Below are 106,165 nucleotides of genomic sequence, written 5' to 3' on the forward strand. Positions count from 1 at the left end.
CGCCTGCGTTTAAAACTATGGTTTGGTTTGCTCCGCCATTGATGTTATAAGTTACAGTCGCATTTGGTGTGCCTGTAAAAGTAAAAGTTACACTACTTCCTGAACATGATGTGGTTGGATTTACTGATAAGATTGCTGTTGGCAATGGCAATATTGTGATGGTAACCGTTGATGTATCAGGAGCACACAAAGCGGAAGAAGCAGTATAAGTAAAAACATATGGACTTCCTGCAAGAGTCATTGTAGTAACATCTAAAGTGCCTTGTGAACCGTTTGTTGTAGTTATTGGACCACTCCAAACTCCAGCTCCATCTGGAGAGCCGCCCAATAAATCAAATAAATTAAACGGAATTGTTGTTGCTATCTCATTAACACATATACTTCTACTTCCATTATTACCGGCATCATTTGGTTCATAAATATTTACTAATACCTCGAGCCTATCGCTGCTTTCACATGGCGGATCAACTGTTGTGGCGTAATAAAACTGTCCGTTAACCAATGGTGTACTATCGTCTAAAGGGATTCCAAAAGCAGAAGTCAAATACCAATTGTTATTACCCGAAGCAACCAAATCGGCAACTGTTGGCGGGCTACCTGGAATATTACAAAACTCCTGCACAATACTTCCAGTAGGCGGAGGAACTAATCCAACATTAACAAAAACAGATAGTCTTGAAGTCTGACAACCTGTATCTGGGTTAGTTTGACTTATATAGTAAATAGTATTGTCATTTAGAATAGTGGAACTCGAAATAGCCGTCCCTCCTGTGGGTGATGTATACCATTGCAAATTATTCCCATTTATCACGAATTGCGGATTAGATGGCGTTGCCTGACTTAAACTCGTCACACAAACCCCTTGAAAATTTGCTCCGGTTGGCGCAGAATATATAGTAACAGTAACACTTTGTCTTACACCACAATTCCCAGTATTGTCATCTGCAAAATAATCCTCACCATTAACTAACACTGTTGAATTTGTAAGCTGTGTATTGGAAGATGCTGTAGCGTACCATTTAATACCACCACCATTATCCGTGGCCTGTAAACTAGCTATTGTAGGTGATTGTGTATCGCAAAAAGATTGCGAAACGTTTGTTATAGTTGGACATTGAGAATATACAAAACCATTCTGTCCAAATAGTGTCAGTATCAAAACACAATAAAAAAAGTAATTTTTGGAGAGAGTAGTTATTCTCATAAGCAGTTCTATTTAATACCATTTAAATCCTTACAACATCAGCCCTTTTCATAGCGTGACAATAAAACTTCAACAAAAAAAACAAACGATTCAGATTTGAATTTGTACTATTAGTCAAAGTAAAATTACCACCACTATATTACTTATAAATTCTGCGGCAATTTTTGACTTATCAAAATGTTATAAACAAAATAATCAACATTATTAACAACTTCTTAACATCGTATTATATACATATATAACTCATATAGTGATATTTACAATAATAAAAAGTAAAAAAAAGAAGTTGTTAAGATTAATAACATTGTTATAAAAAATAAAAATTGTTAACAAGTTTGCGCCTAAACCCAAACCCATTAACAATAAAATATAAAACTAAAGTGGTTAAAAAATTGGTCGCTGTAGTTCTAGCATTACCGATTCAAATTCAGAAATGATTTCCGTTATAATATTTTCAACAGATTTAATTTCATGAATCAAACCGGCAATTTGACCTATCTCTAATTCACCTTCCTCTAAATCTCCTTCAAACATACCTCGTTTGGCCCTGGCTCTACCTAAAAATATTTTCAATTCTTCTGGAGTTGGACATTTTGAATACAATTCTTGGAGATCGTTATAAAACTTATTTTTTATCAAACGAACCGGCGCTAATTCTTTTAAAGTCAATTGCGTATCACCTTCTTTTGTATGAATTATAGTGTTTTTGAAATTGTCATGAGCAGAACTTTCAAATGAAGCAGCAAAACGAGAACCTATTTGCACTCCATCAGCACCCAAAACCATCGCAGCCAACATGCCTCTACCAGTTGCAATACCTCCGGCAGCAATCAAAGGAATAGCAATTTGCTCTTTGACCATCGGAATCAATGTTAATGTAGTAGTTTCTTCTCTTCCATTATGACCTCCGGCTTCGAAACCTTCGGCTACAACTGCATCAACTCCGGCTTCTTGTGCTTTTAATGCAAACTTTGAACTACTCACTACATGAACTACAGTAATTCCATTCTCTTTTAGGTGACTTGTCCAAGTTTTTGGATTACCGGCAGATGTAAAAACAATTTTCACACCTTCTTCTATTATAATCTGAATAATTTCTTCAATATTGGGATACAACATTGGTACATTCACGCCAAAAGGTTTGTCTGTAGCTACTTTGCATTTTTGAATGTGTTCTCTTAATACATCAGGATACATAGAACCGGCACCAATTAACCCCAATCCTCCGGCATTACTAACGGCACTTGCTAATTTATAACCGCTATTCCAAATCATACCTCCTTGCACAATTGGATATTGAATGTTAAAAAGTTGGGTAATCTTATTCATTTAAACTGAAATGCTTGAGAATTAATTCTTGATAATCTTTCCGGATTGTTCCAAAGTGTTACTCCTAATTTTATAGTAATACATACCGGAAGACAAATTTTCGATAGAAAATGGTTGATTAGAAGTGATTTTTTTCTCTGATACTATTTGGCCCAAATTATTAAATAAAGTCATTTTTGCCACTTCAAAACCATTTGGAAATGAAATTGAAACTACATCATTAACCGGATTCGGATATACTAAAAATTTGGAATTCCTATTATCACTAACGGAAAGAAGCGCCATGTTTAAAGCCAATTGAAGATCAGGAATACCATAACCATATTGGTCCGTTGGATTCAAAAATCTATCGGCTGATTGTTTTACAAAATCAACTACTTGCTGGTTAGAAGCCCATGGAACAGCTTGCCAAAAACTAGCAACAGCACCTGCCATAACCGGACAAGAAAAAGAAGTCCCGCTTGCTGTTACGATATTTCCGGCTGTATTAGACAAAGTGGTACTTTGCCCTTTAGCCATCACATCGGGTTTTATTCTTCCGTCAAAACTTGGCCCTATGGAACTAAAATTAGCATAAACTTCATCGAATTGAACGGCTCCAACTGCCAAAACATTAGTAGCTTCAGCAGGAACACCTATAAAAGGACTTGCTGAATTCCCTGAATTTCCGGCACTAGCCAATACAATCATCCCTTTGCTGAAAGCAATATTTGCTCCTTGTGAGGCAAAAGCTTTATCACCTGTCATATCGGAATAAGCATAACTGTAATTTGGATTGTCATAACCAAAATAACCCAATGAAGTCGAAATTACATCTGCTCCAACCCTGTCCGCTTCTTCCGCTGCTTGAACCCAGTAACTTTCTTCTACCGGATTTTCACTCGAAATATCTTCGGTGATGTATAAATAATATTGTGCATCCGGAGCTGTTCCAACCAACTGTCCATCTACATAGCCCGACATACATGACAACACCAACGTTCCGTGATTGTGAGTTGAAAAAACATCATTATTGCCACCTACATAATTATATCCACCCAAATACAAACCGTTATTAAACATTCTATTAAATGGGATAATGGTATTTACGGCTGAAAAACCTGAATCCATAACCGCGATTATTTTACCTGAACCCGTAAAGTCTTGTTGGTGCAACAAATGTGCATTAAGCATCGAAACTTGGTTCAAAGAATTGCCGTAAGTAAAAATTTCCTGCGTATCCAATTGCTTATTTACCGGACTTATCGTTGCCGTTTGAGGCATTTTAGCATTTAAAGAATGATCAGCATAACGAATGTGATTGACAAAAGTTAAGTTAGCTAAAGCTTCAATATCTGTTAAGCTACCGCGAATGTGTAGACAATTCATCCATTTGGATTGGGCTTTAACTTCAATTCCTTCGGCTGCTGTAATTTGGTCAATATAGGATTGCTCAATCGGAGCATCGCTTACAGTTAAAGCTATACCTTGTGCTGCTCTTCTGTCTAATGCTCTTTGAGTTAGCATGGACAATGGATTATTTAGAAATATTTGTGCATTTGGTTTGTCATTAAAATAAACCCAAGCATCTTCTTGAGTGTATCCAAACAAACCGGACAGTAAAACGGTAATAATTAATAGATTTTTCATCGTCTTAACTTTTGCAAAACGCTAATTTATGAAATTACTCCTGAACCAACTAATTCATCTCCAATATTCCAGGCAACAAACTGACCTTCAGTTATTGCCGATTGCGGCTCGGCGAAAGAAACATACAAACCACTTTCAAATTGATACAATGTCGCTTTTTGCAAGGCTTGACGGTAACGGATTCTAGCCATAACTTCCATGGTTTCTCCATTTTTTAAAGCCAAATCTTCTCGTATCCAATGAATTTCAGAAGGCTGAACGCGTAAAGTTTTTTTAAACAACCCGGGATGAATAGCTCCTTGCCCGGTGTAAATGGCATTGGTTTTAACATCGGTCGCGATGATAAAAAGCGCTTCTTTGGTGCCGCCAACATTAAGTCCTTTTCTCTGTCCGATAGTAAAATAATGAGCACCTTGGTGTTTGCCTACCACTTTTCCGTTTTCTGATGTATAGGACATACCTTGGGCTTCAAACGATAGTTGTTCTTCTAATGAATTGAAAGACGGGATTTCTTGATTATAGACTTTATCATTGGCATCAATTTCATAAATCAAGCCTTCTTTGGGTTGTAATTGTTGTTGTAAAAATTCGGGCAAACGTACTTTTCCGATAAAACACAAACCTTGTGAATCTTTCTTTTCGGCTGTAACTAAATCTAATTGCATAGCAATTTCACGAACTTCAGGTTTGGTTAACTCTCCAATCGGAAATAAAGATTTTGCTAATTGTTCTTGAGACAACTGACAAAGAAAATAAGATTGGTCTTTGTTGCCGTCTATTCCGGCTAATAATTGAAAAATTTCTTTTCCGTCTTTTTCGATTGTGCCTTTACGACAATAATGACCGGTGGCCACATAATCGGCTCCCAGACTTAAAGCGATTTTCATAAAAACATCAAACTTGATTTCACGATTGCACAAGACATCAGGATTTGGCGTTCTCCCTTGTTTGTATTCGTTAAACATGTAGTCCACGATTTTTTCTTTGTATTGCTCGCTTAAATCAACGGTTTGGAAAGGAATTCCCAATTTTTCAGCCACAAGTAGTGCATCGTTACTGTCTTCAAGCCATGGACATTCGTTGGAAATGGTTACTGAATCATCATGCCAATTCTTCATAAAAAGCCCAATGACTTCATAGCCTTGTTCTTTTAACAAGTAAGCAGCAACACTGGAATCAACACCTCCGGAAAGCCCGACAACAACTCTTTTCATTATAGTTTGGCAAAAAAATTTGATGCAAAGTTAACTCAAAATCCGAAAAAAATTACCTTCAGACATCAGTTAAAACAATGAGGTGGTAATCAAAATTTATCTCATCTGTAGAAGTCAAAGATTTATTCTGTAGGTTGCTTAGGCATTTTGGGTCTTTTGAAGTTCTTATTTTCGTAGTTCATATTAACTTCTTTTAACTTCCCTTTTTCAATAACTTTCCAAATCCCTACTTTCTTTCCTTTTTTATAAGAACCCTGTCCGGATAATTTATTGGTTGCATCTCTGTAAGTGGCTAAACCTTCTAACTGATCGTTTTTATAATTGCTTTCTTCAATTACAACACTATTTTCAGCATAACTCTTATACAATCCCTCTTTGACTCCGTTTACATAAGTTGTTTCTTCAGCAATTTGTCCGCTTTTGTAGTATACTTTTCTAACGCCATTTAATTTACCATTTACATAGTATTCTAAAGTCATTATTTGTGGAGAATCAAAATGATAATATTTCCATTCTCCTTCAAACTGTTTGTTGACCACTTTCCCTTCACTTACTTTGCTTCCTCTTTGATTATAAAAAATGGTGTAACACGAATTGTCATTAGCATTGAAATCTCTAGTAGCAATAACGGTTCCGGCTCTGGTATCGTCAAAAAATTTAAATAGCCCAACTTCTTTTCCATGGTCGAAAACCCCTTCATATCTTGGCCGTTTTGACTCTTCATAAAAGCCTTTCCATAGTCCATGCTTCTTGCCACTCTCATCTAATTTATTAAAGTCTTGCGCGAAAAGAACAACCGTTTGGAATAAAAAAAGAAAAATGTATTTCATAAGTTTGTTGTTAATTGGTATAAAATCTAAGCTACAAATTTAAAGTTATTATGTAAACGCGTAATACATATTTTTATTATAGTCTAGATTGTTAAAATAATCTAAAAATCAACAATCAATTTTGTTTAACTTTTGTTAAATAAATAGCTATTACTAAACTAGTGAAAAACACTTATTAATTCGTTAATACACTGTTTTATTGTTATTTATACAACTTAAACAAAACTGTTAAAGTATTTATAAATGATTGTTTTGTTTATTCTTTATTGATTTTTGTTAAACAATGTTTCATAATTTAGCCGAAACATTAAACAAAAAAAATAAAATGAAAAATCTAACTAAATTATTCGGAATCACCTTGTTTTCTTTATTAGCTATGTCTTGTAGCGATGATGACAACAATTCAAATCAACCTCAAACTATTGCAGAGATTGCCTCTGCGAATCCTAACCTAAGTATATTGGTCCAAGCGCTAAGCAGAGCCGGTTTGGTTTCTACTTTTGATAGCCCAGGAGATTTCACAGTATTTGCTCCAACCAACGACAAATTTCAAGCATTCTTTACAGCCAATGGTTTTGCTGATGTAAATGCAGTACCTCTACCATTATTGACAGAAGTTCTAAAAAACCATGTTGTTTCAGGTTCATTTTACAGTAACGAATTGACCACAGGTTATGTAAAAACTTTAGCCAAAGGTGGAGCTTCAAGTACTAATACTTTAAGTATGTTCATCGAAGTTGGTTCAACAGTGAAATTAAATGGTGGTGCTACTAATAGTGGCGCAACTGTTGTAACTGCTGACATCGAAGCATCAAACGGAGTAATTCATGTTGTTGACAATGTGATTGGTTTGCCAACTGTTGTTAATCATGCAATAGCTAATCCTAACTTTACTACTTTAGTTGGTTTAGTTAGTGGTGCTGGTTTGGTACCAACATTAAGTGGTACAGCCGGTTCGCCATTCACTGTATTCGCTCCATCCAATACCGCATTTACTACTTTTGAATCACAAAATCCAGGAGTATTGGCAAGCTTAACGTCAGCGCAAGTTACTTCCGTATTAACATATCATGTTGTAGGAGGTGCAAATGTGCTATCAACTGGAATTCCAACAACCCCTATCACAACATTGGAAACGGGAACATTCACCATTTCAGGAACTACAATTACTGATGAAGCAAACAGACAAACCGGTATTGTGGCTGTAGATGTTCAAGGTTCAAATGGAGTAATTCATGTTATCAACAACGTATTATTACCAACGTTATAATTTACAATTTGCTATGAAAAAGAGAAGCGCAGTTCACACTGCGCTTTTTTTATGTCCCTAATTCTAATGCCCTATCGTTTGCTGCTTTTACAGCATCGACTATAGTCTTTTCTAGGGCTTCTTTTTCAAAAACCCGCAATGCGCTTTCAGTTGTTCCTCCTTTTGAAGCCACTTTGGCTATCCACTCTTGATTGGATAAAGAATAGCTGTTTTGAATGGCTACTGAACCCATAAAAGTTTGGTTGACCAACAATTCTGCTTCAGATTCGTTAAAGCCTAAATCTACTGCAGCTTGTATCATCGACTGCATAAAATAGAAAACATACGCCGGTCCGCTTCCTGATATTGCTGTCGCTGCATCTATAAGCTTTTCATTTTCTACATAAACTGATTTTCCCGTGGTATTGATAAGGTTTTGGATGATAAACAATTCTTTTCTATCCACATTCGAAGAAGCCGTAAAAACGGTCATTCCCATTCCGATTTGCGTTGGAATATTGGGCATCGAACGGACAATTTTGGAACAAGACAATTGCTTTTCTATAGTAGCCAAAGTAATTCCGGCCATGACCGAAAAAATGATTTGAGTATTGGTTAAAAAGGACTTTACAGCATGGGCCAAAATGTTAAAATCCTGAGGTTTTACTGCCAGAATCACGATATCGAAATCGCTTATTTCATTTCCCGCTTTTGCTGAGAAATTACTTTTCGGAATTCCATTATCACTTATTGCATGATGATCATTTCTTACCAAAACAAAAATGTCTTCCGGTTTGATAAATCTCGAACTTATAAAACTATTGGCATAGGTTTTTCCCATATTGCCGTAACCGATAATTAGTACCTTCATAGCTAAAAAATAAAAAACTCTGTTTAAAGGTATATTTTTAAACAGAGTTTTGAAAATTTATGATTCGGAAATTATTTCTTTTTGTTTTGAAGCTTTTTCTGCTCTTCCGCTTGTTCCATCATTTCACGCATTTTTCTTTGGAACTTGCCTTCTGTTTTTGGTTTGGCTTTGTTTTCCTGAATTTGAGCATGGATTTTATCGCTGTTGATAAAGTATTTTTTAATCACCAACATAATTCCGATGGTAATCAAGTTAGATATAAAGTTATACAAACTCAAACCTGAACCGTAATTATTAAAGAACAACAACATCATTACCGGTGATAAATAAATCATGATTTTCATAATTTTACCCATGTCCGGCATTCCGTCTTGTGGTGGTTGTGCCATCATTTGATCACCCGAAGTCATTTTCATGTAGAAGAAAATAGCAATAGACGCCAAGATTGGAAACAAACTGATGTGATCACCGTAAACCGGAATGTAAAAAGGCAATTTAACTATTTCGTCAAATGAAGATAAATCATCTGCCCAAAGAAATCCTTTTTGTCTCAACTCAATCGCCGATGGGAAGAATTGGAACGAAGCATACATAAACGGAATTTGAATCAGCGCCGGAATACAACCAGCCATTGGATTTACACCCGCTTTATTGTACAACTTCATCGTTTCCTGTTGCTTTTTCATTGGATCTTTTTTAAATTTTTCTCCAATTTCCATGATTTCAGGACGCAATACTTTCATCTTAGCTTGTGATAAGAATGATTTGAAAGTAATAGGCGACATCGCTATTTTGATTAAAATGGTAAACACGATAATCGCAATTCCTAATCCCATAAACGTACTCAAGAATCCGAATAGCGGTACAAATATAAATTTGTTAATCCAACCAAAAATACCCCAACCTAAAGGAATAATTTCGTCTAAGTTTCTATCATAATCATTCAATATTGTGTAATCAGACGGACCGTAATACCAATTCATTTTATAATCCAATTCGCCGTTAGCATAGGCTAAAGCCGAATTGGTTTTAAATTCTTTTGTAAAAGTGGTATCAATATTTTCATCATTTACTAAATCGTTCGATTTCAATTTAGCATTGGAAAAAGGAGTTTTTGTCAACAAAATAGAGGAGAAAAAGTGCTGCTTATAGGCAATATAAGTAACCTTTTCAGGTGCTTCTTCTTGGTCTTTTCCTTGGCTTACATAATCGTCTTTTCCGTCTTCATATTCAAATACGATTTCCGCATAACGGTTTTCATAAGCTATACTTTTCTCGTTTCTATAGGCTTTCATGTCCCATTGAAAATCGACCGGTTTTGAAGTGTTCAAAGCGGTATTCAAGCCTTGTGAACGAATGTCAAAATCAAGCATGTACTCTTTTGGTTTCAATACGTATTTGTATTCCAAAAAGGCATTGGCACTTGATTTCAATTTCATCGAAAGCACTTGATTTCCGTCGACACTTGTCAATGTTGGCTCAAAGAACAAATCTTTGGTATTCAACACTCGGTTGTCTTTGGTCATTAACTGCAAGTTGAAATTAGCGTTGTTATTTTTGATTAACGTTACCAACTCCTTAGAATTTTTATCAAATTTTTTGTAGTTTTTAAGCGTCGCTTCAGCAATGTAACCTCCTTTGTTGGCGATTTTCAGAACCATTAAGTCATTTTCGATGGTAGTAAAATTTTCTTTTGCTGAAGGCAATGTTGCTGAGTAAGCAAAGCTCCCTAAAGTGCCTTGAAGTTTTTGAATTTTAACCGAATCGGCAACCGAAGTATCTGCTATTGTTTGAGGAACTTCTTTAGTTGTTTCTGCTTTAGCTTTATTTTCTGCCGCTTTTTCTGTTTTGGCTTTGGCCTGATCTTTTACTTCCTCTTGTCTGTTGTTGTACATCATCCAAAGGATAATAACAAAGATTAAAGCAAAACCGATAATCGAATTAAAATCAAATTTCTTTTGTTCCATTTTTTAATTATTTGTCATAAGAAGCAACAAGGGATTATTTGTTACAACTTTATTTTTTATGTTTTACCATTGCGGCCACAAAGCTAACAAAAATTGGGTGTGGATTGGCAACAGTACTCTTATATTCCGGATGGTATTGAACACCGATGAAAAAAGGATGATTCTTGATTTCAATGATTTCTACCAAACCGGTATCAGGATTGACTCCTGAAGCTGTTAAACCTGCAGCTTCGAGTTGTTTTCTATAGTCATTATTGAACTCGTAACGGTGGCGATGACGTTCTTGAATTTGACTTTTCCCGTAAATTTCATAAGCCAAACTTCCTTCTTTAATATCACATTTCCATGCACCTAATCGCATAGTTCCTCCTTTATCGGTGATGGTTTTTTGTTCTTCCATGATAGAGATTACCGGATGTTTGGTTTCCTCGTTCATTTCTGTTGAATTGGCTTCTTTCAATCCGAGGATATTTCTGGAATACTCAATAACTGCCATTTGCATTCCCAAACAAATTCCGAAAAACGGAATGTTATTTTCACGGGCATAACGAACCGTATCAATTTTTCCTTCTATTCCTCGACCGCCAAAACCGGGCGCCACCAAAATTCCGTCTAATCCTTGTAATTGTTCTGCTGCAGAGTTTTCATCAAGATATTCCGAGTGAATACAGATTACATTTACTTTGGTCTGATTGGCTGCTCCGGCATGAATAAAGGCTTCTAAAATCGATTTGTACGAATCTTGTAATTCAACATATTTTCCAACCAAACCAACATTAACCGTTTGTTTTGGGTGTTTTAATCGGTGTAAAAAAGTGTTCCAGTTTTTTAAATCCGGTGCGGCTTTTTTGGGTAAGTTTAATTTCTTTAAAGCAACAATATCCAAACCTTCTTCCAACATCAAATTAGGCACTTCATAAATCGTTGAAGCATCTATAGATTGAATAACAGCTTCGCGTTTTACGTTGCAGAATAAGGCTAACTTTTGACGCAATTCGTCTGACAATTCGTGTTCGGTTCTGCACACTAAGATGTCGGCTTTGATTCCGCTTTCCATCAAGGTTTTAACCGAGTGTTGGGTTGGTTTTGTTTTTAATTCTCCTGCTGCCGCTAAATAAGGCACTAAGGTCAAGTGAATTACTAATGAATTAGATTCACCTAATTCCCAAACCAATTGACGTACAGACTCGATATAAGGCAACGATTCGATATCGCCGACCGTTCCGCCGATTTCTGTAATTACGATGTCGAAATCGCCTGATTGACCTAACAATTGCATGCGGTCTTTAATCTCGTTAGTTATATGAGGAACCACCTGAACTGTTTTTCCTAAAAACTCACCTCTTCGCTCCTTTTCAATTACAGAAAGATAAACTCTTCCGGTAGTTACGTTATTAGCTTGCGAAGTGGGAACGTTTAAGAAACGCTCGTAATGGCCTAAATCCAAATCGGTTTCCGCACCATCATCCGTAACGAAACATTCTCCGTGCTCGTAAGGATTTAAAGTTCCGGGATCAACATTGATGTAAGGATCAAACTTTTGTATGGTCGTTCGATACCCTCTAGCCTGTAGTAACTTGGCTAAAGAAGCTGCGATGATTCCCTTCCCTAAAGAAGATGTCACACCACCGGTAACAAAAATGTATTTTGTTTGTGTTTGGTTCATTGTAAATTATGTTGTTGTGTTGTTGCTGTAAAAAACGAGGCAAAAATAAGAATTTAAAATGGATTATTGGATTGTTAGATTACTAGATTGTTAGAAAAAAAAAGGTTCAAAAATCCAACAATCTAAAAATCTAATAATCTAATAATCTTTCTTCGGATATTGCTTTTTGATATTGCGTACTAATTCCTCCAAACCGTTTAATTTTAGTTCATAAACGAGTTGGAGTTGTTCGCCGAGTTGTCCTTTAGGGAAACCTTTTTGAGAATACCAAACCACATAATATTCAGGCAAATCTATCAGATAATAGCCTTCATATTTACCGAACGGCATTTTGGTGTGTGCGAGTTTGATGAGGAGTTGTTGTTGGTCGTTCAAAATTACTTCCAATTAAAAACAATTTCTCTTTTGATATCGGGATGCAAGCTGAAATGCACCGGACAAGTTAAAGCGGTTCTTTCCAAAATGATTTTGGTTTTCTCATCGGCTTCTGCCTTCATTTCGAAAGTCACATGAATTTCGGAAATTCGTCTTGGATCGGCTGCCATAACCTTGGTTACTACTGCAGTTGAGCCTGAAAAATCCACCCCCATTTCGCGCGCTTTGATTCCCATAACAGTAAACATACAACTTGCTAAACCATTGGCCACGGTATCCGTTGGTGAAAAGGCTTCTCCTTTGCCGTTATTGTCCAAAGGTGCATCGGAAATGATTTCGCTTCCGGATTGTAAGTGAATGGAAGACGTTCTTAAATCTCCTAAATAAGTAACTTTGGATGTAGGCATTATAAAGCTTCTTTGATGGTTAAATCGGTGTCGTAATACAAAATGTAAATGCCATTATTAGAATAACCGTAAGTTGAATTTTGAGTGTAATCAAATTTGTTTTCTATTTGCTCAGAAGCATCGGTTTGAATGGTTTCTTCGAAAGTTTTTTCTTGGGATAAGCGAAGTAAAACGTCAAAAGTCAAATCAAAACCTCTTATGGCGTATTGATTTGGAATAATTTTATTAAGCTTTTTGTATTTAGCATCAAATTGATTGGCTTCTATCGTTTCATTTGGCCTTGACAATGATGGATACAGTAATTTTAATTTGGTTAAACGGGTCATAGATATCTCTTCGAAATCTAAAGTTTCATTAGGTTCCATGATAACCAATTGCAACTGATATTCTTTTTGGGCTGCTAACATAGCATTGGTGGTGGCCAAAATCATTCCGGTACTTTCGGAAGCTAATAAAACATAATTCATTTTGTCCTTTTGCAAATGAACTCTCAAACTGTCACTTATAAAAGAACCTTTGGCAGTCATCCCGACAATTTTTGTCTCACTTTGCATTTCCTGAATATACTGTTTTACACTTCCTTTTTTGTTATCAACTACTGCAATAACATTGCCTCCTTTGGCTTTCATAAATTCAAAAATCGATCCACGCATTTGCTCTAGAGACGGCATGGATTGATACATATTTGCAAACTTTTTTCCAACTTCCTTAGAAAGCGGAGAAATAATTGGTGTTTTGGTTGGCTCTACCAATTCAGCCAATTTCTCAACATTAGACTGATAAAACGGTCCGATAATGGCGTCCATACTGCCCAAATTATTTTGTTGAACCAAGGTCGCTACGTTAGAAGTATTCTTGGTTTCTTGAGAATCTAAAATTTTAATATCGACATTCATTCCTAATACTCTTGCGGAATCAATAGCCATTAAAGCACCGGAATAGAAGTCTAAAGTCAAATTCAGAAACTTATCTTTTTTCAAGCGAGCTTGCGTAGAATTTACTGTATCGCTTTCAATTTTTGTGATATTAAAAGGCAAAAGTAATGCGAGTTGTTTCCTCGCATTAGTGTTTAAATTCTTCATTAAATTGCCTTGTTCTTTTTTGGGGACATTTACTTTTTCCCCCATAGGTACACGTAAAATCATTCCGAGTTTTATACCCTTTTTTAATTCGGGATTCAACTGAATTAATTCGGTTTCTGTGATTCCGAAATCGGCGGCTATGCTTTGAATGGTTTCTTTAGGTTTAACCACATATTCCTGCAAATATTTTTTACCGGAACTCGGATTAACGACTGCAGGTTTATCCTTAATTGGTTCAGCCGATGTTATAGGCTTTGAAGTTACTGCAGGTGCATTTCCGGAAACTACTAATTTTAAACCCACCGGAAAATCAGATACAATGGCCGGATTTAGTCTTTCCAACTCTTGAATGGTCATTCCGTATTTTTTAGAAATACCGTATTTGGTTTCCTTTGGCTCGATGATGTGATAAGCAGCATTTGCTTTGGGTGATTCTACTTTTGGTTCGCTTTTCACTACTGCTTTTGGTGTCTCTTTTGGAGCCGGAACCGGTTTTTCTAAAGGTGGTTTCTCGTAAGTTTCTCGACTTACTACACCAGATGGAATTTTAATAGTTTGACCTATTTTCAAACCTTCTTTCAAAAAATCAGCGTTGGCTTCTTTTATAGCTTCAACCGAAACCCCATATTGTCTTGAAAGACTAAACAAAGTTTCTTTTGGTTGTACCAAATGAGTAATTGGATTTGGATTGGCTTTAGGCTGAGTTTGCTTTGGATGAATTACTGTTGGTTCTGCCGATGAAGGCGGAATCAACAAAACGCTGTTCAATTCGATACCGTTTTGAGAATCGGGATTTAGTTTGTAAATATCGAAAGGAGTAACTTTATATTTTTGAGCGATTAACGTGATAGTTTCTCCTTTGGCAACGGTGTGCTTGACATATTTGTCTTGTCTTGCCATCAAAGAAAAGACGGTTCCAAAGACAAAAAGCAGTGAGAAAATAATTCGGTTTTTCATAAATTGGTCATTTATTTAACGTTAAAGTTAACAAAACTTTTGACTTGCAATGTTTATTGCGCTATTTTTCATTAACTTTTTTATGTTAACAAAAACTATTCCCATTCTATTGTTGCCGGTGGTTTTGAACTTATATCATACACCACTCTGTTCACTCCTTTTACTTTATTGATGATTTCATTCGAAATTTTCATTAGAAATTCATAAGGTAAATGAACCCAATCTGCTGTCATTCCGTCGGTTGATTCTACTGCTCTAAGGGCTACTACTTTTTCATAAGTACGTTCATCTCCCATTACCCCTACACTATTGACAGGCAGCAAAATAGCTCCGGCTTGCCAAACTTTATCATACAAACCGTGTTCTTTCAATCCATTGATAAAAACAGCATCTACTTCTTGTAAAATTCTAACTTTTTCAGGTGTTATTGCTCCTAAAATTCTGATAGACAATCCTGGTCCAGGGAAAGGATGTCTTCCCAATAACTCATCATCAATTCCAAGTGTTTTTCCAACGCGACGCACTTCATCTTTAAAAAGCATGCGTAAAGGTTCAACAATTTGGAGTTTCATAAAATCGGGTAAACCGCCAACATTGTGATGCGATTTTATAGTAGCTGAAGGTCCTTTTACCGAAACCGACTCAATCACATCAGGATAAATGGTGCCTTGCGCCAACCATTTCACCTCTTCAATACGATGGGCTTCATCATCAAAAACTTCTATAAAAACACGACCAATGGCTTTTCGTTTGGCTTCCGGATCTTCGATGCCCTCTAAGGCTGAAAGAAAACGTTCCGAAGCATCAACGCCTTTAACATTTAATCCCATATCCTTATATTGGTGTAATACATTTTCAAATTCATTTTTGCGCAACAACCCATTGTTTACGAAAATACAGTATAGGTTTTTACCAATAGCTTTGTGCAATAAAACAGCCGCTACTGTAGAATCTACTCCGCCCGAAAGTCCCAAAACTACTTTATCATTGCCTACTTTCTCTTGCAACTCTTTTACACAATCTTCTACGAAAGCATTTGGTGTAAAATTTTGAGGCACTTCGGCTATTTTTACTAAGAAGTTTTCTAAAATTTGCTTTCCGTCAGTTGAATGGTATACTTCAGGATGGAATTGAATGGCAAAAGTTTTTTCTCCTTCTATGCGATAAGCAGCATTGGCTACGTCTTTAGTACTGGCTAACAATACCCCATTGGTTGGCATTTGCTTAATAGTATCGCTATGACTCATCCAAACCTGACTGTTTAAAGCTACTTCCTCAAAAAAGGCTTCATCGTCTTTAATGAAAGACAAATTGGCCCTGCCGTATTCACGGATATTACTTGGCGCCACCTCACCACCGTTGAAATGGGCTAAATATTGGGCACCGTAACAAACAGCCAATAATGGCATTTTGCCGCGAATTTGGGATAAATCAGGATGAGGAGCATCTTCGGCTCTCACGGAATAAGGGCTACCCGAAAGGATAACTGCTTTATAGGACGATAAATCATTTGGAAAATGATTGAAAGGAAATATTTCGCAGAATATGTTTAATTCGCGAACGCGGCGTGCAATAAGTTGTGTGTATTGCGAACCGAAATCTAAAATAAGTACGTTGTGTTGCATGCGCAAAAGTACTACTCTCGATTGAAAATAAAAAACGGCAAAAGAAGATTCTTTAAATGAATGTTCTTTTACCGTAAATTATTTGTTCAAATTACTCTTTTACAATCTTTTTCGTTTTCTCTCCATTTGCTGAATTTACCTTCAGGAAATAGATCCCGTTGGAATAATTTGAGATATCAACGTTAACTTGAGCTTCGTTAGTTGTCTTAGCAATCAAAACTCTTCCTTGCACATCATACAATTCGATTGAATTTAAAATGCTGTTGGCATTTACAGTGATGCTGTTTTGGGCTGGATTAGGATAATAATCAAACGCCAACTGTGTAAAACTTTCTACATTCAAAACGGTGTTATCCCCTTGCAAGTATAATGAAACCGGAATATATCCTTGTGCTCCGACAAAAACAGCATCGGGCACTGAAATCACAAAAGAGTGTGGTCCGGCGCTTAAATTCCCCAAGGAAATTTCACGAATTGGTATAACAGAACCCGGACACCAATTACTGAAAGACTGCCATTGTGCCGGAGTTCTTGGAACGGAACCATATATTCCATTAGGTTGGGTGTTGAAAACTCTGTAGGGTTCACAAGTCAATTCACCTGGTTTGTATGACAAAATCTGATTATTGTTTAAATAAATATAATGCCATCTTCGGTTGTATTCTTCTCCACCTGAATTGGCTCCGTGATTGGAAGTGATTAAGTGAAATTTGGCGTTGTTGATTGGAGAATCAAGGTTAAAATTAATGGTTCTAACTGTTGTTCCTATAGCATCGGATGCACCAACGGCATAATTATTCAAATCCTTTTTAAAGTTTAATGGCAGAACAAAAGTATCGTTAGGAATTGTCAGATCTTCATTAGTTACAAACTCTAATGTGCCAAAAAACACATCATTTCTTCCGGCACAACCCGCTACTTGAGTGTTAGCTGCATAAGGCACTCCAAAAACTTCTAATTCAATCCAAAAATCATAGATAGAATTTAAGTAACTATCTTTTAAAATCTTAGCCGCATTGTTGACTGAAAAATTATAAGGAACAGAACTTGGCTCGATATTTTTATTCATAAATGGTGTGATAAATCGGGCTAATTCAATTCTGCTTGTTGTATTAGGATTGTAGGTCAATGCGCCTTTTGGCACTAAAGCCAAATTCACATTTCCGATTCTGTCATAATTATCACAAGCCGCAGTAATCAACACATTCAATTGAAGTGTACTTCCGATTTGATCTAATATATCAGTAGTCAGTTTTTTGGTAAACAAATCGTTTCTTAATCGCACAACATCCGGTTCAGTAGGTGCATTTACCAAAGAAGCATATCCGTCATAGAACAAAACGTTGTCATAAATCGGAATTGAAGTTTGTGCTTTTAATGTCGACATTACTCCAAAAAGAGACAGTAATAAGAAGTAAAATTTTTTCATAGTTATCTGGGTTTATTCCACTTCGTCTCCTAAAATAGGATTCACTTGGAATATTGTTTCGATTGCTAAAATAAGAAAAAAACAGGCTCCAAAAGAACATATTTATTTGAATATCAATAGAAATTAAAAATAAAAAAACCTGACAGATTTCAGAAACCTGTCAGGCATAACTATAATAAAGTACTTAATTACTTCTGCTTAAAAGCTCTTACTCCAGGGAAATAAGCCGTATCGCCTAATTCCTCTTCAATACGCAACAACTGGTTGTATTTGGCCATACGGTCTGAACGCGAAGCCGAACCGGTTTTGATTTGACCACAATTTAAAGCTACGGCTAAATCAGCAATGGTGTTGTCTTCTGTTTCTCCTGAACGGTGAGACATTACAGAAGTATAACCGGCATTATGCGCCATGTTTACCGCTGCGATAGTTTCCGTTAAAGTTCCGATTTGGTTTACTTTTACCAAGATTGAATTGGCAATTCCTTTTTCGATACCTGTGGATAAACGCTCCACATTGGTTACAAATAAATCGTCACCAACCAATTGCGTTTTGTTTCCGATTAATTCGGTTAAGTATTTCCAACCTTCCCAATCGTCTTCGTACATTCCGTCTTCGATAGAAATGATTGGATAGTTGGTGGCCAATGAAGCTAAGTATTCCGCTTGTTCTTTTGATGTTCTGATTTTTCCAGTGGCGCCTTCGAATTTGGTATAATCGTATTTTCCGTCTACGTAAAATTCAGAAGCTGCACAATCTAGGGCAATCATGATTTCGTCACCGAATTTGTAACCTGCATTTTCAACTGCTTTTTTAATCGTATCCAAAGCATCTTCTGTTCCGCCGGCAAGGTTTGGTGCAAAACCACCTTCGTCACCTACCGCTGTAGAAAGATTTCTATCGTGTAAAACTTTTTTCAAGTTGTGGAAAATCTCCGTTCCCATTTGCATCGCATGAGTAAATGAAGTTGCTTTTACCGGCATAATCATAAACTCTTGGAAAGCGATTGGCGCATCAGAGTGCGAACCACCATTGATGATGTTCATCATGGGTACCGGTAACGTATTGGCAGAAACGCCGCCTACGTAACGATACAAAGGCAAACCTAATTCATTAGCTGCTGCTTTAGCAACGGCCAAAGAAACACCCAAAATTGCATTGGCACCAAGGTTTGATTTGTTTGGCGTGGCATCTAATTCGATCATTAATTGGTCGATATGATTTTGTTCAAAAACAGAAACACCCATTAATTCCGGAGCGATAGTATCGTTAACATTCTTCACTGCTTTCAAAACTCCTTTACCCATATAGGCTTTTCCGCCATCTCTTAATTCTACTGCCTCGTGTTCGCCGGTTGAAGCACCACTTGGAACAGCAGCACGACCTAAAACGCCGTTTTCAGTTACTACATCTACTTCAATAGTTGGATTTCCTCTTGAGTCAAGGATTTGTCTTGCGTGAACTTTAATAATAATACTCATTTTTATGATATTAGATTTTTGTTATTAAATTATAGAATTATCACAAATATATTCCATCTTTTTTTATGAATTTGACAATTGACCCGAATGTTATTAACGCAAACGTTTTAGTATTATCGAATTTTTCGGAGCGAATGGTTTGGGTTTATTTGTTGTCCGTTTTCCCGCTGTCCGAGTTACAAGGTAACTTCTCCCATCGGGGCTAAAGGAAAAACCCTAAACCGTTTGTAAACTTTTGGCTTTGGTGATGTTGGCGATAAATTCATCGAACAGATACGAAGAGTCATGTGGACCAGGACTCGCTTCGGGATGGTATTGCACTGAAAAACAGTTTTTGGATTTCATGCGCATTCCGGCAACAGTATTGTCATTGATATGGTAATGCGTGATTTCCAAATCAGGATGCTTTTCCAGTTCTTCTCTGTTAACGGCAAAACCGTGGTTTTGCGAAGTGATTTCTCCTTTTCCGGTCAAGACATTCATAACAGGATGGTTGATTCCTCTGTGACCGTTGAACATTTTATAAGTGGAGACTCCATTTGCCAATCCTATAATTTGATGCCCTAAACAAATCCCGAAAACCGGTTTGTCTGACGCGATCATTTCTTTAGCTACTTCGATTACACCTTCTAACGGTTCCGGATCGCCCGGTCCGTTTGATAAGAAGTAACCATCAGCATTGAAAGATTTTAACTCTTCAAAAGTGGCATTGTATGGGAATACTTTGATGTAGCAATCTCTTTTCGCTAAGTTTCTCAAGATGTTTCTTTTGATCCCTAAGTCTAAAGCTGCGATTTTATAAGTAGCGTTTTCCTCTCCGAAAAAATATGGTTCTGTTACGGATACAGTTGACGCCAATTCCAATCCTTTCATATCAGGAACGTTGGCTAATAATTGTTTTAATTCTTCTACCGGCGTTCCGTCTGTACAGATTACGGCGTTTTGCGCACCATTGTCACGAATGTAACTTACTAAAGCTCTGGTATCCACATCGGAAATGCATATTAGGTTTTCTTTTTCGAAGTAATCGTAAAGATTGCTTTCCGAATCTGGGCGCGAATGGGTAAAACTGAAGTTTTTACAAACCAAACCTGAGATCATAATTTTATCGGCTTCCACTTCGTTAGCATTTACACCATAGTTTCCGATGTGCGGATTGGTCGCTACCATGATTTGTCCGAAATAAGACGGATCAGTGAAGATTTCTTGGTAACCGGTCATGCCGGTGTTGAAACAAACTTCGCCAAAGGTTTTACCGGAGATTCCGATTGATTTTCCGTAAAAGATGGTGCCGTCTGCTAGTAGTAAGAGAGCTTGTGGTCTTGTTGTATACTTCATGTTGTAAGTTGTGTGTTGTAGGTTGTATGTTTCGATGACAAAATTAATTTATTGTACTGTGATAATAAAATGGAATTGTAAAAGTTTATAAACATTCCTTTAGATTCTTTTTAGCCCTGATTGCAGCGGCTACCATGTAGCGCGGAAAGCAGGAATATGGATGGCTGATAAATCCCGAACCTTTCGCTCCTGACTTTTACACTTCCTCTTTGTTCCCTTAAAGCCAAAAAAAAAGGATAAACAAAACGTTTATCCTTTATATTTAAGAATGGGCAACCATTAGGCTTGCTCGTCTTTAGATTCTTCATCAGCCGGAGTTTCCGGAGTTTCGTCGGCAGGAGTTTCTTCTACTTCTGCTACTGCAGGAGTTTCTTCAACAACTTCCGGAGTTTCAACTTCAGCAACTGGAGTTTCAACTACCGCTTCTTCTACTGCCGGAGCAGCTTCTTCAACGATTGGAGCAACTTCTTCTACAACTGGTGCAGGAGCAGCAGGAGTGGCAACAGGTGCAGTGGTTTTCTTAGCACGACGTGTTCTACCTTTTTTCTCTTCTTTTTTACCTCCGTTGTATAGTTCGTTAAAGTCTACTAACTCGATCATGGCCATATCAGCGTTATCTCCAAGACGGTTACCCATTTTGATGATACGAGTATATCCACCCGGACGATCTCCAACTTTCGCAGCTACGTCTCTGAATAATTCAGTTACGGCGTATTTGTTGCGTAAGTAAGCGAAAACGATACGTCTGTTGTGCGTAGTATCTTCTTTTGATTTTGTTACCAATGGCTCAACAAATTGTTTAAGCGCTTTAGCTTTAGCAACAGTAGTATTAATACGTTTGTGCTCGATAAGAGAACAAGCCATATTAGCCAACATAGATTTTCTATGTCCGGTCTGTCTGCTTAAGTGATTTACTTTTTTTCCGTGTCTCATGACGTGTTTTTTTAACCTTCATCTTGCTCAATCCACCTTGGAGAGCAAAATATGAAGTAATTTATTCTTTATCTAATTTGTATTTACCTAAATCCATTCCGAACGTTAAATTCTTATTGGCAACCAATTCGTCTAACTCGGTTAGCGATTTTTTACCAAAATTACGGAACTTCATCAAGTCGTTTTTGTTGAAAGATACAAGATCTCCAAGGGTGTCAACTTCGGCTGCTTTCAAACAGTTCAATGCTCTTACTGATAAGTCCATATCAACCAATTTGGTTTTCAATAACTGTCTCATGTGTAATGATTCTTCGTCGTAAGACTCTGTTTGAGCAATTTCATCAGCTTCAAGAGTAATTCTCTCATCGGAGAATAACATAAAGTGGTGAATTAAAACTTTGGCAGCTTCTGTTAAGGCATCTTTTGGATTGATTGAACCATCAGTTTTGATTTCGAAAACTAATTTTTCATAATCTGTTTTTTGCTCCACACGGAAGTTTTCAATGGCGTATTTTACATTTTTTACCGGAGTAAAAATAGAGTCTGTAAAAATAGTACCAATGGCTGCATTTTGTTTTTTGTTCTCCTCAGCAGGAACATAACCACGACCTTTCTCGATCGTTAATTCCATGTTTAGGTTAACTTTGCTATCCAAGTTACAAATTACCAATTCCGGGTTTAACACCTGGAAACCGGAGATGAATTTTTGAAAATCACCTGCTGTAATTTGGTCTTTTCCTGAGATTGAGATAGAAACCGTTTCATTATCTACATCTTCGATCTGACGTTTGAAACGTACTTGTTTAAGATTAAGGATAATTTCGGTAACATCTTCAACAACTCCTGAAATGGTAGAAAACTCATGCTCAACTCCTTCGATACGAACCGAAGTAATGGCATAACCTTCTAACGCAGAAAGTAAAACTCTTCTAAGTGCATTACCAACGGTCAATCCGTATCCCGGTTCTAAAGGTCTGAATTCAAACTTACCTTCAAAATCGGTTGAATCGATCATGATAACTTTATCGGGCTTCTGAAAATTAAATATTGCCATATAATTTAGACTATTGTCAATTATTATTTGTTGTACAACTCTACGATTAATTGTTCTTTAATGTTTTCTGGGATTTGAAGTCTTTGAGGAACAGAAACAAAAGTTCCTTCTTTAGTATCATTATTCCAAGTAATCCACTCATATACATGAGAAGAGTTGGCTAATGAACGCTCGATAGCTTCAACAGATTTAGATTTTTCACGAACAGCAACTTTGTCACCTGGTTTCAAGTGGTAAGAAGGGATATTTACCAATTCTCCGTTTACAGTGATGTGACGGTGAGAAACGATTTGTCTTGCCGCTCTTCTTGAAGGTGCAATTCCCATTCTGAATACAACGTTATCTAAACGAGCTTCGCATAATTGTAAAAGGATTTCACCTGTTACACCTTTAGAAGCTGCTGCTTTTTCGAAAAGGTTTCTGAATTGTTTTTCTAAAATACCGTAAGAGTATTTAGCTTTTTGCTTTTCCATTAACTGGACAGCGTACTCAGATTTTTTACCTCTTTTTTTAGCCATCCCGTGTTGTCCAGGAGGATAATTTCTTTTTTCGAAGGATTTGTCTTCTCCGAAAATTGCTTCGCCAAATTTACGAGCAATTCTAGTTTGTGGACCAGTATATCTTGCCATTTTAAATTGTTTTAAGATTGAGATTATGAATTCAGGTCACATCCTTCGATAATCTATTCGCCAATCTTGATTATACTTATTACTTGTTTAATTGATTGAAATAAATTCAATAAAATTATACTCTACGTCTTTTAGGAGGACGACATCCGTTGTGAGGCATTGGCGTAACGTCGATAATTTCGGTTACTTCAATTCCTGAGTTATGAATAGATCTGATAGCAGACTCACGTCCGTTACCCGGTCCTTTTACATAAACTTTTACTTTTTTAAGACCAGCTTCTAAAGCCACCTTTCCACAATCTTCTGCGGCCATTTGAGCTGCGTATGGAGTGTTCTTTTTAGAACCTCTGAAGCCCATTTTACCGGCTGAAGACCAAGAGATAACTTCACCTTTTTTGTTTGTTAACGAAATGATGATGTTATTAAAGGTAGCATTAATATGAGCTTCACCCGTTGATTCAACGATAACTTTACGTTTTTTTGCAGTTGCTTTAGCCATATTACTTATTATTTAGTTGCTTTTTTCTTGTTAGCAACAGTTTTTCTTTTACCTTTTCTTGTTCTAGAGTTGTTCTTAGTTCTTTGTCCTCTTAAAGGAAGACCAGATCTGTGACGGATACCTCTATAACATCCAATATCCATTAAACGTTTAATGTGCAATGAAACTTCTGAACGAAGCTCACCTTCAATTTTGTAATATGATACCGCATCACGGATTCCTCCGATTTCGTCATCATTCCAATCTTGAACTTTTTTATCTTGGCTCACTTGAGCTTTTTCTAAAATCTCAATAGCTCTACTTCTACCTACTCCGAAGATATAGGTTAAAGCGATAACTCCTCTTTTGTTTTTTGGGATGTCTACCCCTGCTATTCTTGCCATAACTATCCTTGTCTTTGTTTAAATCTAGGATTCTTTTTGTTGATTACGTATAATCTGCCTTTTCTTCGTACAATCTTGCACTCGGCACTTCTTTTTTTAACTGATGCTCTTACTTTCATTGTAATACTTTTAATATCTATAAGTAATTCTTGCTTTTGACAAATCGTAAGGGCTCATTTCCAGTTTCACTTTGTCACCAGGTAACAATTTGATGTAATGCATACGCATTTTACCAGAAATATGAGCAATTACAACGTGTCCGTTTTCTAATTCTACACGGAACATTGCATTTGACAATGCTTCGATTATTGATCCGTCTTGTTCTATTGCTGATTGTTTTGCCATAAAAATTAAGCTACTGCTTTTCTATTTTTACCAGTCTTCATCAATCCGTCATAGTGTTTATTCAATAAATAAGAATTTATTTGTTGAATAGTATCGATAGCAACACCAACCATAATGATTAATGAAGTACCACCATAGAACATAGCCCATGATTGTTGTACATCAAGACTAACAACAATCGCCGGGAACACAGCAATTAATGCTAAAAATAACGAACCTGGGAATGTTATAAGAGACATGATTCTATCTAAGAAATCTGCAGTTTCAATACCAGGTTTAATACCAGGAATAAAACCACCACTTCTTTTTAAATCATCGGCCATTTTGTTTGTTGGAACTGTAATTGCAGTATAGAAGAAAGTGAAAATCAAAATCAACAATGCAAAAACTAAGTTGTACCAAAATCCGAACATATTACTAAACGTACCAGCAATAGATTGTGACGTTTCAGAATTTGAAAGTCCAGCTACAGCTGCCGGTATAAACATAATAGCCTGTGCAAAGATGATTGGCATAACTCCAGCAGAATTCAATTTTAGTGGAATCCACTGTCTGTTTCCTCCTAATGAATCTTGTTCGAAATCACCGGCTGTTGTACGACGAGCATATTGTACCGGAATCTTTCTAACGGCCATTACCAATAGAACACAAGCAATGATTACCAATAACCAAACGATGATTTCAAGTACTAATAACATTGGACCTCCATTATTGTTGGTCACTTTAGAAGTAAATTCTTGAAATAGAGCTTGTGGTAATCTGGCAAGGATTCCTACCATAATTAATAGGGAAATACCATTACCAATACCTTTATCTGTAATTTTTTCACCTAACCACATGGCAAATATTGTACCTGTAGTCAGAATTAATACTGAAGAGAACAAAAATTGGAAAGAATCAAATCCTAAAAGGAAAGCACTTGGAGGCAAGGTAGTATAAAGGTTATAAATATAGCCCGGACCTTGTACCAATGTGATTAAGATGGTTAACCATCTTGTAATTTGATTCAATCTTTTTCTGCCACTTTCGCCATCTTTTTGCAATTTCTGCAAATAAGGAATAGCGATTCCCATTAATTGAACAACAATTGAAGCTGAGATGTAAGGCATAATACCTAATGCAAAAACAGATGCTTTAGAGAAAGCTCCACCGGTAAACATGTCTAGTATTGATCCAATACCTTGGTCTGTTTGACCAGCTAAGTTTTCTAATTGTGTTGCATCAATTCCCGGAAGAGTAACATGCGCTCCAAATCTATAAACCAATAACAGACCAAGAGTCATCAAGATTCTGTTTTTCAGTTCTTCTATTTTCCAAACATTATTTAATGATTCAAAAAATTTCTTCATTGTTCTAATAATTATAAGGTTACAGCTTCACCACCGGCAGCTTCAATAGCCGCTTTAGCAGTTGCAGTAAATTTGTGAGCAGTTACTTTTAATTTTGCTTTTAATTCTCCTCTTCCTAAAATCTTAACCAATTCGTTTTTAGTAGCCAAACGAGTTTCTACATATACTGTAAAATCTACAGTATCTGTAACTGTTCCGTTGTCTACTAATAACTGAAGCGCATCAAGATTAATCCCTTGATATTCTTTACGGTTGATGTTTGTGAAACCAAACTTAGGCACACGTCTTTGAAGTGGCATTTGTCCACCTTCAAAACCAATCTTTTTAGAATAACCAGAACGAGACTTTGCTCCTTTGTGACCACGTGCAGCGGTACCACCTTTACCAGAACCTTCTCCTCTACCTAATCTTTTATTTTGATTGTGTGTAGAACCTTCAGCAGGTTGTAAGTTACTTAAATTCATCACTATGATTTGTTATTTAACTTCCTCTACGGAAACTAAGTGTTTAACTTTATTTATCATTCCAAGGATAGCTGGATTTGAATCATGCTCCACAACCTGTCCCATTTTACGAAGACCTAAAGCCTCTAATCCTCTCTTTTGTGTAAGAGGACAATTGATTTTGCTTCTAACTTGTTTTACTAATAATTTAGCCATAATTTCCTTGAATTAACCTTTAAAAACTTTTTCTAAAGAAATACCTCTTTGTTTTGCAACAGTAACGGCACTTCTCATTTGTAATAAAGCATCAAAAGTTGCTTTTACCACGTTGTGAGGGTTTGATGAACCTTGTGATTTTGACAATACATCATGGATACCAACCGACTCAAGAACTGAACGAACAGCTCCACCAGCGATTACTCCGGTACCGTGAGATGCAGGCATCAAAAATACTGCTGCTCCACCAAATTTTCCTTTTTGTTCGTGAGGTACTGATTGACCACTTAAAGGAATTCTAACTAAGTTTTTCTTTGCATCTTCTACTGCTTTAGCAATAGCTTCAGAAACGTCTTTAGATTTTCCTAAACCATGTCCAACAACACCGTTTTCATCACCTACTACTACAATTGCAGAGAACCCGAAAGCTCTACCACCCTTTGTAACTTTGGTAACACGATTTACACTTACCAGACGATCTTTTAATTCAAGACCGCTAGGTTTTACTAATTCTACATTTTTGTATTTAGACATAATATATTAGAATTTAAGTCCAGCCGCTCTTGCGCCTTCTGCTAATGATTTAATACGACCGTGGTACAAATAACCTCCTCTATCGAAAGTTACTTCAGTAATCCCGGCTTTTAACGCTTTTTCTGCTGCAAGTTTTCCAACTGCTGCGGCAACTTCAACGTTTGTACCTTTAATATCTACTCCTTTATCTTTTGATGAAGCAGCCAATAAAGTAACTCCATTCACATCATCGATTAGTTGTGCGTAGATTTCTTTATTACTTCTGAATACAGATAATCTTGGTCTAGCAGTAGTACCGCTAACAATCTTTCTGATTCTGAATTTAATTCTTTGTCTTCTTTCAGTTTTTGTTAATGACATAATGCTAATTTTTACGCTGATTTACCTGCTTTTCTTCTTAATACTTCACCAACAAACTTAACACCTTTTCCTTTGTAAGGTTCTGGTTTACGGAAACCTCTGATTTTGGCAGCGATTTGTCCGATTAATTGTTTGTCGAAAGATGTTAACTTCACGATTGGGTTTTTTCCTTTCTCAGAAATCGTTTCTAATTTTACTTCTGGAGCAACTTCTAAAACGATATTGTGAGAAAAACCTAAGGCTAAGTCTAATTTTTGTCCTTGATTTGAAGCTCTATAACCAACTCCAACCAATTCTAATTCTTTGGTAAAACCTTCAGATACACCCACAATCATGTTATTGATTAATGATCTGTATAATCCGTGTTTTGCTCTATGATCTTTACTATCAGATGGTCTTTCTACTAGTAGTTGACCTTCTTCAACTTTTACTGTTACGTCTGCGTAATCTTGTGTAAGTTGACCTAATTTTCCTTTAACTGTAATTACTGTTTCACTAACTTCAACAGTTACACCAGCAGGAATCGAAATTGGATTTTTACCTATTCTTGACATTGTTTAACTGTTTTAATTAGTATACGTAACAAATTACTTCTCCACCAACATTTAATTGCTTAGCTTGTTTCCCGGTCATTAAACCTTTTGAAGTGGAAACAATAGCAATTCCTAATCCGTTAAGGATTCTAGGTAACTTTGATGCACCGGCATATTTACGTAAACCTGGTTTACTAATTCTTTGGATATCTTTGATTACAGACTCTTTAGTATCTTTATCATACTTCAAAGCGATTTTGATAGTACCTTGTACAGTACTGTCTTCAAATTTGTAACTTAAGATATATCCTTGATCGAATAAAATCTTTGTGATTTCTTTTTTCAAGTTCGAAGCCGGGATTTCAACCACTTTGTGGTTTGCCATCACTGCATTTCTAACTCTCGTAAGATAATCTGCAATTGGATCTGTATACATATGTATAAATTTGCGGTTATGGTTTTCAAGAGGCACTCGCCTAATGAACCTTTAACCAATTAAAATTATTTTTTGGTTTGCAAAAGTAATAACTTATTGCGAGATTACCAAGAAGCTTTTTTAACTCCCGGGATTAATCCGTTATTAGCCATTTCACGGAATGTTACACGTGAAATACCAAATTGACGCATATATCCTCTTGGTCTACCTGTTAATTTGCAACGATTGTGCATACGAACCGGTGAAGCATTTTTTGGTAATTTTTGTAAGCCTTCGTAATCTTTAGCTTCTAATAAAGCTTTTCTTTTCTCAGCGTACTTTGCTACCGTTTTTTCTCTTTTCACCTCACGGGCTTTCATTGATTCTTTAGCCATGTCTTAATTCTTTTTAAAAGGTAAACCTAATTCAGCCAATAATGACTTTGCTTCTTTATCTGTGTTGGCAGAAGTTACGAATGTAATATCCAAACCTGATATTTTATTTACTTTATCAATATCAATTTCAGGGAAAATGATTTGTTCAGTAACACCAAGGTTGTAATTACCTCTTCCGTCAAAACCAGTAGCTTTGATCCCGCTAAAATCTCTTACACGTGGTAAAGATGATGTGATAAGTCTATCTAAAAACTCATACATTCTTTCTCCTCTAAGAGTTACTTTGGCACCAATTGGCATACCTTTTCTCAATTTGAAAGACGCAACGTCTTTCTTAGAGATTGTAGATACTGCTTTTTGTCCAGTTACTTTTGTCAATTCGTCAACTGCATAGTCAACTAATTTTTTATCAGAAACTGCTGCTCCAACGCCACGGCTTAAAACGATTTTTTCCAATTTAGGAACTTGCATTACGTTTTTATAACCGAATTCTTCTTTAAGGGCAGCAATTACTCTGTCCTTATATTCTTGCTTAAGTCTAGGTGTATATGCCATAACTATAATACTTGATTAGATTTTTTTGAAAATCTCACTTTCTTATCTCCTTCTGTCTTGATTCCAACTTTAGTTGCTTTTTTAGATTTTGGATCTAACAAAGACAAGTTTGAAATATGAATAGGAGCTTCTTTCTTAACAATTCCTCCTTGAGGGTTTTTAGCACTTGGTTTTGTATGTTTCGAAACCATATTTACTCCTTCAACGATTGCTTTGTTTTTCTCACGGTCAACACGTAAAACTTTACCTTCAGAACCTTTGTGGTCACCGGCGATAACAGTTACTGTGTCTCCTGATTTTATTTTTAGCTTTATCATTTTACTAACGAATTAAAGCACTTCTGGTGCTAATGATACAATTTTCATGAATTGTTTTTCACGAAGTTCTCTCGCAACCGGACCAAAAACACGTGTTCCTCTCATCTCACCTGCTGCATTCAAAAGAACACAAGCATTGTCATCAAAACGGATATAAGAACCATCGGCTCTTCTCACTTCTTTTTTGGTACGTACAACAACTGCAGTAGATACAGCACCTTTCTTAACGTTTCCGTTTGGTGTTGCGTCTTTTATTGACACTACAATTTTATCTCCAACAGAGGCATAACGACGTTTCGTTCCTCCTAAAACACGGATAGTCAAAACTTCTTTTGCTCCTGTGTTATCTGCTACTTTTAATCTCGATTCTTGTTGTACCATAATTACTTAGCTCTTTCAATGATTTCAACTAGTCTCCAACATTTAGTTTTAGATAAAGGTCTTGTTTCCATGATCTTTACTGTATCACCAATGTTACAGTCATTTGTTTCGTCGTGTGCATGAAACTTTTTAGTTTTTAACACGAACTTACCGTATAACGGGTGTTTTACTCTGGTTACTTGTGCCACAACAATAGATTTGTCCATTTTGTTTGACGTAACAACACCAATTCTTTCTTTTCTTAAATTTCTTTTATCTTCCATTTTAGCTAGCATACAATTATTGTAACTCTCTTTTAGTTAGCTCTGTTGCTACTCTAGCAACCGCTCTTCTAGCACTTCTAATTTGAAGTGGATTGGCAATTGGAGAAATAGCGTGTGCTGATTTTAGGTCGGAATACGCTTTTCTTAATTGACTAAGTTTTTCTTGCAACTCAGCTGCGGATAGATTTATAATTTCTGATTGTTTCATAATTAATTTTAGATTATGCTTCGAAATCTCTAGCAACGACAAACTTAGTTTTTACAGGAAGTTTTTGAGCGGCAAGACGCAAAGCCTCTTTAGCAACAGAAAGTGGAACTCCACCAACTTCAAACATAATTTTTCCTGGTTTTACAACGGCAGCCCAATATTCGACTGCACCTTTACCTTTACCCATACGTACCTCAAGAGGTTTTTTAGTGATAGGTTTGTCTGGGAAAATATTAATCCATAATTGACCTTCTCTCTTCATGTAACGAGTTGCAGCAATACGCGCAGCTTCGATTTGACGTGAAGTTAAGAACATTCCATTTTCATGTACTGATTTAATTCCAAACATTCCACTTGAAAGTTCGTGTCCTCTTTGAGAAACGCCTTTCATTCTACCCTTCTGTACCTTACGGTATTTTGTTCTTTTAGGCTGTAACATTTTTCTTTAGTTTAAAATATTTACTTTCTTTTACGGTCTCCACCAGGTTTTCTGTCTTTGTTGAAAGGTTTTCTGTCTCCTTTCGAAGAATCGCCACCTTTTCCGCCAGAAGCCTGTTTTTTATCCATTCCAACAAGTGGAGATAAATCACGCTTTCCGTAAACCTCACCTTTCATGATCCATACTTTGATACCCATTCTACCATAAGTAGTATGTGCTTCAGCCAAAGCATAATCAATATCGGCTCTGAAAGTTGATAGAGGAATTCTACCTTCTTTGAATTGTTCAGAACGTGCCATTTCAGCACCGTTCAAACGACCAGAAATCAAAACTTTAATACCTTCTGCATTCATACGCATTGCTGCTGCGATAGCCATTTTAATAGCTCTTCTGTATGAAATACGGCTTTCGATTTGACGTGCAATACTAGTTCCAACTAAATATGCATCTAACTCAGGTCTTTTAATTTCAAAGATGTTGATTTGAACCTCTTTGTCAGTAACTTTCTTAAGTTCTTCTTTCAACTTGTCTACCTCTTGACCACCTTTTCCGATAATGATACCAGGTCTAGCAGTTGTGATAGTAACGGTTACAAGTTTCAAAGTTCTCTCGATGATTACTTTTGATACACTAGCTTTTGATAAACGAGCATGGATATACTTTCTGATTTTATAATCTTCAGCAATTTTGTCACCGTAATCATTTCCACCATACCAGTTTGAATCCCATCCTCTGATGATACCAAGTCTGTTTCCTATTGGATTTGTCTTTTGTCCCATCTTAATTAATTTGCTTGTGTGTTATCATTAGCTCCTAACACGATTGTCACGTGGTTTGAACGTTTTCTAATTCTGTGTGCTCTTCCTTGTGGCGCCGGACGAAGTCTTTTCAACATCATTCCACCGTCAACACGGATTTCTTTTATGAATAAGCCTGCTTCTGAAACGTTTCCGTCAGCATTTTTCTGCTCCCAATTGTTGATAGCCGATAATACTAATTTCTCTAATTTTCTTGAAGCTTCTTTTGAGCTAAATCTTAAAATATTTAAAGCTCTTTCCACTTTCTGACCTCTTACCAAGTCTGCTACTAAGCGCATTTTTCTAGGTGAAGTAGGGCAGTTATTCAATTTCGCGAAAGCAATAGACTTATTAGCCTCTTTTCTCGCATCTGCTGTTTCTCTTTTACGAACTCCCATTGCTTCTTATTTTTTACCTTTATTTTTTGCTCCAGCGTGACCTCTAAAAGATCTGGTTGGTGAAAACTCTCCTAATTTGTGTCCTACCATGTTCTCAGTTACATAAACCGGAACGAATTGGCGACCATTGTGAACTGCGATAGTTTGTCCAACGAAATCCGGAGTAATCATAGATGCTCTAGACCAAGTCTTAACCACACCTTTATTTCCACCAGCTATATTTTCCTGAACTTTTTTATCTAATTTATAGTGTACAAAAGGTCCTTTTTTTAATGAACGTGCCATGTCTTATTATTTCTTTCTGCGTTCTACAATATACTTGTTACTCGGGTTAACTTTAGAACGAGTTCTATAACCTTTAGCAGGAAGACCTTTTCTAGAACGTGGGTGACCTCCAGAAGAACGTCCTTCACCACCACCCATTGGGTGATCGACAGGGTTCATAGCTACCGGTCTTGTTCTTGGTCTTCTACCTAACCATCTTGATCTACCTGCTTTACCAGATACGATTAATTGGTGGTCAGAGTTAGATACTGCTCCAATAGTAGCTGAACAAGTCAACAAGATTAATCTTGTTTCTCCTGACGGCATTTTAATTGTTGCATATTTACCATCTCTTGCCATTAACTGAGCAAAAGTTCCTGCGCTTCTAGCAATAGTAGCACCTTGACCCGGACGTAATTCAATACAAGAAATTACAGTTCCCAAAGGAATTTTGCTCAAAGGCAAAGTATTTCCGATTTCAGGAGCTGCACCTTCACCAGATACAACAGTTTGTCCTACTTGTAGACCATTTTGAGCAACGATATACGTTTTCTCTCCATCAACATACCACAATAATGCGATAAAAGCAGTTCTGTTTGGATCATACTCGATTGATTTCACTGTAGCAGGAATTCCCACTTTAGTTCTTTTGAAATCAATGATACGATACCTTTGTTTGTGACCACCGCCTGTATAACGCATGGTCATTTTTCCTTGACTATTTCTACCACCTGAGTTTTTTATCGGTGCGATCAATGAACGCTCCGGCTTATCAGTCGTGATGGCGTCAAAACCATTCACAACTCTAAAACGCTGACCAGGGGTAATAGGTTTTAATTTTCTAACTGACATTTTCTATTAGATATTATTATAAAAATCTATTGTTTCTCCTTCTTTTACTTGTACGACAGCTTTCTTGTAGCTGTTCGTTTTTCCGCTAATCAAACCACTTTTTGTATATTTAGTAGTTCTATCAGCTCTATAGTTCATCGTGTTAACAGAAACAACAGAAATTCCGTAAGCAGCTTCTACAGCTTTCTTAATTTGAACTTTGTTTGCTTTTTTATCAACAACAAAACCAAAACGGTTGAAAACCTCACCTTCTTTGGTGATTTTTTCAGTTATGATAGGTTTAATTATAATACTCATGGTCTATTATTTGCTTAAATTTTCTTCAATTCCTTCTAAAGATCCTTCTAAAAGAACTAAATTATTCGCATTTAAAATCTCGTAAGTACTTAATTCTGAGTTAGTTACTACGCTAGATGCCTTTAAATTGCGTGACGACAAATATACATTTTTATTTGAATCACCCAACACAAACAAAGATTTTTTGTTTTCTAACCCTAAAGCTTTCAAAACATTAATGAAATTTTTAGTGTTTGGTGTTTCAAAATTAAAGTCTTCCACAACTAATAAATTTGATTCTTTAACTTTCAAAGAGAAGGCCGATTTTCTAGCCAATCTTTTTACAGTTTTGTTCAATTTGAAAGAGTAGCTTCTTGGTCTTGGACCGAATACTGTTCCTCCACCTTTGAACAATGGACTCTTTTTAGATCCTGCACGAGCAGTACCTGTTCCTTTTTGTTTTTTAATCTTACGAGTACTTCCCGCTACTTCAGCTCTTTCTTTAGCTTTGTGCGTTCCTTGTCTTTGATTTGCTAAGTATTGCTTAACATCAAGATATACTGCGTGATTATTTGGCTCAATGCCGAATACTGAATCAGAAAGTTGTACTTTTCTTCCAGTATCTTTTCCGTTGATATCTATAACTTTTACTTCCATTACTTCTGAATGATTACGTAAGAGTTTTTGCATCCAGGAATAGCTCCTTTAACAACAAGTAGGTTCTTTTCAGCTACTACTTTTAAAACTCTAAGATTTTGTACTTTTACATTATCACCTCCCATTCTTCCTGCCATACGCATTCCTTTGAATACACGTGATGGATAAGAAGATGCTCCTACAGAACCTGGCGCTCTCAAACGGTTGTGTTGTCCGTGAGTAGCTTGTCCAACACCACCAAAACCGTGACGTTTTACAACCCCTTGGAAACCTTTTCCTTTTGATACACCTTGTACATCAACAAATTCTCCTTCGCTGAATACTTCCACGGTGATGTTATCACCTAATTTGTAATTTTCTTCAAACCCTTGGAATTCAACGACTTTCTTTTTTGCAGAAGTACCCGCTTTTTTAAAGTGACCTAAGTCAGCTTTAGTAGCGTGTTTTTCTGATTTGTCATCGAAACCAAGTTGAAGAGCTGTATACCCGTCAACCTCATTGGTTCTGACTTGGGTAACGACACAAGGTCCAGCCTCGATTACTGTACAAGGAATGTTCTTCCCGTTTTCATCGAAAATGCTAGTCATGCCGATTTTTCTTCCAATTAACCCAGACATATTAAACTTATTTAATTATTACTTGTTTACTTTTTGATAAAGAAATAAGTATCAGGAATAAAATTACTCCTGATACTCATTTCAGAAATTGGTGTACTTATACTTTGATTTCTACTTCAACTCCACTTGGCAATTCAAGTTTCATCAAAGCATCAATAGTTTTCGAAGAAGAACTATAGATATCTAGCAATCTTTTGTATGAACTTACTTCAAACTGCTCTCTCGCTTTTTTATTAACGTGTGGAGAACGCAATACAGTAAATATCTTTTTGTGTGTAGGTAACGGAATAGGACCTGTTACAACAGCACCTGTGCTTTTCACAGTTTTTACGATTTTCTCAGCTGATTTATCAACCAACATGTGATCGTAAGATTTCAATTTTATTCTAATTTTTTGACTCATCTTGATAAGAATTAAGCGTTACCTTTTGCTTTTTTGATTACTTCTTCAGAAATGTTTGAAGGAGTTTGCTCGTAGTGAGAGAATTCCATTGTAGAAGTTGCTCTACCTGAAGACAATGTTCTTAAAGTAGTTACATAACCGAACATTTCAGATAATGGCACGTTAGCTTTGATTGTTTTGGCTCCATTTCTGTCACCCATATCATTCACTTGACCTCTACGACGGTTGATATCACCAACGATATCTCCCATGTTTTCTTCTGGAGTAATAACTTCCATCTTCATGATTGGCTCAAGGATTACAGCTCCGGCAGCTTTTGCTACTTCTTTGTATCCCATTTTAGCAGCCAATTCGAAAGAAAGTGCATCAGAATCTACCGGGTGGAAAGATCCATCCAATAAAGTCACTTTTAAACTATCTACTTGGTAACCCGCTAATGGACCCGTTTTCATAGCTTCTCTGAAACCTTTCTCTACAGAAGGAATATATTCTTTAGGAACGTTTCCACCTTTTACTTCGTTAACGAATTGTAATCCAACTGGCACTTTTCCGTCAACTTCATCAGCAGGCTCTAATCTAAATACGATATCACCGAATTTACCACGACCTCCCGATTGTTTTTTATAGGTTTCTCTGTGTTGAGCAGATTTTGTAAAAGCTTCTTTGTATTCTACTTGAGGTTCACCTTGGTTCACTTCAACTTTGAATTCACGTTTCATACGATCTACAAGGATGTCTAAGTGTAACTCACCCATACCTGAAATAATCGTTTGACCTGAAGCCTCATCTGTTCTTACCGTAAACGTTGGATCTTCTTCAGCTAATTTTGCCAAAGCCATACCCATTTTATCAACGTCGGCTTTAGTTTTTGGCTCGATAGCGATACCAATTACCGGCGCCGGGAATTTCATTGACTCAAGAATGATTGGGTGTTTTTCGTCACACATTGTATCCCCGGTCTTGATATCTTTAAATCCAACTGCTGCTCCAATATCACCTGCTTCAATATAATCGATTGGGTTTTGCTTGTTAGCGTGCATTTGGTAGATACGAGAAATTCTTTCTTTGTTTCCTGAACGAGTGTTCAAGATGTATGAACCAGCATCTAAACGACCTGAATAAGCACGGAAGAAAGCCAAACGACCAACATAAGGGTCAGTAGCAATTTTAAATGCCAAAGCTGCGAACGGCTCTTTTACATCAGGACGACGTAAGATTTTAGTTTGATCTTCTTCTAATAAATCAGCATCATCAGGGTGAATTCCTTCAATACCTTCTTTATCTAAAGGAGATGGTAAATATTTACATACTGCATCCAACATGAATTGAACTCCTTTGTTTTTGAAAGAAGAACCGGCAATCATAGGAATGATCGCCATGTCAATTGTAGCAGCTCTTAAAGCAGTGTTGATTTCGTCTTCAGTAATAGAATCCGGATCTTCCATGTATTTATCAAGCAAGTTTTCATCATAATCAGCTACTGCTTCGATAAGGATATCTCTGTATTCTTTAACTTCAGCAATCATATCTGCAGGAATGTCAACGATATCAAAAGTTGCCCCTTGAGTTGCATCGTGCCAAACAATCGCTTGGTTTTTTACTAAGTCAACTACTCCTTTGAAGTCGTTTTCTTCACCAATTGGCAAAGTAATCGCAACAGCGTTAGATTTTAACATGTCTCTAACTTGTTGACAAACGCTTAAGAAGTTTGAACCTTGACGGTCCATTTTGTTTACGAATCCCATACGTGGAACTCTATATTGATCCGCTAATCTCCAGTTAGTTTCTGATTGAGGTTCAACACCATCAACAGCAGAAAATAAGAAAACTAATCCATCCAACACACGCAATGAACGGTTTACCTCTACGGTAAAGTCAACGTGTCCAGGAGTATCAATAATATTAAAGTGGTAATCTTGAGAAGTAGGTAATGGTTTACCTTGTTCTGTTGGAAAACTCCACTCACAAGTAGTAGCAGCCGAAGTAATGGTAATCCCTCTTTCCTGCTCTTGTGCCATCCAGTCCATTGTTGCCGCACCATCGTGCACTTCGCCAATTTTGTGTGATTTTCCGGTATAGAATAATATACGCTCTGTTGTGGTTGTCTTACCAGCATCAATGTGAGCCGCAATTCCGATGTTTCTTGTAAATTTTAAATCTCTAGCCATTTCTTAAATATTAAAATCTAAAGTGAGAGAATGCTTTGTTTGCTTCTGCCATTTTGTGAGTGTCCATTCTCTTCTTAACAGCAGCACCTTCTTCTTTAGCCGCAGCTAAAATTTCAGAAGCTAATTTACCAGCCATCGATTTTTCGTTTCTTCTTCTGGCATAAAGTATCATCCACTTCATAGCCATAGAAATTTTTCTGTCCGGTCTGATTTGCATTGGGATTTGGAATGTTGCTCCACCAACTCTACGGCTACGTACTTCTACGTGAGGCATAACATTGGTTAAGGCATCTTTCCAAACTTCTAATGAGGCTTTCTCATCATTGTTCTTTTTTGCTTCTACGATATCCATGGCATCATAGAATACTTTGAAAGCTGTTGATTTCTTACCATCCCACATCAAGTTGTTCACGAAACGTGTTACTAACTGATCATTAAATTTAGGATCCGGTAAAAGTGGTCTTTTCTTTGCCGCTCTTTTTCTCATGTCTTTTCTTTAAAAGTTTTAAAATTACTTTTTAGCTTCTTTTGGGCGTTTAGCACCGTACTTAGATCTTCTTTGTGTTCTTCCTGCTACACCTGAGGTATCAAGTGCACCACGCACAATGTGGTATCTAACTCCTGGTAAATCTTTTACCCTTCCGCCTCGCACTAATACTATCGAGTGCTCTTGTAGATTATGTCCTTCACCTGGGATGTAAGCATTCACTTCATTTCCATTAGTCAAACGTACACGCGCAACTTTACGCATGGCTGAGTTTGGTTTTTTTGGAGTAGTAGTGTAAACACGCGTACAAACACCTCTTCTTTGAGGACAAGAATCTAAAGCAACCGATTTACTCTTCTTAGTGATTTGAGTTCTTCCTGTTCTTACTAATTGTTGAATTGTTGGCATAATTAAATACTAAAATTTCTTTATTTATTAAAATCCCGCTTTTTTAGGGGTTGCAAATGTAGTAATTATTTTTAATGAAACAAATCGTAATTAATTAATTTTTTCATCAATTAAATATTTGTCTTTTAATGAGATAAAGAATAGCCATTATAAAGCAAGTGTCTTTTAAAATCGAAGCCCTGAGAATGGCTATTTCAAAGAAATTGTTTTTAGCTTGGGGAATCAACAATAAAAACAGTTTTTTTGCGTTATTTTTATCCAAACTTTCAAGTCTTTGAAAAAGATTTTCTTCTTTTTTTTCCTAATCACCGTTAGCTGGAATACTTCGGCACAAAATTTCTATTTAAAAATCGTCGGACAAAACGATACAGAAAATAAAACAATTGATAGTATCGGCTATGCCAAAAAACACGAAAACGTAAAATCGATTATAACCGAGAACAATTCACTCTACGAAAAACTCACAAAAAAAGGCTACACGGAAAGTCGGTTTTCAGAAACTATCAAGCTTAACGATTCCACTTTTTGCTACAAATATGACCTTGGAAAAAGAATAAATTATGCATGCATATATATAGGTATAAAAAATCTAGAAAACATTCCCGCTTTTTACTCACTGAAAAACGATACGCTTACTATTCCCTATGAAGAAACCGAAAGCTTTTTAAACAATACTTTAAAAAAATTAGAAGGCAATGGATTTTCTATGGCAAAAGTCAAACTGAACAATATTCAAAACAAAGGAAATACCATCACCGCTGATTTATTGATAATCAAAGAAACATTGCGACAACTTAATGATATAGTAATTAACGGCTATGATAAATTCCCTGAAAGCCATAAAAAAAACATTAGCCGACTTTACCGAAACAAAGTTTTCAATCAAAAGAACCTTGATAAGATTTACAATGATTTCGAAAAATTTCGCTTTATAAAACAAAGCAAGTATCCGGAAATCTTATTCACTAAAGATTCAACTAAGGTTTATATCTATTTAGAAAAGGCCAAACCTAACTCTTTTGACGGCTATATCGGATTTACCAATGACGAAGAAAGCAAATTGATTTTGAGCGGCTATATAGATTTAACCTTGCAGAACATCTTAAACTCAGGAGAAAAATTTTCACTGTATTGGAAAAGCGATGGCCAAGATCAAAAAACATTCAATCTTAGTTTAGAATTGCCCTATATTTTCAAAAGCCCTATCGGACTCAAAACCGAGCTCAATATTTTCAAGCAAGACAGTACTTTTCAAAACACAAGAACCAATGTAGAGCTCGGCTATTATTTCAACTACAATACCCGTTTGTATTTGGGCTACCAATCAACAGAATCGAGTGATATCCAAAATGTGAACACTGCCAATTTGAGTGATTTCGATAATGCTTATCTCACAACCGCATTAGAATTTGTTGAATTCAAAAATGATGATTTTCTTTTTCCGGAAAAAACCAACTTTAGCCTGAAATTAGGAACCGGTAAAAGAAACTCAAAACTGATTTCAGACAACCAACTTTTCGGAAGTCTAAACATAAAGCACAATTTCTACCTGAATCCCAAAAACATTATCAATATCAAATCTCAAAATTTTTATCTGCAAAGCAAAAATTACATCATCAACGAACTGTCAAGGTTTGGCGGCATCAATTCCATTCGAGGTTTCAATGAAAACAGTTTACAAGGCAATACTTTCAGCTCTTTACTGACTGAATACCGCTTTGTGCTTGCTCCAACAATTTATATCCATTCTATCATTGATTATGCTCATTTACAAGACAAAACAACAAATACTAAGGAAAATCTTCTTGGCCTTGGTTTTGGTTTTGGACTTCTTTCAAAAAACGGATTATTCAACATCGTTTATGCTAATGGAAGCACAAATAATCAAGCCATAAAATTATCAAATTCAATCGTCCATATAAGCTTTAAAGCTAGTTTCTAGAGGGTTAAAAATTTAACTATAAAAGTTTAACTTTTAATTAGGATTTTTAAGATTTTTTTAAGACTTTTGATTATACTAATTATAACCAAATTAAATAATGAAAACAAAGTTAAATGGATTCTTAACGCTTTTCATAGCGTTATTAGTGCAAATCTCTTTTGCACAAGACAGGGTTGTTTCCGGAGTTGTTTCAGACAATAACGGCTTACCTATTCCTGGAGTAAATGTTCTAGTAAAAGGAACTAATCTAGGTACTCAAACAGATTTTGATGGAAAGTTTTCCATCAAAGCTAGTGCAACACAAACTTTAATCTTTAACTATGTTGGGATGAAAACACAAGAAATTGTAGCTTCATCAACAACTCTTAATGTTAAGATGAAAGACGATGCTGTTGAATTAGAAGGTGTGGTGGTAACTGCATTAGGTATCAAAAGAGAGAAAAAATCTCTTGGTTACTCAACACAAGAAGTAAAAGGTTCTGATGTGTCAGATACCCCAATCACTAACTTTGCCGATGCGTTATCCGGTGAGGTTGCAGGTTTGGATGTTCAATCTTCAGGAACTTTGGGTGGATCTTCAAACATTATTATTAGAGGTTACAACTCTATCTCGGGCTCAAACCAAGCTTTAGTTGTAATTGATGGTACTCCGGTTTTGAATGATACTAACAATTCTGCCGATCAAAGAACTGGTAGAGGTGGATATGACTATGGTAATGCTGCCATGGATATTAATCCGGATGACATTGAAAGTATAAACGTTCTAAAAGGAGCCGCTGCAACAGCCTTATATGGATCGAGAGCTTCAAATGGCGCTTTAATTATTACTACTAAAAAAGGTAAAAAAGGCGAAGGAATTGGAGTAAGTTTTACCAGCTCAATAACAGCCGGAACTGTGGATAGTTCTACATTACCTAAATACCAAAATAAATATGGTGCCGGATACGGTCCGTATTATGATGACCCTAGTGGATATTTCAGCTATTTTGATATCAATGGCGATTCTAATAATGACTTAGTAGTTCCATTTACAGAAGATGCTTCTTACGGTGCAGCTTTTGACCCTAACCTTTTGGTTTATCAATGGACTTCTATTTTCCCGCAATTGCCTGGATATCTTCAAGCTACTCCATGGGTTGCCGGTAGAAATAATCCTAATTCCATTTTCGAAACAGCTTTAACTAAAACTAATTCGATTTCATTTGGAAAAAGTACCGATCAAGGAAGTTTCCGCATGGGCTTCACTAACAAAATTCAAGAAGGTGTTATGCCAAATAGTGAAATCAAAAGAAACACTATTACTTTTGCAGGATCTCAAAATTTAACCGATAAGCTTACTGCTTCTGTTGATTTCTCTTATACCAACAACAAAGGTAAAGGAAGAAACGGTACTGGTTATGATGGAAACAATCCTATGCAAGCTTTCAGACAATGGTGGCAAACCAATGTTGATTTAGGACAGCAAAGAGATGCCTTCTTCAGCACAGGAGAAAACATTACTTGGAATGTGAATTCAGTAGATGATTTAACTCCTATTTATACTGATAACGTTTATTGGACTTTATACAGAAACTTCCAATCAGACAGTAGAGACAGATATACCGGTAACTTTAAATTAGATCAAAAAGTAAACAGTTGGTTAAGCTTAATGGGAAGATTTGCTTTTGACTCCTTCAGCGAAATCAGAGAAGAAAGAACTGATGTTGGTTCGGCTAATGTATCTCGTTATAATGTAGTAAACAGAAAAGCCTCTGAGTTAAATTACGACTTAATGGCCAATATGAATTATGACATCAATAAAGACTTAAACATCAATGGTTTAGTTGGATTCAACTTGAGAGTAAACAAATTAAACTCACTCGAAGCTGAAACCAACGGAGGTCTTGTAACACCAGGTTTATTCACTCTATCTAACTCGGTTAATGCTTTGACTGCAGATGACTATGCTAAAATAGATTACACTAAAAAAGTAGATGGTGTATTTGCAAAGGTTGGTTTAGGATACAAAGGAACTTACTACGTTGATGTAACAGGAAGAAGAGACCGTTCTTCATCATTACCGGTGAAAAACAATACTTACTTCTACCCATCAGTTTCAACAAGTATTATTTTCTCGAATTTACTTAAACAAGATTGGTTAACTTTTGGAAAATTCAGAGCAAATTACGCGGTTGTGGGTAATGATACTGACCCTTATCAAGTGTTCAATACTTATGGTGTTGGTGCTTCATTTAATGGTTCAGCAACTGCCTCTAACCCTGCTTTCTTTAACAATCCAAATTTAAAATCTGAGGAAAGTAGAGATGTTGAATTAGGTCTTGAATTACAATTCTTCAAAAACAGATTAGGATTGGATTTATCTTATTACAACAGAAAAACTGTTGACTTGATCACTCCTATTGCAGTATCATCAGGTACTGGTGCGACTAACTTATGGTTAAACGGAGCTGATATGGAAAACAAAGGGATTGAATTAGTTTTAAATGGAAAACCAATCAAAACAGATGACTTCTCTTGGGACATTAAATTCAACTTTGCCCAAAACAGAAGTGAAGTAACTCGCTTAGCTGAAGGTGTTGAATTCATTCAATTAGCCGGCGTACAAGGTGGAGTTACTTTAGGTGCTGCATTAGGCGAACCATTCGGAGTTATCAGAGGTAGAGATTTTGTCTACAGCGATAACGGCGAAAGAATAGTAGGAACAAATGGATATTATTTAAGAACATCAGGCAGTAACGAAATAATTGGTGACATCAATCCGGATTGGACTGGTGGTGTTAAAAACACATTCAAATACAAAAACATCAGCTTAGGATTCTTGATTGATATTCAAAAAGGTGGTGATGTATTCTCCTTAGATACTTATTACGGTTACGCTACCGGACTTTACGATTTTACTGCAGGCACAAACGCCTCAGGAAACCCTGTTCGTGACGCTGTAGCAGATGGTGGTGGAGTTATTTTACCGGGTGTTCAACAAGACGGAACACCAAACACTGTTGTGGCAGATGCTACAACCTATGCTAACCCATGGGGATATGTAAGAACGCCACAAGCTGCTCACGTTTACGATGCTTCTTTTGTTAAATTAAGAGAATTAAGTTTAACTTATAACTTCTCTAACAAAATTGCTAAAAGTTTGTTCATGCAAAACATGTCATTCTCTGTAATCGGAAGAAATTTATGGATCATTCACAAAAACGTTCCATATGCTGATCCTGAAGCTGGTCTTAGTGCCGGTAACATACAAGGTAACCAATCAGGTAGTTACCCTGCTATTAAAGAGTTAGGTGTAAGCCTTAAATTAGAATTCTAAAAAAAAAAGATATGAAAAAATATTTGTTTTTATTTACATCTGTTCTACTGATAAGTTGTGCCGATGATGATAAATATGAGGATATCAACAGAGATCCTAACAATCCAACAGAAGTATCAGCCGACGCTTTATTTACTTCTGCCACAAAAAGTTTGTTCGATCAAATGGAAAGCACCAATGTGAATACTAATGTATTCCGTTTATTCGCTCAATATTGGACAGAAACCACTTATGTTGACGAAAGTAATTATGATCTTGTAACGAGAAACATCGCTGCCAATCATTGGACTGAAATGTATACCAATGTATTGTATGACTTAAAAGATGCTAAATCGTTAGTTGAAAGTGACAACAAAAAAGCAATGATTGAAGTATTGGAAGTCTACACTTGGCAACAATTAGTGGATACCTATGGTGATATTCCATACTCAGCAGCTTTACTTGGAGCTGAAGACCCAACTCCTGCTTATGATGATGACGCAGTTATCTACGCTGATTTGTTAGTTAGAATTGATGCTGCCATTAATATGTTTGATGCCAGTGGAGATGCCGGATTCACTTCTGCAGATGTTGTTTATGGCGGTAATGTAGCCCAATGGGAAAAGTTTGCCAATGCCTTAAAATTGAAAATTGCTATGAGAATGGCTGATGTAAACAACACTGCAGCTCAACAAGCGGCTCAACAAGCTGTAACTGCAGGTGTATTTACTTCAAATTCTGATAATGCAATCATTCAATACGAAGGCTCTACTCCTAACACTAATCCATTGTGGGTTGACCTAGTGCAAAGTGGTAGAAGTGATTTCGTGGCTGCAAACACAGTGGTTGATTACATGAATACGCTATCTGACCCTAGAAGACCTATATTCTTTGATGACAATGTTTCAGGATATATTGGAGGTCCTTACGGAGAAAATAATTCTTTCTCACAATACTCTCACATTGGTGATGTTATGCACGACCCAACTTTCAGAGGTGTGTTATTGGATTTCGCTGAAGTAGAATTCTTGTTAGCAGAAGCTGCTGAAAGAGGATACTCTGTTGGTGGAACTGCTGAATCTCACTATAACACTGCAATCAATGCCTCAATGGCAGATTGGGGTGTATCAGGTGTAGATGCAGCAAGTTATCTAGCTAACCCTAGCGTTGCTTACGCAACTGCTTCAGGAACTTGGAGACAAAAAATAGGTCTTCAATTCTGGTTAGCCATGTACAATAGAGGATTTGAAGGATGGTGTGTTTACAGAAAATATGATGCTCCTGTTATGAATACAGCAGCCATTTCATTATTACCTGTACCAAAAAGATACACTTATCCTTTAAGAGAGCAAACGCTTAACGGTACAAACTTTGCCGCTGCCGCTGCTGCCATTGGAGGAGACGAATTAGAAACTCCAATTTTCTGGGATGTCAATAACGGAGGTGGCGCAGGAAGAATCGGAAGAAGATAATTCCAAACCAAGTCAAAACGAATTTAAACCACCAGTTTTCACTGGTGGTTTTTTTATATCTTTGCGCCATGGAAAAAGAAAACCAAATCTTCGGCATCAGAGCCATTATAGAAGCCGTCAATGCCGGAAAAGAAATCGACAAAGTATTTATACAAAGCGATGCCCAAAGCGAATTAATGCAAGAATTGATGAAAGCCATGAAAAAGCACAGCATCAATTTCTCCTACGTTCCCGTTGAAAAATTAAACCGATTAACACCCAACAACCACCAAGGAGCCGTTGCCACCATCGCTCCTATTACCTTCGTGAAATTGGAAACTTTAGTAGACACCGTTGTTGAAAGTGGCAAAATGCCTTTATTTTTAATTCTGGACCAATTAAGCGATGCCCGTAACTTCGGTGCCATCATCAGAACAGCCGAATGTACCGGTGTTGACGGAATTATCGTCCAAAAAACAGGTTCAGCTCCCGTTAATGGCGATACCGTAAAAACCTCTGCCGGAGCCGTTTTCAACGTACCGATTTGTAAAGTAGACCACATCAAAGACGCCATATTTTACTTGCAAGGCAGCGGCATCAAAACCGTAGCGGCCACTGAAAAAACCGAAGATAGTATTTACAGCATCGACCTAAACCAACCCATAGCCATCATCATGGGAAGCGAAGACCGAGGCATCAACCCGTCAGTGTTAAAAATCGTCGACGAGAAAGCCAAGTTACCGATGTTCGGTACTATCGGTTCATTGAACGTTTCCGTAGCTTGTGGAGCGTTTTTATATGAAACCGTTCGCCAACGTCAATAAATAATTTGTCAGAATGAGCTTGTTGAAATCAGGAGCGACCCGAGCGAAGCGAATTGGCGAAGCAATGGCTCGGGATTTATCAGTTAACCTTATTCCCGCTTTTCGTTAAACTTCGTGCCACTACAATCGGGACTAATTAGCCATCTATTCGACCGATTTGTTATCGGCTTTCGCTTCTTTAAAGTGATAAATATAATGAACTCCGGTGGCCGGAATTTCTTCCTCAATTTCTTCAGGTTTTGGGGTATTGACAAAATTCCCGTTTTCATCAAAATGCTTCATAAACATATCGCTTTCGGGATTGAATTCGGGTTTCTCCCATTCGTATTGAATGTCTTTTTTATAATCCGGCGTTTTATAAATAACCGCGAAAGCAAAACCGGTGATTAGTCCGGCCAAATGTCCTTCCCAAGAAATGGTCTTGTCCACATCCGGAAAAACATACCAAACCATTCCGCCGTAAAACATCACAACCGTTAAAGACAAAGCCATTAATCGGTAGTATTGTGTCATCATGCCTTTGAAGAAAATAAAGGAAACCAACACATAAATCAATCCGCTCGCACCAATGTGAAAAGAGCTTCTCCCAATAACCCAAGTTATGATTCCGGAAAGCAAAATCCCATAACACAAAACCTTCAGCGAAATATCGCGATAAAAATAAATGAGCGCTGTAGTTAACACAAACAACGGAATCGAATTATTGGCAATGTGATTCAAATCGCCATGCAAAAACGGACTAAAAAGCACACCTTGCAAACCCGAAAATGTTCTCGGTAAAATCCCATGCGAAGTCAAATCAACATTGAAACTGTTCTCAAAAAAGAAAATTGCCCAAATTAAAATCAGCAGAAAGCTCGGAATAATCCAAACCGATGGTGTAAACTTAAAATGGTGGTAATCGTTCATGGTTTTATTTTAACTATTGACTCTTGTCAAAAACACAGCCAAATTAAAAGTAATGCTAATTTGTCAGTTAGGAAAATTTAAAAGAAGCCTTTAGTTTGAATTTAGCCCCGATTGAAGTGACACGAAGTATAACGGAAAGCGGGAACACGGTTTAAAAAATGCCTGAACGATTGGCTCCAAAAACTTTTAAATCGTATTTTTACCACATGGAAGCACCACTTGCCGAACGCATCAGACCGCAACGTTTAGAAGATTACATTAGCCAATTGCATTTGGTTGGCGACAATGGTTCGTTGACCCAACAAATTGCGCGTGGTGTGATTCCATCGATGATTTTTTGGGGTTCGCCGGGAACTGGGAAAACAACTTTGGCCCAAATCATAGCCAAGCAAAGCAATCGCCCGTTTTATGAATTGAGCGCCATCAACAGTGGTGTAAAAGACATCCGCGACGTGATAGAGAAGGCCAAAACCAGCGGCGGCTTATTCACGGCCAAAAACCCGATTTTGTTTATCGATGAGATTCACCGTTTCAGCAAATCGCAACAAGATTCTTTATTGGCTGCAGTGGAAAAAGGTTGGGTCACATTAATCGGAGCCACAACTGAAAATCCGAGTTTTGAAGTCATTCCCGCTTTGTTGTCACGTTGTCAGGTGTATGTTTTAAATCCGTTTTCAAAAGAAGATTTGTTGGCTTTATTGCAGCGCGCGATAAAAGAAGATAAAATCATTTCGGCCAAAAAAATAAAATTAAAGGAAACCGAAGCCTTGTTGCGACTTTCGGGTGGCGATGGAAGGAAACTATTAAATATTTTTGAACTCGTGGTAAACGCCAGCCCTGAAGGTCAAATTACGATTACCAACGACAAAGTTTTAGAATTGGTACAGCAAAACACAGTACTGTACGACAAAACCGGCGAGCAACATTATGATATTGTTTCGGCTTTTATCAAATCGATTCGCGGCAGTGATCCGAATGGTGCGGTATATTGGTTAGCCCGAATGATTGAAGGTGGCGAAGATGTAAAATTCATCGCCCGACGCATGTTGATTCTGTCAAGCGAAGATATTGGCAATGCGAATCCTACGGCTTTTATCATGGCAAATAATACGTTCCAAGCGGTTTCAACCATCGGTTACCCTGAAAGTAGGATTTTATTAAGTCAGTGTGCCATTTATTTGGCCACATCTCCTAAAAGCAATGCGAGTTATATGGCTATTGGCGAAGCCCAAGCTTTGGTCAAACAAACCGGTGATTTATCAGTGCCGATTCATTTGCGCAATGCACCAACAAAACTGATGAAAGAATTGGGCTATGGCGAAGAATACCAATATTCGCATAATTACGCCAATAATTTTTCGGAACAAGAATACTTACCGGATGAAATCAGGAATACGGATTTATACAAACCCGGAAATAATGCGCGTGAAAATGAAATGCGTACTTTCTTGAAGAATCGTTGGAAGGATAAATATGGGTATTAGTGGATAGTTTTCAGTCGCAGTCGCAAGTTTTCAGTTTAAAACTAAAACTTCACTTCTACGCTTTCTGAAACCAATTTATCGTTTTGATAATATTCAAAAAACCAACCGTTGTCTTTGGCAAAGAAAACCCCATTTTGTTCTCCTTTTATAGCGATATAATAGTTTTTTACAGAAGTATTGTAAATTTTATAAACCACTTTAGGTAATGTGTTAACCAATTGAAATCCGTTGGCAATAGGTTGCGCATACAATGGTCCTGAAACCAAAACTTGGGTTGGTTCAGTAGCCGGAATAGCCGTTTCTGAGGCTATTTTTACTTCTGAGGCTAATTTAACTTCAGCCGTTTCTTCGATTTTTCCTAAGTTTTTTAGTGAAGGTTGGCTTCCGTTGTAGTGATAATTTAAAGTTTCAAAAGACTTTGCCGCATCTCTCAAAGCCAAATTATAAGCGGAAGAATATAGTTTTTCACGACTGGAACCAACTTCGGTTTGGTAAACCACATTGCCTTTGCAATCTTTTAATAAAACCCTCAGTTTGGTTACCATTAAGCCACTTTCATTGACTAAATCGGCGGTTAAAAAATCACAGCGATTGCCAACATTTCCATGGGCAAAATCTTCATCGTTGAAGTAGGCTTTGAAACCATATTTTTGCAGCAGTAATTTCACGGAAGTGTTCAATCCATACTTGTCTTCTGTCTTAAAAAAGTCGAATTTCTTTGGAACAATTACGTATTGATAATCGTTAATACTTTGCGAAAAAGAGGTTAATGATAGCAAGAAGATCAAAGACAATACTATTTTTTTCATTTTACAATATATTTTTTAATTCTACCAGACGATTGATGGTTAGTACATCGGGAATGTTATGATGGCCTTTTTCATCAAATAAAATAGCCTGCATTCCGAAATCAATAGCACCTCTGACATCTGCATCGATACAATCGCCAATCATGATAGCGTTTTCCTTATCGGTTTTAGCCAAAGATAGGGCAAATTCAAATATATTTCGGTGTGGTTTTTTGACGCCGGCCATTTCTGAATTGGTTATCGTTTTAAAATAGTTGCCTAACCCTGAATTGTGGATTTTTTTAGATTGAACCTCAGCGAAACCATTGGTAATAATATGCAAATTATATTTTGGAGATAAATACTCCAACACTTCAATAGCACCGTCAAACAGCTGATTATTATCCGGTAAAAAGGCAATATAATCATGGGCTATTTTGTCAATTGCTTCGTCGGAAATGCTGTAGTTCATTTTGTCAAATGATTGTTTTAACCGTTGGTAACGCAATTCTTCATGGGTGATTTTATCAACTTGGTACAACTTCCAGCATGCCTGGTTTATGGGTGCGTAGATTTCGATAAATTCTTCGGTATTAATCATCGGATGATGCACTTTGAAAATTTTGTCAAAAGCTAAAACTGAGTTTCGGTCAAAATCCCAAAGTGTGTGATCTAGGTCAAAAAAAATATCGGTGATGTTTTTCATTTTAAAAAATGCCTTCGTCCTGAAAGCTCAAATAGCCGGTTTCTGTGATGATAATATGGTCGAGCACTTTGACATCCAATTGCTCTCCGGCAAATTTAAGTTTTTTAGTGATATCACGGTCGGCATCACTGGCCAATAGTTTACCCGAAGGATGATTATGGGACAAAATAATCGCAGTTGCGTTGTGTTCTAAAGCCAATTTGAAAATTAAACGAACATCGACCACGGTTCCGGTAATTCCGCCTTTGGACAATTGCGATTTGTAAATGACTTTGTTAGAATTATTTAAGTATAAAACCCAAAATTCTTCGTGTAACAATTCCCCGATTATGGGTTGCATGATTTCAAAAACCGCTTTGCTGGAAGTGATTTTCTGTAACTCAACGGTTTCTTCTAACCTTCGTCTCCGACCTAATTCTAAGGCAGCGGCAATGGAAACAGCCTTTGCCTCGCCTATTCCTTTGAATTCCATTAACTGTTTCAGAGATAATTTTCCCAAAGCATTCAAATTGTTATTCACACTTGACAAGATTCTTTTGCTCAAAGATACCGCGCTTTCCTTCCGGCTACCGGAACCAATTAAAATGGCTACCAATTCGGCATCACTTAAAACTGCTTTGCCTTTTAGCATAAGTTTTTCGCGAGGCTTATCGTCTTCAGCCCAATTCTTTATGGAGAAATTTTGTTCCAATACAAATACTAAATGGAAAGATTTATCGTTACTTATTGAAACCCTAAAATTATGAAAACTTTTTATTTTTCGCTAATTTTACTTACATTTTTGACTTGTGGTCAAAAAAACAATGATAGCAACAGTGGTGTCGCAGAAGCAAAGCCCAATTCATTTGAGGAGAAATTAGCGGCAGCGGCCATTTCAATTGTTGACCCGACTATCGTTTACACACCAAATTATGTGTCTATAAAATACCCTAACGGCGATGTTCCTGCCAAAACGGGTGTTTGTACTGATGTTGTGATTAGAGCTTATCGAAAATTGGGAATTGATTTGCAAAAAGAAGTGCATGAAGATATGAAAGCTAACTTTTCTATATACCCAACCAAATGGGGCTTAAAGAAAACCGACACCAACATTGACCATAGAAGAGTGCCGAACCTGGAAACTTTCTTTAGTCGAAAAGGCCAAAAATTATCCGTTAGCCAAAATCCTGACGATTATAAAACCGGTGAAATGGTCACTTGGATGATTAGTGGAAAACTACCACACATTGGCATCATAACTAATAAAAAATCTCCGGACGGAAATCCGATGATTGTGCATAATGTTGGTGGCGGACAAGTTCTAGAAGATTGCTTGTTTAGCTATGAGATTGTTGGGCATTATAAATATGAAAAGTAAATTTAGGATTAATTAATCAACCCTTTTACCTCATCAAAATTCAATCCGCCATAATTACCTGAACTCATTAACAGCAAAGCTGAATTATTTAAATCATAGGAAAACAAAAAGTTCTTGAATTCTGCCGGATTGGTATAAATAATCAAATCATCGCGTTTGAACGATTGCGCAATTTGGTCGTAAGTGACTTCTTCCAATTGTTTGATTTTAACAGCATCGGGTGAATAGAAAACTACAGCAATATCGGCTGCGTCTAATGCGCCTTCATATTCTTTTAGGAACTCGGCGTTTAAACTGCTGTAAGTGTGCAATTCCAAACACGCCACTAATTTTCTATCCGGATATTGTGCTTTAACCGCTTTAGTTGTTGCCGCTACTTTACTTGGCGAATGGGCAAAATCTTTGTAAGCTACTTTGCCTTTGCCTTCGGCTATTTTTTCCAAACGTTTTGACGCACCTTTGAAACTCGCAATAGCTTCATAGAAATCGGCTTCGTCAACGCCCATATTTTGGCAAATCCATTTGGCGCCGGCCAAATTATTGAGATTGTGTGCTCCAAAAACTTCGATTGGCATTGGCCCTTCGGGTGTATCGAGTAAAGTAGTTCCGTCTTTAACAGAATAACTTGGGGTTTTATAAGGCAATCTTCGGATGGTGTTGGTGCTTTCTTCGGCTACTTTTTTAACGGTTTCATCTTCTTCATTATAGACTAAAATTCCGCCTTTGGTAATTTGGTTGACAAAAATGGCAAACTGTTCTACGTAATTTTCAAACGTAGGAAATACATTAATATGATCCCATGCAATTCCGGAAAGCAAGGCTATATTGGGTTGGTATAAATGAAATTTTGGTCTTCTGTCGATAGGTGACGACAAATATTCATCGCCTTCTAACACTATAAAATCGTTATCGTGAGTTAGATGAACCATGGTATCAAAACCTTCTAATTGAGCGCCAACCATATAATCGACTTCGATATTGTGAAAATGCATTACGTGTAAAATCATCGATGTGATGGTCGTTTTCCCATGAGAACCACCAATGACTACTCGGGTTTTGTTTTTAGATTGCTCGTACAAAAACTCGGGATAGGAATAAATTTTAAGACCCAGTTCTTGTGCTTTCAACAATTCCGGATTATCAGCTTTGGCGTGCATTCCGAGAATAATCGCTTCGATATCTGCGGTGATTTTTTCAGGAAACCAACCCATTTCAATGGGCAACAATCCTTTTTTCTCTAATCTGGATTTGGAAGGTTCAAAAATGGCATCATCACTTCCGGTAACTTGGTATCCTTTATGGTGTAAGGCCAGGGCTAAATTGTGCATGGCTGCACCGCCAATGGCTATAAAATGTGTTCGCATTGTTAAGATTTATTTTTTTCTTGATAAGTTTCTAAAACTAACTTGGCTTTTTCAGGCTGATTCATTTTGTTCTTGTACAAATTCGCTAATTTTTGGTAAGAGGTTTTAGAGCCGCCAATAGCTATGGCTTGTTTATAATTTTTTTCAGCTTCTTTGTAACGCTCGAAATATTCGTCTATGCGACCTTTTGCCAAATAGCCGTCAACCGGTGAAATTTTGGATAATTCATTGGCATATTTTTGAGCTTTCTTTTCACTTCCACCGACAATTCCGGGCAATTCTAAATACAATTCTATCAACGCCCATCGTGCTTCAATGTGATTCGGGTTGAGTTGAATGGCTTTTTCAAAAGAAGCTTTAATTTCATCAATCATTCCTAACGCTTTGAATTTATTAGACTCTTTAGCTTTCATTCCAAGGCAACCTCCATATTTATAGTGGTAATTGGCTTCATTAGGTTTGAGTTTTCTCAATTTATCATAATAAGACATGGCTTTTGTCCAAGCTTTATTAGCGCCTTCAATATCTCCTAAATACTCGAGAGTTTTTAAATCACTAGGCTTGTCTTTTAAGACATTCTCTAAAATTGGTTTTGCTAAAGCATATTTACCTTGCAAAAATAACTTCTCTGCTTTTTCAAAATCGGATTGAGAAAAAATCATTAGTGGAAATAAAAAGATGATTTTGTAAATCAATTTCGTCAAATTAATTATGGTTTTATTGAATAACAAATATAGGTATTTTTAATATTGGTCTGATTTGAATTAACACTTTTGAAGAAAGTATAGCTTATTAAAAACCATTGCTTACCAACAATCGACAATCTGTTAGGCAAAACTATCCACTAACAGCAAAAATCAACGATAAAAAGCAACTGAAATACTATATAAAATACTGTTTTTAAACCACTTACAATCCGTTTTCCTTGTTATTTCCCCATAAAAAAGAACTCGAAAATGGTCAAAAACTGTAGTTTGTCGACTTTTAAGGTAGTATAACTAAAAAGATAACCATCTGAAAATGGGTACTTTAAATTTGTTATAATATTAACGGAGTTTAAAATTCATCGCCCTATGAAAAAAAACTACATGCAAACAGAGAATAGATTTTCACTAGAATTATTTTTTTCAAAAAAATATATCCTACTTCTAGTTATGCTTTTACTTGTAGGAAGCCAATCTACATCAGCTCAAACCGCTGGTCCAAACAATCCAAGTTCAGGTACATTTATAGCAGGTGCCAATATTGATTGGACAAATTCAGGAAACATTACTAATACTGCAGACGCTAATTATGCTTCAGCTACTTTAGGTGGTGCAGGAAATACCGATTATCTTTTAGGTAGTAATTATGGGTTTTCCATACCAACAGGCGCCATCATCAATGGAATAGTAGTGAACATCCGAAGAAGTACTAGTGCCATTAATGGTGGCAGAATTACCAGAGACAATGACGTTTACTTAGTAAAAGGAGGTGTAATTGTTGGTAACGATAAAGCAACTACAACGGCTTACACAACTTCATTAGCCGTGGCTACTTATGGTTCTGCAACTGACACATGGGGAACAACTTGGACTCCGGCTGAGATTAATGCGACCAATTTTGGAGCCGTACTTTCTATAAATGCAAACAATAGCTTGACTGCAACTGTAGATTATATAAGAATTACTGTTCATTACACTACGATTGGTTTTTCACCAGCTAGTGCCTGTACAAATTCTAATGCCTCGGTTGTGATTACAGGAAATTATATTGCTGCCACTTCTGCCGTAAGTTTTAATGGAGTGAGTGCTACTTTTATACAAAACAACAATTCGCAAGTAACCGCTACTTTACCAATTGGAGCTACAACGGGTACTATCGCATTAACAACACCTCAAGGAAGTGCAACAAGTGCTGCCAATTTTATTGTAAACCCATTACCAATTTTAACAGCTATCACTGGTAATACATCCGTATGTATTGGTTCGACTACAACTTTATCAAACACAACAGCCGGTGGAACTTGGTCTAGCGCTTCAACTTCAATTGCAACTATAAACGCTTCTAATGGTGTGGTAAGTGGAATTGCAGCCGGAACTTCTTTAATTACCTATACTTATACCGATGGAAATGGTTGTACTAACAGCGTGAATACAACAGTAACTGTTAATGCTTTACCGGTTGTATCAACACCAAGTAGTGTTTGTTTAGGAAATACAACGCAATTATCTCCAAACACAGGCGGAACTTGGATTAGTAACGACTTGAGTAAAGCCACAATTGATAATACAGGATTAGTAAATAGTGTTGCAGTCGGTAATGTAACTTTTACCTTCACTAATAATACAACTACTTGTAGCAGTACAACCACGACTCTTTCAGTATTGGCTTTGCCAACTGTAACTTCACATCCGCTTGCTACTCAAACGGTTTGTTCAGGAAGTGCTGTTAGTTTAAGTGTTGGAGCTTCAGGTGCAGGTTTGACTTTTCAATGGTATAATGGGATTAATCCGTTGTCAAATGGCGGTTCAATTTCAGGAGCTACAACGGCAACTTTGACCATAAACCCAATTAACTTGGGACAAGCAAGTACAGATTACTATTGTGTAGTAAGTGGAACTTGTACACCAAGCGTTTCTTCAAATAATGCGGAAATAATCGTTATCGAAAACGTAATAATAAGTACTCAACCAACAACTTCACAAACACTTTGTACTGGTGACACTGCAACATTTTCTGTGGTTGCAACCGGAGCCGGCTTGACCTACCAATGGTATAAAGGAGCAACAGCTTTAGTAGATAGTGCTATTATATTGGGAGCAACAACGGATACTTTAACTTTGAGTTCATTAGTGAGTGCTGATGCAGGAACAGATTATTATTGTCTGGTAAGCGGAACAAGTCCTTGTAGTGCTGTTTCATCTGCAAACGCTACTTTAAACATCAATCAAAGTGCTGCCATAGCTACCCAACCTCAATTGTCTCAAAATATTTGTGAAAGTGGTTCCGTAAATCTTTCAGTAACGGCTACCGGCGGAAGTTTATTATACCAATGGTTCAAAGGATCAAATTCATTAAACAATGGTGGCACTATTTCAGGTGCCAATAGTGCTTCCTTGACCATCAATCCTATTTCATTAAGTGATGCAGGAACAGATTACTATTGTGTAGTGAGTAACGGATGTTCAACAGGAGACACTTCGAACAATGCTGAAATCATTGTTAGTCCAAAAGCATTTATTCCGGCACAAACGTTAACCGTTTGTAATGGTGTTGCATTTACTTTAACTCCAATTGATGGTGTGCCAAATTCTGGGACAATTGTACCTGCAAATACAACTTATTCGTGGTCGGCACCGATTGTAACCGGAGGAATGTTAGGCGGACAGGCATCCATTGGTCAGCAAGCTTCTATAAACGGAACTTTAAGCAATCCAACAAACGTTAATCAAACAGCCACTTACACTGTAACTCCCAAATCCGGGACATCACCAAACTGTGACGGTGCTTCATTTACTGTTACAATAACTGTTAAACCAAGTGCTTCAATCCAAGATATTTCAACAGCTATCTGTACCGATGGAACAGTTACTATTACTCCAACTCATGCAGGTCTTAACATTGTGCCTACGGGAACTACTTACTCTTGGGGAAATCCAATTGTAACCGGTGGCATTACAGGGGCAACTTCCGAAAACGGATTAGCTTCATTTAGTCAAACTTTGAATAACCCAACTAATATAGCTCAAACTGCTACTTACACCATCACTCCTGAGACAGCTACTTGCATAGGAACACCTTTCGAGGTAATAGTGACGGTTAATCCAAAACCAGAAAGCGCTGTAAATCAATCCAATCAAACTGCTTGTTCTGATGTTTTATTTTCGCCTATTATTGTTTCTAATACTAATAGTCAAGCAGTGACTTACAGTTGGACAAGAGACAATACTATCAATGTATTCGGACCAACAAATGGAACTTCCGGGACAATAACTGTGGGAAACACATTTTCATTGTCACAAATTTTAACTAATAACACCACTTCGGCACAAACAGTTGTTTATACCTTCACGCCAACTTCCACAAACGGATGCATAGGCGAGCCTATAACCTCAACCGTTATATTAAATGTCCCTTCTGTAGGCGGTACTGCTTCGATTTCCTTACCTAATGTTACTCCTGTAGTAAGAACAACCACTGTTTGTCACTTTGGTTCGGGAATGGTTTATTTATCGGGTCATACCGGAAATATCGTGGGATGGCAATCCACTACTAATGGAGGAACTACGTGGACCACAATAGCCAATACCACTTCATCGCTAAGTTATAGTAATATTACTCAAACCACATTCTTCAGAGCAATCATTCAAAATGGTAATGCTTGTAATTTGGCTTATTCTTTCATTGCTTTAGTGGATGTAATTCCGAATATCAGACCTACTCCAGTAACAGCAACTCCTCAAACAATTTGTGTCGGCGGTTCGTCAGTATTATATTCTGAAAGCGGATTCGCTACGAGTTCCTATATAGCTGAAGGTGGTACTTTTAGTAATGCCAATCCTGACAATTGGTTGGTTGATGGTTGTGGAAATTGTTTAAATGCCGGAGGAAGTAATACTACTATTGGTCCATTTAGATTAAGTGCAACTAATGGCGGAACTTATTCAGGCATCAATTATACCTCGATTGGAAAGTTTGCCATTGCCAACGGAAATTTCAATTCGATAATGCAAACACCGATTTTCAATACTTATGGATTGACTACTGCCAATATCAGCTTTAATCATGCCTTTAATTTGCAAGCCGGAGCTTCAGTTTCTGTCGAATTATCATTAGACGGCGGAACAACCTATTCGATAGTTTTAGCATCTTTCACAGGTCCAAGTACCAGAAGTCCGTACAATGCTTTTCCAAATCAAACAATAGATTTAAGCAATTATATAGGTCAACCAAATTTAAGAGTTCGATTTGTTTACAATGGCACAACAAACAGTTCATGGGCTATTGATAATATTTTAATCCCTGAATCTCCTGCTAATTTAACTACACAATGGGTAGATTCTATTACAGGCCAAGTGATAAGCACAACGGCAACGGCAACTGTGACACCAACAGTTACAACCACTTATGCTGTTACTTCCTATTTAAATGGTTGTACAAGTTATGGCCCTGAAGGAACAACTTATATTACTGTAAATGTAAACCCGAGACCTACTGCTAACATTGGCCCGTCTCAAACCATTTGTCTAGGCAATCCGGCAACTTTTAGTGTAGCTTTAACAGGTTCAGCACCATGGAGTATTACGTATAGCAATGGTTCAACAACTACTACTGTTAATAATATTACTACTAATCCATATGTTTTTAATGTTAATGGACTAACTGCCAACAGAACTTTTACCATCACGGCTGTGAGTGACTCCAGATGTACAGCTACTCCTTCAGATATTTCAGGCTCGGCAGTAGTAACCGTTTTAAATGGCACACCTGGTTTATGGACCGGAGCAGTTAGTACAGATTGGTTTGATTGTAAAAATTGGGCTGGAGGAATGCCTTCGGCTACTATTAATGCTCAAATTCCGGCCGGTGCTGTTAGAATGCCGCTGATTGATCCTTCAACCTCCAGCTTTGCCGCTTTGTATAGTAATATTGCCAGAGCACAAGATGTTATCATAGCCAATGCAGCATCACTAACAATGGCTACCAACTCAGACTTATACGTGAGTAGAGATTGGAGAAACAGTGGAACGTTTACCCCGGGAATGGGAACCGTAACTTTCAACAGCGCAATAGCCAATCAAGTTCAAACCATCAATACCGGTATAAAAACAAATGAAACTTTTTATAATTTAACACTCAACAATTCAAATAGTGCCAGAGGAATTAATTTGGTTACTAATTTTGAATTGACTGTTGCCAATCATCTGTCATTACTAAGCGGTGATTTGCGTTTAACAGGTGAAGCGCAATTAATTCAAAATGGCGCTACTGCCAATCCTTCAAGCGGAATCGGAAAAATTTTAAAAGACCAACAAGGAACCCAAAGCAGTTACCATTACAATTATTGGTCATCACCTGTTACTACAAATGGTATTAACTATTCAATTGGCGGTGTTTTAAGAGATGGTTCTGATGTTGCGACAAATCCATTTAACCCAAGTGCATTAAACTTTGGAGCCGATGTTAATTTCGCTGATGGCGCCTTAACTTTTCCGGCCAATTTAAGTACCGGATGGATGTACAAATTTACAAGTGTAAGCACTGTATATGCAGGTTGGCAACATATTGGAAGTACAGGAACCGTAAATCCTGCGGAAGGTTTTACTATGAAAGGTGTAACCGGAACAGGTGTTGTAACTGCTGAACAAAATTATGTATTTGTAGGTAAACCAAACAACGGTACTATAGGTTTAAATATTAGTTTAAATCAGTCTTATCTAGTTGGAAACCCTTATCCATCAGCCTTAGATGCTGACGAATTTATCAAAGACAACATTAAAGATGGTGCAGGAAGAGCTGCGACAAATATTTTTAATGGCGCACTTTATTTTTGGGATCACTTTGGGGGACAAACTCATATTTTAGGACAGTATGTTGGTGGTTATGCCACATACACTTTGATGGGTGGTGTTGTTGCTTTATCGAATGATCCTTTGACTGCTAACAATGGAAGCAATGGAACAAAAACGCCTAAAAGATACATTCCTGTAGCGCAAGGATTCTTTATTGGAACAGGTCCAACCACAGATTTAACTACTAACAATCCCGGTTTGAGTACACCTATTACCGGTGGAACTATTACTTTCAAAAATAGTCAACGAGTTTTTAAAGTGGAATCCGCAGTAGATTCACAGTTTTTCAGAACTCAAAATGACTCTGATGCTGTAGACACTGTTAATGATGAAAGACAAAAAATCAGACTCTTGTTTGAATCTCCTAATCAATTATACCGACAAATCTTAGTAGGTGTTGATGAAAATTCGACCAACTCTTTTGATATTGGATATGATGCTCCGATGATTGATTTGAATACCGATGATTTATATTGGAATATCAGCAATTCAAAAAATACTATTCAAGCCGTTCCTCATTTTAATTCAGATCAAATTATTCCTTTGGGAATTAGAACTTCTGTTGAAGGATTAACAACCATAAAAATTGCCGGTTTAGAAAATATTTCAGAATCAACTAATATTTACATTCACGATAATGAAACCGGATTAGATCATAATATCAGAAATAGTGAATTTGCTATTTCACTCCCGATTGGAGAATATGATAACCGATTTTCATTGCGTTTCTCCGGGCAGACTTTAGGTGTAAATGACCCAATAAAAGTTAATCCTATTATTTATTTCACTAATGCCGATAGCAGTTTGAATATTAGAAACACTGATATAAATACTACTTTAAAATCGGTGACCTTATTTAATCTTTTAGGACAACAAATAGCAACCTATTCTATTGAAAACAGGAACCAACAAGATTTAAAAATACCTATATCTAATATTGCCAGCGGAACTTATATTGTTAAAATAACTTCTGATTTCGGAAGAACATTTAGTCAAAAAATCATTAAAAAATAATTTATAAACTAAAAAGTTTGCAAAAAAATAAAAGTGCCTTATAAAGTGTTTTTATTTTTTTGCAAATTATCAGCAAAATAACTCAAAATCAAATAATTATTTAAAAAATAACAGATTAATAGTATAAATACTTTCAATAAATTAAAATTGTTAAAAACATAAGGATTTACTAACATATTTGTTTAATAATAAGAAATTAATGCTCTAATTTCTTATATTTGATTATAAAAATTAAATTGTTAAATGAAAAATGAACTAGTTTATGAAAAACAATTACAAAACCCTAAACAATGCTTGTTTGACAAGATACTTTGAAATAAAAAAAATACTTTTCTCACTTCTTATATTAATCGCTAGTCATACCGCTTTTTCACAAGTCACAATTACTAAACCCAACTTATCCATAAGTGTTTGTTCAGGATATCCCTCAAGTTACAACTCTTTAGGAAACATTGTAATCACTGAAACTGCCAATGGAAATTTTGCTACCGGAACTAATGTTGTTATCGATTTGGTTGCTCCAACAAACTTTGAATTCTTGGCCGGAACCGGAACCGTCACTTATGCTGCCGGCAATAATATTACTGCTGCAGCTATATCTGTTACTGCCAACACCATATCCATAACTTACACTGTTGGAAATACCAACAAGGGAGATACTATGACAATAAGTGGTATCCAAGTAAGAGCCACAAATACCGCAAGTACAGGAAATATCACAAGAAACACCTCCAGAACGGGAGTTACTCATGGCACTATAAACGGATTAATAAACGGTACAACAGTTACAAACACTTTGACATCTGTGACCGGAACCGCACCTTCAACAGCTTTAGCCGGAACCGACCAAAATCTGAGTGCCTGTTCGACTTCAACAACACTATCTGGAAACACACCCGGCATTGGAACGGGAAGTTGGTCAGTAATATCGGGTACGGCATCAATAACAACTCCTAGCTCTCCAACTTCTACAGTAACCGGACTAGTTCTAGGAACATCGGCTACATTAAGATGGACTATTTCAAATGGTTCTTGTGCTAGTTCATTTGATGATGTTATTATTACAACTTCTTTTGGTTCTAGTTGTTTGACTTATTGTACTGTTGGAGGAAACACTCCGGCAACCTCATATATTAGCAATGTTACCCTCAATACTATAAATCAGAACAACACTGCTTGGAATGGTTATATCGACTATTATCCAAGTGTTTCTACTAATTTAATCCAATCCAATTCTTATACGATAAGTGTTACTATTTGGAATCAAACAACCTCACAAAAAAACATCTCTGCTTGGATTGATTGGAATTTAAACGGTGTTTTTGACGTTGCCACAGAAACAGTTCTATCAACCATATCAACAGTTGCTGCAGCACAAAGTGTTACTCTTTCTAATACTTTCACTGTTCCGGGAACCGCTGTGGTAGATTTGTCTAGACTAAGAGTCGAATTGGCTTTTAATGCAGAAGGCGCAGCAGCTCCATGTAACACAAACACTTTGACGGATGCTCAAGATTACAAAATTAATGTTCAAGACATTTTACCTTGTACAACACCTTCAGTTCAAGCTACTAATTTGATTTTAACGCCAGGTGGAACCTCAATTTTAGGTACGTTTACCGCCGCTTCTCCGGCACCCAATAATTACTTAATCATTGTAAATACAACCGGCACAATTCCAACTCCCGTAAATGGAACTTCATATACTATTGGAGGAACAGTCGGAGCAGGAAATACTGTTGTCGATATTGACAGCGATACTACGTTTACGGCAACAGGATTAACTATTAGTACTCAATACTATTTCTTTATTTTCTCCTTTAACTCATCATGTATTGGCGGACCGTTATTTCTAAATACATCTCCGCTGAGCGGAAACACTACTACATTATCTACAAATTATTGTATTCCTACCGGAAACTTAAACTGTACAACCAATGGAGACTATATTGCCAATGTAACTTTGAATACCTTGGTTAACAATACAACTTGTTCTTCAGCTGGCTATACCAATTACCCTCCAACGGGGACGCAAACAACAACTGTTACTCGAGGAAACACCTATAATTTAAGTGTTGGTACCGGAATTGGAAATAAAAAGCACGGATTGGCTGCATGGATTGATTTTAACCAAAACCAAGTTTTTGATGCGGCCGAATATTTCACTTTTGGAAATGGCGTAATTGCTAATTCAATCAATACTATTGCCGTTGCAATACCTGCTGGCGCTACATTAGGGACCACCAGAATGAGAATTAGATATGGCAGACAAACAAATGTTTCTTCAACATCAAGTTGTACCATGGCAGGAACTTTCGGTGAAACAGAGGATTATACTATTACCATAATTGACCCCATTGTATGTATTGCTCCGTTTACACAACCTACGGCACTAATACTTAACTCTACCGGAACTACAATAAATGGTAGTTTCACCGCTCCAAGTCCGGCTCCTAATAATTATTTGGTTGTTATCAATACTACCGGCACAACTCCAACTCCGGTAAATGGAACATCCTATACTGTCGGAGGAACTGTCGGTGTCGGAAATACGGTAATTGACAATGATTCCAATGTTACTTTTTTAGCCTCGGGATTAACAACTACTACAACCTATTACATCTTTGTTTTTGCTTATAATTCGGCTTGTACCGGTGGACCGACATACAATACAACAACTCCTTTAAATGGATCTATCTCCACCATAACCTCTAATTATTGTATTCCATCTGTAACTACCGGCAGAGAGGATGATAATTATTTAACTGAGGTAAGTTTTATCGGAACATTAAACGATGTTTCTAACTATTCTACATTTTCATCCGCTCCTTTAGGCTATCAAGATTTTACCACTTTGACCAATTTATCTCGACAAGCCCAAGGTGAAGGTGTCAATGTGAGTATCCAAGCACTCTTTTCTTCATTTACAAAAGCATGGGTTGATTGGAACAAAGATGGAACTTTTGACAATACAACAGAAATAGTATATAACTCAGGAACCATTTCAACAGGCTCAACCACCTTTGGTTTTATTATTCCTCCGGGTCAAGCTTTAGGAAATTACAGAATCCGTATCCGAGTAGACCTCAATGGAGGCGGAGGATCAACAACATTTACCCCATGTGGCAACCTTGTTAACGGAGGCGAAACTGAAGATTATTTATTTACTGTAGTAGCTAGTTGCAATGCTGCCATAAATACTATCACCGATGGAAAATCTTGCGGTCCGGGCACTGTTAATCTAGAAGCCACCAGTTCAATAGTGGTTCCAGCTGTAACTGAATTTAGATGGTATTCCACTCCAACCGGATCAACACTTGTTGCCACTACACCAACAGGAACTTGGACTACTCCATCAATATCCACCACAACAACTTACTATGTTACAGCATACAATGGTTGTGAATCGCTAACAAGAACAGCAGTAACAGCAACTATTAGTCCTATACCAACGGTTACTTTTTTACCGGCTAATCCAACTTCTTGTGGTGAAGATGTTGGAGTTGAATTATCAGCTTCCGGTGATGTAGAAGAAGTCCATCTAATTGATGAAACATTTGACTCAGGATTAGGCACATTTACCAACACAAACATTACTTCAAGTGTTCGAAATCTTGATACCCAATGGCAAAATAGAACCAGCACTTATATTCCCGTAGCCATTTCAGGAGTAAACACCTGGTATCCTGCAGTTTCCTCCGGCATAAACGGTAACGGATTTGCAATGGCTACTTCAGATTTTGCCAATGCTATCCCTTATGTACAAAATCAAATTGCTTCAGCAACTGTAAGCACGATAAACTTTACCAGTTTAACATTAAGTCTTAGACTATTTTACTCCAGATATTTTGTCGATGGAGCATTTTTAGCTGATGAATATGTAACTATTGATGTTTCTACAAACAATGGTGCGAGTTGGATAGAAATAAAACGCTTTACTGAAGATGTGGGCATCGGAACAAAATTTGAAACTTTAACATATGATTTATCTTCTTATGTTGGAGTAAGTCAATTAAAAGTAAGAGTAAGATATTACAACAACAATTGGTGTGATGGTATTGCAGTAGATGACATTCAATTATTTGGTAACAGACCTAATGTAAACCTAAATTGGACAACAACAATTCCTGCATTTACAGATGCTGCATGTACCATTGCCTATGATCCTTTAACAACTGCACCCGTTATTTATGTAAAGCCAACCTTAGCGCAATTAGAACTTTCTAGTTTTAGTTTTACGGCTAATGCCGTTTTAGACAATGGTTGCATTACCTCACAAGTCATCACTGTAACCAACAAATCTAAAGTGTGGCAAGGCGGTGAAGTTGGCTCAGAAACCCAATGGGAAAATGCAGCCAATTGGAAACCAAACGGAGTTCCCGACGCCAACAGTTGTATTATCATCCCTGATACTACCTTCAACCCCATCATTTCCGGAACAAATTACGATGCTTTTGGCAAAAATATCAATGTAAAAAGCGGCGGAATTTTAACCGTTAATACCAACAATAATATCACTATAACCGATGAAGTAATAGTGAAATCCGGAGGACTATTTGACCTTAAAAATAGTGCTAGTTTAATTCAAATTAATGATGCTGCCATCAATAATGGATTTATAAAAATGACACGAACAACAAGGCCAATGACACGTTGGGGTTATGTTTATTGGGGTACACCGGTAGCAGAAAATATTTTTGGCCAAATTCCAAGTCAATTTGATTTAAAATACAGATGGCAATCCGGCACTTCAGATGGTGCTTGGATGAGTTTGTCCAGTGTTTCACCGGGTCAAGGTTTTATAACTCGCGTTAGTAATATAGCCCCATTTAGTTCAGGAACCGGAACCATAGATTTTGTTTTTGAAGGCACTCCCGGAAATGGCGTAATTACTGTTCCGGTGGATAGTTTTGACGGTAGTTCAACTGTTCCGGGCAATACAGTCTTGCTTTCAAACCCTTATCCTAGTGCCCTTGATGGTGAGAAGTTTTTAAAATATGGTATATCGCCAACAAGCCTTCCTGAAAACAACTCAGAGTTAGGAGGAACTTTATTCTTTTGGACATCGGTAACACTATACAACGGTTTTGGACCCTACAATGTTTTGGATTACGGCAGTTGGAACCTTTCCGGTGGTGTTGGAACCGCTCCATCAACAGACCCTTCAAATGTAAGTTTGAAACCAACCGGGAAAATTGCGGCTGGTCAAGGTTTCTTTGCTCAACTTTATGGCGATGGCAATATTACCTTTAATAATAACATGCGTTTAACGAATAATAACAACCAATTTTTTAGAGGATTAAACAACACTATAACAGATTCAGAAACCAACTCAGGAAATAATAGAATTTGGCTAAATATCTACAGTGATACAACATTCCGACAAATGATGGTCAACTACAAAGCAGAAGCCACCAATGGCCTTGACACCTATTATGACGGAGTTTGCTTTACAAATAATGAAGTAAACTTGTATTCTATATTGAACGATAAGAAATTAGCTATTCAAGGAAGAGGCCTGCCATTTAATGAAAATGATGTAGTGCCTTTGGGATATAAGGTAACTAATCCGGGAATTTATTCGATAGCTGTAGATGAATTAGACGGCTTATTCCTGGGCGACCAAACCATTTATTTAAGAGACAATCTTCTTTCTATTGACCACAATATTAAGCAAAGCCCTTACACCTTTAATGCTATAGCAGGAACTTTTGAAAATCGATTCGAAATAGTTTATGTTACCAATGCCTTAGAGGTGAACCATCCGGATAACAGCAATACTTTTGCAACGATTTCCAACAACACTATTAAAGTGAAATCGAATGAATTTATCCAAACGATAAAAATCTATGATGTCTCAGGTAAGTTGATCAACCAATACAATTTGGCGAATGCTTCGAAACAACTTTCAGATAATTTCAGCTATCCTAACGGAATTTATATAGCTGAAATAACACTCGAAAATGATGTGGTAGTTAAAAAGAAATTGATTCATTAAAAACACTTATTTAACTCCATAAAAAAAACGTCCCAATTACTCGGGACGTTTTTTTTTATAAACTAAGATGGAATTATTTTACCAAAGTCATTTCGTCTACGATATGCTTAGCACCTGAGAAATTCTCAATTACCCATAAAACGTAACGAATATCAACATTAATAGTTCTTTGTAATTTACTATCAAAGATAACATCACCGGCCATTGCTTCAATGTTTCCATCGAATGCCAAACCGATTAACTCACCTTTACCGTTCAATACTGGCGAACCTGAATTTCCTCCGGTGATATCATTATCTGTCAGGAAATTCACGTGAAGACTTCCGTCTTTATCAGCAAACCTACCGTAGTTTTTAGCTTTGTTCATTTCCAATACTTTAACCGGTAGATCAAATTCTTGATCCCCTTTTTTGTATTTCTTAACTTGACCATCAAGCGTAGTGTAGTTGTTGATTTTAGCATCATTTCGTTTGTCAGCAGGTAACGAACGTACTTTTCCATAAGTCAAACGCAAGGTGGAGTTGGCATCCGGATATTTGATGGAACCAATTTTTGATTCTCTCAAACCTTCTACCAACAAACGGAATGAAGCACTGTAATCATTTTGTGCTTTAGTAATTTCGTCTGATTTTGAGTTGAAATGAGTAATCATATCATTAGAAAGCACATACAACGGATCGTTTTCTAAAGCACCTTGACTTGGAATAACCAAGAAAGCTTTGATTCTGTCCAAAGAGGTAAAAATACTCATGTCGAAAGCTGCATTTACATATTTAGTAAAGTCATTATTGTTTTCGTCACCAATCTTTTTAACAGAAGGTGCAATGGCATATCCTGTTGATTTGGTAGCATATACTTTCAATTGTGCTGCTAATAAATCTCTTTCTGCCGGTATGTGCAATTCTTTATACATTTCCGTTGCCATTTCCTCAAGAGCAGGTGCCATTTGAGCGCGTTTGGCGGCATCCGCTTTGACATAAGTATCTAATTGTCTTCCTAAAGTTCTTCCTATTGTTCCGAAAGAAGTTGTTCTAAACAATTGGGTTAAATAATTATCGTGTCTTGACTTTTCGTTGGTCAATGCATAAAACTTATTAATATTTGATACAACGTTTCCATACTTAGCTTTATTCGCTGGTTTGTTAGCCCATTTATCAAACTTTGCCTCTTGAGCTGCTTTCGTTTTGGCGGTACCAAATTTAGTCAAAGCATCAATCATCCCTTGACGGTTTTTCCAGTAGTTGGCTGTTGAAGCATATTTTGAAGCATAAACCAAGTTCAAAGCATCACTTTGGTCCATGTATTTTTTCATGTTGTCCATTCCGGTTTTGGCACCTTCAACCCAAGCAGGATAAGCAAATTTTACATTTTGCTCAATTCCGCTAGCCGGCATCCATCGGTTTGTTCTACCAGGATAACCTAAAATCATAGCAAAATCATTTTCTTTTACACCGCTGATATTCACTGGTAAATAATGTTTTGGTTGTAACGGTACATTATTTTCTGAATAGTCAGCCGGATTTCCGTCTTTATCAGCATAAACTCTAAACATAGAGAAATCGGCAGTATGACGTGGCCATTCCCAATTATCAGTATCACCACCAAATTTTCCTAAACTTTCAGGTGGTGTTCCTACTAAACGAACGTCTTTATAATCTTGGTAAACAAAATAGTAATATTCATTACCTTGGAAAAAAGGTCGAACAGAAACCGTGTATTTTCCACCGGCATTGTTTTCTTTTTCAATTTTAGCGATTTCAGCATTAATGGCTTTCTCTCTGTCAGCTTCGCTCATTCCCGGAGTTACAACTGCCAAAATACGCTTGGTACAGTCATCCATTCTTACGAAGAAACGAACAAACAAACTTGCCGGTTTAATTTCCGCTTTTCTACTTTCTGCCCAAAAACCGTCTTTCAACAAGTTTTTCTCAGCAGTAGATAATTCCGCAATGGCATCATAACCACAGTGGTGATTGGTTAAGACCAAACCGTCTTTAGAAATGATTTCTGCAGTACAACCACCGTTGAATTGTACGATTGCATCTTTCAGACTGTGATTGTTGATACTGTAAATTTCTTCGGCTGTCAATTGCAAGCCCATTTTTTGCATGTCTCTGTGGTTCAATCTTTCGATAAACATCAAAAACCACATTCCTTCGTCAGCTTTAACACTCGTTGGAACAAGCATAATGGCAGCAATCAAGGATAAAATAATTTTCTTCATTGTTATGTTATAAAAGTTAATAGTTTGAATGTTAGAAATCTATCTGACAAAATTGTTGTTAAATCAAATAGTCTAAAAACGTTTGCGAAGATACTTTTTTTTGTTAATTAAGGATAAAAACTTCAAAGAAAACTATAACGTTTTAGTGAATTTTAACTTAATTTTTAGAAATAAAAAAAGCTATCTGTATGGATAGCTTTATAAATATCAATTTTAACTTTAAATCCCATGACTATTCTCGGGTTCATCAGCATCAACATTCAACATTTCCCACAACTTGTCTTTTAACTCTGTTAATCCTTGATTGGCTACCGAGGAAATAAACATGTACGGGATTCCTTTGAAGTCTTTGTCTAATTGTTTGCGCATTTCCGCTTTTAATTCGTCGTCTAACATATCGCTTTTAGAAACGACAATTAAACGGTCTTTGTCTAGCATTTCAGGGTTGTAACGACGTAATTCGTCTAATAAAATCTCGTATTCCTTTTTGATATCATCGGCATCCGCGGGCACCAAAAATAGCAAGGTTGAGTTTCTTTCAATATGTCTTAAAAAGTAATGTCCTAAGCCTTTTCCTTCGGCTGCACCTTCAATAATTCCGGGAATATCAGCCATTACAAAAGACTTGAATTCTCGGTAAGCAACGATTCCTAAATTGGGCTTCAAAGTCGTAAAAGGATAATCAGCAATTTTTGGCTTGGCTGAAGTCAGCACTGACAATAATGTCGATTTTCCGGCATTGGGAAAACCTACTAAACCCACATCAGCTAAGACTTTCAACTCCAAAATCACATCCAATTCTTCAGCCGGCATTCCCGGTTGAGCATACCTTGGTGTTTGATTCGTTGAACTTCTAAAATGCCAGTTGCCTAAACCACCTTTTCCGCCTTTAATCAAAATTCTTTCTTCGCCGTGTTCAGTAATTTCAAATAAAATCTCATCGGTTTCTTTATCGCGAACTACGGTTCCCAAAGGCACTTCGATTATTTTATCTTCCCCATCATGACCGGTACTGCGTGAACTTCCTCCATCACCACCATGTCCGGCTTTGACATGACGCGCAAATTTTAGGTGAAACAAAGTCCATAGACTTTTATTTCCTTTCAATATAATATGTCCGCCGCGACCACCATCTCCACCATCGGGTCCGCCTTTTTCAATAAATTTCTCTCGGTGTAGATGCGAAGAACCCTTTCCTCCTTTTCCGGAAGAAACATAAATTTTTACGTAGTCTACAAAGTTACCTTCAGTCATTTTTTCTTTTCTTTTATTATTTCCATTAAAACCAATGGCTATAAAACCGAATGCCCACCGGACATTCTCCTCTTAATATCAAATCAACTATTCTTTTATCGCTTTCACAAGCACTTTATCAATCTTCACACCGTCCATATCGATGACTTCTAATACAAATTTGTTCCAAATCAGTTTTTCACCTGTCTTTGGAATATTGCCTAATTCGGTCATGATTAAACCACTCAAAGTCGTTACATCATAATCGTTAATCAAGTCATCCATATCGAAATACGTCAAGAAATCGTGTAACGAGTAATGACCGTCTACCAACCAAGTTCCGTCTTCACGAGCGATTAATTTGAATTCGTCTTCATAAAAATCGGCCGCATCACCAACCAAAGCTTCTAAGATATCATTCAAAGTAATAATCCCTTGAAAAACGCCATATTCATCGGTTACTAAGGCATAATGCACTTTTGATTTTTTAAAATTCTCCAACGCTTTATAGGCTGAAGTGTGTTCAATTAAATATACCGGATCTTTGGTAATGGCCTTTAAATCGAAGGGGCCTTTTTCAAAACCGGCGAATAAATCTTTGAGTAAAACAATACCTACTACGTCATCTAAATTCTCGTGACACACCGGATATACCGAATGCAATTCGTCTAACACTTTGGCTTTTAATTCTTCAATGGTATCGTCATAAGACAAATAAACAATCGACTTTCTATGCGTCATTAAAGAATTCACTTTTCTATCTCCAATGTGAAAAACACGCTCCACTATATCTTGCTCAATTTCTTGAACTTCTCCACCTTCTGTTCCTTCTTTGATGATGGCCTTGATTTCTTCCTCAGTTACTTTGCCGTCGGCTGTGGGTTTAATTTTTAATATGTCTAGAATAAAATCCGTCGAAACCGTCAATAGCCAAATAAAAGGCATGGTCACTATCGAAACCATTTTCATCGGAACAGCTACGCCTTTGGCAATCGCTTCCGGATAATTCAATCCAATTCTTTTAGGTAACAATTCGCCTAAAACCAATGAGAAAAAAGTCAAAATCACTACCACAATTCCAACGGAAAGCGAATGTGAATATGGCTTTAGAGTTTCAAAAGTTTCTACAAAAAGTTTTACATCTGAAGTGATTTTATCGCCTGAATAAATACCGGTTAAAATCCCAATTAAGGTAATTCCGATTTGTACTGTTGATAAAAATTTATTGGGTGAATTCGCCAAGTCTAAAGCGACTTTAGCATTCGTATTTCCTTTTTTAGCTGCGGTTTCCAAGCGGTTTTTACGGGCTGAAATCAAAGCGATTTCCGACATCGAAAAAACACCATTTAACAGGATTAAAAAAAGAATGATGAGTATCTCCATTTTGTGTTATCAGTTATAAGTTATGAGTTATGAGTATAACCTTCTAACCAAAAATTTCAATTATAAATTGTCTATTACTTTGCTTAAACGTTCCGTTACTTCTTCGATAGAGCCTATTCCGTTCACAGCGTAAAATTTGCCTTGAGCATTGTAATACTGCATCAAAGGTGCGGTTTTTTCATTGTATTCTTGGTATCGGTTGCGGATTTTTTCCTCATCCTGATCATCCGGTCGGCCTGAAGTTTTTCCTCTTTCCAATAATCGCTGTACTAAAATCTCATCATCGGCTTCTAAAGCTACGGTAGCCGTTATGTTTTGCTCTTTGGATTCTAAAAATTTATCCAGCGCTTCTGCTTGTGCAATAGTTCTCGGAAAACCGTCAAATAAAAAACCGGCTGAGTGTGGGTTTTTATCCACTTCGCTTTGCAACATTTGAATGGTCACTTCATCGGGAACCAAATCGCCTTTGTCCATAAAGGTTTTGGCTAATTGGCCTAATTCGGTGTCATTTTTAATATTAAATCTGAAAATATCTCCTGTAGAAAGATGTGTCAAATTGTATTTTCCTTTTAAAAATTCAGCTTGTGTGCCTTTTCCTGCACCTGGTTTTCCGAAAAGAACGATGTTAATCATTTTAGTAGTTATAAGTTATAAATTTTAATTTATTGTGCGAGTTGATAAACGTCCGGTAAATTTCTACCCAAACCATCGTAGTCTAAACCATAACCAACGATAAATTTATTCGGAATTCTTATCCCAACGTAATCAATTTTAATATCTTTTTTATAAGCTTCCGGTTTGAAAAATAAGGTCGCAATTTTCAGGTGCTTTACTTTCTTTTCTTTAAAAATGGCTTTCAATTCTTCCACTGTATTTCCGGTATCCACGATATCTTCAACGATAACTACCGTTCTGCCTTCTAAATCTTGGTTCAAACCAATTAATTGCTTTACATCACCAGTGGTTTGTGTTCCTTCATATGAAGCCATTTTTACAAAATTCACCTCACACATGCCACGGTATTTCTTCATTAAGTCACTCAAAACCATAAACGAACCATTCAAAACACCTACAAAAACCGGGACATCATCAAAAAAATCGTCATCCATTTGTTTGGCCATATTCGCAATCGCAAAATCAATTTCATCAGAAGAAATAAACGGCTCGAAAGTTTTATCGTGAAGGTGTATCATTTTGGTTTGAATTTAAATAAGGTGCAAATTTACGCAAGTATTAAGTATCAAGTAGCAAGTATTTTAACTTTTTTGCAAAATTGGTATATTTACCAAATGAATCCGGAATACTATAAAACCATAGCCAACAGTACGGCGCTTCGAAAAAGCAGAGACGACAACAAGGATTTCATCTTTCAACACCCGGAATTTCTGAAAGATTTACTTGAAATCAGTTTCAATACTAAAGATAAAAACCACCACAAAGCGTGTTGGATTTTGGAGTTAATTTTCGAAGAACGGTTGGAACTTATAATTCCGTTTCAAGAAGCTTTTTGCCTTGCATTAACACGTTACACTTCGCCTTCTGCGATTCGTTCTTTGTCTAAAATTTGTCTGTTCTTGTCCAAAAGCAAAAAAATAACCCTAACCGAAACCCAACAAGAAAAAATAATCGAAGCCTGTCTCGATTGGCTCATTCAAACCGACAAAGCCGCCAATGCCGCATACAGCATGCGGGCTTTATACCATTTCGGCAAAAAACACCCTTGGATTAACGAGGAATTAAAACTCATTCTTTCGCGGGAATTTGAAAACCAAACGCCCGGTTATCGCTTTGCGGTGAAAGACCTTTTAAAACGATTGCGATAGTTTTAAGGATTACTTATCTTTGCGCAAACACAACTACAACAATGAACTACTTTTCTTCCGATTTTAAACTCGGCATACTCGGCGGCGGACAATTAGGCAAAATGATTTTGGCCGAAACCCGAAAATTTGACATCCAAACTTATATTCTTGATCCAAGCAAAGAAGCACCATCGCAATTTGGCGCTACGCAATTCTTTATCGGCAGTTTGATGGATTTCGATACTGTTTACCAATTTGGTAAAATGGTCAATTTGTTAACTATCGAAATCGAGAATGTGAATTTAGACGCTTTGGATAAACTAGAAGCCGAAGGTTTACCGGTTTTTCCTTCACCCAAAACGTTGCGAATGATTCAAAACAAAGGAAAACAGAAAGATTTTTATGTTGAAAACAATATTCCTACTTCACCGCACCAACGTTTTGTGGACCTCAATGATTTGAAAAAATCTATTGAAAAAGATGAATTAGTATTTCCGTTTGTGTGGAAATGTGCTCAATTCGGCTACGACGGAAACGGTGTAAAAATTGTTCGCTCGGCAATAGATTTAGTCAACTTACCTGATGTAGAATGCATCGCAGAACAAATGGTTCCTTTTAAAAATGAGTTGGCCGTAATCGTTGCTCGTTCGGTTTCCGGCGAAGTAAAAACTTATCCGGTCGTGGAAATGGAATTCCATCCCGAAGCCAACCAAGTAGAATATGTCATTTGCCCGGCACGAATAGATGATAAAGTTGCTCAAAAAGCCAGCGACATAGCTTTACAAGTATCTCAAGCCTTTAGCCATATAGGATTGTTAGCCGTAGAAATGTTCCAAACGGCTGACGATGAAATTTTAGTCAATGAAGTTGCGCCAAGACCACACAATTCAGGACATTACAGCATAGAAGCGAGTTACACTTCCCAGTTTGAAAATCATTTGCGAGCGATATTAAATTTGCCTTTAGGAAACACCGCTAGCAAAGTAGCCGGAATTATGGTAAATTTGGTCGGCGAAGAAGGTTTTTCGGGTCAAGTGGTTTACGAAAACATCGAAAAAATCATGGCAATTGACGGTGTAACGCCACACATTTACGGCAAACGCGAAACACGTCCGTTCAGAAAAATGGGACATGTAACGATTGTCAATGAAAACATGACTGAAGCAAGAAAGATTGCAGAAGAAGTCAAAAATAGTATAAGAGTGATCAGTTAAAAATTATTATAAATGATGAATTTTAAATTATAAATGAACAAAATTAGAGTCATTTAAAATTTAAAATTCAAAATTCAAAATAAAATATGAGCAAAGTAGCCATAATCATGGGTTCCAAATCGGATTTACCCGTAATGCAAGAAGCCATCGACATCCTTCAAGGATTTGATATACAAACTGAAGTCGATATCGTTTCGGCACACCGAACGCCGGAGAAATTATTCGAGTTCAGCAAAAATGCTCACCATCGCGGAATTTCGGTGATTATTGCCGGCGCCGGCGGTGCAGCTCACTTACCCGGAATGGTTGCTTCTATGAGTCCGTTACCGGTAATTGGCGTTCCCGTAAAGTCGAGCAATTCCATTGACGGTTGGGATTCTGTCTTGTCTATTTTACAAATGCCGGGCGGTGTTCCCGTAGCCACAGTGGCATTAAACGGTGCCAAAAACGCCGGAATTTTGGCTGCTCAAATCATCGGAAGCCACGACAAAATTGTCTTAGACAAAATCATCTTATACAAAGAAAGCTTAAAAGAAGCGGTGAACAAATCATCGGATGAACTGAAAAAATAGTTCCTTTTTTAGGAGCTGTTTCCCGCTATACGTTCCAATCTTTTTCGTCAGTTCGAGTGCGGTGACAACCGCGTATCGAGAATACGAAAAAGGATTTCCACTGCTATCGGGGCTAAAAACATTTAGAATATACCACATGAAAATTTTAACAGAAAAGTTTACCTCCAAACACAATACCGCACCATTTTCGCAAATCAAAATCGAAGATTACCAACCGGCTTTTGAAGCCAACATCGCCAAAGCCCGAGCCGAAATTGATGCCATAACCGAAAATCCGGAAGCGCCAACTTTTGAAAACACCATCGATGCGTTGGATTTTTCGGGACAAGAATTAGACAGATTGTCTTCCATTTTCTTCAACTTGAATTCAGCTGAAACTTGTGACGAAATGCAGAAAATCGCCCAAGAAGTTTCGCCTTTATTGACTGCGTTTGGAAATGATATTGCGTTAAACGAAGATTTATTCAAAAGAGTAAAAGCGGTTCACGATCAAAAAGACAACTTGTCTTTAACTCCGGAACAAGCGACTTTATTAGACAAAAAATACAAAAGTTTTGCCCGAAACGGAGCGCTGCTTTCCGAAGATAAAAAAACACGCTTACGCGAAATTGACGCCGATTTGGCCAAATTCAAATTGACTTTTGGCGAAAATGTTTTGGCAGAAACCAACAACTACCAATTGCACATCACTAACGAAACCGATTTAAAAGGCTTGCCCGATGGTGCCAAAGAAATGGCGCGTTCGTTAGCCAAATCAAAAGAATTAGAAGGCTGGATTTTTACTCTGGACTTCCCAAGTTATTTACCATTTGTGACTTATGTCGACAACCGTGAATTGCGAAAAAAAATGGCGATTGCCGCAGGCAAAAAAGCGTTTCAGGAAAACGAATACGACAATCAGGAAAATGTAAAAACCATCGTGAAATTACGTCACGAAAGAGCGCAATTATTGGGTTACAACTCGCATTCGCATTTCGTTTTAGAAGAACGCATGGCGCAAAATCCGGAGAAAGTACAATCGTTTTTGAATGATTTATTGGAAAAAGCCAAACCAGCTGCGCAAAAAGAATTCGCCGAACTAACCGCATTCGCCAAAGAATTAGACGGATTAGAAAGCCTTGAAAAATGGGATGGCGCGTATTATTCTGAAAAATTGAAACAAAAACTGTTCAGTTTGGATGACGAGATTTTAAAACCGTATTTCAAACTCGAAAACGTTTTGAATGGTGCATTCACCGTGGCTGAAAAATTATTCGGCATCACATTTAAAGAAGTATTTGATATTGATAAATACCATGACGATGTACAAACTTTTGAAGTATTGGATTTCGAAGGAAAATTGGTAGCGGTCTTCTACTCCGACTTTTTCCCGAGAAAAGGCAAACGCAACGGCGCTTGGATGACGTCGTTCAAACCACAATATATTAGGAATGGCGTAAACGAAAGACCGCATGTTTCTATCGTGTGTAATTTTACACCGCCAACAGAAACCAAACCTTCACTCCTAACCTTTAATGAGGTAACGACTTTATTCCATGAATTTGGGCACGCTTTACACGGCATGTTAGCCAATACGACTTATCCAAGTTTATCGGGCACTTCTGTGTATTGGGATTTTGTGGAATTGCCGAGCCAAGTGATGGAAAACTGGTGTTACGAACCTGAAGCGTTGGCTTTGTTTGCCAAACATTATGAAACGGGAGAAATCATTCCGCAACAATATGTCGATAAAATTAAGGAAAGCGCCAGTTTCTTAGAAGGCATGGCTACGTTACGCCAATTGAGTTTCGGGCTTTTGGACATGGCTTATCATGGGAAACCTCAAGTTATTAAGAATGTAAAAGCCTTTGAAAAAGCTGCGATGGACAACACAACTTTGTATCCTGATGTAGCTGAAAATTGCATGAGCGTTTCGTTCTCACATATTTTTCAAGGTGGTTATTCTTCGGGGTATTATAGTTATAAATGGGCAGAAGTTTTGGATGCCGATGCTTTTGCGTATTTTCAAGAGAATGGCATTTTCAATACCGAAGTTGCTACCAAATTCAAAGACAACGTACTTTCTAAAGGTGGCACCGAATTGCCGATGGAATTGTACAAACGTTTCCGTGGCCAAGAACCTAAACCGGAAGCTTTGTTGAAACGCGCTGGATTGATTTAGATTGTTAGACTTGTTAGACTACTTAGATTGTTAGATAATTAGAAACCGTAGCTTTCACTACGGTTTTTTTATGCACAGGAGTTTGCGTTAGGGATTGAAGTGGCATCCTTTTTTGTATTTCATTTTCAAATGAAGTACAAAAAAGATAGAACGGAAAGCCCGACCTGAAAAGGAACGCCCAAAAATTTAAAAATAAGTTTCATTTTTTATTGAAAGTTTAAAAACTTTTATTTACCTTTGAGGTATGGAATTCAGAGAAGCCAAAAATAAGTTCGTTCAAACCTGGGGCGCGTTAGGTTCACAATGGGGAATCAACAAAACCATGGCGCAAATACACGCCTTGTTGATGGTGTCAAACGAAGCCGTTTCGATGGAAGACATTATGGAAGAATTGCAGATTTCCCGTGGGAATGCGAGTATGAACTTGAGAGCGTTGATGGATTGGGGAATCGTATATAAAGAGTACAAAACCGGCGAACGAAGAGAATATTTTACAGCCGAAAAAGACTTAGACGAATTGGCCGTAAAAATCTCCAAAGAACGCAGCAAACGCGAAATCAAACCGGCTTTGAAAGTGTTAAAAGAAGTCTCTTCTATTGAAGCCGATGGAACCGCCGAAGAAAGACATTTTGTAGAACAAACGACCAAATTGTATGATTTCGTATTGAAAGCCGACAATGTTTTAGACAAAATGACGGAGTACAAAGACAACTGGTTGGCGCAGATTTTACTAAAGTTTATGAAATAGATAGAACCGAAATAAAAACCCTTTTTTTTAATCAAAACTTTCATTTTTTTCTGAAAGTTTAAAATAATAAATAATTATGAAAAATATTCAATATTTCAATGCTTTTGCGGTTGGACTTCCATTATTCATACTGATTACGTACCCCATTTTTGAGGATGGAGCATTATTTTATTCACTCCTTTCGACAATGATTACCGGATTCATACAGGTTATTTTAGGTTTATGTATGTTGAATGATGAACCTAACGACAGAAAACTTCAATTTTATATTGGTGCGGTTGTAACTTTTTTCACGCTTTGGTTCATTAATGCCCAAATTGGATACAATAACATCTTAACCTTCACTCTGTTTGGCATTCCACCTTTGTTAACCTTTTATCTAACTTTTATAATTTATAAAAAAGCAAAGTCATGAATCTCAACATCCTTGGCTACGCCATTTACTTGCTGATAACGATTTTCATCATCGTCAAAGTAGGCCGAATTTGCTACCAAAACGGTAATATTTATGTCGCCCAACTTATTCCAGACCACATGGATTTGTGTCATAAAATCAATCAAGTGTTGTTGTTAGGTTATTATCTGATGAACATTGGTTATTGTGCCATGACTTTAATTTCATGGGAGAAGATTATCGCATTCGACCAACTCATTGAAGTCATTGCCTTCAAATCGGCTATCATCATTGGAACGATTGCATTCATGCATTACCTCAACATTTTCGTTCTCACCAAATACATTCAAAAATTAATTTAAATACTTATTATCATGGAAACCACAAAAATTTTAATCGGTTACGCAATCTACTTACCAATCGCATTGTTCCTTACTTACTATGTTTCTAGAACACTTTTCAAAAACAGTAAAATATACATGTTAGACATTTTTAAAGGTCGAGAAGAAATTGCGAATGCTACGAATAAACTCTTTGAAACCGGGTTTTATTTGCTCAATCTTGGCTTTGCCTTAATGATTTTGGAAATGAATCTTTACAATGACAGTTATCAGTTGCTAATCGAAAAACTGAGCTACAAAATTGGCGGTTTTACCATTTATCTCGGTTTGATGTTGTTCTTGAATTTATACTTCTTCTTCAGAGGAAAAAGAAAAGCCAGAGAAAATCAAACCCCACAAAATGCGATTGCCTAAACTTAAAATATCATTTTAAAACATTAAACCGGAGTTTAGGCTTCGGTTTTTTTATTGAAATAAAAGAAGCAAAACCCACCACAAAACAGGAATACTTTCTGCCCAAAAAGAAGAATAATACTTTGTTTTTTTTTCATTGGCAAACAACAGAAAAAGTAACACCGTTATAGCAATTCCGGTTTTTAAAATCAGGGTTGTATAATTGAAATCGGCATACAAAAACTCTAATCCGACAAACACCAGCATAAGCATCGAACCTAGCTTTTTAGTTCGCTCAACACCTATCTGTTGCGGCACCGTTTTCAAATGCGGATCGTCTTGCTTCAAATCGATGATTTCAAAAATTAATATCAGAACAAAAATCAAAATAAAACGCTGAATAGCTACCAAAAAAACATATGTGGTCAATGGAACTTCAGCATTAATAATCGGCAAAAACAAAGTCACGCCAACCCAACACAAAGCCACGATGTAAATCTTCACACCGGCCCAATTTCGGGCATTTTTTTTATTGGGAAAGAACGGCAACGTGTACAACAATGTAATGCCAAAAAACAACAAAGCGATAAGTTGCGTAATTCGTTCAAGCCAAAGAAAACAATACACAGCCATTAAAAGTGAAAGAAAACTCAGCAAAGCAATTGCTTTTAACTGCGTTCGCATCTGCAATTTTTGCGTTCGCGCCAAAGCATCATACTTCACAAAATTATACCCGACAATCGTTCCAAAAAAAGCAAACGAAGCACAAGCTTCAATAATAGTAATTTGAAACAAAAAACCCGTCATTCGCACCAAAGCATAAACCGACAAAGCCACGTGAATACTGCTGTTGATGTAAAAGTCGAGAAGGCGTTTTAAAAATAGCATAGGCTAAAAGTAAGCAAAGTGTTAATAAGAAGCCTTTTCGGTTGAAAAATTGTCAAAATATTAGACTTTGTTTAGCACAAAATTAGAACATTAATAATTACTTTTGTTGGCGTTAAAAAACAATCGCGTTTTCTAACAAAACACGCACAACTATACACACTTAGAACTTTACAATTTAATGAGAACAGACGCATTTGCATTACGCCACATAGGTCCACGTGAGAGCGACCTAAACCACATGTTCAAAGCTATCGGAGTCGAATCTTTTGACCAATTAATTTACGAAACCATACCGGATGACATTCGTTTGAAAAACGATTTACAATTAGCCCCTGCAATGACAGAATATGAGTATTTAACGCACATTCAGGAATTGGGCAAAAAAAATAAAGTATTCAAATCCTACATCGGTTTGGGATATCACCCGGCCATTGTGCCACCGGTAATTCAGAGAAATATTTTTGAAAATCCGGGTTGGTACACAGCCTACACACCTTACCAAGCAGAAATTGCCCAAGGTCGTTTAGAAGCGATTTTGAATTTCCAAACCATGGTGATTGAATTAACCGGAATGGAAATCGCCAATGCTTCTTTGTTAGATGAAGGAACCGCTGCAGCAGAAGCAATGGCATTATTGTTTGACGTTCGTTCTCGTGACCAAAAGAAAAATAACACCCATAAATTCTTCGTTTCTGAAGAAATATTACCCCAAACGTTATCGGTTTTACAAACGCGTTCTACCCCAATCGGAGTGGAATTAGTCGTTGGAAACCACGAAACTTTTGATTTCTCAACTGATTTCTTCGGAGCGATTTTACAATATCCGGGCAAATACGGTCAGGTAAATGATTACAGCGCTTTTATCGCTAAAGCCCAAGAAAACGAAATTAAAGTAGCCGTAGCTGCCGATATTTTATCTTTAACTAAATTGACTTCTCCCGGAGAAATGGGCGCTGCCGTTGTAGTAGGAACGACTCAACGTTTTGGTATCCCAATGGGTTACGGCGGACCGCACGCAGCTTACTTTGCAACCAAAGAAGAATACAAACGCTCCATGCCGGGAAGAATCATCGGAGTTTCTATCGATGCTAACGGAAGACGTGCTTTGCGTATGGCTTTGGGAACTCGTGAACAACACATCAAACGTGAAAAAGCGACTTCAAATATCTGTACGGCACAAGTTTTACTAGCCGTTATGGCCGGAATGTACGCCGTGTATCACGGACCAAAAGGTTTGAAATACATAGCCAATAAAGTACACGCTTCGGCAGTAACTTTAGCGGATGCTTTGAATCAATTAGGCGTTTACCAAACCAATACCGCTTTCTTTGATACCATTTCTGTAAAAGCGGATTCGGCTAAAGTAAAAGCGATTGCTGAGAAAAGCGAAGTGAATTTCTTCTACGCCGATAGTGAAACGATTTCTATTTCGATAAACGAAACGACCTCGTTGAACGACTTGAACCAAATCATTGCGATTTTTGCAGAAGCAACAGGTAAAGAAGCGTTCAAGGTTTCGGCTTTGAATACCAACAATAATTTCCCAACTTCCTTAGAAAGAACGTCAACGTTCCTAAAACATGAAGTGTTCAACAACCATCATTCTGAATCTCAGTTGATGCGTTATATCAAAAAATTAGAGCGCAAAGATTTGTCGTTAAACCACTCGATGATTTCGTTAGGTTCTTGTACGATGAAGCTCAATGCAGCGGCTGAAATGTTGCCTCTGTCTATGGCTAATTGGAACAGCATTCACCCATTTGCACCTATCGAACAAGCAGAAGGTTATATCACGATGCTAAAAAAATTAGAGCAACAATTAAACGTAGTAACCGGTTTTGCCGGAACGACTTTGCAACCAAACTCCGGTGCGCAAGGCGAATACGCCGGTTTGATGGCGATTCGTGCTTACCACCAATCTCGTGGCGACAACCACAGAAATGTGTGTTTGATTCCATCCTCAGCTCACGGAACCAATCCGGCTTCGGCAGCGATGGCTGGTATGCAAATTATCGTAACCAAAACCATGGAAAACGGGAACATCGATGTTGAAGATTTAAGAGCAAGAGCGATTGAGCATAAAGATAATCTTTCTGCACTGATGGTAACTTATCCTTCTACGCATGGTGTTTTTGAAAGCGCTATTTGTGAAATTACCCAAATCATCCACGACAATGGTGGTTTAGTTTACATGGATGGTGCCAATATGAATGCGCAAGTTGGTTTGACCAATCCGGCAACCATTGGCGCTGACGTTTGTCACTTGAACTTACACAAAACATTCGCGATTCCTCACGGTGGTGGTGGACCAGGTGTTGGTCCAATTTGCGTCAACGAAAAACTGGTGCCTTTCTTACCAACTAACCCAATCATCAAAGTCGGCGGAGACCAAGCGATTACAGCTATTTCTGCAGCACCTTACGGTTCGGCTTTAGTGTGCTTGATTTCTTATGGTTACATCACGATGTTAGGTGCTGAAGGTTTGAAAAGTTCTACAGAACACGCGATTTTGAATGCCAATTATATGAAAGTCCGTTTAGAAGAACATTATCCTGTTTTATATTCAGGAGAAATGGGACGCGCGGCACACGAAATGATTTTAGATTGTCGTGCTTTCAAACAAAACGGTATTGAAGTAACGGATATTGCCAAACGTTTGATGGATTACGGTTTCCACGCGCCAACGGTTTCTTTCCCGGTTGCCGGAACGTTAATGATTGAACCAACTGAGTCAGAAGATTTAGCCGAGTTAGATCGTTTTTGTGACGCCATGATTGCTATTCGTAAAGAAATTGACGCTGCTTCATCTGATGATACTAATAACGTATTGAAAAATGCGCCACATACTTTAGCAATGCTTACTACAGACAATTGGGTTTACCCATACACGCGTGAGCAAGCGGCTTATCCTTTGGAGTATATTCATGAAAACAAATTCTGGCCAAGCGTTCGTCGTGTAGATGATGCTTATGGTGACCGAAATTTAGTTTGTTCTTGTGCACCGATTGAGGCTTATATGTAATTCTAAGTACGAAGTTAGAAGTACGAAATACGAAGTAAAAAGTAAGAGGTTTCAAGTTGTAAAATTTGGAACCTTTTCTTTTAAAAGCTGATTTTAATCAGGAAATTTAAACTAGTGAAGTTTTATTTTTGTGCCAAATGAAAAAATGATGAACGACATTCAAAATCAAGACGACCTCTACTTATTAGTTGACGAGTTCTACAAAAAACTTTTATCGGATGACGCCATCAATTATATTTTCACCGATGTTGTCAAAATAAAACTCGAAGAACATTTACCTATACTGGTTACTTTTTGGTCACAAGCGATATTGGGAACCGGCGGTTACACTAACAATCTGACTCAAATTCATTTGGAGGTCAATGCCAAAGAATACTTATCGCCTGAGCTATTTAAAATTTGGTTAAATCATTTTTATGCTACAGTCGACGAAAATTTCAAGGGTGAAAAAGCCGAGCAAATCAAAACCCAAGCGCTGAGTATTGCTACGATTATGCAGATTAAAATCGCGCAACAAAAAGACAATTAATTATCGTATTTATAATTTTAACTCTCTTTTGATAAACTTTTCGTAATTATTTTAAAAAATTATAAAAACAATAACGGTTGAATAAATTTATTAATAATTTCGTAATGAAATAGTAAAGCAATGAACATAAAAATAACCGGTTCCGGATGTTATATACCGACCGAAATAGTTACGAATAAAGATTTTACCAAACACGTTTTTCTTAATGATGACGGCTCACCTTTCCCTTTGCCGAATGAAGTCATTACTGAAAAATTTTACGATATCACCGGCATCGAAGAACGCCGCTATGTATCCGATGATTTGCAAACTTCTGACATCGCAACTATCGCTGCCAAAAAAGCTATTGAAGATTCAGGCATCGACCCGGAAACTTTGGATTACATCATTTTTGCGCACAACTTCGGCAACGTAAAAAAAGGCGCTATTCAAACCGATTTATTACCCAGTTTGGCTACTAGAGTCAAATTTGATTTGCGCATCAAAAACCCGAAATGTGTTTGCTACGACATGCTTTTCGGCTGTCCGGGTTGGGTAGAAGGTGTAATCCAAGCTCAAGCCTTTATCAAAGCCGGAATGGCTAAAAAGTGTTTGGTTATTGGCGCCGAAACTTTATCCAGAGTTGTCGACAGGCACGACCGAGACAGTATGATTTATTCTGATGGCGCCGGTGCTACAATCATTGAAGCTACTGAGGATGAAGGTGGTATTTTAGCCCATGCTTCCGCAACTTTCACTTATGATGAAGCTTACTATTTATTCTTCGGAAACTCCTTTAATAAAACCCACGATCCTGATGTGCGCTACATCAAAATGCACGGCAGAAAAATATATGAATTTGCTTTGAGTCAGGTACCCAAAGCCATGAAAGAATGTGTGGAAGCCAGCGGCGTAGACATTAGTAAAATCAAGAAGGTTTTAATTCACCAAGCCAATGAAAAAATGGATGAAGCCATCATTCAAAGATTCTACAAGTTGTTCGGACAAACCGCACCTGAGGGCATTATGCCGATGAGCATTCACAAACTGGGGAATTCAAGTGTAGCTACGGTTCCAACCCTATATGATTTATTGGTCAAAGGCAATCTCGACAATCATTCTATCCAAAAAGGTGATGTGATTTTGTTTGCTTCAGTTGGCGCCGGAATGAATGTAAATGCGATTGTTTATAGAATGTAATTAACTTTGTTAACTTTGCAACCATAAACTTTTGCAACTTAATCAATGTACGAGAAGACCTATCCGAGTAAACGCTTTAACATTACCCTTCAGTTTTTAAAAAAACACATCAATACTTCTGAAACAATTTTGGATTTAGGGGTGCCGAATCCGTTTTCCAAAATCATGGAAGACAATGGCTACAAGGTTATCAATACCAAAGGCGAAGATATAGACAATGACCAAACGGCTTTGCAAAAAGAAAACTATCAGGTCTTTACCGCCTTTGAAATTTTCGAGCATTTACTCAACCCGTATACGGTTTTAGAAAACGTAAAAGCGGATAAAGTATTGATTTCAATTCCATTGCGATTGTGGTTTTCACCGGCTTACCGAAGTAAAACCGATATGTGGGACAGGCATTACCACGAATTTGAAGATTGGCAACTAGACTGGCTTTTGGAAAAAACCGGCTGGAAAATTGTAGACCGTGTAAAATTCACTCATCCTGTGAAGAAATTGGGTTTCCGTCCGTTATTGAGATATTTCACGCCAAGGTATTATATGGTTTACGCCGTTAGAAATTAGTCACAGTCGCAGTTTTCAGTCACAGAAATAACAATGAATTACTACATCATTATTCCGACTTACAACGAAGAGAAATTTATTTCATTGACTTTACAGTCGTTAGTGGAACAGACGGTTTTACCTAAAAAAGTAGTCGTAGTTAATGATGGTTCAACTGATAACACCGCAACTATAATCCAATCATTTTGTGATAAATATCCTTTTATTCATTTAGTCAACAAAACTTCCGACGCCATTCATTTACCCGGAAGTAAAGTCATTCAGGCTTTTCAAAAAGGGTTAGAAACTTTGGACAACCATTATGATTTGATTGTCAAAGCCGATGCTGATTTAATTTTTCCTCCGAATTATTTTGAAACGATTATCAACCATTTCCAATCTGATGATAAAATCGGAATGGTAGGTGGCTTTGCCTATATCGAGAAAAACGGCGATTGGATTTTGGAAAACCTAACCGATAAAGACCATATTCGCGGTGCTTTTAAAGCATATAGAAAAGCTACATTTCAACAAATTGGCGGCTTGAAACCGGCCATGGGTTGGGACACGGTAGACGAATTACTTTGTAAATTCTATAATTGGAAAGTCGTTACCGATGAATCTTTAAAAGTAAAACACCTCAAACCAACCGGAGCCAATTACAATAAAACCGCTCGTTACAAACAAGGTGAAGCTTTTTATTCTTTGGGTTATGGGTTTTTCATCACCTCAATTGCTTCGTTGAAATTGGCTATGCGAAAAAGAAAACCATTGCTGTTTTTAGATTACATCAAAGGGTTTTGGAAAGCAAAATCGGCTAAAAAACCATTGTTAGTAACCAAAGAACAAGCAAAATTCATCCGAAATTACCGTTGGAAGAAAATGAAGGAGAAGTTATTTTAGTATAAAACTTTAAACTCGCAACTCGTAACTCACAACTTCTCACTATTTTTGACAATATTTTTAAACCTATGATGTTAGTCCGCTATTTGTCACAAATAGGAAAATATTTCTTGATGTTGAAAGAAGTATTTAACAAACCCACGAAATGGTCGGCCATGAGGCAATTGATTTTCAAAGAGATTGATGATTTAATCATTGATTCGCTTGGGATTGTTTGCTTTATTTCTTTCTTTGTTGGTGGAGTTGTTTCGATCCAAACGGCGTTAAACTTAACTAATCCATTGATTCCTAAATACCTCATTGGTTTTGCAACGAGGCAATCGGTAATTTTAGAATTTGCCCCAACTTTTATCTCCATCATTATGGCGGGAAAAATGGGTTCCTTTATCACCTCAAGTATTGGAACGATGAGGGTTACAGAGCAAATTGATGCGTTGGAAGTAATGGGAGTTAATTCGCTTAACTATTTGGTTTTTCCAAAAATAATTGCTTTACTACTTTACCCTTTTGTCATTGGAATTGCCATGTTTTTAGGGGTTTTTGGCGGTTGGATTGCTAGTGTTTATGGTGGATTTGCGTCCAGTAATGAGTTTATCACCGGGATTCAACAAGAATTTATTCCTTTTCATATTGCTTATGCCTTTATCAAAACCTTCGTGTTTGCTATGTTATTGGCTACAATTCCATCGTTTCATGGCTACTATATGAAAGGCGGTGCTTTGGAAGTGGGTAAAGCGAGTACGGTTTCTTTTGTATGGACTTCAGTGACCATCATTTTGACCAATTATATATTAACGCAATTACTTTTAACCTAATGATAGAAGTAAAAGACATAGAAAAATCATTTGGCGACAGTAAAGTCTTAAAAGGAATTTCGACCATTTTTGATACCGGTAAAACTAATTTGATTATTGGTCAAAGTGGTTCGGGAAAGACCGTTTTACTCAAAAGTTTGCTAGGCATTCATACTCCGGATAAAGGCACTATCGCTTTTGACGGTCGAATTTATTCTGATTTGACACCGGATGAAAAACGAACCTTGCGTACCGAAATCGGAATGGTATTTCAAGGCAGCGCACTATTTGACAGCATGACCGTAGAAGAAAACGTAGGCTTTCCATTGAAAATGTTTACCAATAAATCGGCTGCTGAGATTAAGGAACGTGTGAATTTTGTAATTAACCGTGTGAACCTCATCAATGCCAATCACAAAAAACCCTCTGAAATTTCGGGTGGAATGCAAAAACGTGTGGCGATTGCCAGAGCGATTGTGAATAACCCGAAGTATCTTTTTTGTGACGAACCTAACTCGGGGCTTGACCCAAAAACCGCTATTGTCATTGATAACTTGATACACGAAATCACTTTGGAATACAACATTACCACGGTAATTAATACCCACGATATGAACTCGGTGATGGAAATTGGTGACAAAATTATCTTTTTAAAAGAAGGTATTTTGGCTTGGGAAGGCACTAAAAAAGAAATCTTCAAAACCGATAATGAAGCCATAACCGATTTTGTTTATTCTTCCAATCTTTTCAAAAAAATCAGAAAAGCGCAGAACAAAGGAGACTTGTAATCTACTGATTATTACTGACAAAAATCCAGCCTACTTTATTTTCTCCAGTTCTTAGACTAAGAACGTAATAATAGGTGGAATCGGGCAATCTTTCCCCTTTCATATTTTGACCGTGCCACTCATCGGTGTAATTGTTTTTCTCGTATACTTTTCTGCCCCAACGATTATAGATTTCAATTCTATCTACTTCAAAACCGGCCAGATTAAAACTGTCATTGGTAAAATCATCATTTGGGGTTATTACATTTGGAATAAAACAAATCGTTCGAACTACCTCAATAGATTGGGAAACCGAACAACCATTTTCATCCGTTAGCGATAAATTATAGATTCCGGTTTCGCCTCGAGTAATCACAATCGGATTTTGTCCTGCGGTAAAATTATTTGGTCCTGTCCAACTATAATTGGCTGTCAATGCATCAAAAGAATTATTAATGGGCGTTGCCGTTACTACATATTCGCTTTCAATACAACTCTGACTCAATTCGAATTCCGGCAATACATTTACCACAACATCCGTGCTTGAACTACCCGATTGGCAACCATTTTGGGTAGCTATAACTGTATAGGTTCCATTGTTACTTGGAGATATCGTATTGATTATCGGGTTTTGTTCTGTAGAAGTAAATCCGTTTGGTCCTGTCCATAAATAAATGGCATTGGGAACATTAGTGGCATACAATTGCAGGTTTCCGCTTTCGCAAATGACACTACCTGCACCGGCTGTTGGAATTTGTGGGATTTCATTAATCGTTATATTGATAAAGGCTTCTTCGAAGGAATTACAACTTCCATCTACACGGTATCTGAATTCATAACTGCCGAAAGTGACGTTGGAAGTATTCCAAATGTTACCGCTGAGCGTTCCGCTTGAAGTCATTTCATCCCAAGTGCCATCACTGTCATAATTGCCTTGTAAAAGCGCAAACAAATCGATATTTCCTTGATGACCACAATAAGTAAAGGAACCGCCAGTTCCGGCATTCGGAGGAATATTGGTTACCAAAACCGTATAACTCAACACTTGATTCAAACAAGAACTTTGATTGTTGGTATAAGTTATTCTAACATGATAAGTTCCGTTATTCGCGGCGGAATTAAACGAGGCAAAATTCAATGAACTTGAAGTACTTAATATGCTGGTAGTGTTATTGTCTTTCCACCATTCATATTGAAAAAAGGAAAAATTGGGCGCCGACAAGGTCAGGCTTTCCCCATCGCAATTAATCTCATTCGCTGTAATTGTGAGTGGATTAGGATTCAAAATCTCAAAGACACTATTCAAGAAATTCCCGCATGAATCTTCAACTTGAAAGTTATAAGTGGCGGGTTGCAAACCTGTAAAAAAATTAGAGTTGCCGTTCTCAACAACAAATGGCTCACCATTTCTGGTAGTGATTCTGTATAGCAGTGGATCAAAACCTTCTGCCATCACAATAACTTCAAAAGTTCCTCCACAAGAAACAGAGTAGACATCGTTTATTCGTGGCAATCCATTAAAATCAAACTCATATAGTGTTTTATAGCAATTGATAAAATCCGGATTATTAATTTCAAAACTTTCGAACACTTTCAAAATTCTAAAATGTCCTTGATAAGCCAGATTATAATTGATACTATTATTGGTCAGTAAAACGGAATTACTGTTATTTGGCTGATTTCCGTTAACATAAACAATGCCGGTTAATGGATGACCCCAATTATTGGTAACGGTATTTAATTTTTGTAACCAATAAGTTGTCGATGGACCGGTATTGGTTAGATTATTTAAATTAAGGTTAAAAGAACCACAGTTTGGCGTAATCATAACATTAGTATTGTCCTGATGTCCTACAATGGTTATAGTAGTGGTGTATGGATTATTACACAAATCAACCGATTGAATGATATAATTTCCTGCAGGTAACATATCTAAAGTAAGTGTGGGTAAAGTGCCGTTTAAAACCAAATTGCTCATTAGATTTAAAGGTAAAGCGGCACCATAAGCTATTGGTGCGGAAGTCATTGACAATGAAGTAAATTGTCCTGTCATTCTAATCGAACCAAAACCGTCTTGACATCCTTCGGCAACAGTCAGAATTGGATTTTCGGAAACCGGTGCTAAAACTACAACTACGGTGTCAGGTTCACCGCATAAATCTAATACGTTAAAAACATAAGTCCCAACCGGGATATTCTCAAAAATGACATAGTTGGCATCATTTATCCAACTGGTATAGTCATAAGGCAAAGAAACGGTATAGGTTGACGGAGCGGAAATTAATGTCAATTGTTGGATTCCACTAATTATTACAGAACCGGTAAGACAATTTATATTATATACAAAAGTAAAAGGTGGTGCCACTTCTGAAATAATTACCTCTATCGTAAAAACTGCTGAACTTCCACAGACATCAATAGTATTAAAAACATAAGTTCCTGCAATTAAACCACCAATAGTTATAGCATTGTTGACAATAGAAGAAGTATAATTCTGTGGCAATGTAGTCGAAAACCCCGACGGTGCTGAAACCAAAACCACCTCAGTTACTCTAAAAAAAGTGATTTGCTGGTGTGTACAATCCTCAGGTAAAACTTGATACGTGGCTTCGATTGATAAATCCTCTATTGGTCCATTTAAAGTATAAACCGTACCACAACCATCGGTAATGGTAAATGTATAGCTGTAATTTTGATTAGCGAATAAGGGAACTATTTGTGAAAAATCGATGCCATTTGTTATGGTTTGAGTATAAGTTATTGGTGGACCTGAAGGCGGAAAAAGTGTAGCCACCACTTGTAACGGATATTTCACAATTCCTGCAGGAAAAGGCAAAACCGATTGAAAATTAGCGCCAATCGTAACGGTTGTACAACTAGCCAAAGAAGGAGAAAATAAATCAAATTCCAGTTCAGTATCAGTGCTTTGTAAATTATAAGTCTGCACAACTCCTTCTCCACAATTGTCAAAAACCCTTATTTGATATTCGCCTGCTGTTAAATTATTAAAAACGTTGGAAACCTGCAAAGGTCTAATCATTGGCCCTGAAAAAAGCTCATAATTCAATCCGTTTGGTGCTACTGTACCTGTCAAAACGTTTATGGCAATACTTCCATCATTCCCACAGGTTTCATCGATACTACTAACTTGATAAGTCAACGAAACTACTAAGTCTTCAATGATACTATCTTGTTGTTGGGTTCCGCTACCACCATTTAAAGATTGTGTTGCAATAACTCTATATGTTCCTGCAATCAATCCGGTCAAAGAATTGGCTGACTGAACTGATACTGGGTTGGTCAGATCGGGCAGACGATAAATAGAATATAAAATAGTTGATCCTGCGGTTGTTCCTGAAACATTAAAGTCTAGTGTTCCATTGGCTGTACAAGTTTCATCTGTATCGGTGACCGTCAGGGTGAAATTTGACAATTGGCTAAAAGTCAACTGTGTAATAAACAGGAAGATAAAAGTAAACTTCAATTTCAAGTGATCCATTTAGAACTATTTAACAAACAAAACTAAAAGGAAAGATACGATAAAATGCATTGGGTTGCGTAAATTCTTAGTTTTCGCCTTAAACAAATGAGTAGACATTGCTTTTCAACTATAATTCGTTGGCTCTGGCGGTGATTTTCTTGATGTCTTGCTCTTTACTCTTCGGATAAATCATCAGTACATTTTCATTATCAACAATGATATAATCGTCTAAACCATCTATCACTACGAGTTTTTTGGCTTCGGAGCGAATGATATTATTAGAAGCATTTTCTAAAATAACCGTTGCATTTACCACAGCATTATTTTGTCCGTCTTTATCGAGTTTTTCATGCAATGAACCCCAAGTGCCTAAATCATTCCAATCAAAAGTAGCCGGTAAAACATAAACGTTTTCGGCTTTTTCCATCACGGCATAATCAATAGAAATATTTTCGGCTTTGCTATAATTGTCTAAGATAAATTGTTTTTCATTTGAAGTATTATAACAGTTCAATCCTAGTTGGAACAAAGCATTCATCTGAGGTTGGAATCGCTCAAAAGCTTCAGAAATCGACTTTACACTCCAAATAAAAATACCGCCATTCCAAAGAAAATTTCCGGCTTCCAAAAACGATTTAGCTGTTTCGTAATCCGGTTTTTCTCGAAACTGATTTACTTTTTTGATTGGATTTGAATCACTTTTATCAAACTCAATATATCCAAAACCTGTATTGGGAAAAGTCGGCTGAATACCCAATGTCATCAAGGCATTTTCCTTTTGGCAAAAATCAAAACACTGCTTTAAATTATCCGCAAACTGATCTTCATCTTCAATCCAATGATCGCTTGGCGCAACCACCATCACGGCATCAGGATTTTGTTTTTGAATTTTAAGCGAAGCATATAAAATACAAGGCGCCGTATTACGCATAGCCGGCTCCAATAACACTTGGTCTTGTTTTACCATCGGTAATTGTTCCAAAACCAAGTCGTTGTAACGTTCGTTTGTAAGGATTAGAATATTTTCTACCGGAATCAGCTTGGCCAAACGACTAAAAGTCTTTTGAATTAAAGTGTCACCCGAACCCAACATGTCGTGAAACTGTTTAGGAAAATCAGTGGTGCTCACCGGCCAAAATCTAGAGCCAACTCCGCCAGCCATTAATATAGCGTAATAATTGTTGTTCATTTCTTTAAGGTACTAAGGTCCTGGAAAACTCAGTTTCTAAGTTTTTTGATTATGGCTACAAATATATTTATAATAAACAGGACTTGAGCAATTAAAAAGAATAAGACGCAAAATGACCTATAAACATTGGTAGATTGTGAATCATCAACAAGTAGAAAATTAGAAGAAGTAAAAAGCAAATCATAAGGAAAAAAAATACCTACGGTTAAAAGTAATGTTCCATAGATATGAATTTTCGTCAACATTTTAAGCAAGTGAAGTCTTATCTTGTCTAAAGTCAAATAAATGATAAAAAAGAAAAACAACAATAATGTAAACAACCAATAAAGATGATTTTGTAAAATAATAAAATAAGTGTCGTGAACATTGATGTCAAAGGTTTCTTCACTTTTTACAAAACCTATCAAAAGTAAAAGCAAAGAAGCAAACAAAAACAAAAAATATGGTTTCTTCTTCATCATATTATCCCGGAATTATCTCTACCTCTGCGTTGGCATTAAACAAATAAAGTCTTCCGGTTTTTACTTCCAGACATTCATATCGCTTTACACGTAAGCCTTTCTTTTGAAAAACTCTGCCATTTTTTATTCTAAAATAGTTGCCGCTTGGCACTTCGTGTACAAAGTGAACATCGGGTTTACGTTCGTCAAATTGTTTTAAGGCAAAAGCCAATCGAGCATCAGTATCACTACTCGCAGTTGGATTTCGGAAATGATTGGCCACCAAAGGCAACACGGAATGCGGAAATATCTCCGGCCGAATAAATGGCACCATTAATCTTTGAAAAGTGTGCTTCCACTCATTCCCATGTGGTTTGATTAGTCTCCCAAATTTTTCATACGCCACCAAATGTGCAATTTCATGTACCAATGTAATTAAGAATCTATACTTATTCAAATTGGCATTGACCGTAATCTCATGCTTTCCTCCTATCGCCCGACGGTAATCTCCATGACGTGTTTGGCGCTCGTTGACGATTTTCAAATGCACATTGTTGCTTTTGATTAACTCAAAGCAAGAAGAAACAGCGTGTTCGGGTAAATATTTTTGAAGGACTTCGCTCATAGTCAGTTGTCGATTGTCGGTTGTCGGTTAATAGTTCTATGCAACAACTATTACCAAAAACCAATAACTTTTATGGAGTACTAGATGACACTTGAATCAATTTTCCGTTATGATATTTATTTCCTGTTAAGGCAAAATTATAGATATAATCAGCCATTTCTGCAGCAGAAATTGGGGCTTCGTAACCCGGAAATGCTTCTTGTAACATTTCGGTATTTACGGCTCCGAGTGCCAACACATTAAAAGCTATTCCTTGTTCTTTGTATTCTTCAGCTAACAATTCTGTCAGTGTAATCACCGCACCTTTACTCGAACTGTATGCGGCCAATCCCGCGAACTTCATACTGCCTTGAATGCCGCCCATCGAACTTATCGAAACCACATGACTTCCTTTTTTCAAATACGGCAAACACACTCGTGTTAAATTGGCTACACCAAAAACATTGACTCGGTAAACACTTTCAAAATCTTCTTGGGAAGTTTGTGAAAAGGGTTTGTTGAGCAAACTTCCGGCGTTGTGAATGATAACATCGACTTGTTGCCAACTATGAGTTAAGAATTTCTCAACCTCAGCCAATTCTTCTTCTTTGCCTAAATCGACCGAAAGACAAGTGATATTCTCGTTTTCGATTAAAACTTGAGGAGTTTTTCTGGAAATGGCTAACACTTGGTGTCCGGCTTGGGCAAATTTTAGCGCCAATTCGTAACCAATGCCACGCGACGTTCCGGTAATAATGATATTCTTCATGATTTTCTTTCTTGTCGTAAATATACTAAAAGTAAGGATTTGAAAACCATCAGCAATATTTCTTCCAAAATTTAAATCCTTGCCAGATTCCAAAACCCAAAAAGACCATCGGAATAATAATTTGCATTAAATATTTGGCCACAAAATCCACATTGGAAGCAAAATAATGCAGTGCCAAAATCAACGTCAGCATGCCACAAAATGTTCCGGCAATCGTTCCTAAAACAAAAACATATTTTCTGTGACCTGAAATTTCAATATACTTTCCATTCAAAAGCCAAAGATTCCAACCGGTCCAAAACGGAATCTGGATAAAGTTGAGGCAACTCAGCACAATTCCTAAAACAAATGGCGCGTAATTAAAACCGGTTGAAAAATCACTTTTGGAATTGGCACTCGAGTAAAAAACATAGGCCAAAAGAAACATGAATATTATCGAAAAACCTTCAATATACTTAGTCAGTTTTTTGTTTTCGGCTAACCTTTTGGCGAAAATTAAGGTGAAATAAATCACGAAAAACTCAATGATAATTACACCCAATAGATACAACATGGTTGGTGTCAAACCCGACTTTTCATAAACCTGAAAACCCACGACATTCAAATACCCCAAAGGAATCGACCCGATGAAACTCACCAAAAAACCGACTGCTATGTTTTTGAGATTTTGCATTAAAAATTCACAATTTTATTGCTTTGTTCCAAATGCAAATTATACTGTTCCATTCCCACTTTGTGAGGCAAATAATCATAACCTCGTTTGTGGTTGGCTACACTGATTTCAAACATATAAGTTATGTGTCGTGCCAATTCTTTCCAAGCAAAAAAGATGGAATGTTTTGGATCGTAAATGTGCGTTGGTTCGCTTGCTGCACCGTTTAACTCAACGATGGCGAAGTTTTTTCCTTGTTCCAATTCGGCCCAAGTGTTGTACATTAAATCCATTCGCCCGAAATAAAACTCATCGATTTGCAGACACATATCGTCAATGACTTTGGTCAATTCGGGTGAAATCAAATGACTGTAATCTAAAAATTTCGCTCCGCGGGCATGATTGCCATACGGAACCAAATTGCGTTTTTCGCCTTTAGGCAAGATGTCTTTGAGTTGGTTGCCGTATTCTTTTTGTAATGCTTTTAACTGCAATTCGTAACGCGGATTGGCCTTTATCAATTCTTCAATAGTCGAACAACCATCGCCTTCCACAATCAGGAATTCTTTGGCTACAATTCCGGTAATTCTGCCGTTTTTTTCATGAGGATAACGCACATAAAAAATCCCGACTTCATTCGGAAACGGAATCAAATCTTGGACTAAGTAATCAAAATTGGCTTTGCTGTGGTAATTTTTTAAATCGTCTAGTGTATCGATTTTTTTCACGGCTGAACCGCGCAATCCAATATCAGGTTTGGCTATAAAAGGAAACTCGATTTTGGAATTATTCAGAATATTTTCGACTTCGTCAAAAGGCAATTGTTCTTTGATAAATTTGGTTTTGGGATAAAACTGTGGCGGAATCAAATCATAGATTTCCATCTTGCTGTCCATGATAAATCCGCCGTTTCGCATGGTTGGATTACAAGTATTGAAAAAGAAAATGGTTCGTGCCTTTAACGCATAATATGCCCACAGAAAATAAATCGGGATGTAAACAATTTGGAATGGCCAATATTCCCAGTGGAAGAGTTTGTGGAGAAATAGTTTCAAATTAATTCTGAATTACGAATTGCAAATTACGAATTCCTAAAGTGATAGAAACACGTTAGAAAAATCTTTTTCGGCAATCAAATCATTGTAATGAATGGCAACTTTGTTCTTTTCGATTACAGTTTGCGTGATGCTTAGTGTCTTTAAAATATCATTTCGGTTGATAACCAAGCCGTGTTCGTTGTTTTCTTCTTCGGTGTAACGGTGAAAATTGAATAGTTCTTCTTCGTTGACTTCGGGTTGTGTATCGAGGAAAGTAGAAAACCAATTCGCTCGCTTTTCTCGGATTTCCTTCGAATATAAAGTTGAGGATGACCAAATATGACTTTGGTTTGTGTCCAATTCAAAACTGCTTTTGGCCAGCTCATTCCAACGCAATTGATAGAGCTTTTGGTTTTCGAATAACACTAAAGTAAACGGTTCGATATCGTTTAAATCAATCGTTTGCCAAGCCTGAAAAGGCGATTCGCTGCTGATTAAATCGAGTACAATCAGACCACGACTTTTGCGATAACTGTCTTTTAAAGCATGCTTTTCTTCGGCACCATTTAGCAGAACCAAGACATTCGAATGTTCATCGATGGCATACCAAGTACCGCCGGCTTTGTTGTCTTTGGGGAAGATAACTTTCTTATTATTGATATGATAAGTTTTAGGTTCAATGGCATTCGGGCGAATGATTTTCTCATCACGATTGGAGGTGATGATAATTTTACCATTGGCATTGACAAAACTTACTGTGCACATTGTTTTCGGTATTCGATGGTAGAACGTGCTACGCCAAAATCGGCATCAATTGCAATGGTTTTCGACTGGATAATCGCCACTTTGATTAACGCTTGATGGTGAATGCAATGCTCTAAATTGTACAACAATTCTCGGTGGTAATTACTATCAATCAATAGCTCTTCGCCATCGACTATTTGTTGCAATTGCAAGTTTTTGTTGGGTTTATCTACTTGGTTCAAAATAGTATCGATACATTCTTTGGCGAAAGCCGTATTGGTTTGAATCAGGTAATCTCGCTTTCGATTATCATAATTGACAACGCCTGTTTCATATTGGTTTTCCAAACACTGAAACATTTCAATAATGTGACGCGTGTGTTCGCCAATGGTGGCATTGCTTAAATCATGACACGGACAACAATAATCGTCGTCTGATAGTTGCAAGACCAAGCCTGATAATTCGTTAAGAGTTTTGTAGATCGCCGGAATAAGCATATTTTTTTGTTTGATTAATTATAGTTACGATTTTGGTCAAAAAATAGTTTTACAATTTAAATCGCAATAAATCCGGAATTTTATTTCGCTCCGCATACACCAAAAGCAAACAGCTTAGTAAAGTGATGAGAGCCAAAACAAATAACGTTCCACCATCATTTTGCACTTCTATTCCTAAAACAAATATATGAGAAAAAATGGCACCTAACATCGTACCCAATCCTAAAAGTGCGCCAAGTAGCGTAGTTCTCGGAATCAAAATCAAAATCGAAGCAATCAATTCGACCACACCCGAACCAATTCGGCCAAAAGGTTCAATGCCTAAAGTTTGAAAAATGTACACACTTTCTTCAGCGGTGGTGAATTTGAAATATAAGGTTTGCAAAAGGATTACGACTGCGATGAGCTTGACAATCCAGAGTATAATTGGGTTTTTCATTTTTTAGATTATTAGATTGTTGGATTATTAGACTACTTAGACATTACTTTTGACTTGTCAATTTCTTCCAGTTGGCATCGGCTTTTTTCTTCAGATTGGTTTCGTCTTTGTTCCAACTTTTGAGCGTATTGTTGAAATAAGCGTTGTAAAACAGATACAGTTTGCCGTCGAGAATTTTAAAGGTTTCCGGGTTGATTTCTACTTTTTCGCCATAATCGCCCATTGCGAAAGCGCACCAACCGCCATATTGTGGTTCGTAACTTGAGGGATTTTTAGCAAAAGCCATTTTATTAGCTTGGGTGGAAAAATAATAGGTTACGCCTTCATAAGTTGATATGATTTCCTTTTTGCCTTTAACCGCTTTTTTTTGGGTAAAGTATGCCACAGGATCATACCCTTGAATGGCTACTTTTTTTTCTAAATTGAAATGCGTTACTCTTGAGTTTTGAGCTAAACCGGTTACCGAAGTAAAGGCAACCAGTAAGATTAGAATGGTTTTATTCATAGGATTTAATTTTAAATTATCTAATTTGATAAAGCAAAAGTAAAGCGCCATGAAAAGCAGTTTTGTCTGTTAGTTTACAATTGGGACAAAATAATTTTAAAACTTTGAAATATCTTCAATGATAATTTCTTTTCTGCCGTAATGCATTAAACCGTTTTCTTCTAATTCACTTAACAAAACCGTCGCAGTTTGTCGTGAAGTACAAATGATTTGCGCAATATCGTTTTGCGTTAAATAATTTTGAATCGTCACTCGATTGCCTTCTCTTTTTCCATCACGTTCTGCCCAATCTTTGATAAAAGTGAGCAATCTGGTTTTGGCATCTTTGGAAACCAAATTGGCATAACTGTTTTTGACGCGTTTTAATTTCAGTCCGACAAACTTAGTGTAAGACAACGCCAAACTGGGATTTCGCAACAACAAATCTTCAAAATCGGACATTAGAAAACTGCAAATGGCCACATCATCGGTTAGTGCTTTTGCATATTCGTTGGAGTTTCTATCATTCTCTAAAGTCAGTTCACCAAACAAATCGCCTTTTTCGATAATGTCTTTAATAGTTTCATTGCCATCCTCATCTACAGAGACAATTTTGATATTGCCTTTTTTGAGTAAAAAAACCCTAGGCAAATCTGTAGAAGAAAAATAAATGATATCACCTTTCTTGGCTTTTTTAAAACCGGTGATAATACACAACTGTTTGATTTGTGACATGCTTAATGTCCAAAACAATTTGTGATCGCGGAGATACCAATATTTTAATTCTTCGTACATAGGGTAAATGTATAAATTTTTTCAATAAAAAAACCCTTTCAATATTTACAGTGAAAGGGTTTCATTATGTATTAACGATTTGATTAAGAAACCAAGCCTCTTGAAATTACAATTCTTTGGATTTCTGAAGTTCCTTCGTAAATCTGAGTGATTTTAGAATCGCGCATCATTCTTTCAACGTGGTATTCGGCTACGTAACCGTTACCTCCGTGAATTTGCACGGCTTCATTGGCTACTTCTAGAGCGATTTCAGAAGCGTATAATTTGGCCATAGCACCACTGTGAGCAATGTCTTTCCCTTCGTCTTTTTCGCAAGCCGCTTTCATGATTAACATTTTGGCTGCCGTGATTTTTACATACATATCGGCCAATTTGAACGCAATCGCTTGGTGTTTGAAAATTTCTTTGCCGAATGCTTTGCGTTCTTGTGAATATTTCAATGCCAATTCGTAAGCACCGGTCGCAATTCCCAAAGCTTGAGAAGCAATTCCGATTCTTCCGCCGTTTAAGACATTCATCGCAAAGTTGAATCCGAAACCGTCGGCACCGATTCTGTTTTCTTTTGGAACCTTAACATCGGTAAACATTAACGAATGAGTATCACTACCGCGAATACCCATTTTCTTTTCTTTGGGTCCGATTTCAAAACCTGCCCAACCTTTTTCAACGATAAAAGCATTGATGCCTTTGTGTCCTTTTTCGACATCGGTTTGCGCCATTACTAAATAAGTTGACGCAGTTCCACCATTGGTAATCCAGTTTTTGGTACCGTTTAACAAATAGTAATCGCCCATGTCTTTGGCGGTTGTTTTTTGCGAAGAAGCATCACTTCCGGCTTCCGGCTCTGACAAACAGAATGCCCCGATTACTTCACCTTTCGCCAATGGCACTAAATATTTCATTTTTTGTTCTTCCGAACAGTATTTTTCCATTCCGGCACAAACTAATGAATTGTTCACCGACATGATTACCGCCGCAGAAGCATCTACTTTGGCAATTTCGGTCATCGCCAAAACATAAGAAACACTGTCCAATCCGGCGCCACCATATTTTGGATCCACCATCATACCCATGAATCCTAAATCTGCCATCATTTTGACTTGCTCGGTTGGAAACTTAGAGTGTTCATCTCTTTCTATTACGCCCGGTAACAATTCCGCCTGAGCAAAATCTCTTGCGGCTTGTTGAATCATTAACTGTTCTTCGGTTAAATTAAAATCCATAAATTGTAACGATTATGTTTGTTGTTTCTTTAATTTTGGTGTGCAAAAATAGGATTTAAAAGTTAAAATTTCAAACGTTTTCGTAAATTTAGCCAATGTTGAAAGAAAGTTATAAGGTTATCGGCGTCATGTCGGGCACATCGTTGGATGGCGTTGATTTGGCACACATTAATTTCACTGTAGCCCAAGGCAAATGGCAATACGAAATCCTTGAAAGCGAGACCGTTTCTTATAGCGACGATTGGTTAAACAAATTGCGGACTGCTGTTGATTTTTCGAAGACCGAATTAACCCAACTCAATAAAGATTACACCACACTTTTAGCTCATATCATCAAAACTTTTATCAAAAAACACAAGATTAAAAACCTCGATGGGGTTTGCAGTCATGGCCATACGATTTTGCACCAACCGCAAAACGGTTTCACTTTACAGATTGGCAACCTAAAAGAAATAGCCACAATTATTGGCGAAACCATTGTTTGTGATTTCCGGGTGCAAGATGTGAAATATGGCGGACAAGGCGCTCCATTGGTACCGATTGGTGACCGAATTTTATTCTCTGATTATGATTATTGCTTGAATTTGGGTGGATTTTCAAATGTTTCTTTTGAGCAAGACGGCAAACGAATAGCCTTTGACATTTCTCCGGTGAATACAGTGTTGAATTTTTACGCGAATAAACTTGGCTTCCCCTATGATGACAAAGGCAACATTGCCCGAAGTGGTGAAACTGATATGGCCTTATTGGAAGAACTCGACAGTTTATCTTACTATCAAAAACCTTATCCAAAATCGTTGGGTTTTGAATTTGTCAAAACTGTTGTGCTTCCGCTGATGGAAAGTTACGACCTGAGTATGGAAGACAAGATGCATACTTTTATCAAACACATTGCCAAACAAACAGCTTTGGCGCTTCCGAACAGAAGAGGCAATATGTTGGTTACCGGTGGCGGAGCTTACAACACTTTTTTACTGGAAAGCATGCAAAATTACTTACCGGAATTAACTCTTGTTGTTCCAGATGCCAAAACTTTAGAATATAAAGAAGCTTTAATTTTTGCCTTGCTTGGTGTGTTAAAGTTAAGGAAAGAGATTAATGTTTTGTGCAGTGTTACCGGTGCGAAGAAGGATCATTCATCGGGAAAAATATATAAGAACTAATTTAAAAAACAGTCTGAAAACTGAATAATTGAGTGGCGTTTTTTTATACAGATTTCACAACTCCTAACTTATTACTCCTAACTCATAATTACTATATTTGCACCACAAACTAAATTACACTCTAACTAAAACTAAGAATCTGAAGTGAGCTCAGATTAAATACAATGAAAGACTTATTAAAAAAATTCGAAAACAAAGAACCCGAAATCGTATTCAACTGGAAAGATGCTGAGACAGAAGCCGAAGGATGGACAGTAATCAATAGCCTTCGTGGCGGTGCTGCCGGTGGCGGAACGAGAATGAGAAAAGGACTAGACATGAATGAAGTTTTGTCATTAGCCAAAACTATGGAAGTGAAGTTCTCTGTTTCAGGTCCGGCGATTGGTGGTGCCAAATCAGGCATCAATTTCGACCCGAATGATCCACGCAAAAAAGGTGTGTTGCAACGTTGGTACAAAGCCGTTTCTCCTTTATTAAAAAGCTATTACGGCACCGGTGGCGATTTGAATGTAGACGAAATCCACGAAGTAATTCCATTTACGGAAGAATGTGGCGTTTGGCATCCGCAAGAAGGTGTTTTCAACGGTCATTTCAAACCAACAGAAGCAGATAAAATCAACAGAATCGGACAATTGCGTCAAGGTGTTATTAAGGTAATCGAAAACCCAAAATTCTCTCCTGATGTATTAAGAAAATATACAGTAGCCGATATGATTACCGGTTTTGGCGTTGCTGAAGCGGTTCGTCATTTCTATAATATTTATGGCGGAGATGTTCAAGGTAAAAAAGCCATCGTTCAAGGTTTTGGAAACGTAGGTTCGGCTGCTGCTTTTTATTTGGCCGAAATGGGTGCCAAAGTAGTAGGAATAATCGACCGCGATGGTGGTGTGATCAACGAAGAAGGTTTTTCTTTTGAAGAAATCAGAATGATGTTCTTGAATAAAGACGGTAATAAATTGGTAGCCCAAAATATGATTCCGTTTGCAGAAATCAACGAAAAAATATGGACTTTAGGTGCGGATATTTTTGCACCATGTGCGGCTTCAAGATTGGTAACCAAAGACCAAATCGATAGCTTAATCACGAATGGCTTAGAGGTGATTTCTTGTGGCGCGAATGTACCTTTTGCCGACAAGGAAATATTTTTTGGCCCGATTATGGAAGAGACAGACAGTAAAGTAAGTTTGATTCCGGATTTTATCTCCAATTGTGGTATGGCGAGAGTTTTTGCCTATTTCATGGAGAAAAAAGTACAAATGACTGACGAAGCCATTTTCTACGACATTTCGGAAACCATTAAAAAAGCTTTGGACAAAGCGCATGCTTTGAATTCTGACAAGAAGAATATCAGCGCGACTGCCTTTGAAATTGCACTGAAACAATTAGTTTAGTAAAAAATTAACAGCCAGGTTTACACAATATTTAGTACTTTTAAGCGTTATAACTTTAACGAACAAAAGAATAGTTATGAGTTTTGAACTATCCAATGACGATAAAAAATCCTTAGCCATTACTACTGTAGTGTATGCTTTGCTGATTCTTTTACTTTTCTTATTGCGTTTTTGGCCTCCGGCTGACATGAAAATCATGGGCGGCGGTGGCGGTGGCGGTATTGAGATGAACTTTGGCGACAGCGATTATGGCATGGGCGATAATTACAAAAGCGAAGTCTTAAATGTAAAAGACCAAGCAAAAGTAGCCCCAACGACAACTTCTCCGGAAGACAATATCATTTCAGATGAAAATGACGATGAAGATACCAATGTAGCCATTCCTAAAAAAGACATCAAGAAAACACCGACTCCCGTAGTCCCGAAAAAAGACATCAAACCCGCTCCGGAAAAACCAAAAGTCTCTAAAAATGCAAACGATGCTTTATCGAGTATTTTAGGTAATAAAGGTGGTGATGGCAATGATAGTAAAGGAGGAAATAAGGGAAGTGCTAACGGAAACCTTAACTCCAATGGTTATTATGGTAACGGCAGCGGAACAGGAAGTGGCGGAGGAAGCGGCTCAGGAACTGGAACCGGAAGTGGTTCAGGAACAGGTTCAGGTAATGGAAGCGGAAATGGTGGTGGCAACGGAAGTGGCTCTGGTTATTCTTTAGGAAACCGAAAAGCTATAAGTAAACCGAAACCTGATAATCCTTGTGGTAATGAATCAGGCAAAGTTGCAGTACGTGTAAATGTTGATAGAAACGGAAATACAATTAGTGTAACTACTGGAGTTCAGGGAACAACAAATACAAATAGTTGCTTGGCAACACAAGCAAAAAAAGCCGCTATGAATACTAAATGGGAACCTGACCCTAATGCTTCAGAGAAGCAAACTGGAACAATCATTTATGTTTTCGGACTAAATTAACCATAAAAAAATCCCATTCGAATGAATGGGATTTTTTATTTATACTATAATCGATTTACCAACCGTCTGCTTTCTTTTTCTTATCCATAAAAGTCACTAAACTTTTATTTAACTCATTAAAAAGAGTTTCATAAGCTGCCGGAACATCATCCTTATATTTTTTCAAATTACCGTCTTTGTTATAATATTCAGAAAAGTCATTTAAGTCGTGTGTTACAACAGTTGTTGAATTATTAGGTTTCTCAGATAAACCAACCGCCTCAAACTTAAATTTACCTTCTTTAAAACTAATTTCAATGGTAAAAGTGGCAGAAGTGCAAACATTAGTTCCTCCTGCTTTACTACAAAGAAAATTCTCTTTTCCGCCTTCAACCGTTATTTTTTCACCTTCTACAGAAGAAACTATTTTATATCCTTTTTTGCTATTTTCTTTTACCCAAGCTAAGGCCAAATTGTAGGTATCTTTAGCTGAACCTTCATAGGTCGTTACAATAAAATCGGTTAACCCTTCTTTGGAAAACTTAAATTCGGTGTCTTGGGCAAATGTTGAAACCGAGATAAAGGCCATCAACAGCAACGCTTTTACTTTCATTATCATTATTTTAATTTAGTTTGGACTCGTGGCGATAACGAACTTGAGTTTGTTCTTCACGCCTATTTGCAGCACATCTACTAAGTCTTGGACTTGCATCGTGGCCGGAATTCTAATCACAACAGTTTGTTGCTTTTCGGGATCCATTTTGGACAATAATTTGTCTTCTAATTGACCAAAATCTACTTCTTCTTTGTCTATAAAAAATCGCTTTTCTTCCGTTACCGAAAGGGTGATTAATTGTTTGTTGGTTTTCTCATTCGTTTTCGATTTTGGCAATGTCATTCGGATAACATTAGGGTTTGCCAAGGTCGAAATGATTAAGAAAAACAACAATAAGAAGAACATAATGTCGCTTAACGAAGAGGTCGCGACTTCTGCATGAAATCGTTTATTTCGCTTTATGGCCATTTGGTCTTTGAATTATGTTTACAAATTCTAATACTTGTTTTTGGATAGACAAGGAGAAACCATCAATCTTTCCGTTGAATAAGTGATAAGCCGAGTAAGCGATAATCCCTACGATAAGTCCGGCACCACTACTGATCATCTTTTCATATAAACCTCCTGAAATATTCCCGATACTGATATCTTCAGTTACCGAAATGCTGTAGAAAATTTTAATTACCCCGGAAATCGTACCGATAAACCCTAAAGTTGGCGCAATCCCGGCAATCAACCCTAATTGGCCTAATCTTTTTTCCATATAACCAATTTCGATATTGGCTGCACGTTCCATATTGCCCTCAATTTCGCTGATATTTCTACCAATAGTAAGCACACCTTCTTTAATGATAGTGCCTTGCGCTGCTCCGCTTCTTTCAGCAGCATTAACCGCCATATCAATATTAGCATTGGATAAATGATTGCGAATATCAGACATCAAATGATTGTCGATTTTAGCCGCTTTGTTAATGTAGATATAACGTTCAAAAATGATATACAAGGTATAAAAAAGTAAAAGAGCAATCGGGACCAAGAAAAGTCCTCCTTTGAAAATAAACTCTAAAACAGAAACTTCATTGGTTAGAGCTGCATTCGCAGTGTCAGCAGTTGGAATCGCTTGCGCTAAAGTATCAACTTGCAACTGTAAAAATGTACTGATCATATTTATTAAATTTTGGGCTATTAATTCTGAAAATAATTTCAAATTTGTATTGACCTAATGGGCATCACAATATACAACGAAAAAAAAATTAAAAAAGTATATCAAAATTTATTTTTTCCTAAAATTATGAACTACAAAGAAACCTTAGATTGGATGTTTAATCAATTGCCGATGTACCAAACACAAGGTGCTACGGCCTATCGAAAAGACATCACCAATACGGTTTTATTGGCCAAGCATTTAGGCAATCCCGAAGAACATTTAAAATGCATACACGTAGCCGGAACCAACGGAAAAGGCTCAACTTCGCACCTACTCGCATCGGTTTTACAGGAAGCCGGTTATAAAGTTGGGTTGTACACTTCGCCACATTTAAAAGATTATCGGGAACGAATTACCATCAATGGCAAACCCATTTCGGAAGCCTATGTTTGTGACTTTATCAACAAGAATAAGTCGTTCTTTGAAGCCAATGAATTGAGTTTTTTTGAAATGAGCGTCGGATTGGCTTTTGAATATTTTGTCAAAGAAAAAACGGATATTAATATTATTGAAGTGGGTATGGGTGGAAGATTAGATTCTACTAATATCATCACACCGTTGATTTCTGTGATTACCAATATTGGTTTAGACCACACCCAATTTTTAGGCAATACCCTCGAAGCCATAGCTTTTGAAAAAGCCGGCATCATCAAACCTAATATTCCCGTAATTATTGGCGAATATGTAGCAGAAACCAAACCGGTTTTTGAAACCAAAGCCAAGGATACGAATTCCGAAATCTATTTTGCCTCCGATTCGGTTCAGAAAGATTATCCTTCCGCTTTGTTAGGCGATTACCAGTTTCACAATAAAAAAACGGTTTTGCAAACTTTGAAAGTATTACAAGAGAAACAATTGCTTTCAGTTTCCGAAGAAGTGATTAAAAACGGTTTTTTGAAGGTAATTGAGAATACCAATTTGCAAGGTCGTTGGCAACAATTAGGCGAAAACCCAAAAATAATTTGCGATACGGCACACAATGCTCATGGTTTGTCTATTGTTTTAAACCAATTGAAAAAGGAAAAATTTGATACACTGCATATCGTTTTAGGCGTTGTCAATGACAAAAATTTGGGCGAGATTCTGCCATTGTTCCCCAAAAACGCAAAATATTATTTCTGCAAACCCAATATTCCACGTGGTTTGGAAGCTGAAATTTTAAAAGAAAAAGCCGGAGATTTTGAACTTAAAGGTGAAATATATAATTCTGTTTCAAACGCTTATGCAAATGCTACAAAAAAAGCAACACCCAATGACTTTATTTATATAGGCGGAAGCACTTTTGTCGTTGCAGAAATTTTGTAATTTTTTTTCATTTTAATTTGCAGAATCAAAAAAACGGTCTATATTTGCACTCGCAATCAAGCGCAAGACGGGCGATTAGCTCAGTTGGTTCAGAGCATCTCGTTTACACCGAGAGGGTCGGGGGTTCGAATCCCTCATCGCCCACAAAGAAAACCGATTAGGAGACTAATCGGTTTTTTTATTTTCAATATGTGACAAAAGCTTGCTTTTAGGCGCAGATTGAAAAT

General features: G+C 37.1%; 102 protein-coding genes, 1 tRNA gene and 1 pseudogene. 29 read left to right on the top strand and 75 right to left on the bottom strand.

The window, feature by feature from the left end:
* The 5 genes from ICG50_RS11220 to ICG50_RS11240 form a co-directional block, all read right to left on the bottom strand.
* Positions 1-1,204 (bottom strand): Ig-like domain-containing protein (locus ICG50_RS11220; protein ID WP_187661016.1); only part of this gene is annotated, 1,204 nt, incomplete at its 3' end.
* A gap of 384 nt (positions 1,205-1,588) precedes the next feature.
* Positions 1,589-2,533 (bottom strand): NAD(P)H-dependent flavin oxidoreductase, encoded by a 945-nt coding sequence (locus ICG50_RS11225; protein ID WP_187661017.1) that lies wholly within the window; start codon positions 2,531-2,533, stop codon positions 1,589-1,591.
* Positions 2,534-2,554: 21 nt separating this feature from the next.
* Positions 2,555-4,162, bottom strand: a complete 1,608-nt coding sequence (locus ICG50_RS11230; protein ID WP_187661018.1) for a S8 family serine peptidase — start codon at positions 4,160-4,162, stop codon at positions 2,555-2,557.
* A gap of 26 nt (positions 4,163-4,188) precedes the next feature.
* Complete coding sequence (gene mnmA / locus ICG50_RS11235) at positions 4,189-5,376, bottom strand: tRNA 2-thiouridine(34) synthase MnmA (RefSeq protein ID WP_187661019.1); 1,188 nt, start codon at positions 5,374-5,376, stop codon at positions 4,189-4,191.
* Between the two features lie 122 nt (positions 5,377-5,498).
* Positions 5,499-6,206 (bottom strand): toxin-antitoxin system YwqK family antitoxin, encoded by a 708-nt coding sequence (locus tag ICG50_RS11240; RefSeq protein ID WP_187661020.1) that lies wholly within the window; start codon positions 6,204-6,206, stop codon positions 5,499-5,501.
* 325 nt (positions 6,207-6,531) lie between these two features.
* Between ICG50_RS11240 and ICG50_RS11245 the strand changes: the two genes are divergently transcribed.
* Complete coding sequence (locus ICG50_RS11245) at positions 6,532-7,476, top strand: fasciclin domain-containing protein (protein ID WP_187661021.1); 945 nt, start codon at positions 6,532-6,534, stop codon at positions 7,474-7,476.
* Positions 7,477-7,525: 49 nt separating this feature from the next.
* Here ICG50_RS11245 and proC read toward each other — a convergent pair whose 3' ends face one another.
* From proC to rpsL, 42 genes and pseudogenes are all read right to left on the bottom strand, one after another.
* Positions 7,526-8,326, bottom strand: a complete 801-nt coding sequence (gene proC, locus ICG50_RS11250) for a pyrroline-5-carboxylate reductase (RefSeq protein WP_187661022.1) — start codon at positions 8,324-8,326, stop codon at positions 7,526-7,528.
* A 71-nt stretch (positions 8,327-8,397) separates the two neighbouring features.
* A complete protein-coding gene (yidC, locus tag ICG50_RS11255) occupies positions 8,398-10,293 on the bottom strand; it encodes a membrane protein insertase YidC (protein WP_187661023.1) in 1,896 nt (631 codons plus the stop codon).
* Between the two features lie 49 nt (positions 10,294-10,342).
* Positions 10,343-11,959: a CTP synthase gene (gene pyrG, locus ICG50_RS11260; protein WP_187661024.1), complete on the bottom strand. Its 1,617-nt coding sequence runs from the start codon at positions 11,957-11,959 to the stop codon at positions 10,343-10,345.
* 138 nt (positions 11,960-12,097) lie between these two features.
* Positions 12,098-12,346, bottom strand: coding sequence for a DUF3820 family protein (locus ICG50_RS11265; protein WP_379761754.1), 249 nt, complete (start codon positions 12,344-12,346; stop codon positions 12,098-12,100).
* Positions 12,337-12,741 carry an OsmC family protein gene (locus ICG50_RS11270; RefSeq protein ID WP_187661025.1) on the bottom strand — a complete coding sequence of 135 codons (405 nt, stop codon included), beginning with the start codon at positions 12,739-12,741 and terminating at the stop codon, positions 12,337-12,339. The genes ICG50_RS11265 and ICG50_RS11270 overlap by 10 nt, the downstream gene beginning before the upstream one ends.
* Positions 12,741-14,780 carry a LysM peptidoglycan-binding domain-containing protein gene (locus ICG50_RS11275; RefSeq protein WP_246448743.1) on the bottom strand — a complete coding sequence of 680 codons (2,040 nt, stop codon included), beginning with the start codon at positions 14,778-14,780 and terminating at the stop codon, positions 12,741-12,743. Before ICG50_RS11275 ends, ICG50_RS11270 begins: the two co-directional genes overlap by 1 nt.
* A 95-nt stretch (positions 14,781-14,875) precedes the next feature.
* Positions 14,876-16,405, bottom strand: coding sequence for a glutamine-hydrolyzing GMP synthase (guaA, locus tag ICG50_RS11280; protein WP_187661026.1), 1,530 nt, complete (start codon positions 16,403-16,405; stop codon positions 14,876-14,878).
* A gap of 91 nt (positions 16,406-16,496) precedes the next feature.
* The gene (locus ICG50_RS11285; RefSeq protein ID WP_187661027.1) at positions 16,497-17,834 is read right to left on the bottom strand and encodes a peptide-N-glycosidase F-related protein; all 1,338 of its coding nucleotides are present in this window, start codon (positions 17,832-17,834) and stop codon (positions 16,497-16,499) included.
* Between the two features lie 188 nt (positions 17,835-18,022).
* A complete protein-coding gene (eno, locus tag ICG50_RS11290) occupies positions 18,023-19,315 on the bottom strand; it encodes a phosphopyruvate hydratase (RefSeq protein ID WP_187661028.1) in 1,293 nt (430 codons plus the stop codon).
* A 216-nt stretch (positions 19,316-19,531) separates the two neighbouring features.
* Positions 19,532-20,653, bottom strand: coding sequence for a glutamine-hydrolyzing carbamoyl-phosphate synthase small subunit (gene carA, locus ICG50_RS11295; protein WP_187661029.1), 1,122 nt, complete (start codon positions 20,651-20,653; stop codon positions 19,532-19,534).
* A 480-nt stretch (positions 20,654-21,133) separates the two neighbouring features.
* Positions 21,134-21,586, bottom strand: a pseudogene (gene rplQ / locus ICG50_RS13155) (50S ribosomal protein L17); the annotation flags it as partial.
* 61 nt (positions 21,587-21,647) lie between these two features.
* The gene (locus ICG50_RS11305; RefSeq protein ID WP_121312871.1) at positions 21,648-22,640 is read right to left on the bottom strand and encodes a DNA-directed RNA polymerase subunit alpha; all 993 of its coding nucleotides are present in this window, start codon (positions 22,638-22,640) and stop codon (positions 21,648-21,650) included.
* A gap of 23 nt (positions 22,641-22,663) precedes the next feature.
* Positions 22,664-23,269, bottom strand: a complete 606-nt coding sequence (rpsD, locus tag ICG50_RS11310; protein WP_176305657.1) for a 30S ribosomal protein S4 — start codon at positions 23,267-23,269, stop codon at positions 22,664-22,666.
* Between the two features lie 115 nt (positions 23,270-23,384).
* Entirely contained in the window at positions 23,385-23,768 is a 384-nt protein-coding gene (gene rpsK / locus ICG50_RS11315; RefSeq protein ID WP_121312869.1) for a 30S ribosomal protein S11, read from the bottom strand.
* An 8-nt stretch (positions 23,769-23,776) separates the two neighbouring features.
* Entirely contained in the window at positions 23,777-24,151 is a 375-nt protein-coding gene (gene rpsM / locus ICG50_RS11320; RefSeq protein WP_171222661.1) for a 30S ribosomal protein S13, read from the bottom strand.
* A gap of 2 nt (positions 24,152-24,153) precedes the next feature.
* Positions 24,154-24,270 carry a type B 50S ribosomal protein L36 gene (gene ykgO, locus ICG50_RS11325; RefSeq protein WP_073370549.1) on the bottom strand — a complete coding sequence of 39 codons (117 nt, stop codon included), beginning with the start codon at positions 24,268-24,270 and terminating at the stop codon, positions 24,154-24,156.
* A gap of 10 nt (positions 24,271-24,280) precedes the next feature.
* Positions 24,281-24,496 carry a translation initiation factor IF-1 gene (gene infA / locus ICG50_RS11330; RefSeq protein ID WP_026714631.1) on the bottom strand — a complete coding sequence of 72 codons (216 nt, stop codon included), beginning with the start codon at positions 24,494-24,496 and terminating at the stop codon, positions 24,281-24,283.
* 5 nt (positions 24,497-24,501) lie between these two features.
* A complete protein-coding gene (secY, locus tag ICG50_RS11335) occupies positions 24,502-25,845 on the bottom strand; it encodes a preprotein translocase subunit SecY (RefSeq protein ID WP_187661030.1) in 1,344 nt (447 codons plus the stop codon).
* A gap of 11 nt (positions 25,846-25,856) precedes the next feature.
* Positions 25,857-26,309, bottom strand: a complete 453-nt coding sequence (gene rplO / locus ICG50_RS11340) for a 50S ribosomal protein L15 (protein WP_121312866.1) — start codon at positions 26,307-26,309, stop codon at positions 25,857-25,859.
* Positions 26,310-26,321: 12 nt separating this feature from the next.
* Positions 26,322-26,504 carry a 50S ribosomal protein L30 gene (gene rpmD / locus ICG50_RS11345; RefSeq protein ID WP_121312865.1) on the bottom strand — a complete coding sequence of 61 codons (183 nt, stop codon included), beginning with the start codon at positions 26,502-26,504 and terminating at the stop codon, positions 26,322-26,324.
* A 12-nt stretch (positions 26,505-26,516) separates the two neighbouring features.
* Positions 26,517-27,041, bottom strand: a complete 525-nt coding sequence (gene rpsE / locus ICG50_RS11350) for a 30S ribosomal protein S5 (protein ID WP_121312864.1) — start codon at positions 27,039-27,041, stop codon at positions 26,517-26,519.
* A 3-nt stretch (positions 27,042-27,044) separates the two neighbouring features.
* Positions 27,045-27,398: a 50S ribosomal protein L18 gene (gene rplR, locus ICG50_RS11355; RefSeq protein WP_121312863.1), complete on the bottom strand. Its 354-nt coding sequence runs from the start codon at positions 27,396-27,398 to the stop codon at positions 27,045-27,047.
* A gap of 11 nt (positions 27,399-27,409) precedes the next feature.
* Positions 27,410-27,952 (bottom strand): 50S ribosomal protein L6, encoded by a 543-nt coding sequence (rplF, locus tag ICG50_RS11360; RefSeq protein WP_187661031.1) that lies wholly within the window; start codon positions 27,950-27,952, stop codon positions 27,410-27,412.
* Between the two features lie 16 nt (positions 27,953-27,968).
* Positions 27,969-28,367 carry a 30S ribosomal protein S8 gene (gene rpsH / locus ICG50_RS11365; RefSeq protein ID WP_187661032.1) on the bottom strand — a complete coding sequence of 133 codons (399 nt, stop codon included), beginning with the start codon at positions 28,365-28,367 and terminating at the stop codon, positions 27,969-27,971.
* A gap of 104 nt (positions 28,368-28,471) precedes the next feature.
* Entirely contained in the window at positions 28,472-28,741 is a 270-nt protein-coding gene (rpsN, locus tag ICG50_RS11370) for a 30S ribosomal protein S14 (RefSeq protein WP_187661033.1), read from the bottom strand.
* Between the two features lie 3 nt (positions 28,742-28,744).
* Entirely contained in the window at positions 28,745-29,296 is a 552-nt protein-coding gene (gene rplE, locus ICG50_RS11375; RefSeq protein ID WP_121312859.1) for a 50S ribosomal protein L5, read from the bottom strand.
* Positions 29,297-29,298: 2 nt separating this feature from the next.
* Positions 29,299-29,613, bottom strand: a complete 315-nt coding sequence (rplX, locus tag ICG50_RS11380; protein ID WP_187661034.1) for a 50S ribosomal protein L24 — start codon at positions 29,611-29,613, stop codon at positions 29,299-29,301.
* A gap of 12 nt (positions 29,614-29,625) precedes the next feature.
* Positions 29,626-29,994, bottom strand: coding sequence for a 50S ribosomal protein L14 (gene rplN, locus ICG50_RS11385; protein ID WP_007803649.1), 369 nt, complete (start codon positions 29,992-29,994; stop codon positions 29,626-29,628).
* A 2-nt stretch (positions 29,995-29,996) separates the two neighbouring features.
* Positions 29,997-30,257, bottom strand: coding sequence for a 30S ribosomal protein S17 (gene rpsQ / locus ICG50_RS11390; RefSeq protein ID WP_121312857.1), 261 nt, complete (start codon positions 30,255-30,257; stop codon positions 29,997-29,999).
* Between the two features lie 16 nt (positions 30,258-30,273).
* The gene (gene rpmC, locus ICG50_RS11395; RefSeq protein ID WP_121315001.1) at positions 30,274-30,465 is read right to left on the bottom strand and encodes a 50S ribosomal protein L29; all 192 of its coding nucleotides are present in this window, start codon (positions 30,463-30,465) and stop codon (positions 30,274-30,276) included.
* A gap of 13 nt (positions 30,466-30,478) precedes the next feature.
* Positions 30,479-30,904: a 50S ribosomal protein L16 gene (gene rplP, locus ICG50_RS11400; RefSeq protein WP_187661035.1), complete on the bottom strand. Its 426-nt coding sequence runs from the start codon at positions 30,902-30,904 to the stop codon at positions 30,479-30,481.
* A gap of 20 nt (positions 30,905-30,924) precedes the next feature.
* Positions 30,925-31,683: a 30S ribosomal protein S3 gene (gene rpsC / locus ICG50_RS11405; protein WP_162126310.1), complete on the bottom strand. Its 759-nt coding sequence runs from the start codon at positions 31,681-31,683 to the stop codon at positions 30,925-30,927.
* Positions 31,684-31,688: 5 nt separating this feature from the next.
* Positions 31,689-32,099, bottom strand: a complete 411-nt coding sequence (gene rplV / locus ICG50_RS11410) for a 50S ribosomal protein L22 (protein WP_121312854.1) — start codon at positions 32,097-32,099, stop codon at positions 31,689-31,691.
* A 6-nt stretch (positions 32,100-32,105) separates the two neighbouring features.
* Complete coding sequence (gene rpsS / locus ICG50_RS11415) at positions 32,106-32,384, bottom strand: 30S ribosomal protein S19 (protein ID WP_007136562.1); 279 nt, start codon at positions 32,382-32,384, stop codon at positions 32,106-32,108.
* A 6-nt stretch (positions 32,385-32,390) separates the two neighbouring features.
* Positions 32,391-33,215, bottom strand: coding sequence for a 50S ribosomal protein L2 (gene rplB, locus ICG50_RS11420; RefSeq protein WP_121312853.1), 825 nt, complete (start codon positions 33,213-33,215; stop codon positions 32,391-32,393).
* Positions 33,216-33,221: 6 nt separating this feature from the next.
* The gene (rplW, locus tag ICG50_RS11425; RefSeq protein WP_121312852.1) at positions 33,222-33,512 is read right to left on the bottom strand and encodes a 50S ribosomal protein L23; all 291 of its coding nucleotides are present in this window, start codon (positions 33,510-33,512) and stop codon (positions 33,222-33,224) included.
* Positions 33,513-33,518: 6 nt separating this feature from the next.
* Positions 33,519-34,148 carry a 50S ribosomal protein L4 gene (gene rplD / locus ICG50_RS11430; protein ID WP_121312851.1) on the bottom strand — a complete coding sequence of 210 codons (630 nt, stop codon included), beginning with the start codon at positions 34,146-34,148 and terminating at the stop codon, positions 33,519-33,521.
* Positions 34,148-34,765 (bottom strand): 50S ribosomal protein L3, encoded by a 618-nt coding sequence (rplC, locus tag ICG50_RS11435; RefSeq protein WP_187661036.1) that lies wholly within the window; start codon positions 34,763-34,765, stop codon positions 34,148-34,150. Before rplC ends, rplD begins: the two co-directional genes overlap by 1 nt.
* A 97-nt stretch (positions 34,766-34,862) precedes the next feature.
* Complete coding sequence (gene rpsJ, locus ICG50_RS11440; RefSeq protein WP_026710316.1) at positions 34,863-35,168, bottom strand: 30S ribosomal protein S10; 306 nt, start codon at positions 35,166-35,168, stop codon at positions 34,863-34,865.
* A gap of 11 nt (positions 35,169-35,179) precedes the next feature.
* Positions 35,180-37,336 (bottom strand): elongation factor G, encoded by a 2,157-nt coding sequence (gene fusA / locus ICG50_RS11445; protein ID WP_187661037.1) that lies wholly within the window; start codon positions 37,334-37,336, stop codon positions 35,180-35,182.
* Positions 37,337-37,346: 10 nt separating this feature from the next.
* Positions 37,347-37,823 carry a 30S ribosomal protein S7 gene (gene rpsG, locus ICG50_RS11450; RefSeq protein WP_121312848.1) on the bottom strand — a complete coding sequence of 159 codons (477 nt, stop codon included), beginning with the start codon at positions 37,821-37,823 and terminating at the stop codon, positions 37,347-37,349.
* 24 nt (positions 37,824-37,847) lie between these two features.
* Entirely contained in the window at positions 37,848-38,231 is a 384-nt protein-coding gene (gene rpsL, locus ICG50_RS11455; protein ID WP_007136570.1) for a 30S ribosomal protein S12, read from the bottom strand.
* A gap of 274 nt (positions 38,232-38,505) precedes the next feature.
* On the opposite strand from rpsL, the gene ICG50_RS11460 reads away from it, so the two are divergent.
* The 4 genes from ICG50_RS11460 (at position 38,506) to rlmB (ending at position 45,743) form a co-directional block, all read left to right on the top strand.
* Positions 38,506-40,173 (top strand): BamA/TamA family outer membrane protein, encoded by a 1,668-nt coding sequence (locus ICG50_RS11460; protein WP_187661038.1) that lies wholly within the window; start codon positions 38,506-38,508, stop codon positions 40,171-40,173.
* Between the two features lie 97 nt (positions 40,174-40,270).
* A complete protein-coding gene (locus ICG50_RS11465) occupies positions 40,271-43,489 on the top strand; it encodes a SusC/RagA family TonB-linked outer membrane protein (RefSeq protein ID WP_187661039.1) in 3,219 nt (1,072 codons plus the stop codon).
* A gap of 11 nt (positions 43,490-43,500) precedes the next feature.
* Positions 43,501-44,940, top strand: a complete 1,440-nt coding sequence (locus tag ICG50_RS11470; RefSeq protein WP_187661040.1) for a SusD/RagB family nutrient-binding outer membrane lipoprotein — start codon at positions 43,501-43,503, stop codon at positions 44,938-44,940.
* 68 nt (positions 44,941-45,008) lie between these two features.
* Positions 45,009-45,743 carry a 23S rRNA (guanosine(2251)-2'-O)-methyltransferase RlmB gene (rlmB, locus tag ICG50_RS11475; RefSeq protein WP_187661041.1) on the top strand — a complete coding sequence of 245 codons (735 nt, stop codon included), beginning with the start codon at positions 45,009-45,011 and terminating at the stop codon, positions 45,741-45,743.
* A 144-nt stretch (positions 45,744-45,887) separates the two neighbouring features.
* On the opposite strand, the gene ICG50_RS11480 is transcribed toward rlmB, so the two are convergent.
* On the bottom strand, positions 45,888-46,652 hold the full coding sequence (locus tag ICG50_RS11480; protein WP_187661042.1) for a rhomboid family intramembrane serine protease: 765 nt from the start codon (positions 46,650-46,652) through the stop codon (positions 45,888-45,890).
* Positions 46,653-46,858: 206 nt separating this feature from the next.
* On the opposite strand from ICG50_RS11480, the gene ICG50_RS11485 reads away from it, so the two are divergent.
* The gene (locus tag ICG50_RS11485) at positions 46,859-48,136 is read left to right on the top strand and encodes a replication-associated recombination protein A (RefSeq protein WP_187661043.1); all 1,278 of its coding nucleotides are present in this window, start codon (positions 46,859-46,861) and stop codon (positions 48,134-48,136) included.
* 41 nt (positions 48,137-48,177) lie between these two features.
* On the opposite strand, the gene ICG50_RS11490 is transcribed toward ICG50_RS11485, so the two are convergent.
* From ICG50_RS11490 to radC, 3 genes are read right to left on the bottom strand one after another with little or no spacing between them, the layout of a single operon-like run.
* Complete coding sequence (locus ICG50_RS11490) at positions 48,178-48,945, bottom strand: hypothetical protein (protein ID WP_187661044.1); 768 nt, start codon at positions 48,943-48,945, stop codon at positions 48,178-48,180.
* A gap of 1 nt (position 48,946) precedes the next feature.
* The gene (locus tag ICG50_RS11495; protein WP_187661045.1) at positions 48,947-49,630 is read right to left on the bottom strand and encodes a YjjG family noncanonical pyrimidine nucleotidase; all 684 of its coding nucleotides are present in this window, start codon (positions 49,628-49,630) and stop codon (positions 48,947-48,949) included.
* 1 nt (position 49,631) lies between these two features.
* Complete coding sequence (gene radC / locus ICG50_RS11500; RefSeq protein WP_187661046.1) at positions 49,632-50,321, bottom strand: RadC family protein; 690 nt, start codon at positions 50,319-50,321, stop codon at positions 49,632-49,634.
* Positions 50,322-50,372: 51 nt separating this feature from the next.
* On the opposite strand from radC, the gene ICG50_RS11505 reads away from it, so the two are divergent.
* Positions 50,373-50,987 (top strand): DUF1287 domain-containing protein, encoded by a 615-nt coding sequence (locus ICG50_RS11505; RefSeq protein ID WP_187661047.1) that lies wholly within the window; start codon positions 50,373-50,375, stop codon positions 50,985-50,987.
* An 8-nt stretch (positions 50,988-50,995) separates the two neighbouring features.
* Here the strand turns inward: ICG50_RS11505 and ICG50_RS11510 are convergent, their stop codons facing one another.
* Both ICG50_RS11510 and ICG50_RS11515 read right to left on the bottom strand, forming a co-directional pair.
* Positions 50,996-52,351, bottom strand: coding sequence for a UDP-N-acetylmuramate--L-alanine ligase (locus ICG50_RS11510; protein WP_187661048.1), 1,356 nt, complete (start codon positions 52,349-52,351; stop codon positions 50,996-50,998).
* A gap of 2 nt (positions 52,352-52,353) precedes the next feature.
* A complete protein-coding gene (locus ICG50_RS11515; RefSeq protein WP_246448745.1) occupies positions 52,354-53,055 on the bottom strand; it encodes a tetratricopeptide repeat protein in 702 nt (233 codons plus the stop codon).
* Between the two features lie 450 nt (positions 53,056-53,505).
* Here ICG50_RS11515 and ICG50_RS11520 point away from each other — a divergent pair, with 450 nt between their 5' ends.
* Together ICG50_RS11520 and ICG50_RS11525 are read left to right on the top strand one after the other, a co-directional pair.
* Positions 53,506-59,919 carry a PKD-like domain-containing protein gene (locus ICG50_RS11520; RefSeq protein ID WP_187661049.1) on the top strand — a complete coding sequence of 2,138 codons (6,414 nt, stop codon included), beginning with the start codon at positions 53,506-53,508 and terminating at the stop codon, positions 59,917-59,919.
* A 262-nt stretch (positions 59,920-60,181) separates the two neighbouring features.
* On the top strand, positions 60,182-65,917 hold the full coding sequence (locus ICG50_RS11525) for a GEVED domain-containing protein (protein ID WP_187661050.1): 5,736 nt from the start codon (positions 60,182-60,184) through the stop codon (positions 65,915-65,917).
* Positions 65,918-65,990: 73 nt separating this feature from the next.
* Here ICG50_RS11525 and ICG50_RS11530 read toward each other — a convergent pair whose 3' ends face one another.
* From ICG50_RS11530 to hpt, 5 genes are all read right to left on the bottom strand, one after another.
* On the bottom strand, positions 65,991-68,141 hold the full coding sequence (locus ICG50_RS11530) for a S46 family peptidase (protein WP_187661051.1): 2,151 nt from the start codon (positions 68,139-68,141) through the stop codon (positions 65,991-65,993).
* A 219-nt stretch (positions 68,142-68,360) separates the two neighbouring features.
* Positions 68,361-69,395: a GTPase ObgE gene (obgE, locus tag ICG50_RS11535; RefSeq protein ID WP_187661052.1), complete on the bottom strand. Its 1,035-nt coding sequence runs from the start codon at positions 69,393-69,395 to the stop codon at positions 68,361-68,363.
* A gap of 87 nt (positions 69,396-69,482) precedes the next feature.
* On the bottom strand, positions 69,483-70,706 hold the full coding sequence (locus tag ICG50_RS11540; protein ID WP_246448746.1) for a hemolysin family protein: 1,224 nt from the start codon (positions 70,704-70,706) through the stop codon (positions 69,483-69,485).
* 111 nt (positions 70,707-70,817) lie between these two features.
* On the bottom strand, positions 70,818-71,390 hold the full coding sequence (locus ICG50_RS11545) for an adenylate kinase (RefSeq protein WP_187661054.1): 573 nt from the start codon (positions 71,388-71,390) through the stop codon (positions 70,818-70,820).
* Between the two features lie 29 nt (positions 71,391-71,419).
* Complete coding sequence (hpt, locus tag ICG50_RS11550) at positions 71,420-71,950, bottom strand: hypoxanthine phosphoribosyltransferase (protein WP_187661055.1); 531 nt, start codon at positions 71,948-71,950, stop codon at positions 71,420-71,422.
* A gap of 96 nt (positions 71,951-72,046) precedes the next feature.
* On the opposite strand from hpt, the gene ICG50_RS11555 reads away from it, so the two are divergent.
* The 8 genes from ICG50_RS11555 (at position 72,047) to ICG50_RS11590 (ending at position 78,403) form a co-directional block, all read left to right on the top strand.
* Positions 72,047-72,580, top strand: a complete 534-nt coding sequence (locus ICG50_RS11555) for a hypothetical protein (protein ID WP_187661056.1) — start codon at positions 72,047-72,049, stop codon at positions 72,578-72,580.
* 41 nt (positions 72,581-72,621) lie between these two features.
* Complete coding sequence (locus ICG50_RS11560; RefSeq protein WP_187661057.1) at positions 72,622-73,773, top strand: 5-(carboxyamino)imidazole ribonucleotide synthase; 1,152 nt, start codon at positions 72,622-72,624, stop codon at positions 73,771-73,773.
* Positions 73,774-73,859: 86 nt separating this feature from the next.
* Positions 73,860-74,345, top strand: coding sequence for a 5-(carboxyamino)imidazole ribonucleotide mutase (gene purE / locus ICG50_RS11565; RefSeq protein ID WP_187661058.1), 486 nt, complete (start codon positions 73,860-73,862; stop codon positions 74,343-74,345).
* A gap of 136 nt (positions 74,346-74,481) precedes the next feature.
* Positions 74,482-76,506: a M3 family metallopeptidase gene (locus tag ICG50_RS11570; protein WP_187661059.1), complete on the top strand. Its 2,025-nt coding sequence runs from the start codon at positions 74,482-74,484 to the stop codon at positions 76,504-76,506.
* Positions 76,507-76,750: 244 nt separating this feature from the next.
* Positions 76,751-77,254, top strand: coding sequence for a GbsR/MarR family transcriptional regulator (locus ICG50_RS11575; RefSeq protein WP_171222619.1), 504 nt, complete (start codon positions 76,751-76,753; stop codon positions 77,252-77,254).
* Between the two features lie 76 nt (positions 77,255-77,330).
* A complete protein-coding gene (locus ICG50_RS11580; protein ID WP_187661060.1) occupies positions 77,331-77,669 on the top strand; it encodes a hypothetical protein in 339 nt (112 codons plus the stop codon).
* Positions 77,666-78,010 (top strand): hypothetical protein, encoded by a 345-nt coding sequence (locus tag ICG50_RS11585; RefSeq protein WP_187661061.1) that lies wholly within the window; start codon positions 77,666-77,668, stop codon positions 78,008-78,010. Before ICG50_RS11580 ends, ICG50_RS11585 begins: the two co-directional genes overlap by 4 nt.
* Positions 78,011-78,022: 12 nt before the next feature.
* Positions 78,023-78,403, top strand: coding sequence for a hypothetical protein (locus ICG50_RS11590; RefSeq protein WP_187661062.1), 381 nt, complete (start codon positions 78,023-78,025; stop codon positions 78,401-78,403).
* Between the two features lie 51 nt (positions 78,404-78,454).
* Here ICG50_RS11590 and ICG50_RS11595 read toward each other — a convergent pair whose 3' ends face one another.
* Complete coding sequence (locus ICG50_RS11595; RefSeq protein ID WP_187661063.1) at positions 78,455-79,270, bottom strand: UbiA prenyltransferase family protein; 816 nt, start codon at positions 79,268-79,270, stop codon at positions 78,455-78,457.
* A gap of 178 nt (positions 79,271-79,448) precedes the next feature.
* On the opposite strand from ICG50_RS11595, the gene gcvP reads away from it, so the two are divergent.
* From gcvP to ICG50_RS11630, 7 genes are all read left to right on the top strand, one after another.
* Entirely contained in the window at positions 79,449-82,292 is a 2,844-nt protein-coding gene (gcvP, locus tag ICG50_RS11600; protein ID WP_187661064.1) for an aminomethyl-transferring glycine dehydrogenase, read from the top strand.
* A 148-nt stretch (positions 82,293-82,440) separates the two neighbouring features.
* On the top strand, positions 82,441-82,821 hold the full coding sequence (locus ICG50_RS11605) for a group III truncated hemoglobin (RefSeq protein ID WP_187661065.1): 381 nt from the start codon (positions 82,441-82,443) through the stop codon (positions 82,819-82,821).
* 120 nt (positions 82,822-82,941) lie between these two features.
* Positions 82,942-84,000 (top strand): 3-oxoacyl-ACP synthase III family protein, encoded by a 1,059-nt coding sequence (locus tag ICG50_RS11610; RefSeq protein ID WP_187661066.1) that lies wholly within the window; start codon positions 82,942-82,944, stop codon positions 83,998-84,000.
* 45 nt (positions 84,001-84,045) lie between these two features.
* Positions 84,046-84,567 (top strand): methyltransferase, encoded by a 522-nt coding sequence (locus ICG50_RS11615; RefSeq protein ID WP_187661067.1) that lies wholly within the window; start codon positions 84,046-84,048, stop codon positions 84,565-84,567.
* 33 nt (positions 84,568-84,600) lie between these two features.
* Complete coding sequence (locus tag ICG50_RS11620) at positions 84,601-85,449, top strand: glycosyltransferase family 2 protein (RefSeq protein ID WP_187661068.1); 849 nt, start codon at positions 84,601-84,603, stop codon at positions 85,447-85,449.
* Positions 85,450-85,517: 68 nt separating this feature from the next.
* Entirely contained in the window at positions 85,518-86,264 is a 747-nt protein-coding gene (locus tag ICG50_RS11625; protein WP_176305708.1) for an MlaE family ABC transporter permease, read from the top strand.
* On the top strand, positions 86,264-87,031 hold the full coding sequence (locus tag ICG50_RS11630; protein WP_187661069.1) for an ABC transporter ATP-binding protein: 768 nt from the start codon (positions 86,264-86,266) through the stop codon (positions 87,029-87,031). The genes ICG50_RS11625 and ICG50_RS11630 overlap by 1 nt, the downstream gene beginning before the upstream one ends.
* Before the next feature lies 1 nt (position 87,032).
* Here the strand turns inward: ICG50_RS11630 and ICG50_RS11635 are convergent, their stop codons facing one another.
* From ICG50_RS11635 to ICG50_RS11695, 13 genes are all read right to left on the bottom strand, one after another.
* A complete protein-coding gene (locus tag ICG50_RS11635) occupies positions 87,033-90,509 on the bottom strand; it encodes a T9SS type B sorting domain-containing protein (protein ID WP_187661070.1) in 3,477 nt (1,158 codons plus the stop codon).
* 109 nt (positions 90,510-90,618) lie between these two features.
* Entirely contained in the window at positions 90,619-91,680 is a 1,062-nt protein-coding gene (locus tag ICG50_RS11640) for a mannose-1-phosphate guanylyltransferase (RefSeq protein WP_187661071.1), read from the bottom strand.
* Between the two features lie 29 nt (positions 91,681-91,709).
* Entirely contained in the window at positions 91,710-92,141 is a 432-nt protein-coding gene (locus tag ICG50_RS11645) for a hypothetical protein (protein ID WP_187661072.1), read from the bottom strand.
* Between the two features lies 1 nt (position 92,142).
* Entirely contained in the window at positions 92,143-92,745 is a 603-nt protein-coding gene (locus ICG50_RS11650; protein ID WP_187661073.1) for a SprT-like domain-containing protein, read from the bottom strand.
* A gap of 70 nt (positions 92,746-92,815) precedes the next feature.
* Positions 92,816-93,493 carry an SDR family NAD(P)-dependent oxidoreductase gene (locus ICG50_RS11655; protein WP_187661074.1) on the bottom strand — a complete coding sequence of 226 codons (678 nt, stop codon included), beginning with the start codon at positions 93,491-93,493 and terminating at the stop codon, positions 92,816-92,818.
* A 49-nt stretch (positions 93,494-93,542) separates the two neighbouring features.
* Complete coding sequence (locus ICG50_RS11660; protein WP_187661075.1) at positions 93,543-94,166, bottom strand: hypothetical protein; 624 nt, start codon at positions 94,164-94,166, stop codon at positions 93,543-93,545.
* Positions 94,166-95,200, bottom strand: coding sequence for an ATP-grasp domain-containing protein (locus tag ICG50_RS11665; RefSeq protein WP_187661076.1), 1,035 nt, complete (start codon positions 95,198-95,200; stop codon positions 94,166-94,168). The genes ICG50_RS11660 and ICG50_RS11665 overlap by 1 nt, the downstream gene beginning before the upstream one ends.
* Positions 95,201-95,236: 36 nt before the next feature.
* Complete coding sequence (locus tag ICG50_RS11670; RefSeq protein ID WP_187661077.1) at positions 95,237-95,947, bottom strand: NRDE family protein; 711 nt, start codon at positions 95,945-95,947, stop codon at positions 95,237-95,239.
* Complete coding sequence (locus ICG50_RS11675) at positions 95,935-96,423, bottom strand: DinB family protein (protein WP_171222598.1); 489 nt, start codon at positions 96,421-96,423, stop codon at positions 95,935-95,937. Before ICG50_RS11675 ends, ICG50_RS11670 begins: the two co-directional genes overlap by 13 nt.
* 49 nt (positions 96,424-96,472) lie before the next feature.
* Entirely contained in the window at positions 96,473-96,862 is a 390-nt protein-coding gene (locus ICG50_RS11680; RefSeq protein ID WP_187661078.1) for a DoxX family protein, read from the bottom strand.
* A 43-nt stretch (positions 96,863-96,905) separates the two neighbouring features.
* Positions 96,906-97,367: a YHS domain-containing (seleno)protein gene (locus tag ICG50_RS11685; RefSeq protein ID WP_187661079.1), complete on the bottom strand. Its 462-nt coding sequence runs from the start codon at positions 97,365-97,367 to the stop codon at positions 96,906-96,908.
* Positions 97,368-97,463: 96 nt separating this feature from the next.
* Positions 97,464-98,141 (bottom strand): Crp/Fnr family transcriptional regulator, encoded by a 678-nt coding sequence (locus tag ICG50_RS11690; RefSeq protein WP_187661080.1) that lies wholly within the window; start codon positions 98,139-98,141, stop codon positions 97,464-97,466.
* 83 nt (positions 98,142-98,224) lie between these two features.
* Positions 98,225-99,364: an acyl-CoA dehydrogenase family protein gene (locus ICG50_RS11695; RefSeq protein ID WP_171222593.1), complete on the bottom strand. Its 1,140-nt coding sequence runs from the start codon at positions 99,362-99,364 to the stop codon at positions 98,225-98,227.
* Between the two features lie 95 nt (positions 99,365-99,459).
* Here ICG50_RS11695 and ICG50_RS11700 point away from each other — a divergent pair, with 95 nt between their 5' ends.
* From ICG50_RS11700 to ICG50_RS11710, 3 genes are all read left to right on the top strand, one after another.
* On the top strand, positions 99,460-100,527 hold the full coding sequence (locus tag ICG50_RS11700; RefSeq protein WP_187661081.1) for an anhydro-N-acetylmuramic acid kinase: 1,068 nt from the start codon (positions 99,460-99,462) through the stop codon (positions 100,525-100,527).
* A 164-nt stretch (positions 100,528-100,691) separates the two neighbouring features.
* The gene (locus tag ICG50_RS11705) at positions 100,692-101,918 is read left to right on the top strand and encodes a Glu/Leu/Phe/Val dehydrogenase dimerization domain-containing protein (RefSeq protein ID WP_187661082.1); all 1,227 of its coding nucleotides are present in this window, start codon (positions 100,692-100,694) and stop codon (positions 101,916-101,918) included.
* A 76-nt stretch (positions 101,919-101,994) separates the two neighbouring features.
* A complete protein-coding gene (locus tag ICG50_RS11710) occupies positions 101,995-102,891 on the top strand; it encodes an energy transducer TonB (protein ID WP_187661083.1) in 897 nt (298 codons plus the stop codon).
* 55 nt (positions 102,892-102,946) lie between these two features.
* Here ICG50_RS11710 and ICG50_RS11715 read toward each other — a convergent pair whose 3' ends face one another.
* Genes ICG50_RS11715 through ICG50_RS11725 form a run of 3 tightly spaced genes read right to left on the bottom strand, consistent with a single transcriptional unit; the run spans position 102,947 to position 104,588 of the window.
* Positions 102,947-103,483, bottom strand: a complete 537-nt coding sequence (locus ICG50_RS11715; protein WP_187661084.1) for a hypothetical protein — start codon at positions 103,481-103,483, stop codon at positions 102,947-102,949.
* Positions 103,484-103,498: 15 nt separating this feature from the next.
* On the bottom strand, positions 103,499-103,894 hold the full coding sequence (locus tag ICG50_RS11720; protein WP_187661085.1) for an ExbD/TolR family protein: 396 nt from the start codon (positions 103,892-103,894) through the stop codon (positions 103,499-103,501).
* On the bottom strand, positions 103,875-104,588 hold the full coding sequence (locus ICG50_RS11725; RefSeq protein WP_187661090.1) for a MotA/TolQ/ExbB proton channel family protein: 714 nt from the start codon (positions 104,586-104,588) through the stop codon (positions 103,875-103,877). The genes ICG50_RS11720 and ICG50_RS11725 overlap by 20 nt, the downstream gene beginning before the upstream one ends.
* A 129-nt stretch (positions 104,589-104,717) precedes the next feature.
* Here ICG50_RS11725 and ICG50_RS11730 point away from each other — a divergent pair, with 129 nt between their 5' ends.
* Together ICG50_RS11730 and ICG50_RS11735 are read left to right on the top strand one after the other, a co-directional pair.
* Positions 104,718-105,938 (top strand): bifunctional folylpolyglutamate synthase/dihydrofolate synthase, encoded by a 1,221-nt coding sequence (locus ICG50_RS11730; RefSeq protein WP_187661086.1) that lies wholly within the window; start codon positions 104,718-104,720, stop codon positions 105,936-105,938.
* A 69-nt stretch (positions 105,939-106,007) separates the two neighbouring features.
* Positions 106,008-106,082 (top strand) — tRNA-Val (locus ICG50_RS11735).
* The last annotated feature ends 83 nt before the right edge of the window (positions 106,083-106,165 follow it).

Origin of the sequence: Flavobacterium buctense, from assembly GCF_014486695.1 — a bacterium.
Lineage (GTDB): Bacteria > Bacteroidota > Bacteroidia > Flavobacteriales > Flavobacteriaceae > Flavobacterium > Flavobacterium buctense.

Bases quoted from the DNA above. Each gene is read 5' to 3' on its own strand.
- ICG50_RS11225 (WP_187661017.1), bottom strand. From the start codon at position 2,533: ATGAATAAGATTACCCAACTTTTTAACATTCAATATCCAATTGTGCAA.
- ICG50_RS11230 (WP_187661018.1), bottom strand. From the start codon at position 4,162: ATGAAAAATCTATTAATTATTACCGTTTTACTGTCCGGTTTGTTTGGA.
- mnmA (WP_187661019.1), bottom strand. From the start codon at position 5,376: ATGAAAAGAGTTGTTGTCGGGCTTTCCGGAGGTGTTGATTCCAGTGTT.
- ICG50_RS11240 (WP_187661020.1), bottom strand. From the start codon at position 6,206: ATGAAATACATTTTTCTTTTTTTATTCCAAACGGTTGTTCTTTTCGCG.
- ICG50_RS11245 (WP_187661021.1), top strand. From the start codon at position 6,532: ATGAAAAATCTAACTAAATTATTCGGAATCACCTTGTTTTCTTTATTA.
- proC (WP_187661022.1), bottom strand. From the start codon at position 8,326: ATGAAGGTACTAATTATCGGTTACGGCAATATGGGAAAAACCTATGCC.
- yidC (WP_187661023.1), bottom strand. From the start codon at position 10,293: ATGGAACAAAAGAAATTTGATTTTAATTCGATTATCGGTTTTGCTTTA.
- pyrG (WP_187661024.1), bottom strand. From the start codon at position 11,959: ATGAACCAAACACAAACAAAATACATTTTTGTTACCGGTGGTGTGACA.
- ICG50_RS11270 (WP_187661025.1), bottom strand. From the start codon at position 12,741: ATGCCTACATCCAAAGTTACTTATTTAGGAGATTTAAGAACGTCTTCC.
- ICG50_RS11275 (WP_246448743.1), bottom strand. From the start codon at position 14,780: ATGAAAAACCGAATTATTTTCTCACTGCTTTTTGTCTTTGGAACCGTC.
- guaA (WP_187661026.1), bottom strand. From the start codon at position 16,405: ATGCAACACAACGTACTTATTTTAGATTTCGGTTCGCAATACACACAA.
- ICG50_RS11285 (WP_187661027.1), bottom strand. From the start codon at position 17,834: ATGAAAAAATTTTACTTCTTATTACTGTCTCTTTTTGGAGTAATGTCG.
- eno (WP_187661028.1), bottom strand. From the start codon at position 19,315: ATGAGTATTATTATTAAAGTTCACGCAAGACAAATCCTTGACTCAAGA.
- carA (WP_187661029.1), bottom strand. From the start codon at position 20,653: ATGAAGTATACAACAAGACCACAAGCTCTCTTACTACTAGCAGACGGC.
- ICG50_RS11305 (WP_121312871.1), bottom strand. From the start codon at position 22,640: ATGGCAATATTTAATTTTCAGAAGCCCGATAAAGTTATCATGATCGAT.
- rpsD (WP_176305657.1), bottom strand. From the start codon at position 23,269: ATGGCAAGATATACTGGTCCACAAACTAGAATTGCTCGTAAATTTGGC.
- rpsK (WP_121312869.1), bottom strand. From the start codon at position 23,768: ATGGCTAAAGCAACTGCAAAAAAACGTAAAGTTATCGTTGAATCAACG.
- rpsM (WP_171222661.1), bottom strand. From the start codon at position 24,151: ATGGCAAGAATAGCAGGGGTAGACATCCCAAAAAACAAAAGAGGAGTT.
- ykgO (WP_073370549.1), bottom strand. From the start codon at position 24,270: ATGAAAGTAAGAGCATCAGTTAAAAAAAGAAGTGCCGAGTGCAAGATT.
- infA (WP_026714631.1), bottom strand. From the start codon at position 24,496: ATGGCAAAACAATCAGCAATAGAACAAGACGGATCAATAATCGAAGCA.
- secY (WP_187661030.1), bottom strand. From the start codon at position 25,845: ATGAAGAAATTTTTTGAATCATTAAATAATGTTTGGAAAATAGAAGAA.
- rplO (WP_121312866.1), bottom strand. From the start codon at position 26,309: ATGAATTTAAGTAACTTACAACCTGCTGAAGGTTCTACACACAATCAA.
- rpmD (WP_121312865.1), bottom strand. From the start codon at position 26,504: ATGGCTAAATTATTAGTAAAACAAGTTAGAAGCAAAATCAATTGTCCT.
- rplR (WP_121312863.1), bottom strand. From the start codon at position 27,398: ATGTCATTAACAAAAACTGAAAGAAGACAAAGAATTAAATTCAGAATC.
- rplF (WP_187661031.1), bottom strand. From the start codon at position 27,952: ATGTCAAGAATAGGTAAAAATCCAATTTCGATTCCTGCTGGTGTAACT.
- rpsH (WP_187661032.1), bottom strand. From the start codon at position 28,367: ATGTATACAGATCCAATTGCAGATTATCTTACGAGAGTTAGAAATGCA.
- rpsN (WP_187661033.1), bottom strand. From the start codon at position 28,741: ATGGCTAAAGAATCAATGAAAGCCCGTGAGGTGAAAAGAGAAAAAACG.
- rplE (WP_121312859.1), bottom strand. From the start codon at position 29,296: ATGGCATATACACCTAGACTTAAGCAAGAATATAAGGACAGAGTAATT.
- rplX (WP_187661034.1), bottom strand. From the start codon at position 29,613: ATGATAAAGCTAAAAATAAAATCAGGAGACACAGTAACTGTTATCGCC.
- rplN (WP_007803649.1), bottom strand. From the start codon at position 29,994: ATGGTACAACAAGAATCGAGATTAAAAGTAGCAGATAACACAGGAGCA.
- rpsQ (WP_121312857.1), bottom strand. From the start codon at position 30,257: ATGGAAGATAAAAGAAATTTAAGAAAAGAAAGAATTGGTGTTGTTACG.
- rpmC (WP_121315001.1), bottom strand. From the start codon at position 30,465: ATGAAACAATCAGAAATTATAAATCTATCCGCAGCTGAGTTGCAAGAA.
- rplP (WP_187661035.1), bottom strand. From the start codon at position 30,904: ATGTTACAGCCTAAAAGAACAAAATACCGTAAGGTACAGAAGGGTAGA.
- rpsC (WP_162126310.1), bottom strand. From the start codon at position 31,683: ATGGGACAAAAGACAAATCCAATAGGAAACAGACTTGGTATCATCAGA.
- rplV (WP_121312854.1), bottom strand. From the start codon at position 32,099: ATGGGAGTTCGTAAAAGAGAAACAGCAGATGCGAGAAAAGAGGCTAAT.
- rpsS (WP_007136562.1), bottom strand. From the start codon at position 32,384: ATGGCACGTTCATTAAAAAAAGGACCTTTTGTACACTATAAATTAGAT.
- rplB (WP_121312853.1), bottom strand. From the start codon at position 33,215: ATGTCAGTTAGAAAATTAAAACCTATTACCCCTGGTCAGCGTTTTAGA.
- rplW (WP_121312852.1), bottom strand. From the start codon at position 33,512: ATGAGTATTATAATTAAACCTATCATAACTGAAAAAATCACCAAAGAA.
- rplD (WP_121312851.1), bottom strand. From the start codon at position 34,148: ATGGAAGTAAAAGTTATAGATATCAACGGAAAAGATACTGGAAGAAAA.
- rplC (WP_187661036.1), bottom strand. From the start codon at position 34,765: ATGTCTGGGTTAATTGGAAGAAAAATCGGCATGACTAGCATTTTCGAT.
- rpsJ (WP_026710316.1), bottom strand. From the start codon at position 35,168: ATGAGTCAAAAAATTAGAATAAAATTGAAATCTTACGATCACATGTTG.
- fusA (WP_187661037.1), bottom strand. From the start codon at position 37,336: ATGGCTAGAGATTTAAAATTTACAAGAAACATCGGAATTGCGGCTCAC.
- rpsG (WP_121312848.1), bottom strand. From the start codon at position 37,823: ATGAGAAAAAGAGCGGCAAAGAAAAGACCACTTTTACCGGATCCTAAA.
- rpsL (WP_007136570.1), bottom strand. From the start codon at position 38,231: ATGCCAACAATTCAACAATTAGTAAGAACAGGAAGAACTCAAATCACT.
- ICG50_RS11465 (WP_187661039.1), top strand. From the start codon at position 40,271: ATGAAAACAAAGTTAAATGGATTCTTAACGCTTTTCATAGCGTTATTA.
- ICG50_RS11470 (WP_187661040.1), top strand. From the start codon at position 43,501: ATGAAAAAATATTTGTTTTTATTTACATCTGTTCTACTGATAAGTTGT.
- rlmB (WP_187661041.1), top strand. From the start codon at position 45,009: ATGGAAAAAGAAAACCAAATCTTCGGCATCAGAGCCATTATAGAAGCC.
- ICG50_RS11480 (WP_187661042.1), bottom strand. From the start codon at position 46,652: ATGAACGATTACCACCATTTTAAGTTTACACCATCGGTTTGGATTATT.
- ICG50_RS11485 (WP_187661043.1), top strand. From the start codon at position 46,859: ATGGAAGCACCACTTGCCGAACGCATCAGACCGCAACGTTTAGAAGAT.
- ICG50_RS11490 (WP_187661044.1), bottom strand. From the start codon at position 48,945: ATGAAAAAAATAGTATTGTCTTTGATCTTCTTGCTATCATTAACCTCT.
- ICG50_RS11495 (WP_187661045.1), bottom strand. From the start codon at position 49,630: ATGAAAAACATCACCGATATTTTTTTTGACCTAGATCACACACTTTGG.
- ICG50_RS11505 (WP_187661047.1), top strand. From the start codon at position 50,373: ATGAAAACTTTTTATTTTTCGCTAATTTTACTTACATTTTTGACTTGT.
- ICG50_RS11510 (WP_187661048.1), bottom strand. From the start codon at position 52,351: ATGCGAACACATTTTATAGCCATTGGCGGTGCAGCCATGCACAATTTA.
- ICG50_RS11520 (WP_187661049.1), top strand. From the start codon at position 53,506: ATGCTTTTACTTGTAGGAAGCCAATCTACATCAGCTCAAACCGCTGGT.
- ICG50_RS11525 (WP_187661050.1), top strand. From the start codon at position 60,182: ATGAAAAACAATTACAAAACCCTAAACAATGCTTGTTTGACAAGATAC.
- ICG50_RS11530 (WP_187661051.1), bottom strand. From the start codon at position 68,141: ATGAAGAAAATTATTTTATCCTTGATTGCTGCCATTATGCTTGTTCCA.
- obgE (WP_187661052.1), bottom strand. From the start codon at position 69,395: ATGACTGAAGGTAACTTTGTAGACTACGTAAAAATTTATGTTTCTTCC.
- ICG50_RS11540 (WP_246448746.1), bottom strand. From the start codon at position 70,706: ATGTCGGAAATCGCTTTGATTTCAGCCCGTAAAAACCGCTTGGAAACC.
- ICG50_RS11545 (WP_187661054.1), bottom strand. From the start codon at position 71,390: ATGATTAACATCGTTCTTTTCGGAAAACCAGGTGCAGGAAAAGGCACA.
- hpt (WP_187661055.1), bottom strand. From the start codon at position 71,950: ATGATACACCTTCACGATAAAACTTTCGAGCCGTTTATTTCTTCTGAT.
- ICG50_RS11555 (WP_187661056.1), top strand. From the start codon at position 72,047: ATGAATCCGGAATACTATAAAACCATAGCCAACAGTACGGCGCTTCGA.
- ICG50_RS11560 (WP_187661057.1), top strand. From the start codon at position 72,622: ATGAACTACTTTTCTTCCGATTTTAAACTCGGCATACTCGGCGGCGGA.
- purE (WP_187661058.1), top strand. From the start codon at position 73,860: ATGAGCAAAGTAGCCATAATCATGGGTTCCAAATCGGATTTACCCGTA.
- ICG50_RS11570 (WP_187661059.1), top strand. From the start codon at position 74,482: ATGAAAATTTTAACAGAAAAGTTTACCTCCAAACACAATACCGCACCA.
- ICG50_RS11575 (WP_171222619.1), top strand. From the start codon at position 76,751: ATGGAATTCAGAGAAGCCAAAAATAAGTTCGTTCAAACCTGGGGCGCG.
- ICG50_RS11580 (WP_187661060.1), top strand. From the start codon at position 77,331: ATGAAAAATATTCAATATTTCAATGCTTTTGCGGTTGGACTTCCATTA.
- ICG50_RS11585 (WP_187661061.1), top strand. From the start codon at position 77,666: ATGAATCTCAACATCCTTGGCTACGCCATTTACTTGCTGATAACGATT.
- ICG50_RS11590 (WP_187661062.1), top strand. From the start codon at position 78,023: ATGGAAACCACAAAAATTTTAATCGGTTACGCAATCTACTTACCAATC.
- ICG50_RS11595 (WP_187661063.1), bottom strand. From the start codon at position 79,270: ATGCTATTTTTAAAACGCCTTCTCGACTTTTACATCAACAGCAGTATT.
- gcvP (WP_187661064.1), top strand. From the start codon at position 79,449: ATGAGAACAGACGCATTTGCATTACGCCACATAGGTCCACGTGAGAGC.
- ICG50_RS11605 (WP_187661065.1), top strand. From the start codon at position 82,441: ATGAACGACATTCAAAATCAAGACGACCTCTACTTATTAGTTGACGAG.
- ICG50_RS11610 (WP_187661066.1), top strand. From the start codon at position 82,942: ATGAACATAAAAATAACCGGTTCCGGATGTTATATACCGACCGAAATA.
- ICG50_RS11615 (WP_187661067.1), top strand. From the start codon at position 84,046: ATGTACGAGAAGACCTATCCGAGTAAACGCTTTAACATTACCCTTCAG.
- ICG50_RS11620 (WP_187661068.1), top strand. From the start codon at position 84,601: ATGAATTACTACATCATTATTCCGACTTACAACGAAGAGAAATTTATT.
- ICG50_RS11625 (WP_176305708.1), top strand. From the start codon at position 85,518: ATGATGTTAGTCCGCTATTTGTCACAAATAGGAAAATATTTCTTGATG.
- ICG50_RS11630 (WP_187661069.1), top strand. From the start codon at position 86,264: ATGATAGAAGTAAAAGACATAGAAAAATCATTTGGCGACAGTAAAGTC.
- ICG50_RS11635 (WP_187661070.1), bottom strand. From the start codon at position 90,509: ATGGATCACTTGAAATTGAAGTTTACTTTTATCTTCCTGTTTATTACA.
- ICG50_RS11640 (WP_187661071.1), bottom strand. From the start codon at position 91,680: ATGAACAACAATTATTACGCTATATTAATGGCTGGCGGAGTTGGCTCT.
- ICG50_RS11645 (WP_187661072.1), bottom strand. From the start codon at position 92,141: ATGATGAAGAAGAAACCATATTTTTTGTTTTTGTTTGCTTCTTTGCTT.
- ICG50_RS11650 (WP_187661073.1), bottom strand. From the start codon at position 92,745: ATGAGCGAAGTCCTTCAAAAATATTTACCCGAACACGCTGTTTCTTCT.
- ICG50_RS11655 (WP_187661074.1), bottom strand. From the start codon at position 93,493: ATGAAGAATATCATTATTACCGGAACGTCGCGTGGCATTGGTTACGAA.
- ICG50_RS11660 (WP_187661075.1), bottom strand. From the start codon at position 94,166: ATGCAAAATCTCAAAAACATAGCAGTCGGTTTTTTGGTGAGTTTCATC.
- ICG50_RS11670 (WP_187661077.1), bottom strand. From the start codon at position 95,947: ATGTGCACAGTAAGTTTTGTCAATGCCAATGGTAAAATTATCATCACC.
- ICG50_RS11675 (WP_171222598.1), bottom strand. From the start codon at position 96,423: ATGCTTATTCCGGCGATCTACAAAACTCTTAACGAATTATCAGGCTTG.
- ICG50_RS11680 (WP_187661078.1), bottom strand. From the start codon at position 96,862: ATGAAAAACCCAATTATACTCTGGATTGTCAAGCTCATCGCAGTCGTA.
- ICG50_RS11685 (WP_187661079.1), bottom strand. From the start codon at position 97,367: ATGAATAAAACCATTCTAATCTTACTGGTTGCCTTTACTTCGGTAACC.
- ICG50_RS11690 (WP_187661080.1), bottom strand. From the start codon at position 98,141: ATGTACGAAGAATTAAAATATTGGTATCTCCGCGATCACAAATTGTTT.
- ICG50_RS11695 (WP_171222593.1), bottom strand. From the start codon at position 99,364: ATGGATTTTAATTTAACCGAAGAACAGTTAATGATTCAACAAGCCGCA.
- ICG50_RS11700 (WP_187661081.1), top strand. From the start codon at position 99,460: ATGTTGAAAGAAAGTTATAAGGTTATCGGCGTCATGTCGGGCACATCG.
- ICG50_RS11705 (WP_187661082.1), top strand. From the start codon at position 100,692: ATGAAAGACTTATTAAAAAAATTCGAAAACAAAGAACCCGAAATCGTA.
- ICG50_RS11710 (WP_187661083.1), top strand. From the start codon at position 101,995: ATGAGTTTTGAACTATCCAATGACGATAAAAAATCCTTAGCCATTACT.
- ICG50_RS11715 (WP_187661084.1), bottom strand. From the start codon at position 103,483: ATGAAAGTAAAAGCGTTGCTGTTGATGGCCTTTATCTCGGTTTCAACA.
- ICG50_RS11720 (WP_187661085.1), bottom strand. From the start codon at position 103,894: ATGGCCATAAAGCGAAATAAACGATTTCATGCAGAAGTCGCGACCTCT.
- ICG50_RS11730 (WP_187661086.1), top strand. From the start codon at position 104,718: ATGAACTACAAAGAAACCTTAGATTGGATGTTTAATCAATTGCCGATG.